This is a genomic window from Lacisediminihabitans changchengi, from assembly GCF_016634425.1.
Classification (GTDB): domain Bacteria; phylum Actinomycetota; class Actinomycetes; order Actinomycetales; family Microbacteriaceae; genus Lacisediminihabitans; species Lacisediminihabitans changchengi.
On the sequence record NZ_JAEPES010000001.1, the window covers coordinates 914740 to 1028516 of the forward strand.

The window sequence follows — 113777 nt, forward strand, 5'->3', positions numbered from 1 at the left end:
TGCAGAACGCCTACGAGGACGAGCTCGTGCCACCGCGCCAGATCGTCGTTCCCGAACTTCCGGAGGACGTGAAAGAGCTCGAGGTCTGGCTCAGTGGGATCCGCTCCGGGCGCGATGGCAACGGCAAGGTGGGTCTTCGCGTCGCACAGCGCGGTGACCTCGCTGCCCTGGCCCAGACGGTCGAGACCAACGCGAAGAACGCTCTGATGCTCTACAAGACGCGGCGCAGCGGTGACTTCACCGCCCGATCCCAGGCCCTCGCCGATATTCAGGATGCCCTGGGCATGCCCGACGCGCCGCTGCGGATGGAGTGCTACGACGTGTCGCACCTCAGCGGTACCAACATCGTCGCCTCGATGGTGGTGTTCGAAGACGGTCTGCCACGCAAAGACCAGTACCGTCGCTTCAGCATCCCCGAGTCGACCGACGACACCGAGTCGATCTACCAGACGCTGAGCCGACGGCTCGCCTACCTTGACCCGACGGGCAGCGAATCGGACCCTGAGGGGACCGAGGCTGCGGACCCCACCACCGACGACATCGTCGACCCCGCCGCCGAGACCCGTCGGCAGAAGTTCGCCTACCGACCGAACCTGCTCATCGTCGACGGTGGTCAGCCGCAGGTGGCCGCGGCGAAGCGCGCCCTGGAAGACGCCGGCATCACCGATATCCACCTCTGCGGCATCGCCAAGCGTCTTGAGGAGATCTGGCTGCCTGACTCCGACTATCCGGTCATCCTGCCCCGCAACAGCGACGCGCTGTTCATGATCCAGCGCATCCGTGACGAGGCGCACCGGTTCGCGATCACCTATCAACGCCAGAGACGAAAAAAGGATGTCTCGTCGCAACTCGGCGAGATCCCGGGCCTGGGGCCCGCGCGGGTGAAAGAACTGCTCCGGCACTTCGGCTCGGTGACCCAGCTGCGCACGGCGGATCAGACGGCCATCGCCGAAGTGCAGGGCATCGGCCCGACGCTCGCCCAGACCATCTACGAACGCCTGCGCCAGTGACGCACGAATCAATCAGGCGCAGGAAACGATTAAGTAGGCTTGCAGCATGAGCGCGGAGAGCGACAAGCAGGAAGTGCTGATCGTCACGGGCATGTCGGGAGCCGGGCGCTCCACCGTCGGCAATGCGCTCGAAGACCTCGGCTGGTATGTCGTCGACAACCTGCCGCCTCAGATGTTGCGCCCTCTCGTGGAATTGGCAGGCCGGGTCGGCGACACGCTGCCGAAGATCGCGGCCGTCGTGGATGTCCGCGGCGGCAATCTGTTCTCCGACCTCGAGCAGATCGTCGAGTCCCTGCGCGAGAACAACGCCGTTCGGGTGTTGTTCCTCGAGGCGACGGATGCGGCGCTCGTGCGTCGGTTCGAGCAGGTGCGGCGTCCACATCCGCTCCAGGGCGACGGCACCCTGCTCGATGGCATCGGCGCCGAGCGGCAGCGGATGCTCAACCTGCGAGAGTCCAGCGACATCATCGTCGACACCTCCGACCTCAACATCCATCAGCTGGCCACGACGGTGCAGGAGACGTTCTCCGACGCGGAAACGCCCGGGCTGCAGGTCACGGTGATGAGCTTTGGTTTCAAGTACGGGTTGCCCACCGACGCCGATCTCGTGGCCGACATGCGCTTTCTGCCCAACCCCTTCTGGGTGCCCGATCTGCGGGGGAGCACCGGCCTCGATCAGCAGGTCTCCGACTTCGTGCTCGCCCAGGAGGGTGCGGCCGAATTCGTCGACAATTACACCCGCGCGCTGGCCCCCGTGCTCGCAGGCTATCAGCGCGAGAACAAGAGACACGCTACGATCGCCATTGGATGCACGGGCGGTAAACACCGTTCCGTCGCGGTCGCCGAGAGGCTCGCTCGCCTATTGCGAGAACAGCCCGGCGTTGCCGTCAGCGTCAAGCACCGCGACCTCGGTCGCGAGTGAGTTTCGCCGCGCCAGCGGCTCCCTGCCCCCAATTTTCCGCTTGACGGACGAGGGCACGGCATCCAGGATTCCGATACAACAGAAAGAAGCCCAGATTGGCTCTCACCGCCGACGTCAAAGATGAACTCGCCCGCATCGAGGTGAGCAAGACCACGGTGCGCGCGGCGGAGCTAGCCACCATCCTGCGTTTCTCCGGCGGCCTCCACCTCATCTCCGGGCGCATCGCGGTCGAGTCAGAGCTCGACACCCCGCAGCTCGCTCGCCGGGTGCGCAAAGACCTGGCCGAGCTCTACGGCGTGAAGAGCGAGGTCTCGGTCATCTCCGCATCCGGACTTCGCCGCACCAGCCACTACCTCGTTCGCGTCCTCGACGGCGGCGAGACGCTCGCTCGCCAGACCGGCCTGCTCGACGCCCGTCGCCGCCCGATCCGTGGGCTCCCGAACAAGCTCACCACCGGGGGCAAAGACGAGCTGTCGGCCGTCTGGCGCGGGGCATTCTTGGCGCGCGGTTCCCTCACCGACCCTGGTCGTTCTGCAGCACTCGAGATCACCTGCCCCGGCAACGAGTCCGCGATGGCCCTGGTCGGTGCCGCCGGTCGGCTGGGTGTGGCTGCCAAGGCTCGCGAGGTCCGCGGAGTGCACCGCGTGGTCATCCGTGACGGCGAAGCGATCAGCGCGATGCTCGTGCACATGGGCGCGGCGGCCACCGTGCTCAACTGGGAGGAATTGCGTCAGCGGCGCGAGGTGCGGGCCACAGCCAATCGTCTGGTGAACTTCGACGATGCGAACCTCCGCCGTTCCGCCCAGGCGGCCGTCGCGGCCTGCGCCCGGGTCGAGCGAGCACTCGAGATCCTCGACGGCGACGTTCCTGAGCACCTGCGCTACGCCGGTGATTTGCGGCTGCGCTTCCGCGACTCGAGCCTCGACGAGCTCGGCCACCACGCCGACCCGCCGATGACGAAGGATGCCGTGGCCGGCCGCATCCGCCGCCTGCTGGCCATGGCAGACAAGAAGGCCGTCGATCTCGGGATCCCCGGAACCGACGCCAATCTTCCCGCGGACTACGAAGACGCCTGAGCCCGGCATGGTCGCGCGCCGGGTGAACTGATCCCGGGTGAACGGACCCTGTACGTACGGGAAGCATTCGCTGGGCGCCGGAGCTGACGCGAGTACACTGAAATTCGGCCCGGTAGATGGTGCTCGTAGCCCCCGGGTCCACAGAAAAAGGAGATCGGAATATGGCTGAATACACGCTGCCCGAACTGGGATACGACTTTGCGGCTCTGGAGCCGCACATCAGTGCCCAGATCATGGAACTTCACCATGACAAGCACCACCAGGCGTACGTCACCGGCGCCAACACGGCGTTGGCCGGCCTCGCCGAGGCGCGCGACAGCGGCAACCTGGCCAATGTGAACAAGCTCGAGAAGGACCTCGCGTTCAACCTCGGCGGTCACGTCAACCACTCGATCTTCTGGACCAACCTCTCTCCCGACGGCGGAGACAAGCCGACCGGTGAGTTGGCTGCGGCGATCGACGACCAGTTCGGTTCGTTCGACAAGTTCACCGCTCACTTCACGGCCACCGCGCTGGGCGTGCAGGGCTCGGGCTGGGCGATCCTCGGCTACGACAGCATCGGCAAGAACCTGAGCATCTTCCAGCTGTTCGACCAGCAGGGCAACATCCCGCTGGGCCTCGTACCGCTGCTGACGCTGGATGTCTGGGAGCACGCCTACTACCTCGACTACAAGAACGTGCGCGCCGACTACGTCAAGGCGTTCTGGAACATCGTGAACTGGGCGAACGTCCAGGAGCGCTTCAGCACAGCAACCCAGAAGACTGACGGCCTCCTGGTACTGTCTTAATCGGTGAGGTGGCCGGTGCGAGAGCACCGGCCACACCCCTGTCTCGACACCCGTCACCCGTGGGGTCGCCCCAGTAGCCACGGCGGTTACCCCGCGCAGCAGCACCCCGACAACAACACATCGCGCCCTCGGCGCATCAGCATCAGGAGTTCTCTTGACAGTCAAGATCGGCATCAACGGCTTCGGTCGCATTGGTCGCAACTACCTTCGCGCGTCCCTCGCTCAGGGCGCTGACCTGGAAATCGTCGCCGTCAACGACCTCACCGACCCTAAATCGCTGGCACACCTGCTCAAGTACGACTCCGTCGGCGGTCGTCTCGCCGAGAACGTGTCGGTCGAGGGTGATTCGATCATCGTCGGAGACAAGCGCATCAAGGTCTTGGCGGAGCGCGATCCCGCGAACCTGCCATGGGGCGAACTGGGCATCGACATCGTGATCGAGTCGACCGGCCGCTTCACCAACGCCAAGGATGCCCGCAAGCACCTCGAGGCCGGCGCCAAGAAGGTCATCATCTCGGCGCCCGCGACCGACGACGACGGCACCTTCGTCATGGGCGTCAACGAGTCCGACTACGACCCCTCGACCATGGACATCCTGTCTAACGCGTCCTGCACTACCAACTGCCTCGCGCCGCTGGTGAAGGTCTTCCTCGAGAACTTCGGCATCGAGCGTGGCCTCATGACGACGGTCCACGCCTACACCGCAGACCAGAACCTGCAGGACGGCCCGCACAGCGACCTGCGCCGTGCGCGTGCCGCCGCCCTGAACATCATCCCGACCTCGACCGGCGCGGCGAAGGCACTCGGCCTCGTCGTTCCCGAGGTTCTCGGCAAGCTCGACGGTTACGCGCTGCGCGTTCCGGTGCCAACCGGCTCGATCACCGACCTCACCATCGACGCCGGCCGTGCGGTCACCGTCGCCGAGGTCAACGCGGCGTTCAAGGCTGCGGCCGAGAGCGGCCCGCTCGCCGGCTACCTCGCATACACCGAAGACCCGATCGTTTCCAGCGACATCCAGGGCGACCCGCACTCCTGCATCTTCGACGCGGGCCTCACCAAGGCCATCGGCACCCAGGTGAAGATCGCCGGCTGGTACGACAACGAGTGGGGTTACTCCAACCGCCTCGTCGACTTCACCGAGTACGTCGCCGAGCGCCTGTAACGGCTCGGGATGACGCTCCGCACGATTGAAAGCCTCGGAGATCTCCGAGGCAAGAAGGTCATCGTCCGCTGTGATCTGAATGTCCCGTTGAAAGACGGCGAGATCACGGATGACGGCCGCATTCGCGCATCGCTCCCCACGCTCCGGCAGCTCATGGCTGCCGGAGCGCGGGTGATCGTGATCTCGCACCTGGGACGCCCGGACGGCGTACCGACACCCAAATACAGCCTTGCCCCGGTCGCTCGGCGCCTGGGGGAGTTGCTGGTCTCCCCGGTGGTCTTCGCCGACGACACTGTCGGCCCCGAGGCGGTCGCGGCCGTCGAGAAGCTGACCGAGGGCGACCTCGTCGTTCTCGAGAATCTCCGATTCGACCCGCGCGAGACCTCCAAAGACGACGAAGATCGCGAGTCGTTCGCCGCGGACCTCGCCGAGTTCGCAGACGCCTTCGTGTCTGACGGTTTCGGCGTCGTGCACCGCAAGCAGGCGAGTGTCTTCGAACTCGCCGGGTTGCTGCCGAGCGCCGCCGGCGGGCTCATTGCGACCGAGCTCGATGTGCTGGACAAGCTCACCGAGACACCCTCCAAGCCGTACGCCGTTGTTCTCGGTGGCTCGAAGGTCTCCGACAAGCTCGGGGTGATCGCGCATCTGCTGCCGCGGGTCGACTCCCTCCTGATCGGCGGCGGCATGCTGTTCACCTTCCTCGCGGCCCAGGGCCACAAGGTCGGTTCCAGTCTGCTCGAGGTCGACCAGCTCGACACCGTGCGCGGCTACCTGGCCAAAGCCGACGAGCTCGGCGTGCAGATCCTGCTGCCGACTGATGTCGTAGTCGCCTCGAAGTTCGGTGCCGACGCAGAACACGAGGTTCGTGCTGCCGACGACATCGAAGGCTCGCCGTGGGGTGAGGCCGGGCTCGGTCTGGACATCGGTCCGGCCACCGCTGAGGCGTTCGCCGCGGTCATCCGTTCGTCGAAGACCGTGTTCTGGAATGGTCCGATGGGAGTCTTCGAGCTCGAGCCATTTGCCGCGGGCACCAAGACGGTCGCCCAGGCGCTCACCGAGGTCGACGGACTCTCCGTCGTCGGCGGGGGAGACTCCGCCGCCGCAGTGCGTGCCCTCGGCTTCACCGACGACCAGTTCGGTCACATCTCGACCGGCGGTGGCGCCAGCCTCGAATTCCTCGAGGGGAAGAGCCTTCCCGGCCTCACAGTCTTGGGCTGGCAGGCGTGACCCCGGTGACGACGGGCGCTCGCGTCCCGCTGATCGCCGGCAACTGGAAGATGAACCTCGACCACCTGCAGTCGATCGCTTTCGTGCAGAAGCTGGCCTGGAGTCTCAAAGACGCCCGGCATGACTTCGCCGCGGTCGAGGTGGCGATTTTCCCGCCCTTCACCGACCTGCGATCGGTGCAGACGCTGATCGCCGCAGACAAGCTCGACCTCCACTACGGCGGTCAGGATGTCTCCGAGCACGTCTCTGGCGCGTACACGGGCGAGATCTCCGCGACGTTCCTTCGCGCGCTGGACTGTGGCTACGTCATCGTCGGTCACTCCGAGCGCCGCACGCTGCACCACGAGACCGACGAGAAGGTGGCGGCCAAGGTCGCTGCTGCCGTCACCGCGGGACTCGTGCCCGTGCTGTGCGTGGGGGAGACCGCGGAAGACCTCGAGCTGCACGGCCCGAGTGCAGTGCCGGTCGCTCAGCTTCGTGCGGGCATCGCCGGGCTCACGGCGGGTGTCGAGCTCGTCGTCGCGTATGAGCCCGTGTGGGCGATCGGCTCCGGCCAGGCGGCCACGCCCGAGCAGGCACAGCAGGTTGCTGCGGCCCTGCGGGCGACTCTTGCCGAGGTGCTCGGACAGGAGACGGCGGATGCGGCGCGCATCCTGTATGGCGGTTCAGTGAAGGCCGGCAACATCGCCGGTTTCATGCGCCAGACGGATGTCGACGGCGCTCTGGTCGGCGGCGCGAGCCTCGATCTGGCCGAATTCTCCCGGATCGCGCAGTTTCCCAAGCACGTCGGTACCTGATCACGGCGCAGGGAGGCGCGGCGATCGCGCCTCCCGAGCGCTGATCCGAGGCCCGGGTATACTGAAGGACGACTGCGTGTGGCTCCGTGCCGGCGCGGTCCCATTTCCGTAGTCGAAAGGTGCAATCGCACAGTGGCAATCCTTCAGGTCATCCTCCAGGTGGTGCTCGGTATCACGAGCCTCCTGCTGACCCTGCTCATCCTGTTGCACCGCGGTCGCGGTGGCGGTCTGTCCGACATGTTCGGCGGTGGCGTGACGTCTAACCTCGGCGCGTCCGGGGTCGCAGAGCGCAACCTCAACCGCATCACGGTGATCCTCGGCCTCGTCTGGGTCGCGTCGATCATCGTGCTCGGCCTCATCACCAAGTTCGACGCCGCAGCGTAACGCCGGCGAGAGAAGGAACACACAGATGGCTTCAGGTGGCAGTGCAATTCGGGGCTCGCGCGTCGGCGCGGGGCCCATGGGCGAGCAAGACCGTGGCTTCCACGCCGAGCGTCTCCAGGTCTTCTACTGGTGCGCGAACGGTCACGAGCTGAGCCCGTACTTTCTCGCGACGATCGAGCCGGAGGAGATCCCGGTCATTCTCGACTGCCCGAACTGTGGTCTCCCGGCCGGCCGTGACAAAGAGAACCCCCCGTCGGTGGCGAAGCTCGAGCCGTACAAGACTCACCTCGCCTATGTGAAGGAACGTCGCACCGAGGAAGAGGCAGAGACTCTGCTGGATGAGGCGCTGGAGCAGCTCCGCGCGCGCCGCTCGCGCCTCACTGCACAGTAGTTTTACCGCGGTAGTTTTACCGCGCAGTAGGTGCAACTGCGAAGAAGGCCCCGTTCGACGATGTCGACGGGGCCTTCTTTTGTCGTGCGGGGCACAAAGTCAGTGCCACACAAAGGGGCCAGCCGAACGAGTCGGCTGGCCCCTTGTGTGGCATTGCTGTCTAGAACTGGGCTGTCTAGTACTCGACTGTCTAGTACTCGACTGTCTAGTACTCGACGGCGATCAGCTCGCCGGGAACCTCGGCGGCCGCGTCGCGATCGACGAAGAACACAGTACGAAGGCGCCCCTCGATGCCGGCGACCGGAACCTCCCAGGTGCTTGCACCCGCGAGAGCGAGACCGAGCGCCGAGGCTTTGTCCGATCCGGCCAGCGCGAGCCAGATCCGGTCGGAGCGATTAAGCACCGGCAGGGTGAGGCTCAGGCGCTCCGGGGGAGGCTTGGGCGAGTTGCGCACCGAGACGACCGTCGCATCCGTCACCTGGATACCCGGGTGGTCGGGGAACAGCGACGCGACGTGACCGTCGGGCCCGACGCCGAGGAAGGTGATGTCGAAGCGCGGGTGTGCACCGCCGTCGGCAGCAACGGAGAGCTCGGTTGCATATTCCTCGGCCGCGCCGTCGAGCGTGAGCGGCCCATCGGAGCTGGCGAACGGATGCACGTTGCTCTCGATCACGCCGACATGGTCGATCAGCGCGGCGCGAGCCTGGGTTTCGTTGCGCTCAGGATCGCCGGCCGGAAGCCAGCGCTCGTCGCCCCACCACAGATTCACCCGCGACCAGTCGATGCTGTCGCGCGCCGACGACTCGTTGATCGCCTCGAGTACCGCGGTACCGACCGAGCCCCCGGTCAACACGACATTGACGTCGTGTTGCGCATCGAGAAGGTCGACCACCTTGGTGATGAAGCGTGCCGCCAGCGAACCCGCGAGGGACTGCTTGTCGGCATGCACCAGCACGCGGCGGGCGTTGGTCACCGAGCCGCCTTGGTGATCACGGCGGGCTCCGACAGCGCTTTCAGTCCATTCTGCACAACTTCACCGTACAGGTCATCCGGGTCGAGTCGACGCAATTCCTCGGCGAGGCAGTCGCGAAGGCTACGGCGGGGCAGAGAGATGTCGTGCGTCGGCTGGTTTGGCTGCAACAGCGTCGCGATGCTCGGGCTGGTGCGCTCGAGTTCGATCACGGTGTCACCGCGGTAGAGCTTGACGCCCTGGATTCCGCTGGAGCCGTGAGCGGGAGTGACCAGTTCGTGACGCGCCTGCGTGCCGAGCGCATCCTGCAACCAGGCCGCGAGCAGCTGGGTCGAGGGTGAGTCGGGCGAACCGTGCACCTCGATCCCGGTGATCGGCTCGTACGGAGGCTGGTCGAGTACGGCCGCCAGCTGCGCGCGCCACAGGGTGAGCCGGGTCCAGGAGAAGTCCGTGTCGCCGGGGGCGTAGCAGCCCGAGAGGTGATTCAGGAACCCGCGGGGATCGGGCTGTGCCGCGGCATCGGTGATCCGACGCTGGGCGATACGGCCGAGCGGGGACTGGGACACGACGGCAGGCGCCTCTCCCGGCCACCAGGCGACAACGGGGGCGTCGGAGAGCAGGAGTCCGGTGACGAGCCCCTCCTCGTCGGTCGCGGTGTCTCCGTACGCCTTGAGCACGATGACCTCGCTCGCGCCGGCGTCGCCGCCGACCCGGATCTGGGCATCGAGTCGCGGTTCGTCTGTTGTCACATCGCCGCTGCACGTGGAGACGACGATCACGCGCATGGGGTGCTCGCGCGAGGCGTCGTTGGCGGCCTCGATGGCCTCCTCCTCATGCCCAAGCTCGGTGGAGATCACCAGGGTGAGCACGCGCCCGAGAGCAACCGCGCCACCCTCTTCGCGGATCTTGACGAGGGTTTTGGATACCTGACTGGTGGTGGTATCCGGAAGATCGACTATCACGGGCGTCTCCATGTTCTGCCGTCGCGGGCGAGTAATTCATCGGCGGAGCTCGGTCCCCAGGTTCCTGGGCGGTACTGCTCCGGCTGGCCCTGAGTGGCCCAGAACTCCTCGATCGGGTCGAGGATCTTCCAGCTGAGTTCCACCTCCTGGTGGCGCGGGAACAGCGGCGGGTCGCCGAGCAGCACGTCGAGGATGAGCCGCTCATAGGCCTCGGGGCTCGCCTCGGTGAAGGCGTGGCCGTAGCCGAAGTCCATCGTCACGTCGCGCACCTGCATACCGGCGCCGGGAACCTTCGAGCCGAAGCGGATGGTCACACCCTCGTCGGGCTGCACACGGATGACGAGCGCGTTCTGGCCGAGCTCGCCGGTCTGGCTCTCGGCGAACAGGTACTGCGGAGCGCGCTTGAACACGACCGCGATCTCTGTCACGCGGCGACCGAGGCGCTTGCCGGCACGGAGATAGAAGGGCACACCGGCCCAGCGACGTGTGCCGATGTCGAGACGAATCGCCGCGAAGGTCTCGGTGAGCGACTCCGGGTTCATGCCGTCTTCGTCGAGGAAGCCGACGACCTTCTCGCCACCCTGCCAGCCGCTGGAGTACTGGCCACGCGCCGTGGCGGTGGACAGATCCTCGGGCAGACGAACGGCCGAAAGAACCTTCTCCTTCTCGGCGCGCAGGTCGGCCGCGTCGAAGGAGACGGGCTCCTCCATCGCGGTGAGCGCGAGCAGCTGCAAAAGGTGGTTCTGGATGACGTCACGCGCGGCGCCGATTCCGTCGTAATAGCCTGCACGACCGCCGACGCCGATGTCCTCGGCCATGGTGATCTGCACGTGGTCGACGTAGTTCGAGTTCCAGATGGGCTCGTAGAGCATGTTGGCGAAGCGCAGAGCAAGGATGTTCTGCACCGTCTCCTTGCCCAGGTAGTGGTCGATGCGGAACACCGAGTCGGGCGGGAAGACCGACTCCACTACGGCGTTGAGCTCTCGTGCCGTCGTGAGGTCGCTACCGAACGGCTTCTCGATGACGACGCGGCGCCATGCGCCCTCGACGTCGTCGGCAAGGCCGGAGCGGCGCAGCTGCTCGGTGACGAGCGGGAACGACTTCGGTGGGATGGAGAGATAGAAGGCGTGGTTGCCCATCGTGCCGCGGGTGCGGTCGAGGTCGTCCAGCGTTGTCTTCAGCTCGGCAAATGCCGCGTCGTCGTCGAACTCACCCTGGACGAAGCGGATGCCTTCGGCCAGCTGAGCCCAGACATCCTCATCGAAGGGGGTGCGGGCGTGCTCCGCGACGGCGTCGTGGACGACCTTCGCGAAGTCCTGGTCTTCCCAGTCGCGGCGGGCGAACCCGACCAGTGCGAAGCCGGGCGGCAGCAGACCGCGGTTGGCGAGGTCGTAGACCGCTGGCATCAGCTTCTTGCGGGCGAGGTCACCCGTCACTCCGAAGATGATCAGGGCGCTGGGTCCAGCGATTCTGTTGAGACGGCGGTCGGAGGGCAACCTGAGGGGGTTGAACTCCGGCGTGATTTCCACCGGGGACAATGAGACTCCTAAATTCAGTCGACCGCGCTGAACAGCGTGGCGAGGTTCTGCGTCGCGTCCGTCAGCGTCAGCGTCAGTACCGGACGACCGTGCTGCTCGAGCACTGTCGCGTCACCCGCGGCCTGGGCCTGGATGAGGTAGCCGAAGCTGAACGGGCTGTCGGGGATCTCGAGATCCTGCGGCGCCGTCGCCGTGATCTGCAGGAAGGCGCCGATGGCGGGTCCTCCCTTGTGGAACTGTCCGGTGGAGTGCAGGAACCGCGGGCCCCAACCGAACGTGACCGGACGTCCGGACTTGGCAGCCAGCAGGTTGCGCAGGTCGGACAGCTGGTGCAGTGTGTGGCTGTCCACATAGGCCTGGATGGCGAGGTAGCCGTCCGGACCGATCTGAGCGACCAGGGCGTCGATGACACCGGCGATCGTGTCTTGGCCAGCCACGACATCCGCAGATCCGCGCACCTCGATGCCGTCGGCCGCGAAGGCCGGGGCGAGGGGGGCCGGGCGGGAATCGAGCAGGGCACGAGTGGCGACCTTTGCCGACTCGACGTCGGGCTGGTCGAAGGGGTTGATCGCCAGCAGGCGACCAGCGACGGCGACCGCGTACTCCCAGACGAGCATCTGCGCGCCCAGCGTGCCGCTGATCTCGATCTCGCCGTCCCGCACGTGCTCGGTGGCACGGGCGCTGCCGACCAGACGCACGATCTGCACGTCGGCGAGGTTCTCGCTGAGCTCGGGGGAGGTCGTGTCAAGCACTACCGGCAGGAGGCCGGTGCCGAGCTTGCCGGTCGACTCGGCGATCAGCTGCTCGACCCAGTCGCCGAAGCCGACGATGTAGGTGCCGTCGGCGACGATTCCGACCTTGTTCTTCAGCGGCGTGGTGCCCGCGATGGCAGCACCCAGAATGAGAGCCGGGTTGCTCGGGCTGTCTACCGCAAGCTGGATACTGATGGAGGAAGCCTCCTCCAGCAGCGCACGGATGTCGACTCCCGCCAGGCCCGACGGCACCAGACCGAAGGCGGTCAGCGCCGAATAGCGCCCGCCGACATTCGGGTCGGCGTTGAAGACTCGGTAGCCGGCGGCGCGGGCGTCCTTATCCAGCGGCGAATCGGGATCAGTCACGATGACGATGCGCTCGAGGGGATCGATGCCGGCGTCGTGGAAGGCCTTTTCATAGGCCTTGCGCTGGCTGGCGGTCTCCAGGGTGGAGCCCGACTTCGAGGACACGACGACCGCAGTGGTCTCGAGTCGATCGTTCAGCGCGGAGAGGATCTGGCCCGGATCGGTGGAGTCGAGGATGGTGAGCTCGACGCCCGCGGTACGGGTGATGACCTCCGGCGCGAGCGAGGATCCGCCCATGCCGCAGAGGACGATGTGGTTGATTCCCTCTGCGTGCAGCTTGTCGCGCAGCGCCAGGATGTCGTCGATGAGCGGCTCAGAGATGACGACCGCCTGCACCCAGCCCAGGCGCTTGGCGGACTCCTCTTCGGCGTCAGGGCCCCACAGGGTCGGGTCGCCGTCGGTGATGCGGGAGGCGACAAGGTCGCTGACCAGCTGCGGGACGACCCGCTCCACGGCTTCAGCGGCTGCGCCGCTGACCGAGATGTCGAAACTCATCGGACTCAGGCCTCCGTCGACACGGTGTGGTCGGAACCGGAGCGGTCGGACTCGGTCTCGGGCTTGCCGGTCTGTGCGGACTCCAGAGCCGCGGCGACGGTGTCGAGCAGCTCGTTCCAGGAGACGATGAACTTCTCCACGCCCTCCTTTTCGAGAAGCTCGGTGACCTCGGAGTACGAGACACCCACGGCGTCGAGCTTGTCGAGAACCTCGTTCGCCTCGGCGTAGAAGCCGGTGACGCGGTCGCCTTCGATGACCCCGTGGTCGAACGTGGCGTCGAGCGTCTTCTGCGGCATCGTGTTGACGACGTCGGCAACGGCGAGCTCGGTGACATAGAGGGTGTCGGAGAGGTTCGGGTCTTTGACACCGGTCGAGGCCCAGAGCGGACGCTGGCGGTTGGCGCCGGCGGCGAGAAGCCCGAGGGCACGCTCGCTGGCGAAGGCCTGCTCGAACACCTGGTAGGCGAGGCGCGCGTTGGCGACGCCGGCCTGGCTCTTGAGCGCGACCGCCTCGGGCGTGCCGATGGCCTCGAGTCGCTTGTCGATCTCGGTGTCGACCCGCGACACGAAGAACGAGGCGACCGAGTGGATGGTCGACAGGTCGTGACCGGCCGCCTTGGCCTTCTCGAGACCCGAGAGGTAGGCGTTGATGACGTCGCGGTGACGCTCGAGGCTGAAGATCAGGGTCACGTTGACGCTGATTCCGGCGCCGATGACCTCGGTGATCGCTTCGAGGCCCTCGACCGTCGCGGGGATCTTGATCATCGCGTTCGGGCGGTCGACCTTGGCCCAGAGCTGCTTGGCCTGGGCGATGGTGCTTGCCGCGTCGTGAGCGAAGCCGGGCTCGACCTCGATCGACACGCGACCGTCCTTGCCAGCGGTCGAGTCGTAGATGCCACGGAAGATGTCGCTGGCGTTGGCCACGTCATCCGTCGTGATTTCGAAAACGGCCTCGGTGACGGTCTTGCCGGCCGCTGCCAGCTCGGCAACCTGGGCGTCGTACGCCTCGCCCTTCGCCAGCGCGCTGGCGAAAATGGTGGGGTTGGTGGTCACACCGACGACGTTGCGGCCGTCGATGAGCTCCTGCAGGCCGCCCGAGGCGATGCGCTCGCGCGACAGGTCGTCGAGCCAGATGCTCACGCCGACGGCGGACAGTTCTGCGGTGGGGGTGTTCTCTGTCATTTCTCTATTCCTTTTGTGCCGGGGCCCCTAGAGGGCGGCCAGCGAGTCCTTGGCGGCGGAGATGGCGTGCTCGGTGGTCATGCCGAACTTCTCGAACAGCGTCTTGTAGTCGGCCGAGGCACCGAAGTGGTCGATCGACACGCTCCGGCCGGCGTCGCCGACGTAGCCGCGCCAGGTGAGGTCGAGTCCGGCCTCGATCGAGACGCGGGCCTTGATCGAGCTCGGAAGCACCGACTCGCGGTACTCTGGGGTCTGCTCCTCGAACCACTCGAGGCACGGCGCAGACACGACGCGGGCGTTGATGCCCTCTTCCTTGAGCTTCGCGCGAGCGTCGACCGCGATCTGCACCTCGGAGCCGGTGGCAATGAAGATCACGTCGGGGGTGCCGTTCGGCGCCTCCGCGAGAACGTATGCGCCCTTGGCGACGTGCTTGGCCGAGGCGAAGACCTCGCCGCTTGCGGCGTCTTCCCCGCGCTCGAACACCGGGATGTTCTGGCGGGTCAGCGCGATGCCGGCCGGCCCGTTGCGTCGCTCGAGGATCGTCTTCCAGGCCCACGCGGTCTCGTTGGCATCGCCGGGGCGCACCACGTCGAGCTGCGGGATGGCCCGGAGCGAGGCGAGCTGCTCGATCGGCTGGTGGGTCGGTCCGTCTTCGCCGAGCGCGACGGAGTCGTGCGTCCAGACGTAGATGGCCGGTGCCTTCATCAGAGCGGCGAGACGCACCGCGGGGCGCATGTAGTCGCTGAAGATGAGGAACGTGCCACCGAACGGGCGTGTGTTGCCGTGCAACACGATGCCGTTGAGGATGGAGCCCATGGCGTGCTCGCGGATGCCGAAGTGCAGTACGCGACCGTGCGGGTTGCCCGTCCACTCATGCGTCGACCGCTCGGCCGGGATGAACGACGCCGCACCCTCGATGGTGGTGTTGTTCGACTCGGCGAGGTCTGCCGATCCGCCCCACAGCTCGGGGATGACCGGGCCGAGAGCGTTCAGGACCTTGCCGCTGGCGGCGCGGGTCGAGATCGACGATCCGCCCTCGAACACCGGAAGTGCCTCCTCGACGCCCTCGGGCAGGTCGCCGGTGAGGATGCGGTCGAGAAGCGCCTTGCGCTCGGGGTTGGCTGCGGCCCATGCCTCGAGCTGCGTGTTCCACTCGGCGTGCTCGGCCTTGCCGCGCTCGACCGCGAGGCGGGTGTGCTCGATGACTGCCGGGTCGACCTCGAAGTTCTTGTCCGGGTCGAAGCCGAGAACCTCTTTGACGGCACGCAGCTCGTCGGTGCCGAGCGCGGATCCGTGGATCTTGCCCGAGTTCTGCTTCTTCGGCGACGGCCACCCGATGATGGTCTTGAGCACGATCAGTGACGGCTTGCTGGTTTCGGCCTTGGCAGCCTCGATCGCGTCGTGCAGTGCCTGCATGTCCTCGACGTATTCGCCGGTCTTCTTCCAGTCGACCGTCTGCACGTGCCAGTGGTAGGCCTCGTAGCGGGCGGCGACGTCTTCGGTGAAGGCGATGTTGGTGTCGTCTTCGATCGAGATCTGGTTGCTGTCGTAGATGACGACGAGGTTGCCGAGCTCCTGGTGTCCAGCGAGCGACGAAGCCTCGCTGGTGACGCCCTCCTGCATGTCGCCGTCGCCGGCGATCACGTAGACGAAGTGGTCGAACGGGCTGGTGCCGGCCGGGGCGTCCGGGTCGAACAGGCCGCGCTCGTAGCGGGCGGCGTAGGCGAACCCGACGGACGAGGAGATGCCCTGGCCGAGCGGGCCGGTCGTGATCTCGACCCCGTCGGTGTGGCCGTATTCCGGGTGTCCGGGGGTCTTGGAGCCCCAGGTGCGTAGTTCCTTGAGGTCTTCGAGCTCGAGGCCGTAGCCGCCGAAGTAGAGCTGGATGTACTGGGTGAGTGACGAATGCCCAACCGAGAGGATGAAGCGGTCGCGTCCGATCCAGGTGCTGTCGCTTGGGTCGCGACGCATGACCTTCTGGAAGAGCAGGTACGCGGCGGGCGCCAGGCTCATCGCGGTTCCCGGATGCCCGTTCCCTACCTTCTCGACGGCGTCGGCCGCGAGGATCCTGGCCGTGTCAACGGCCCTATTGTCGATGGAATCCCACTGGAGAGCTGCCACGAGATTGAAGACCCTTCTGTTGCCGCGGCAGGGCCGAATGGGACCATGCCGATGGAGTTGTCGCGCTTACCAGACGTCGTCGGCACCACCGCGGGCAGCCCAACTCGCAAGCACATCGTCTATGGGTGTGCAAGCGGGGGGACTGGGCGACGGCCTGCGGCTGGCAAGCACATTCGAGTATAAGAGAATTCTGAGCCGTTCCGGTCTCGGAGGCGGCATCCTCTGGGCTTTGTCCCGGACGGTACACCTTATGATCGAAGGCGAGCGCGGCCGGAGTTCGCGGTCAGGCAGGCCACGATCAACCTGGCGGTGAGATGGAGCGATGGACGTAGCGGTGGAGGCGCCCGTTGTGCAGCAGCACATCGGACTGAAGCGCACGGTTCGGGCATACATAGCGCTGACCAAGCCGCGAGTGATCGAACTCCTCCTGGTGACGACAGCCCCGGTGATGATCCTGGCCCAGGGGGGGATACCCAACCTCTGGCTGGTGCTGGCGACTCTCGTGGGGGGCGCACTGAGCGCCGGTTCGGCCGGTGCGTTCAACTGCTACATCGATCGCGACATCGACCGCGTGATGAAGCGCACGAGCTCCCGACCCCTCGTCACCGGCGAGTTGAGCGACCGACAGGCGCTGATCTTCGCGTGGGTGCTCGGCATCGGGTCGATTCTCTGGCTCGGCCTTCTCGTGAACTGGCTGTCCGCCGCGCTGTCGCTCGCGGCCATCCTGATCTATGTCGTGCTGTACACGATGGTGTTGAAGCGCCGCACGCCGCAGAACATCGTCTGGGGCGGAGCGGCGGGCTGTGTTCCGGTGCTCATCGGCTGGTCGGCCGTCACCAACTCGCTCGGCTGGGCGCCGCTCATCCTGTTCGGCGTGGTGTTCCTGTGGACGCCGCCGCACTACTGGCCGCTGTCGATGCGCTACCGCGACGACTATTCGTCGGCAAGCGTTCCCATGCTCGGCGTCGTGCGTGGCCGTATGATCGTCGGCCTCCAGGTCGTGCTGTACGCCTGGGCGACCGTCGCCTGCTCGCTGCTGCTGATCCCGGTCGCGCACATGGGCATCGTCTACACCGCGACCGCTGTTCTCGCTGGCGCTTGGTTCTTGTACGAGTCGCATCGGCTGTACTCGATGGCCATCCGTCACGGCAAGGTGAGCCCGATGCGCGTCTTCCACAGCTCGATCACGTATCTCACCGTCCTATTCGTCGCGGTCGGCGTTGACCCGCTCGTGCCGTTCTTCCGCTTCTGACCCCCCCCGTTTCCGCTTCTCAGACCCAAGGCCATCTCATCCGCACCCCATTCGCCTGGCTTTCCGACCGAGTGACCCTCGGGGAGCGAGCTCTGCGCTGGGGGACCACGGCATCTCTCGTGCTCAGCGTTCTCATCGTGCTGGCGGGCGGTGTCGTGCGGGTCACCGCCTCCGGCCTCGGCTGCCCGACCTGGCCGGCCTGCGAGGTGGGCTCGCTCGCGCCAACGCCCGAGCTCGGCATCCACGGGGTGATCGAGTTCGCCAATCGACTGTTCACCGGCGTGCTGATCTTCGCCGTCGGCTGGGCCATTGTCGCGGCACGACTGCAGAAGCCGCGTAATCGCGGGCTGACCCGCCTGGCCTGGTCCCAGTTCTGGCTGGTGGTGGCGAACGCCGTCGCCGGTGGGCTTTCCGTCTTGGCGGGTCTCAACCCGTACGTCGTCGCGCTGCACTTCACGCTGGCGATCGCGCTGCTGACCACCACGACCCTGACCTGGCACCGCGCACGGCAGCCCATTACCTCCCCGCCCTCCCCGTCGCGGCCGGCCCGCGCCCTCGCCTGGGCCGTGACGATACTCACGCTGGCGCTGATCCTCGTCGGTACCCTCGTCACGGGATCCGGTCCCCACTCCGGCGACTCCGCCGAAGTGCATCGGATGTCGTTCAACTGGGAGCACGTCACGATCGTTCACGCGGTGCTCGGTTCGCTCACCGTGATTCTCGCGTTGGCGCTGTGGGTGGTTCTGCGCGGCGATGCCGCCGGGCGGCTCGCTCGCCGTCGCGTCGGCTTCTTCATCGTCGTCGTCATCCTGCAGGGGGCGGTGGGAACGGTGCAGGCTCTCACCAGCCTTCCGGCCGCGTTGGTCGCCATCCATCTGCTTGGCGCGGCGCTGGTCTGGATCGGTGCGCTGCGCGTGCTTCTCGACACCAACCCCGGTCTGTTTCGAGGTCGGCCCGTCGAGCGAGCAGCGGTACCCGTGAATACCGTGGGCGCCCGCTGAGACTCGGCCGAGCCCTGTAGAATCGTCGGTATTGTCTTCGCCGCCGCCACAGCCTGCTGAACAGGTCTTGGCCGCGGGAATGCGCGGCCCCATGGCTCGTGTTCACAGTGGACAGGAAAGAGGAAAGCGCATGTCAGACATCCTGATCGATCGCCCAGAGCTAGAGAGTCTCGGCATCTACGAGTTCGGCTGGTCCGACTCCGACGTCGCTGGGGCCTCCGCCAGACGCGGAATCTCTCCCGAGGTCGTCGCCGACATCTCCGCTCTCAAGAGCGAGCCGGAATGGATGCTCAAGAACCGCCTGAAGGCGCTCGCGCTGTTCTACAAGAAGCCCATGCCCGCGTGGGGTGCCGACCTTTCCGGCATCGACTTCGACAACATCAAGTACTTCGTGCGCTCTACCGAGAAGCAGGCGCAGACCTGGGACGACCTCCCCGACGACATCAAGAGCACCTACGAGAAGCTCGGCATTCCCGAGGCTGAGCGTCAGCGCCTGGTCTCCGGTGTCGCCGCCCAGTACGAGTCCGAGGTCGTCTACCACACGATCAACAAGGAGCTCGAGGAGAAGGGTGTCATCTTCATGGACACCGACACCGCTCTGCGCGAGCATCCCGAGCTGTTCCAGGAGTACTTCGGCACGGTCATCCCGTCGGGTGACAACAAGTTCGCCGCTCTGAACACGTCGGTCTGGTCGGGCGGTTCATTCGTTTACGTTCCGAAGGGCGTGCACGTCTCGATCCCGCTGCAGGCCTACTTCCGCATCAACACCGAAAATATGGGCCAGTTCGAGCGCACGCTGATCATCGCCGATGAGGGTTCGTACGTTCACTACATCGAGGGCTGCACCGCCCCGATCTACAAGTCCGATTCGCTGCACTCCGCAGTGGTCGAGATCATCGTGAAGAAGAACGCCCGCGTTCGCTACACGACGATTCAGAATTGGTCGAACAACGTCTACAACCTGGTCACCAAGCGCGCTATCGCGCACGAGGGCGCCACCATGGAGTGGATCGATGGCAACATCGGATCCAAGGTCACCATGAAGTACCCCTCGATCTACCTGGTCGGCGAGCGTGCCAAGGGCGAGACCCTGTCCGTCGCCTTCGCCGGTCCCGGCCAGCACCAGGATGCCGGAGCCAAGATGATCCACATGGCTCCGTACACGCAGTCATCCATCGTCTCCAAGTCGATCGCCCGTGGCGGTGGACGCACCGGCTACCGCGGCGAGGTGCGTATCGCCGAGGGCGCGCATCACTCCGCGAACACCGTGCGATGCGACGCGCTGTTGGTCGACTCGATCTCTCGCTCTGACACGTATCCGACCACGGACATCCGCGAAGACGACGTGCAGATGGGCCACGAGGCAACCGTCTCGCGGGTCAGCGCCGAACAGTTGTTCTACCTGCAGTCCCGGGGTCTGCCCGAGGACGAGGCCATGGCCATGATCGTCCGCGGCTTCATCGAGCCGATTTCCCGCGAGTTGCCGATGGAATACGCACTCGAACTCAACAAGCTCATCGAAATGGGCATGGAAGGGTCTGTCGGCTAGATGACCGCCCCAGCACCAATCGTCACCACCACAACCACCCCATCACCAGAGCACTCCCGCCTCGGCTCCAAGCAGCACAGCGACGGAGGCTGGGGACTCGTTCCCGTCCAGGTGCGGTCCGCGCGCTTCGCGTCGTTCGAGGTCGGTGACTTCGAGGCGGTGACCGGCCGCGAGGTCGAGTGGAAGTACACGCCGATCCCGAAGATCCAGCCGCTGCTCGCCGACAGCATCCTGGGCACTCCTCTCGAGCCGGGAACGGTGCTCGGCGACGGTGCGACCGTCGAATGGATCGAGCGCTCTGACGCGCGCGTCGGCTCGGCTGGCAAGCCCGAAGAGCGCGCCTCTGCCGCGGCCTGGTCGAGTGTCGAGAAGGCTCTTGCCATCACCGTCAGCGGCGAAGACCACAGCACCACGACCGTCGACCGCACCGGCCTCGGCCGCGACGCTCGCGCGGCACACACCGTGATCACCGCGACCAAGCACAGCAACAGCACGGTCATCCTGCTCGGCAGCGGCGACGCGATGTTCAGCGAGAACGTCGAGATCATCGTCGAAGACGGCGCGATCCTCACCGTGGTCACCGTGCAGGAGTGGGCCTCCGACGCCGTTCACCTGGCGAGTCACTTCGCCGAGGTCGGGCGCGACGCGAAGCTTCGGCACGTGGTCGTTTCGCTCGGAGGCGAGGTCGTGCGGGTCAACCCGTCCGTCCACCTGTCGAGCGAGGGCGGATCGGTCGAGCTGTTCGGCGCGTACTTCGCCGATGCCGGTCAATACCTCGAACAGCAGGTGTTCGTGAATCACGACGCCCCGAACACGGTCTCGCGCGTCACCTACAAGGGTGCCCTGCAGGGCGAGGGTGCACACACCGTCTGGATCGGTGATGTGCTGATCAAGCCAACAGCATCCGGCACAGACAGCTACGAGCAGAACCGCAACCTGCTGCTCACCGACGGCGCTCGCGCGGACTCGGTGCCGAACCTCGAGATCGAGACCGGCGACATCGCCGGTGCCGGTCACGCCAGCGCCAGCGGGCGTTTCGACGACGAACAGCTGTTCTATCTGCAGGCCCGCGGCATCGAGGAGCACGATGCCCGGCGTCTAGTGGTCCTCGGCTTCCTCGCCGAGGTCGTGCAGAAAATCGGTTCCCCCGACCTCGAGGCGCGCCTGCAGGCCGTCATCGAATCCGAGCTCGCTGGCAACAGCGGAAAGGCAGCATGACGGTGAGCACCATCAAGATCTGTGCAGAAGAGGATGTCGCGCTCGGCTCGGCCGTGCGCGTCACCATCGACGGCACGGCCATCGCCGTCGTGCGGGACTCCGCCGGGGCCGTTCACGCCATCGGCGACGTCTGCACCCACGGCGACATCTCGCTGTCCGAGGGTTTCGTCGAAGACGACACCCTCGAGTGCTGGGCTCACGGCTCCAAATTCTCGCTTCTGAGCGGTAAGCCGCTCACCCTGCCGGCCTACGACCCGGTGCCCGTCTTCGCAGTCAGCATCGTCGACGGCGACGTCTACATCGACCCGACGCCCGTTGTCGTTGACTAAAAACGGCGCGGAATAGAAAGCAGCAAATTATGTCAGTCCTCGAAATCAAGGACCTGCACGTCTCCGTCGAGACCGAGCAGGGCACCAAGCAAATCCTCAAGGGTGTCGACCTGGTCGTGAAGACCGGGGAGATCCACGCGATCATGGGGCCGAACGGCTCCGGTAAGTCGACCCTCGCGTACACGATCGCCGGGCATCCCAAGTACACGGTCGACAGCGGTTCGATCACGCTCGACGGCGAAGACGTGCTCGCGATGACCGTCGACGCTCGCGCCCGCGCCGGTCTGTTCCTGGCGATGCAGTATCCGGTGGAGATCCCCGGTGTTGCGGTGACCAACTTCCTGCGCACCGCCAAGACGGCGATCGACGGCGAGGCGCCGTCGATCCGCACCTGGGGCAAAGACGTCAAGGCGTCGATGAAGAACCTCCGCATGGACTCGTCCTTCGCCGAGCGCAACGTCAACGAGGGGTTCTCCGGTGGCGAGAAGAAGCGTCACGAGATCCTGCAGCTCGAACTACTGAAGCCGAAGTTCGCCGTACTCGACGAGACCGACTCCGGACTGGATGTCGACGCGCTCAAGATCGTGTCGGAGGGCGTCAACCGTGCCAAGGCGAACACCGACCTCGGACTCCTGCTGATCACCCACTACACGCGCATCCTCCGCTACATCACGCCGGACTTCGTCCACGTCTTCGTCGACGGTCGCGTCGCCGAGGAGGGCGGCCCCGAGCTCGCCGATCGTCTCGAAAACGAGGGCTACGACCGCTTCCTCACCGACGTGGCCGAGGAAGAGAACGTGAGCTGACCATGGCCGTCGCACTGGAACCGAAATTCTTCGACCAGGTCGAAGAGGCGTTGAAGGATGTCGTCGACCCCGAGCTCGGCGTCAATGTCGTCGATCTCGGCCTGATCTACGACCTCACCTGGGACGAAGAGTACAAGGCACTCATCATCAGCATGACGCTGACCTCGGCCGGGTGCCCGCTGACCGATGTGATCGAGGAAGAGACCGCTCAGGCGCTCGACGGCATCGTCGAGCAATTCCGCATCAACTGGGTGTGGATGCCGCCGTGGGGCCCGGAGAAGATCACCGACGATGGTCGCGACATGATGCGGGCCCTCGGCTTCTCGATGTAGTCACGGCCGCGCGGCATCCGTCCCTCGGACTGGGTGGACGCCACGCTCCTCGACCGCTGGTCTTGCGCGGTAGTCTTCATCCGATGGACCAGACTCGGGGGAAGAGCGGCACGTCTGACGAGCGTCGGCGGGTGAGACTGCGACGCTCGGTCGTGCAGTCGCAGCTGTTGGTCGCCGCCTCGATGCTGGTGCTTGCCTGCCTCGCCATCGCGCTCGACTCGGAGGCTTTGGAGTCGCCGATCTTCCTCTGTGGCCTGGGCGTGGAGTTCGTGGCGACCACCTACGCGCTGCTGATCCCCTGGTCGGAGAAGATCGCGCGTTTTGCAACCGTCCTGCCTATCGTCAACATCGTGGCGATCGTGCTAGTCCGCGAGGGGCGTCCCGAACTGGGTGCCGGCCTGCTTTTGGTGCTGCCGATCATGTGGATGGCACGACACAACGGTCTCGCTGGGACCATCGGCGGCGTGGGGTTCGCCACGGTGCTGTTGTGGGGCGGCACGGCGCTCACCGGGTTGCCGACGATAGGGTCCGCCTACGTCGTGCTCCTGCTTCTCCCCATGACGCTCGCCTTCGTGGCCACGGCGACTCATGCCACGGCGCGACGCAACATCAGCCAGCGCATCCTGCTCCAGCAACAGGCGCAGCTCGTGGAACGGGCATACGCCCGCGCGCGGAAGCAGGAGCTGTTCCGCAACGAGGTTCTCGATGCGGTCAGCTTCGGGGTGCTGGCGTTCGACCGCGAGGGCAACCTCACGCTCATGAACGAGGCGCATCGACTCTCCCTCGCCACATTCCACACACCGGCGGGATCCATCGTGCACCCCGTGGCATACCGTTCTGACCGGGTGACCGCGTTCTCGTCGGAGGAGCGCCCCATGGGCCGTGCGCTGCGCGGTGAGTCGTTCGATGACGAGACCATCTGGGTCGGCGAGCCCGGCTCGCGCCGAGCAGCGTATGCCGTCACCTCCCGGCCACTCTCGACGCCGGACGGCGAATACGACGGCCAGGTCGTGGTGGTGCGCGACATCACGCGGGAGCTCGACGCCGTCGAAGCGAGGGATGACCTGGTGGCGTCGGTCTCGCACGACCTGCGCACGCCGATCACTTCGATCCTCGGTTACCTGGAGCTCGTGCTCGAAGACGACGGGATCGACGAAAAGAACCGCAAGATGGTCGGGATCGCCCACCGAAACTCCGAACGGCTGCTCGCGCTGGTGTCCGATCTGATGCACGTGGCGAGTCAAGCCGATGCGCGGGCCCCGATGACCTTCCAGCCCTACGACGTCGGCTACACGGTAGACGAAGCGGTGGAGTCGCAGCGGCCGATGATCGAGGGGCAGGGTCTGCGGCTGGAGGCGGACATCGACGACCAGGCAATGTGTGTCGTCGATCCCCTGCGGATGCGCCAAGTGCTCGACAACCTGTTGACCAACGCGGTCAAATACAACCGGCCAGGGGGAGTGGTGCGCGTGACCTTGCGAGACGACGGAGAATTCGTGCGAATAGCGGTATCGGACACCGGAGTCGGAATCTCCGAGACCGATCAGAAGCGCCTGTTCGAGCGGTATTTTCGCGCCGAATCTGCTCGCCAGTCCTCCGTGCACGGCTCCGGTCTCGGCCTCAACATCACCGCGGAGATCATCGCGGAGCACGGCGGTGAGCTGCTGGTGTCGAGCGAGCCGGGCGTGGGTTCCAGATTCGAGATCGTGCTTCCTTCGCTTGGCTCCGCGACGTCGGTCGTCGGCCCAGGAACCGTGATGGGAGCCCCGTGATTCTGGATGCCACCACGCTCTCGCTGGTCGAGGGGCTAGTGTTTCTCACCACCGGGGCGACCTTCATCCTCGGCACGGTGTTGGGCCGAACCACTGCGGTCGGACGGGTGTGGAGCGCGGCATTCGCGGTCGGCATCCTCGCGGTGATGTGCTTCGGGGTGTCCGGCATCATCGAGGGCAACCTTCGGACCATCAACGCCATCGGATGCGCCGCGTTCTCTGCGGCGATCGCCATCATGTGGAGCGGTTGTCGCGTGGCCAACGGCCGCGGCAGTCTTGCCTGGGTGGCGGCCATCGCGGCGAGTGCGGCCGGCCCAGTCGTCTACCTCGACGATCCGGCATACGGTCAGTGGGCGGGCTCGCTGCCCTTCTTTCTACTCGTGGCGGTACTGGCAGCGCTCGTGGCGGTCGAGACCCTGCGCGGCCGATTGCTCCACGACTCGAATGCCTCTGCGCTCACCGCAATCTTCGCCTTCGCCGCGCTGTTTTACCTGGTGCGCGCGGCGGTGGTGGCCATAGTGGGTGTCCGGTCGCCGATCTTCCTCGACTGGTTCGGCTCGATCACCACCAGCATGGTGGTCATCGTCCTCATCCTGGTCGCCGGCATCTCCATGTCGGCGCTGCGGAACACGCTTCCCTCTGAAGCGGACGATAAGGACACGAGCGGGTCGGGGATCCCCGGCATCGCCGGTCCAGCACTCTTCGATCAGCAGCTGCGGGATTGGCTCCGTCGAGCTCGAATCGATCGGTCACCCCTCATGCTGAGTCTGATCGAGGTCGACGATCTCGACCATCTCACCGCGGTGTTCGGACGCGAATTCGGCGACTTGGCGATCCTTGCCGTCGGTCGTGCGGCCTGCGAGAGCTCGCCCATCGGTTCCGTCGTCGGCCAGGTAGCATCCCGACGGTTCGCGGTGATCTCGGTCGTCGCCGATGCGCGGCGGGTCGCCGATGACATCCAGAACGCCCTGGTGGACCGTCCGCTGGATAGCGTGACCGGCATTCGCGCGGTTGCCACGATCGGGGCCGCAACGACGGTCGAGGCCGGGTACCGGGAGCCCGACCTCATCGCGGCCGCGCAGGCCGCGCTGGATCTAGCGATCGCTGGCGTGGCTGCCCAGACGCCGCCGGCACAGGCGGTCACGGACTGACCGGATCTGATCAGCGCGCGATCGCGATGACTATGGTGTCGGTGGCCGTCTGCTTCGCGTACTGCGCCGACGTCGGCGTCGACTGCAGCAGCAGCTCGTAGGTGAGGTCGAGCGTCACCGACGTCGCCTTCGGATCCAGTGCGGGCAGCACGAACGTCTGGCTGTAGCTGTAGGGGGTCTTGATCAGATAGCCCGGCGTGATGCTCGCCTGGTCGGCGATCGGGGCGGGTGCCGGCAGGGACTTATTACCGTCCGAGACCGCGACCACCGCGCTCACCTTGGAAAGATAGACCTGCTGGCCGTCGTCGGGGGTTAGTGCCCCGGTCAACGAGAAGCTCAGGGGCTTGTTCGCGCCAGCCGTCCACTTGTCCATCGCTAGGTCGGACCAGTAGTTCACCGTCAGGCCGATGCTGCCCGCGGTGAGCGCGCGCTTGGTCGATCCGGTGGCGAGATCGTTTGTGATGGTGCGGATTGTGGGGCTCGCGGTCGGGGAGGGGCTGGAGCTGGACGCGGATCCCTTGTCCAACCACGGGGGAGTACCACATCCGGTGAGGCCCAGGAGGACTGCCGACGCCGCGATTGTCGCGATTGCCGTGCTGGTGACGCGCCGACTGATCATGATGCCCCCCGATGACTCTGCTTCCGCGAGGATACATGGCTTCCGCCGAAATACGTGGCCGAGTGTCCCGCGCCGGATTTCGCACGCGAAAGGGGGGTGGGAAAGCGTCGATGCGCCTGTGATGATGGTAGACGTACAGGTCTACCACGCCCGTACTCCTGGACTGTCCACCCGGGAAGCTGATGAGAAACGGTGTCACGACCATGTCGAACGATGTCACATCCACGCCTGATGCGTCGGTCGAGCCGCACGATTCACTCGTCCCGTTCCGCAAGAACTACGTGCAGTACCACGAAGAGGTCTCCCCACTCGCGTCGGACTTCATCGCGAGCGTCGAGTCGATCGATGTAGAGAAGACCACCATCGGCTGCGTGATCCCCGCCTACAACGAGGCCGAATCGATCGCCGAGGTCATCGAGTCGCTGCTGGCGCAGACGCGGGTGCCCGACGTCATCCATGTCATCGTCAACAACACCACCGACGACACGGTGCGAATCGCCAGCGAGTTCGCCGGGCCGCACACGCGCATCGTCGACGGCGTGGAGCAGAGCACCGAGGTCTATGTCCATGACATCGGGCTGAACCGCGACAAGAAGGTCGGCGCCCTCAACTACGGCTTCACCCTCGTCGAAGGCTGCGACTATCTGCTGGGGGTCGACGGAGACACCACCGCAGAGCCGGATGCCGTGAAGGCACTCGAAGACGAGATCAACTCCGACAGCCGCATCGGCGGCATCTCCGCCATTTACAGCATCGACGACACCCGAGTACACGGCGTCATCCCCTCGTTCCTGATCGCCGGCCAGCGCACGCAGTTCGCGGCCTTCAATATGCAGAATATGCTGCGCGGGCGCAACATGGCGGTGCTCGGTGGGCAGTTCTCCATCTTCTCCGTGCGCGCGCTCAACCAGGCGATGATCGAGAACAAGCAGTCGACCCCCTGGGTGAAAGACAGCGAGGTCGAAGATTCCCTGTTGTCGCTGCAGATCAAGAGCGCGGGCTTCCTCACCAAGATCAGCGCCCAGGCACGGGCGGATGTCGGTGGCATGACCACCCTGCGCGGTCTCGACGCCCAGCAGGTCAAGTGGAATTTCGGCGCCATCGAGCTGATGTGGCCGGGCCAGCGCGGTGACACCAAGGGACAGCCGCTCCACCCGAATCTGCGCCTGCGGTGGCTGGAAAACCTGTCTATGGCCGTCAACGGCGTCACCCGCGTGCTGTTCCTGGTGTTGCTTGTGGCATCTCTGTCGATCCACGCGTTCGTCTTCAGCCCGATCTGGCTGATCCCGCCGGTGGTCGCCGTGCTGCTCAACCTGCGCATCGCGCTGTCGATGAAGAAGCGCAACTGGCGCGATATCCTGTTCGCGGTGCTGGTGATTCCGGCGGAGGTCTATATGGTCATCCGTCTCGGACACTTCTTCCGTGCCTGGACCAAGTTCCTCAGTCGCAAGCAGGTCGACAATTGGGCAGCGCAGGCGAAGGCAGAGCGTGGCTCTGGCAACGCCCACCTGGCTCCGGTCTTCATCTTCCTCCTCGCCGTGGCCATCCTGGTCTTCACGTGGTTCCAACTTGACGTGGTTGTGCAGTCGACCATCCTCTGGATCGGGTGGCCGATCCTGGGGGTCATCACGTTCACGCAGACGATTACCATGCTGGGATCGCTGCTGCGCCGTCACCGCGGTTACAGGGTCTGACCGGGGTCACACCGTTCGCGGACTGCGCTCGGAAGCGAGAAATCCCGGACCCGCGACTCAGAGACTGTCGTCAGCGGTCGAGCGATACCCGACGGCTCCGACCGACTCGATCCAGCGCGGCTCAGTGGAGTTCTCTCCCAGTTTCTTTCGCAGGCTGACGAGCAGTACGTCGATGGCGCGCTTCTCCGCGTCGCTGACGAAGTGGGTGGTGACGAAGCTTTCGCGACGGAGGAGCAGCACGAGGTCGGGCTTCGTGCGCACGCGGCGACCCGACTTGAGTAGAGACGCCAGCAGATCGAACTCGCTGCGGAGCAGCACGACATCGCGACCGTCGACGAACACCTCACCGGACTGGGTGTTCAGCGAAAGGCCGTTGTGCGCCAACCAGCCTTCGCCGCTGGGGACGACGTAGTTATCGATATCGGGCGGTCGGACATCCGCGGCGAAGGTCGACGTAACGACCGGACGCTCGTGGGATGCCTTGGCGCGCTCGGCCGCACGATGTTCGGGCACACGCTGCTCGGTGACAGGGTGCTCCGTGACGGGGTGCTCGGTGACGGGCGGTTGCGCACGCACCGCCTCGGCGATCGCCGACGGAGCGATCTCGATGGTTGCCGGGATGCTCGCTGGAGCCGGCGGCGCGTTGGCGGCGCTGCGCGGACGGCGCAACATCGCCTCGATGCGGGCACGCAACTCGCGAGGACGAAACGGTTTTGTCAGGTAATCGTCAGCACCGGCGCGGAGGCCATCGAGCGTGTCTATCTCGTCCTGCAGAGCGGTCAGCATGACGATGTAAGTGTCGCTGAAAGCTCGGATGCGCCGGGCGACCTCGAAGCCATCCATGCCGGGCATGTTGACATCGAGCGTGACCACCGCCGGCTGGTGATGACGCACCGCCTCGATGCCATCGGGCCCGTTGCCGGTCGCGATGACCTGAAATCCGGCCTGTTGCAGCACCGCTTCCAGCAGATGGCGGATGTCGACCTCGTCTTCGATCACGACGGCAACGCGCATCTCTTCCCCAATCCCCATGGGCATGATCGTAGCAATCAATGCTCCCCGCCCGGGAGCGGATCAGACGCGATTCGTCAGCCGCTCTCGCCGAGCAACTCCAGGGCGCTATGGTCCCACCACTGACCAGCCGCTGGCCCACCGTTGCAGGTTCCATCACTCTCACCGGGCGGCTTGATCCACAGGTTGGCGTCGCGAGCGCCGCCGGAACGGTTGATGGCGGGCTTCTCGCCGAGGCGACGGCCGGCGGGGTTGCACCACACCCCGCTCGAGCCGGCTCCGTTGCGTGACACATCGATCACGTAGTGGGAACCGCCGGTCATCCGGCTGACCTCGTTCGCGTACTTCGTCTCGCGGCCACTGGTGTTGTAGTTGGCGACGTTGGTGGCGAAGCCCCGAACCGAAGAGACCTTGGCCCGGATCAAGAGATCCGCCATCGTCTTGGCGCCGAGCCAGTCGGAATTTCCGCCGTCAAGATAGACCTCGGCGCCGGTGCCGGCGAATTGGGAGGCCGCCGCGCGAACCTGGGCTATGCGAGCATCCTGTCTCCCGCAGCTCGCGCTGAGGGCCAGCGAATCGGGCTCGAGGATCACGATGCTGTCGCGTCCGCGCACACCGTCGGCGATCGCGGCAACCCAGTCGGGATATTCAGCGGCGTCGAGGCCACCGGCGGACTCGGACCCGCAATCGCGATCCGGGATGCCGTAGACGACGAACGTCGGAACGGTCGCGGTGGAGCTGGCTGCTCCTGCGATGCCAGCCACGTAGTTCTCGACCGATGCGGTCGGCTGCTTCTCCGGCGTCAACCAGACACCCGTCGGCGTAGTCACCAGGGGGCGGAAGTCATCGGCGCGTTCGGGTTCGGCGACGATCTCCTGCGCTGCCGACGAGTTCGGGTCGGTGTAGAGATCGAGCCCGGAGAGGTAACGATCTCCACCGGTACTCACCCCACCTGCCGTCTTGGCGATCAGTACCGCCCCCGCGCACAGCACGGCAGCGACAAGCAGCCCAATTGCGAGGACTAGCGCCGGGCTCGGGCGTCGAACGGACGCTGACATCAGGTCAACCGCCGGATCGGCGAGAGCGGGTTCGAGGATGTTGCGCCGCAGATGACGGTGCGGTCCGCACCTGTGCGACGAGCCGTCATCGGGTTACAACCGGCGAGACTCCGTCGAGTCCGCCCGATTGACGCCGAACCAGGCGAGGCGGACGAAACCTGCAGCGATGACCGCCTTGATGATGCCGCCGAAGATGAAGGGGTACAGGCCGTACTGCAGGGTCTCGGTGAGCGTGTAGTGACCGACGACGGCGAGCCAGGGGAGTCCGACGGCGAAGGTCACGACCGTGCCGGCGCCGAAGGAGGCGAGAGCGCCGAGGATCCGGTGATCCCATGAACGCTGGGCGAGCCATCCGGTGAGCGCAGCGGCGGCGGTGAATCCGATGATATAACCGCCGGTTGCGCCGAAGATCACGCCAACGCCGTGGCTGCCGTCGCTGAATACCGGCAACCCCAGGGCGCCGATCACCGCGTAGAGGACCATCGAGAGCGTGCCGCGCACGGCACCGAGCGAACTGCCGACGATAAGAGCAGCCAGGGTCTGGCCCGTGATCGGGACCGGGCCGATCGGCACCGAGATCTGGGCTGCGATGGAAACCAGCGCTGCACCGGCGGCGATGAACACTAGGTCGGTTGCGACCGAGCGGCGCAGAAGCCGGTCGACGAGGGTGGGGCGGCCGAAGGCCAGGCTCACGGTGGTCATGCGTTCTCCTCTGGCGGAACTGTCTGGGAGGGCGCGGACGCTGAGCGCGCGACCCACGATTTATACTAGAGGCCTACCCCACCCCCTCGTCGCTCGAAAAGCGACTAATGAATTGGACTATGCCTGTGCTCGCCGTCAACGGCCTCGAATTGCGTGTTGGCGCACGCATGCTCATGGAGGACGTCACCTTCCGAGTGGAACGCGGCGACAAAATCGGGCTGGTGGGACGTAACGGTGCCGGCAAGACCACGCTGACGAAGATCCTGGCGGGAGAGGGAATGCCGACCGGCGGCACCATCGACCGCACCGGCGAGATCGGCTACCTGCCGCAGGACCCGCGCTCGGGAAACCCGGAAGATCTGGCGCGAACGCGCATCCTGGATGCCCGCGGCCTCGGTCAGCTGATGATCGGTATGGAGAAGGCGGCCACCGAAATGGGCGACGCCGACCCCAAGGTCAGCGAGAAGGCGATGAAGACCTACGGCAACCTGCAGGACCGCTTCACCGCGCTCGGCGGGTATGCGGCTGAGGCGGAGGCCGCGTCTATCGCGAGCAACCTCAGCCTGCCTGACCGCATTCTCGACCAGCCGCTCTCGACCCTCTCGGGTGGGCAGCGCCGCCGCATTGAGCTCGCCCGCATTCTGTTCTCCGGCGCAGACACCATGCTGCTCGACGAGCCCACCAACCACCTCGACGCCGACTCCGTCGTCTGGCTGCGCGAATTCCTGAAGAACTTCCAGGGCGGTCTGATCGTGATCAGCCACGATGTCGAACTGGTCGAAGAGACCGTCAACCGCGTGTTCTATCTCGACGCAAACCGCCAGGTCATCGATATCTACAACATGGGCTGGAAGCACTACCAGCGCCAGCGCGCCGCCGACGAGGAGCGCCGCAAGAAGGAGCGCGTCAACGTCGAGAAGAAGGCGGGCGTGCTGCAGATGCAGGCGGCCAAGTTCGGGGCTAAGGCCTCCAAGGCCGCTGCCGCTCACCAGATGGTGCGTCGGGCGGAGAAGATGCTCTCCGGGCTCGAGGAGGTGCGCGCCGTCGACCGTGTCGCCAAGCTGCGCTTCCCAGAGCCTGCACCGTGTGGTCGCACGCCACTGATGGCATCCAACCTGTCGAAGAGCTACGGATCGCTGGAGATCTTCACCGCGGTAGACCTCGCGATCGACCGCGGCTCGAAGGTGGTCATCCTGGGATTCAACGGTGCCGGAAAGACGACGCTGCTGCGCATCTTGGCCGGCGTCGACCAGCCGGATACCGGACAGCTCGAGCCCGGTCACGGCCTGCGCATCGGCTACTACGCGCAGGAGCACGAGACGATCGACGTCAAGCGCACGGTGCTGCAGAACATGGTGTCGTCGTCGCCGAACATCACCGAGATGGAGGCGCGCCGCGTTCTCGGCTCGTTCCTCTTCACCGGGGATGACGCCACCAAGCCGGCGGGCGTGCTGTCCGGTGGCGAGAAGACCCGTCTGGCCCTTGCGATGATCGTCGTCTCCGGCGCGAATGTGCTGCTGCTCGACGAGCCGACCAACAACCTGGACCCGGCCTCGCGCCTGGAGATCCTTGATGCCCTCGCCAACTACTCTGGCGCCGTCGTGCTGGTCAGCCACGACGAGGGTGCCGTCGAGGCTCTCAACCCGGAGCGGGTGTTGCTGCTACCCGACGGCCAGGAAGACCACTGGAACAAGGACTACCAGGACCTCGTCGCCCTGGCGTAGAACGTCACCGCGTCAGCGGGAGTCGGCCATCGAATCTGAACTCTCCAGCAGCGCGTCTTCGATCTCCGCGTCGCTGCGTGGCTTGGCCAGTTTGCGTCGTTCGCGCTCTGCGGCCTTCTTCCGCTCCTCGGGATCGTCGGCGTTACGAATGCGGTACTCCTGCCGGATCGCATAGGCGAGGCCGAGGAACGCCATGATTCCGAACAGCACCCACTGAATCGCGTACGAGATGTGCAATCCCTCATCGAGGGTGGGAGCCGCCTCGGCAACCGGTCGCGTTGCGGCGGCGGGGGACTCCGAGACCATCAGTCCGTATGCCCCGGTGTAGGTGGGGAGCTTCACCAGCTTGGCCACTGTCGGCAGGTGGATGGTGGCGATCTGGCCGGAGCCGGCGCTGCGTCCGTCGAGGGTGGGCTCGCCCTTCTGCAGGCGGACGACCACCGAAACCTCACCGGCGGCCGGGGCAGGAACGCTGTCAGGCGCATCCTGGTCATTGCCGGTCGGCACGTATCCGCGGTCGACGACGAAGACCGAACCGTCGGCGAGCTTCAGCGGCGTGAGCACCTCGAACCCGGGGTTGCCGTCGAGCGGTCGGTTGCGCACGAGCAATTGGTCTTTCATGAGGTACTCGCCGCGCAGCGCGACCTGCTTCCACTCCTGGTTCGCGGCGAACGCAGTGCGCGAGGGGAGAACATCCGTCAGCGGCGTCGGCGTGCTGTCGAAGTTACGCTGCACGAGCTGATTGGCCGAGCGAGCTTCGTTGGTGCGGTCGACCTGCCACTTCGAGAGTCCGATGCAGACGATCGCGAAGACGATCGCGACGGCGAGATAGCCGAGCCAGCGGCGGGTGAGGGCGAGACGGAGGATCTTCACGCGCGACTCGTTACGTCGGGCACACGGTCGACGGTCGTGCCGACCGCGGTCACCAGCACCGGAAAGTCCCGGGCTTCGAGGTAGTCGCGCAGATAGTCCGCGTGGTCGTCGCAGGCCAGCCAGACCTTGACCCGGTCAGCGGTGTGGATGCGGGGATTGCGCCAGTTGACGTTCCAGGCGGCGGCTTCTCGGCATCCCGCGCGAGAACAGATCGGATCCAGCACCTCGGCGGGATCGAGACCGAGCCCGATCACCGGTGCGACTCGTCATGGCCAGCGGGCGGAGCATCCGCTGGTGTGGGGATGATCGGAGCGACCCGCACGATGCCGCCCGGGCGAAGCACCGGGGCCGACCCGCGCTGCGTCGTCGCGTTCGCCAGCACCACGGCGATGTACGGGAGAACCACCGCGCCGATCGCCGGAAGGAGCAACCACCAGCCTCGAACGAACAGGCAGAGCACGATGCAGACCATGCGGATTGCCATGGCAATCGAGTATTGGATCACGCGACTGCGCCGGTCGTCCTGTGGAGACCGGGGAATGCTGGTTATCGATTGCATCTTCGCCATGGGCAAGCTCAAGCCTACGTCTAGAATCGTGGAAGTTTGCCGGTGCCGCCGGAGCTTTCGGAAGACGACGGACCGCGGCCCCACCTCCACCGAAAGTGAGCCAGCATGTCCACTCCCCGCACCGTTCTCGTCACGGGAGGCAATCGCGGAATCGGCCGCGCCATCGCCGAAGAGTTCATCGCCCAGGGCCACCGCGTCGCGGTCACCGCTCGCTCGGGATCGGGACCGGATGGCGCGCTCACCGTGGTCGCCGACGTCACCGACTCCGCCTCCCTCGATGCGGCCTTCACCGCGGTCGAGGCCGAGCTCGGGCCGGTCGAGGTGGTCGTCGCGAACGCCGGCATCACCAAGGACACCCTGCTGCTGCGCATGAGCGAAGACGACTTCACCTCGGTGATCGACACCAATCTCTCCGGTGCCTTCCGCGTGGTCAAGCGCGCATCGAAGGGCATGCTGAAGGCTCGATTCGGCCGCATCGTGTTGATTTCCAGCGTGGTCGGACTGCTCGGGTCGGCCGGGCAGGTCAACTACTCCGCCTCGAAGAGCGGTCTGATCGGACTCGCCCGCTCGGTGACGCGCGAGCTCGGCGCCCGCGGGATCACGGCGAATGTCGTCGCGCCCGGGTTCATCGAGACCGACATGACCGCGGAGCTTCCCGAGGCCCAGCAGGCCGAGTACAAGAAATCGATCCCGGCCGGGCGTTTCGCCAGTGCGGAGGAGGTCGCCAAGGTGGTCACCTGGATCGCGGGAGACGACGCGGGCTATATCTCCGGCGCGGTCATTCCCGTCGACGGCGGCCTCGGCATGGGGCACTAGCCCGCGGGCTACAACCCCAGCAGTGGCAGAACGCGCGACAGGTCGCGTACGTCGAGCAGGACATCCGCCTCGTCGCGCACCGGCGCCTTGGCGTCGAAGCCGACCGCCAGCCCGGTGATGGCCATCATGGGCAGGTCGTTTGCCCCGTCGCCCACGGCGACGGTATGGGCCAGCGGCACCCCGAAGTCGTTCGCCCAGGCGGTGAGAGTCTGTGCTTTGGCCTGCGCGTCGATGATCGGGCCGACCAGACCGCCGGTCAGGATGCCGTCAGTCACCTCGAGGCGGTTGGCACTCCAGTAGTCGAGGCCGAGATCCTCGGCCAGCTCATCGATCAGCTCGTGGAATCCACCCGATACGACGCCTACGCGACCGCCCGCGGCATGAACACCGGCGATGAGCTCTGGCACGCCCGCGGTGACCCGGATCTTCGCGGCGATGGTTGCGAAGACGCCGTCGGGCAGTCCCGCGAGCGTCGCGACCCTGGCGCGCAGACTCTGCTCGAAGTCCACCTCGCCGTTCATTGCAGAGGCGGTGATCTCGGCCACCGTGGCGCCGGAACCAGCCGCATCGGCGAGCAGCTCGATCACCTCGTTCTCGATGAGGGTGGAATCGACGTCGAGGACTACGAGGAAACGAGGCACCGCCCAAGGGTATCGGGTAGCGCGAAGCGGAAATCGCCTAGGAGACGGTGACGCCCTTGCCGACCACGGTGATGCCCGAGTCTGTCACCGTGAAGCCGCGAGCCCGGTCGGCATCCGCGTCGACGCCCACCGTTGCACCGGGGCTGATCACGACCTCCTTGTCGAGGATCGCGCGACGGATTATCGAGTCGGGCCCGATGCGCACGCGGTCGAAGACGATCGAGTCCACCACCTGGGCGCCAGACTCGACAGTCGCCCACGGCCCGAGCACGCTGCGTTCGATATGGGCACCGGACAGCAACGACCCCAGCGAGACGATCGAGTCGATCGTGGTGCCGAGGTTGCCCTTCGAGTCGCGCACGAACTTCGCCGGCGGCGAGTTGAGCTGCTGGCTGAAGATCGGCCAGTTGCTGTTGTACAGGTTGAAGATCGGTAGGGCAGAGATCAGGTCTTGGTGCGCGTCGAAGAACGACTCGATGGTTCCGACGTCCCGCCAGTAGTAGCGGTCGCGATCGGTGGCGCCGGGAACCTCGTTGCGATTGAGGTCGTAGACCGCGGCGTCACCGCGGGAGACGAAGTCGGGGACGATGTCGCCGCCCATGTCGTGATTGGAGGTCGGCACCTCCCCGTCGCGCAGCACCGCGTCGATCAGCACATCGGCGTCGAAGACGTAGTTACCCATCGAGGCGAGAACCTCGCCAGGCGAATCGGCGAGACCGACGGCATTCTTCGGCTTCTCCAAGAACTGCGCGATGCGGGTGGGGTCGTCGGCGTCGAGCTCGATCACCCCGAACTGGTCGGCCAGCGAGATGGGCTGCCGGATCGCGGCGACCGTGACACCGGCGCCGGAGGCGATGTGGGCGTCGATCATCTGGCTGAAGTCCATGCGATACACGTGGTCAGCACCAACCACGACGACGATGTCGGGCTTTTCGTCGCGCAGCAGGTTGAGCGACTGCAGGATGGCGTCGGCAGAGCCGGCGAACCAGCGCTTGCCGAGACGCTGCTGGGCCGGTACCGAGGCCACGTAAGAACTCGTGATGCCGTCGAGGCGCCAGGTCTGCGAGACGTGCCGGTCGAGACTGTGCGACTTGTACTGGGTCAGTACGACGATCTGCCGAAGCCCCGAATTGATCAGGTTCGACAGGGCGAAATCGATGAGGCGGTAATTGCCGCCGAAGGGGACGGCGGGCTTTGCCCTATCCGCAGTCAGGGGCATAAGCCGCTTACCTTCACCGCCCGCAAGGACAATGCCAAAGATCTTCTTCGATGCCATGGCTCATACAGTACGTGAATGCTGCCCATGTACTAGCGTTCACGGGATGAGAGTCGATCTTTTGACCCGGGAATATCCGCCAGAGGTCTACGGCGGTGCCGGTGTGCACGTCGCAGAACTCGTCAAGGCACTGCGCGTCGACGTCGACGTTCTCGTGCGCTGCTTCGGTCTGCCGCGCGATGAACAGGGCGTGTACGCCTACCTGGTTCCGCCGCAGCTAACCAACGCGAACCCCGCGCTCGCGACACTCGGGGTCGACCTGCAGATGGCGCAGGACTCTGGGGGAGCGGATCTGGTGCACTCACACACCTGGTACGCGAACGGTGCCGGTCAGCTCGCTCAGCTGCTGCACGGCATCCCTCACGTCATCACCGCGCACAGCCTCGAGCCGCTCCGCCCATGGAAGGCCGAGCAACTCGGTGGTGGGTACCGCGTCTCCAGCTGGATCGAGAGCGGCGCGTTTGCGGCGGCCGACGCGATCATCGCCGTGAGCCATGGCATGCGCCGCGACATCCTGCGCTCGTATCCGTTCCTCGACGAGCAGAAGGTCTCGGTTGTGCACAACGGCATCGACCTGACCACATGGGTGCCGACCGAAAACCCCGAGCTGCTGGCCACGCTCGGCATCGACCCGACCCGTCCCTCCGTCGTGTTCGTCGGGCGGATCACGCGGCAAAAGGGTCTTCCGTATCTGCTGCGCGCCGCCGCCCAGCTGCCCAAAGACGTGCAGCTCGTGCTCTGCGCGGGAGCCCCGGACACCCCCGAGATCCTCGCCGAGGTTCGCGAAGGAGTCGCCGAATTGCAGAAAGAGCGCACCGGCGTCGTCTGGATCGAGGAGCTGCTCAGCCAGCCCGACCTCTCCGCCGTGCTCACTGCGGCGACCACCTTCGTCTGCCCGTCGATCTACGAGCCGCTCGGCATTGTGAACCTCGAGGCCATGGCCTGTGGGGCGCCGGTGGTCGGAACGGCGACCGGCGGCATCCCCGAGGTCATCGACGAGGGCGTCACCGGACGACTGGTGCCGATCGAGCAGGCAGAGGACGGTACCGGCACCCCGCTCAACCCGCAGAAGTTCGTGGACGACCTGGCGCGCATCCTCACCGAGGTCGTCAGCGATCCTGAGACGGCGCGCGCAATGGGCGCGGCGGGTCGTGAGCGGGCGGAGCGCGACTTCGGTTGGGCGGCAATCGCGAAGCGGACGCAGGAGGTCTACGCGTCGGTGCTTTCCTAGGGCGTGCCGTCCTAGGGAGTGTCGTCGTAGGACCGTGCTTTCGGAGAAGCACGCTGTCGTAGGGGGCGTGCTGCGCCAGACGGCGCCGTCGGATCGGTAGGGTTGAGACATGGCTCGCGTTCTCCAGTTCACCGACGTGTCCGTCGTTCGAGACGGCACCACCATCCTCGATTCGCTGAACTGGACGGTCGACAGTGACGAGCGTTGGGTCATCCTCGGTCCGAACGGAGCGGGAAAGACGACGCTGCTGCAGCTGGCGGCCGCGCAGAGCCACCCGAGCGCGGGAACGGTCGAGATCCTCGACAGCACGCTCGGCACCGCCGACCTGTTCGACCTGCGCCCGCGCATCGGTTTCGCCTCGACGGCGATGGCTCGCCGGATCCCGAAGAACGAGAAGGTGCTGGATGTCGTGCTCACCGCCGCCTACTCCGTCACCGGGCGTTGGAACGAGGCCTACGAAGACGTCGACACCCGTCGCGCCCAGCGCGTGCTCGCGGAGTGGAAGCTCAGCGCGTTCGAGTCTCGCAACTTCGGTGACCTGAGCGATGGCGAACAGAAGCGGGTGCAGATCGCCCGCTCGGTGATGACCGACCCGGAGTTGCTGCTACTCGACGAGCCGGCGGCAAGTCTCGACCTCGGCGCGCGGGAGGAACTGCTGCAGTTGCTCAGCGGGTACGCGCAGGCTCCCAAGGCTCCCGCCATCATCATGGTCACCCACCACGTCGAGGAGATCCCGCTGGGCTTCACCCATGCGTTGCTGCTTGCCGACGGTGCGGTCACGGCGTCGGGACCGATCCGCGAGGTGATCACCGCAGCCAACCTCGGCGACACCTTCGGACTCGCGCTCGAGCTCGACGAGAACGACGGTCGGTTCAGCGCCCACGCTGTTTGATCCAGGTTCGCCGGCGCCGAGCTAGCGCAGCATCCGGCCCGCGTCTGATAAGATTGCTCGTTGGCTCCCTGAGCCCCGAACACTTTTTCTTCTTCACACCAACAATCACCCAAGGAATAACGATGAAGTCTGACATCCACCCCACGTACGCACCGGTCGTCTTCCGCGACCTCGCCAGTGGCGAGACCTTCCTCACCCGTTCGACGGTCTCGAGCGACAAGACCATCGAGCTCGACGGTGAGACCTACCCGGTCATCGACGTGGAGATCTCCTCCGCCTCGCACCCGTTCTACACGGGTAAGCAGCGCATCCTCGACAGCGCCGGTCGCGTCGAGAAGTTCAACTCGCGTTACAAGAACTTCGGCAAGTAACACCTGCCACCAAGGATGGCGCTCGGCTTCGGCCGGGCGCCATTGTTGCGTTAACGCCTCATCACGACAGGGCCTCGATACGCGTCCTCGCGCGGGCGCGCGGGCGCTACTCGACCAGCGGGGTGATGCTGATTGAGTAGCGCGCGAGGGACGAGCACGCGTATCGAAATCCACCGCGACAGGGCCTCGATACGCGTCCTCGCGCGGGCGCTCGGGCGCTACTCGACCAGCGGGGTGACGCTGATTGAGTAGCGCGCAAGGGACGAGCACGCGTATCGAAATCCAGCGGGTATGGGGTGGCGAACGCGCGGGCGCTACTCGACCGGTGAATTGCGGGAGGCGAGGAGCGGCAGCAGGATCTCGCTGCTGAGCGGTGCAAGCGCGATCGCCCCCGGGTCGGCCGGGTCGACCCAGACGAGTTCGACGATCTCCTGCGCAACCTCGATCGTGTCGACGATCGGGCCGAGGATGATCGGGGCGTCGAAGACACGGGCGTCGAGCACCGTGTCGGCCTCGTTCGCCGCGTCCGCCGAGTACCGGCCCACCAGAACGAGTTCGTCGGGGTCGACGACCAGACCGAGCTCCTCCTGCAGTTCGCGGGCGAGAGCTGCGGCATCCGTCTCCCCGGCCTCGGGTTTGCCGCCCGGCTGCATGAATCGTGTGGTGCCGCGTTTGCGCACCAGCAGTGCTCTGCCACGCTCGTCGACGACGAGCGCGGCGACGATACGCAGAACCGCGGGGGAGTCCGAGTCGGTCACCGGGCGCTGAGGGATGCGCCGAGCGCAGCACGCATCGGCCAGACGCCGTCGGCGACGAACGCAGGATCTTTGGTGCGGCGCATGTACTCCTGAAAGCTGGCCGCGCTGTCTGACGCCCAGGCCACCTGGTTGGTGTGCACCATGACGACATCGTCACCGAGGGTGTCGGAGTACTTGCGAGCGATCGCCTGGGCGACGCGGCCGGCGGCCACGGCATCTGCCTCGGCGTCGTGAGCGTCCATGAGCTCGACACCGTAGAACTCGGCCGCGGCCTCGAGGGTGCGCTTGCCCTTGCGATAGCGGTCCATCGCCCGATCGATCACCAGGGGATCGATGACCGGCGTCGGATCGATCAGCGGCTCGATGCCGTAGCGCAGGCACTCGTGGTGCAACAGCGTGAGGTCGTAAGCGGCGTTGTAGACCACCAGAGGGACGCCCTGAGCGAGCAGCGCACGCAGCACCGCCACGATCTCCGCGACGACCTCCGGCGCCGAACGTCCTTCGGCTCTGGCGCGCTCGGTGGTGATGCCGTGCACGGCCGTTGCCTGGCTGGGGATCTCGACACCGGGATCGGCGAGCCACGACACGCCCTTCGGTGCCCCGTCGGCGTCGATCACCCCAACGTACGCCGAAACGATCCGACTCGTCTCGGTGTCGATACCGGTCGTCTCCAGATCGAAGACGCCGAGACGGTCGAACCACGGGCCGCTGGTGCCTGGGCCACTGGTAGCGGGGCTGCTGATATCGGAGGTGCTGGTCACGCCGTAACCCTACGACCGAGCACTGACGAAACCGGGAGACCCGACGTGCAGCCAGTAGAAGCTCTGGGTAGCGAGCGTGAGGGTGATCGATCCGTCCTCGCCAACGGTGGGGAATTCCCCGCCGCCGAACAGGTCGAAGAGGTGTGAGCCGGCAAACTGCTCCGCCTTGATGGTCACCGCGATCGGATTGTGGGCGAAGCTGAACACGCAGAGCACGTCTTCCGCGGAGTCACCGAACTGCGTACCAGACCCCTCATAGCTGCGCACGAAAGCGATCACCGACTCGTGGTCGGTCTCGAGCATCGTGATCGTGCCGAGCCCGAATGCCGGATGGGCCTTGCGCACGTGGATCACATTGCGCACCCAGTGCAGCAACGACCGAGACTGTGCGAGCTGGGACTCCACGTTCGTGAGCGTGTAGTTGTAGACCAGCGACTGGACCACTGGCAGGTAGAGCTTTCCCGGGTCTGCGGACGAGAAGCCGGCGTTGCGGTCTGGCGTCCACTGCATGGGAGTGCGGGATGCATCGCGATCCGGGAGCCAGATGTTGTCACCCATCCCGATTTCGTCGCCGTAGTACAGGAACGGGCTGCCCGGCAGGCTGAACAGCAGCGCGTGCGCCAGCTCCAGCTCTGCTCGGGAGTTGTCGAGCAGCGGAGCGAGGCGCCGACGGATGCCCACATTGGAGCGCATCCGGGGGTCGTATGCATACCAGCCGTACATGGCCTGCCGGTACTCCTCAGAGACCATTTCGAGGGTGAGCTCGTCGTGGTTGCGCAGGAAGACGCCCCAGCCGGCACCATCGGGGATATCCGTGGTCTCCGACAGGATGCGCTTCAGCTCGCCCGCGTTCTGCGAACGCAGGGAGTAGAAGATGCGGGGCATGACCGGGAAGTCGAAGGCCATGTGGCACTCCGGCTCTTCGTCGGTGCCGAAGAACGCTGCAACCTCGCGCGGCCACTGGTTCGCCTCCGCGATCATGATGCGGCCGGGGTATTCGTCATCGAACATCTGGCGGATGCGCTTGATGTACTCGTGCGTCGGTGCCTCGCCCTCACCGTTGCCCTCGTCGGACTCGAAGAGGTACGGGATCGCGTCGAGACGGATGCCATCGACCCCGAGGTCGAGCCAGAACCGCATGATGTCCATCACGGCATCCTGCACAGCCGGGTTTTCGAAGTTGAGGTCGGGCTGGTGCGAGAAGAAGCGGTGGAAGTAGAACTGTCGACGCTGGGAGTCGAACGACCAGTTCGAGTCCTCGGTGTCGACAAAGATGATGCGGATATTCGGGTACTTCTCGTCGTCGTCGTTCCAGACGTAGAAGTCGCCGAACGGGCCGTCCGGGTCGCTGCGGGACTGGAGAAACCACTCGTGCTGGTCCGACGTGTGGTTCAACGGGAAGTCGATCACGATGCGCATGTTGCGTTCGTGAGCCTTGGTGACGAGGTCTTTGAACTCGTCGAGCGTGCCGAACTCCGGAAGGATGCTGCGGAAGTCGGCGACGTCGTACCCGCCGTCGCGGAGGGGAGAGTGGTAGATCGGCGGGAGCCAGAGCGCATCGATTCCGAGCCACTGCAGATAGTCGAGCTTGGAGAGCAGCCCCTGCAGGTCGCCCGAGCCGTCGCCATTGCTGTCGACGAACGAGCGCACCATGACCTCGTAGAACACCGACCGCTTGTACCACCGCGGATCGAGGGTGAGGCCCGGCAGTTGGATCGGTGCGGTAAAGCTCACTGGTGCTCCTCTCCAGAGCATTTCTCACCGTCGATGTACAGCACATGACAGTCGTGTTAAGAGTCTAGGCGCGGGTTCCCAACGGCACCGCGACGGACCCGAACAATCCATAGACTGGCGAACGATGGCCATTGAATCCCCTTATGCAGCACTGCTCGCGGCACTGCCGATCGAGCGTCACGAGATCGAGATCCTGGGCTCGACCACCCGGTACTGGAGCTACGGAGACCCCGACGCGCCCACGACGATCGTCGTCGCGCATGGATATCGGGGTGAGCACCACGGTCTGGAGCCGGTGATCGCTCAGCTTCCCGGCATCCGCTGGATAGGGCCCGATCTCCCCGGCTTCGGGGAATCGACGCCGCTCACCGAGGCCAGCCACGACATCCCCGGCTACGCGGCGTGGCTGGAGGCGTTCATGAGCGCCCTCGGTCTGAGCGAGTCGGCGATCCTGCTCGGCCACTCCTTCGGATCGATCATCGCGTCCCAGGCGCTTGCCAACGGTCTCTCGCCTCGCGGCCTGGTGCTGGTGAATCCGATCGCGATCTCCGGACTCGACGGCCCGAACCGCCTCGCGACCGCCGTCACCGTCAAGTTCTACCGCCTCGCAGGCCGTCTGCCGGTGTCGGTCGGAACCTGGTTGCTGCGGCACTGGATCGTGACGCAGTTCGTGAGCTCGGCGATGGTGAAGACCACAGACAAGAACCTGCGTCGCTGGATCCACCGCGAACACCACACGTTCTTCGGCCGCTTCGCCACGCGGGATGTCGTGGTCGAGGCTTTCGAGGCCTCGATCAGCACGCACGTGGGCGAGTTCGCCGAACAGATCACCGTGCCGACGCTGCTGGTGGCAGCAGAGCTCGACGAGATCACGCCGATCGACGCGGTGCGTGGGCTTCACGCGAAGCTCGCGGATGCCCGGCTCACGGTGCTTCCCGGTGTCGGCCATCTCATCCACTACGAGGTCCCGGTGCCCGCGGCCGCGGCCATCGCCGACTTCGTGGCGGAGCTCGACGGCGCTTCCCCCGGCAGTGTCGGAGCCGAAGGTGATCCGCTCCCGTGAAAGTGATCTTCGATTGCCGGTTCGTGCGGTTTCCCCGCCACGACGGCATCAGCCGCTATTCGGCGGGGCTGGTGGCGGCATTCTCCAAGCTGCATCCCGTGACGATGCTCATCCACGACGAGCGCCAGCTCACCATGTTGCCCGACCTGCCGTGGATCAAGTCCAGGCCCGGGCACAGCCTGCTCGAGCCGTTCATCCCCTTGCTGACCCTCAACCGCGAGCACCCCGACGTCGTCTTCTGCCCGATGCAGACCATCGGATCGACCGGGCGCCGGGGCTACAAGATGGTGCTCACCGTTCACGACATGGTGTTCTACCGCAACCGCACGCCCCCGAAGGAGTTCACGCCGATCGTGAGGCTGATCTGGTTTCTGTACCACCTCACCTACTGGCCGCAGCGCTGGACGCTGAACCGTGCCGAGGCGGTAGTGACCGGCTCGTATAACTGCGAGCAGGAGATGATCGACGCTCGGCTCACCAAGCGCCCACTCAGCGTCATCCGGCCCGGAATCGACGACTCGGGGCTGCCGCCGCGGGAATACCCGCAGGCAATCGTCGACGAGTCTGGTGAGCTGCGCAAGCAACTCGTCTACATGGGCACCTTCCAGCCGAACAAGAATGTCGAGACCCTTGCCGCGGCGATGCACCACCTGCCCGGGTACACCCTGCGGTTGCTCAGTCGTATCTCCGACGAGGCGAGGGAACGCATCGCAGCGCTGGGACCGAGTGGCTCGATCGTGTTCGAGAACGGCGTCAGTGATGAGCGCTACGCCGAAGTGTTGGCGCAGGCGACAGCCATGGTGACCGCGTGTCGTGACGAGGGTTTCGGAATCCCGCTGATCGAGGGCCAAAACGCCGGCACGCCGGTGGTGCTGAGTGACATTCCGCTGTTCCACGAGGTCGGCGGTGACGCCGCGGTGTTCTTCGATCAGGAGAATCCTCGCGCCTTCGCTGATGCCGTTCTGGCGATGGACGAGCCGGAGAGCTGGGTGGCGCAGAGCGCCCGCGCTCGCGCTCACGCCGGCGAATTCAGCTGGGACGAATCGGCCCGGCGGATGTACGACCTGGTGACCGGGCTGGTGCCCGACGCACCGGTACGCACTGCCAAGGCGGTACGACGCCGCTCAACACCGCCGGTCTAGGCACGACAGCTCGCGCCGCTGCCGGAATCAGCGCGGGACTCAGCGCTCGGCGGCGTTCTGCTCCGCGACGTCGTCTGCACGACCGTTCGAGTCGCCGTCGAGGTCCACGGTGAGGTGGACGTCGACCGAGTCCCACTCGATCGGATCGTCGAACGCGATGAGGCGCGGCGTTCCCGCAACGATTTCAAAGCTGTGGATCGAGCCGTTCGAGATCGGCACACCGCTGTGAGCGAGCGCGCCGGGGGCGACGGCATTCATCACAGAACGGATGACCCCGCCGTGCGTCACCACGACGATGCCGGCTCCCGGGTGGCGTTCGCCGAGCGTCACGAGCGCGGCGATGGCGCGGGCCGCGACATCCGTGCGCCGCTCCCGGCCTGGTACCGGCGTGTCGTCGGGAAAGCGCCGATCGAGTTCCTCGCCGGACAGGCCCTCGGCGTCGCCGTACGCACGCTCGACCAGGTCGGGCTCGATCTCGATCTCGGCCGGGCCGAAGCTGCCGAGCCCGATCTCGGCCCCGATGATCTCCGCCGTTTCGTACGCGCGTGACAGGGGGCTCGACGCCAGGACGTCCCAATGTCGGCGAGCGAGCAGGCGCCCCGCGCGGCGAGCCTGATCCCGGCCGGTGTCGTTCAACGGGATGTCTGTGCTGCCCTGAATGCGGCGTTGCAGGTTCCAGTCGGTCTGTCCGTGGCGGACGAGGTAGAGCAGAGTCACGTGGCGAAGGCTTCCGGATTGGCGGCTAGGCCCGTCGTTTCTCTTCAGGAAGCGAGGCGCTCGGCCAGCTCCGCGAGAGTTCCCGTCGTGCCCGCGTTCAGTTTAACGGTGGCGCGGGAGTCGCCCTTGGTCTCGCCTCGGTTGATGACGACCACCGGCATCCGTCGTTTAGTCGCCTGATCGAGAAGTCGAATGCCGGAGTTGACCACCAACGATGAGCCGGCGATGATCAGCGCGCCGGCCGACCGGACGAGGGCACTGGCCTCGACGAACTTGTCGGTCGGGATGAACTCGCCGAAGAACACGATGTCGGGTTTGAGGATGCCGCCGCAGACGGTGCAGACCGGCGTCTCGAAGGCATCGATCTTGGTGAACTCCACGTCTCCATCTGGACCGAGCTCGAACGAGTCCGGCTCATCGAGCCAGGGATTGGCATCGGCGATTCGCTGGGCGATGTCTGCGCGGGCGAAGGTCTGTCCGCAGGTGAGGCAGCGCACGCGATCCATAGTGCCGTGCAGATCCACAACGCGCTGCGATCCTGCACGCAGGTGCAGGCCGTCGACGTTCTGCGTGATCACCCCGTTAACGAGTCCGGCGTTCTCCATCGCCGCGATGGTGCGGTGTCCATCGTTCGGGCGGGCTCCGTCGAAACGTCGCCACCCGAGGTGGCTGCCGGCCCAGTAGCGCTGGCGGTACGCCGCATCGCTGAGGAACTGCTGGAATGTCATCGGGTTGCGCGGGGGAGCGCCCTCGCCCCGGTAATCGGGAATCCCGGAATCGGTGCTCACTCCGGCACCGGTGAGCACAGCAATGGTCTTGCCGCGCAGAACCTCGGCGGCGGCATCCAGCTCTTCGGCAGGGGCGGGGGCCCAGGCGCTGGACGCGCGCGACTGAACCGTGCTTTCCGTTGCAGCGCTATCGGTAGCCATGTCGCCCTCATCTCCCCGCTCACGCGGTGTCAATAGCCTAAACACCGGAGTTTTCGGATATGTTTCCGAAAGCTGCAGATCGGTCGTCTCGGTCGGCACGGGGCCAGGAGAACTATGCACATCATCCATATCGACGACCTCGACGACCCGGCGCTCGCTGACTATTCGAGGCTCACCGACGTGGCGTTGCGTCGCGTGAGCGAGCCGGCCGGTGGGCTGTACATCGCCGAATCGACCAAGGTCATCGGCCGAGCGCTCCGCGCCGGTCACGTGCCCCGATCCGTGCTGCTACAAGGACAGTGGCTTCCGGATGTCGAAGCGCTCCTCACCGGGCCTGACTTCGACGGCAGCGACACTCCGGTCTACGTCGGCTCGGCCGCGCTGCTCGAGAAACTTACCGGATATAACCTTCACCGTGGGGCCCTCGCCTCGATGCATCGGCCGGAGCTGCGTCCAGCGGCCGAGGTCATCGCCGGTGCCACTCGCATCGTGGTGATCGAGGATGTCGTCGACCACACCAATGTCGGGGCGATCTTCCGTGCCGCGGCCGGGATCGGCGCCGATGCCGTGCTGGTGACCCCGCGGTGCGCTGATCCTCTCTATCGTCGGAGCGTCAGGGTGAGCATGGGAACGGTGCTGCAGGTGCCGTGGACTCGCATTCCAGAGTGGCCGGAGGGCGCGGACATCCTTCATGCCGCTGGATTTCACATCGCGGCGCTCGCTCTCGCGGATGACGCGGTCGACCTCGGCACCTTTGCCGCCACCGCGCCGGAGAAGATAGCGCTACTCCTGGGTTCGGAGGGAGACGGTCTGAGCCGCGCGGCAATCCACGCGGCGGACTCCATCGTCACGATTCCGATGCTGCACGGTGTCGACTCGCTCAACGTCGCCTCCGCCAGCGCCGTGGCGCTCTGGGCGATCCGGCCGGGCGTATGAGCTCTGTGGTCACCGGTCTGCCGCCGCATCCGCCCGAACACGTGCCGAGTCGTCGGCGACGGTATCTCCAGCGTCGCATCGCCGTGGGGTCGGCGGTGCTGGTCATTCTCGCGATCGTTCTGTATCTGCCGTTCAGCTTGCTCGCGCCCCTTGGCGTCGCGCAGCGCAGCGTCACTCCTCCACCACCGCTGCAGGCAGCGGCCGCTCAACTCGCGTGGCCCGGTTTCGGCGCGAGCGCGTTCGGAGCGGTCGGCTACCCCGATCTGCTCTCGGTGAGCGGCACCGAAGAAGCGCTCCCGATGGCGAGCATCACCAAGATCATCACCGCCATGGTCGTGCTCGACGCCAAGCCCCTCGCGAAGGGTGCCGACGGCCCGGAGATCGTGTTCAGCGCGGCGGACCGTGCGCTGTACTCGAAGTACACCGCACTGCGCGGGACGGTCAAACCGATGCCGGTCGGCGCGAGCATGTCACAACACGAGGTGCTGCAGGTGGCGCTCATGGCCTCGGCCAACAACTACGCCGAGGCGATCGCCGACTGGGCATTCGGCACCGAAGACGCCTACGTCGGTGCCACGAAGACGTGGCTCGCTGAGCACGGGCTGAGCCATACGACCGTGCTCGAACCAACCGGGATCAACCCGGCGAACACGAGCACTGCGACCGACCTTGTCGCGCTCGGAAAGCTCGCCATGGGCGACCCGGTGATCGCGGACATCGTCGACACCCCGACGCTCACCCTTCCCGAGGTCGGCACCATCAAGGACACCAACCAGCTCCTCGGCTCTGACGGGGTGGTGGGTATAAAGACCGGCACCCTCGAGAACGTCGGGTCGAGTCTGCTCTTCGCATCCAAGCAGAAGATCGGGTCGAGCACGGTGACGATCATCGGTGCTGTTCTCGGCGCGCCCGACCACGACACGCTGTACCCGGCCGTCAGCGGGCTGCTGCGGTCGATCGCCTCGGGGTTTCACGAGATCACCCTGGCGGATAAGGGTCAGGTGTTCGCCAATTACCGCACCGCGTGGTCGGCCACAACCAGCGCGAAAGCGGTCAGTGGGGCGAAAGTACTGGTCTGGGGGAATACCCCGGTGTCGGCCGCGGTGTCGGTGGCGGACATCCGTCTGGTCTCACGGGGCGAGAAGGCCGGGGTCGTGACGTTCACGGTGGGAGAGAACCAGATCACGGTTCCGTTGGCCTTCAGCGCGAGCCTCGTCGACCCTGGCGCGGGGTGGCGGCTTGTCCATCCGTTCGGGCTTGGCGACTAGGCGCGACACTCATTCTCCTTCGGGAATATGTGCATAGCTCTCACAGTATGTGCCCTTAGGGTGGGGTCATCTGTAACGGAGCATTTCGCTCCTTTTTCTACCCCGACTGGGAAGTCATCCCCGAATCGAGGTTCTGTGTCTGATTCTCTCGCCACCGCGACGACAACCATCACCGCCCCCGTGGTCACCTTTACGAAGACCCGTCCGGGCGGCGCTCGCGCCAATCCCACGACGGAGTATTCGGCTCTTCTGCGCACAGTGCGCGACGCCGGACTCCTCAACCGCCGAACATCGTTCTACGGGATGATCTTCGGCATCATGATGCTCGCCCTCGGCGGAGCAGTTGCCGGTTTCATTCTGCTCGGCGACAGCTGGTTCCAGCTGCTCATCGCCGGCGTTCTCGGCATCATTCTCACCCAGTTCGCCTTCCTCGCCCATGAGGCCTCGCACCGCCAGGTCTTCACCTCGGGCAAGCTCAACGACCTCGTCGGGCGCACGCTCGCGAACCTGTTCGTCGGCATCAGCTACTCCTGGTGGATGACCAAGCACAGCCGTCACCACTCGAACCCCAACGTCATCGGCAAAGACACCGATATCGAGCGTGACTTCATCTCCTTCCAGGAGGTCGACGCGGCCAAGGCCACCGGCATCTACGCCTGGTTCACCCGCAAGCAGGGCTACTTCTTCTTTCCCGTGCTCGTTCTCGAGGGTGTCAACCTCCACCGCCACGGGTTTATGACCGTGTTCGGCAAGGGCAAGGTCGACAAGCGCTGGCTCGAGATCACGATGCTCACTACGCGCATTGGTGCCTACCTTGCGGTGGTGTTCCTCTGCCTGCCGCTCGGCATGGCGTTCGCCTTCGTCGGTGTGCAGCTCGCGGTGTTCGGTGTGTACATGGGGGCCTCGTTCGCCCCGAACCACACCGGAATGCCGATCCTGCCGCACGACAGCAAGGTCGACTTCCTGCGCCGCCAGGTGCTCACCTCCCGCAACATCAAGGGCAACTGGCTGATGGACAGCTACATGGGCGGGCTCAATTATCAGATCGAGCACCACCTGTTTCCGAACATGCCTCGCCCGCACCTCGCCCGCGCGCAGGAGATCGTCAAGGAGTACTGCGCCACGCACAAGATCCTGTACACCGAGACCACGCTGACCGAGTCCTACGGCATCGTGACGCGCTACCTCAACCAGGTGGGCCTCTCGGCGAACCGTCCGTTCGACTGCCCGGCAGCGATGCAGTTCGGCCGCTAAGCCGCAGACGTTCACGACAACGAAACCCCGGATCGCAGAGCGGTCCGGGGTTTCTTCGTGCCTACAGCACCGTGGTTATCGCACCCCGGCTACAGCGAGGTGTTGCGGTACGGCGCCACGAGCGGGCGCTTGGCGCTGATGCCGTCGCCGGAAGACTGGTGACGGATGCGCCGGATGACCCACGGCACCAGGTACTCGCGCGCCCAGCCCATGTCTTCCGTGCGCGCCTGGCGCCACCGTACCTTCGGCAGCGGTTCCGGCTTGTACGGCTCCAGGTCGTTCTTCACGTTGAGTGAGTCCAGCACCATGCGAGCGATGGTGTTGTGGCCGATCGGTGAGAAGTGCAGGCGGTCGGGCGCCCACATCCGCGTGTCTTTGAGCTCTCGGAGTGCCCACATGTCGGCCACCACGAGATCATGGCGCAGGGCGATCGCGCGGAGATTCTCGTTGTAGATGGCGACCTTGCCCCGGATGCGCCGCATCACCGGGGTCATGCCGATGTCGGGGCCGGTGAACAGGACCACCGTCGCCCCGTTCAAGCGGAGCTTCTCGATCCCGCTCTCCAACCGGCTGGCCACCTCGTCGGGGTCGGTGTTGGGCCGGATGATGTCGTTGCCGCCGGCGGAGATGGTGATCAGGTCGGGGCGCAGCTCGAGCGCGGCACCTACCTGCTCATCGAGAATCTGCTGTAGGAGCCGACCCCGGACGGCCAGATTGGCATAGGAGAAGTCGTCATTCTGGTCGCTCAGAACCTCGGCGACCCGATCGGCCCAGCCGCGGTATCCACCGGGGCTCTGCGGCTCAGGGTCCCCGATGCCTTCGGTGAAGGAATCGCCGATGGCGACGTACCGGGACCACGGGTGCTTCTGGCTCATGAATCAAGCATGCTCCTTCGTCGAGGCCCGCGCCAACCGGGTCGGCGTCCGGCGGTGTCAGTCACCCAAGGTAGGGTTTTTCTCCTATGAGCACGCCCCTGTATTCGGACCCGACGAGTTCGAACACACCCCCGGGTGAGCTTCACCCCGGTGCTGAGATTCAGCACAGCGGCCCTCCCGTCGCCCGCGCCGCGGCCGAGCATCTGTCGCCCGCCTTCCCGGAACGCGCGGCACGAGGCACCGCTGGCAAGCTGCGAGCCTGGCAGGAAGAGGCTCTCGACACCTACTGGAAGACGGAGCCAAAGGACTACCTCGTGGCGGCGACGCCGGGCGCAGGAAAGACCACCTTCGCGCTCCGCCTCGCGACCGAGCTGATCGCCCAACGCAAGATCGACCGGGTCACCGTCGTCGCCCCTACCGAGCATCTCAAACGCCAGTGGGCCGACGCCGCACACAAGGTGAGCCTGCGGCTCGACCCGATGTTCAAGAACGCCCACGGCTGGGCGGGCAAACACTTTCACGGGGTGGCCGTCACCTATGCGCAGGTCGCCATGCGGCCCGCGCTTCACCGCACGATGACCGAGGGCGGGCGCACTCTCGTCATCCTCGACGAGGTGCACCACGGTGGAGACGCACTCAGCTGGGGCGATGCGATCCGTGAGGCCTTCGGGCCGGCTACGCGGCGTCTCTCGCTCACCGGTACGCCGTTCCGATCCGACACCGCGCCGATCCCGTTCGTCACCTACTACCCGGATGAGCACGGCATCCGTACCTCGCAGGCGGACTACTCCTACGGATACGGCCGTGCCCTCGCCGACGGTGTCGTGCGCCCGGTCATCTTCCTCGCCTACGCGGGAAAGATGCGCTGGCGTACCCGGACCGGTGACGAGATGGAGGCTCAGCTCGGGCAGGGCGACACCAAGGACATCACCGCGCAAGCCTGGCGCACCGCGCTCGACCCGGAGGGCGAGTGGATACCCGCGGTGCTGAAGGCAGCCAACCGGCGCCTCACCTCGGTGCGGCAGGGGATTCCCGACGCCGGCGGACTGGTGATCGCGACCGACCATTTCAGCGCTCACGCCTACGCGGACATCCTGGAGAAGATCACCGGGCAGGAGCCCACCGTCGTACTCTCCGACGACGCCGGGGCGAGCGACCGGATCGCGAAATTCTCGTCGGGGGATTCGCGCTGGATGGTCGCCGTGCGCATGGTCTCCGAAGGGGTCGACGTGCCACGACTGGCCGTCGGGGTGTACGCGACCTCGGCGTCGACACCGCTGTTCTTCGCTCAGGCGATCGGACGTTTCGTGCGTACCCGACGTCGCGGGGAAACGGCATCGATCTTCCTGCCCAGCGTGCCGACGCTGACCGCGCTGGCGCAGACCCTCGAGTTGCAGCGCGACCACGCGCTCGATCGCGAGCCGGGTGAGGGGCTCGAGGAGATCCTGCTCGACGACGACGATCTCGATGCCGCGAATCGCGTCGAGGGCGCCTCGGCCGATGCGCTGCTGTTCGACTTCACACCCCTGGAGTCGGAAGCAGCCTTCGACCGGGTGCTGTTCGACGGCGACGAGTTCGGCACCGGCGCGGCGACCGGCAGCCTCGAGGAGCTCGATTTCATCGGTATCCCCGGGCTTCTCGAACCCGACCAGGTGGCGGAGCTGCTGCGTCATCACCAGTCGCGGCAGTCCAAGCGGATCGACGACAGGCAGAAGCGCTCGGAGGCATCCGGCGTGGAGTCTGACGACCCGCCACCGCTGTATCGCAACCTCAAAGAACAGCGCAGCCTGCTCAACAGCCTGGTGGGCATGCGGGCCAAGTCGACCGGGGAGCCGCACGGCATCATCCACGCGGAGCTGCGGCGGATGACCGGTGGCCCGGCGGTCGCGCAGGCCAGTGTTACCCAGCTCCAGGCGCGCATCGACATCCTGCGAAAGAACCTGCGCAGCTGAGGCGTGGCCGTCGCCCGCTAGGCTGATTTCGACGGAGATGTCGGTCGGTGCCGCGGGGAGCACACGACACTCTAACTGGGGTGGACAGCCCCCGCGAACGCGGGTCGCGGGCGGGGGCGAGTAACACGAACACTGGAAAGCGGGATCGTCCGGTGACATCGGGGGCGCCGACGACCCGTCGTCGAAAGCTCACCACCATGCTGCCTCACAGCACGTTCGCTCGTATTCTGCTGTCATCGGGGATTCTCGGCAGCGTGATCGTCGGAGCAGGATTTGTCTCCTCGATCGCGCCTCACACCGAGCGCGCCGTGGTCGGACCGACAACGACGGTGACGGCCACACCCTCGCCGAGCGCGTCGAACCTCGCCTCCACTCCGGCGAACGGATGGCCGGATAGCGCGAGTGCATCCGACCTGTATCCGGGCGGCGTCTGGCTCAATCCCGCCTCGTTGCCCGTCACCGAGGTCGCGAAACTGCGCACCGCCGGTGCCTCAGCAGACGCGGACACCCTCGGTCAGATCTCGTCGCAGCCCATCGCCACCTGGTTGGGCGACTGGTGGAGCAGTGACCTGTTGACATCGAAGCTCACCGCGATGATGAGCGCCTCGGCGCAGGCGCACGACACTCCCGTGTTCGTGATCTACGCCATCCCCGACCGTGATTGCGGCGGGTACTCGGCCGGCGGGTACAGCGATGCGGACTATGTCGCGTTCAATCGCACGGTGGCGGACTCACTTCGCGGACATCCTGCCGTCGTGTTGATGGAGCCAGATTCGATTGCGATGCTCGGCACCGCGCGGTGTGGATCGATCGTCGATCGTCGCCTCGGCCTGATCTCCACGGTGGTGCAGTACTACGCCCAGGCCGGCGTGGCGGTGTACCTCGACGGCGGAAACAGCAACTGGGTGCAGCCGCAGGTGATGGCCGATCGACTAACCCAGGCCGGTGTGCAGTACGCCAGGGGCTTCTTCACCAATGTCTCCAACTTTCGACGGGTGAGTGAGGAGCAGCCATACGCCGAGAAGATCGTGGGCCTGCTCGGCGGGACCAAGCATTATGTGATCGACGTGTCGCGCAACGGGGCGGGCTGGAAGGGTACCTGGTGCAATCCGACCGGGGCGGCCCTGGGGCAGAATCCAAGCGTCTCGACCGCCGGCGGTAGCCTCGACGCGCTGCTCTGGGTGAAGACGCCGGGGGCGAGCGACGGAACCTGCAACGGGGGACCAGCCGCGGGCAAGTGGTATCAGTCCTATGCGCTCGATCTGGTGAGGAATCGAGCGGCCCTCGCGAATTGATTCGCGCCGCTGGGCACTCAGCGCCGCAGGGTGAGGTGGATGACTCCGCTCTCGGCCGCTTCGGACGAGATGGTATAGCCGCTCTCGAGGCCGCGCAGGTCATCCCAGAGCCGGATGCCACGCCCCAGCAGGATCGGAACGATCGCGACGTGCAGTTGATCGACGAGCCCGGCACGGAGGAATTGCTTCACCGTGGTCGGCCCACCACCGACGCGCACGTCGCGTCCGCCTGCCGCCGCGATAGCGGTGGCCAGCGCCTCCTCCGGGGCTGCGTCGATGAAGGTGAAGGTGGTGCCGTTGTCGAATTCGATGGTCGGTCTCGGGGTGTGCGTGAGCACGAATACCGGCACTCGAAATGGCGGCTCCTTGCCCCACCAGCCGCGCCAGTCCGGGTCGTCCTGGTGGTCGTGGAGCCCGAACATCCCCGCCCCCATGATCTCGGCGCCGAGCTCGGCGAAGTAGGCCTGGGCGTAGTCGTCATTGATCCCGGTGGTGCCCGTGCCGCTGGTGTCGTGCAACACCCGTTCGCGGAAGGTGCGGGTGGAGACGTAGGTGTGCACCAGCCTCGACCAGTCCTCACCGAAGGGGTTCTCCGGCGTCTGGTCGGTGGTGGTGGCGAAGCCGTCGAGGGAGATGTTGAGATCGACGCGCACGGTCATGGTTCCTCCTGGGTTCAGCGATCACGGTACTGGATCGCCATCAATGAGCTATCGCCATCAGAGAGCGCGACGCTCAGCGGAAGTCGCGGGAGGCCGTGCGCTGGGTGATGGGCAGCGCCTCCAGCCGATCGGCGAGCAGGTTGGTCACGCCCTCCGGGGAGCGTTCCAGGATGCCGCGCACGATAATGGCCGGCGCATCCCGAGCCACCCGCCGATAGCGGTTCCACACGCCGACGCTGCAGATGACGTTGACCAGGCCGGTCTCATCCTCGAGGTTCATGAAGGTGATGCCACTCGCGGTCGCCGGTCGCTGCCGATGGGTGACCACCCCGCCCACCTCGATGCGCCGGCCGGACTCGGTCGTGCGGAGGTCTGCCGCGCTGTGCACCCCACGATCGGTCAGTGCCGAACGGACGTAGTGCACCGGGTGGTCTGCAGGCGAGATGCCGGTCGCCCAGAGATCCGCCGACAGTACCTCCATGCCGCTCGGCGTCGAGAACAGCGGCGGCTGCACGCTCACCGTGCTGTGCTCGAGGTATTCCGACCGATTCTGGGCGGCGTCGCCGGCTGCCCAGAGCGCCTCGCGCATGCCGAGACCGAAGGACTCGAAGGCACCGGCGGCGGCGAGAGACTCGAGCTGGGTAGTCGTGAGGTCGACCCGGCGTACCAGGTCGGCCATGTCGGCGAAGTCGCCGTGCTTCTCGCGATCGGCGACGATGCGCTTCGCGAGCTTCTCGCCGATGCCGGTGACCTCGGCCAGCCCCAGCCGCACCACGAAGGCTCCGTCGCGGCGGTGGTCGTCCGTGTCGAAGTGCGCCTTCGGGTCGAAGTTCGCGGAGGGGACAGGCTGCTCGTGCTCGAGGCAAGCCGCGTCGCCGGTGGGTGAACGCATGACCGCGGCTGTCTCCATGCCGGGCCGCCAGTCGGAGCGGAGGATGTCGGGGCGTCGCACCTCGACACCGTGGCGCCGGGCATCCGCCACCAGGGTCGCCGGCGAATAGAACCCCATCGGCTGGGACCGCAGCAGCGCGGCGAGAAACGCCGCCGGATAGTGCAGCCGCAGCCAGGCGCTGGCATAGACCAGCAACCCGAAACTCTGCGCGTGGCTCTCGGCGAAGCCGAAATTGGCGAAGGACTGGATGCGTTTGTACACGTCGTCGGCGTCGTCCCCGGTGATGCCGTGGCCCGCCATGCCGCGATACAGGTCGGCCTTCACCGACTCGATCTTCTCCAGCCCGCGCTTGGACCCCATCGCCCGCCGCAGCAGGTCGGCCTGGTCGGCGTCGAGGTCGCCGAGCGCCATCGCGAGCTGCATCAGTTGCTCCTGAAACAGTGGGATGCCGAGCGTGCGCTCCAGCACCGGTTTGGCGAGCGGATGCAGATAGGTGATCGGGTCGATGCCCATCTTGCGGCGGATGTACGGGTGCACGGCACCGCCCTGGATCGGGCCCGGCCGCACCATCGCGATCTCGATCACCAGGTCGTACAGGCAGCGCGGCTTCATCCGCGGCAGCATGCCCATCTGCGCGCGACTCTCCACCTGGAAGACACCGACCGAGTCGGCTCGGCAGAGTTGGTCGTAGACGCCCTGCTCCTCCTTGGGAATGGTGGCGAGCTCCCACTGCTCGCCGAGATGATCGCGGGCCAGATCGAAGCAGTGCTGGATCGCACTCAGGATTCCGAGGCCGAGCATGTCAAACTTGACCAGCCCCATGAACGCGCAGTCGTCTTTGTCCCACTGCAGCACCGTGCGCCCGTCCATGCGGCCATGCTCGATCGGGCAGACCTCGCCGACCGGGCGATCGGTGAGCACCATGCCGCCCGAGTGGATGCCCAGGTGCCTCGGGGTGCCGAGCACCTCCAGTGCGAGGCCGACCACCGCATCCGGGATGTCGTGGTCGGTGCTCGAGACCAGCCCGCCGTGCCGCTCCACCTGCTTCGACCACGCATCCTGCTGACCGGGGCTCGCGCCGAGCGCCTTGGCCATGTCGCGCACCGCGAACTTCGGCCGGTACTGGATGACGTTGGCCACCTGCGCCGCATTGTGTCGGCCGTACTTGTCGTAGATGTACTGGATGACCTCTTCCCGCCGCTCGGAGTCGAAGTCGACATCGATGTCTGGCTCCTCCTCGCGGGTGGAGGAGAGGAAGCGCTCGAACGGCAGCTTGTACTTGATCGGGTCGACGGCCGTCACGTCGAGCAGGTAGCAGACCACCGAATTCGCGGCCGACCCCCGCCCCTGGCAGAGGATTCCGAGCGCGCGGGCATGGCGAACCATGTCCCAGACGATGAGGAAGTAGCCGGGGAAATCCTTCATCTCGATCACCTCGAGCTCGCGCTCGATACGAACCCGGGTCTCGTCGCTGATCGTGCCGTAGCGGCGCGGCACGGCCTCCCACACCAGCTGGCGCAGAAAGGTCATCGGGGTGTGCCCTTCCGGCACCTTCTGTTTCGGCAACTTGGGCTTCGCGCTGCGCAGTCGGAAGCCCAGCTCGTCGGCCAGGGTGACGGTGTGCTCGACGACACCGGGGTAGCGGGCGAAGCGGCGGGCCATCTCGTCGCCTGAACGCAGGTGCGCGGCCCCGGATGCGGGCAGCCAGCCGTCGAGGTCGTCGAGACTCCTGCGGGCGCGCACGGCGGCCAGCGCGGCGGCGAGCCGGTGCTCCTCGGGCCGGGCGTAGTGCACGTTACCCGTGGCGATCACCTGCAGCCGCTGTTCCTGGGCCATGGAGAACAGCACGTCGTTGTGATCGCTGTCGAGCGGGTTGCCGTGGTCGTGCAACTCGACGATCACGTTGTCGTGGCCAAAACGATCGACGAGCCGGTCCAGCTCGCGGGCTGCCTCGCGCGGACCCCCCGCGACGAGAGCTTGTCGCACCGTGCCTTTGCGGCATCCGGTGAGGATCGCCCAGTGCCCCTCCGCCCGCTCGGCGAGTTCGTCGAGATCGTAGATCGGTCGCCCCTTCTCGCCCCCGGCGAGTTGAGCGGAGGTGAGAGCTCCGGCCAGGCGGTGGTAGCCCTCCTCCTGCCGGGCGAGCACGAGGAGGTGGCTGCCCTCCGGGTCTGCCGACCCATTCTGCGGCGCGGTCAGGTCGAAAGAGAGCTCTGCGCCGAAGACCGTGCCGATGCCGCGGTGCGCCTCCGCCGCTTCTGCCATGCGGGCGATGCCGTAGAAACCGTCGTGATCGGTGACGGCGAGCGAGTGAAGCCCGAGCCGCACCGCCTCCTCGAGCAGGTGCTCCGGCCCCGATGCTCCGTCGAGAAAGCTGAAGTTGCTGTGCGCGTGCAGCTCGGCATAGGGGACAGCGCTCTCGACCCTGTCTTCCGCAGGCGGGGGGACATAGGCGTTGCGCTTGAGCGACCAGCCGGGGCTGTCTCCACCGTCTGCACCGACCGGGGGGCCGCCGGGGCGACGGCGGCTGGAGAGCATCCGTTCGTGCTCCGACCAGGGGATGGGCGGGTTATTCCAGCCCATGAGCGTTCTCTCCACGTGGCATCAGTCGTAGCTCGCTTCTGCCCACCACAGGTGGTCTTCGAGCACGAGCAGCCAGGCGCCGCCGTGTTCGTCGACCACCTGGAAGCGGCTCGAACTGCGGGCGGAGCCGGCATCCCACCAGCGCACATCGATCGGCCACGGGCCCGCCCAGCCCACCACGGTGAGCAGGGTGCGGCCGTCGACCGAGAACCGGGCGGGCTCCCCGCTGAGCTCGCCGCGGCCGTCAACGTCGACCGTGCTGTTTCTGGCGTCGAGCACCAGAGCGGGTTTCGGCGATTCAAATACCGTGGTCGGCGTGGGCGGGGGCAGCTGTCCTGGCCACGGTTGCCGCGGGGAACGCGTCTCGAGCGGACGATCGCCCCAGGCCACCAGCTCCCGGCGCTCCATCAGGGTGCGCCCGCCGCCGAGCGCGCCGGTGAGCACGCCACCGTGCCCGAGCAGGCTCTGCACCCGAGAGAGACCGTGGTGGATGCGCTCGTCGTGGCCTGTACCCCAGAGGCCCTGCTCGTGGTTGCCGATCGGGTCGACCGCCTCTGGCACGATCCGCACCCGGGTGACTGCCGAGCGCAGCCCGGAGTCGTCGCCCGCGGCGCCCGTGCCGAGCTGCCAGCGCACCCGGTCCACGATGTCTGCCGCGGTGAAGGAGCGCGGATGCAGCCAGCTGCGCTCCGACAGCTCTCCGCCCTCCGAATCGATCTCGACCCGGATCGCGGTGCAGACCAGCTGCGCGCGGATGAGCTCGTGCACGAAGGCGTCGGCAGTGCCTCGCACACCGAAGGCGACCTGTTCGACCCTGTCGAGCGGGGGTTCGAAGAAGATCGAGCCGTCGAGCTCCTCGGGGGGAACCCTGGCGATGATCGGGCGCGAGTCGAGGCCGGCGGCCAGGGCGTGCAGGCGTGCGCCCTCCTGCCCGAAGCGGGCCTCGACATCGGTCGCCTGTAGCGCGGCGAACTGCCCCAGGGTACGGATGCCGAGCCGCAGCAGCAAGGTCGACAACGAGCCGCCGCTGGTTCGAGTGACTGTGCTGCGCTTCGCCGCCGCACCGGGGCTGACTTCTGCACCGATGAGCCCCACCGGCAGCGGTGCCAGGAAGCTGGCGGACTGACCGGCGGGAACGATGCTGATGCGACCGGATGCGACCTGGCCAGATGCGACCTGGCCAGATGCGACCCGGCCAGATGCGACCCGGCCGGGTGCGAGCTGGGGACGAACGGAGGCGCGCGCGGCGTGCTCCGCGGTGAACGGGCCGTCGGCGATGCCGATCCGTGCCCCCCGGATGCCGAGTTCGTCGAGGGCGTCGAGCAGCCAGAGCGCCGCCTCTTCCTCGCTGCCGTAGTAGGCGGCCGGTCCACGGGCACGCACGGCACACGTTCCCGGGCGCAGCAGTTGCACCCCGGGCATGGTCTCCTCGATCACTTCGAGCACCGGCTCGAAGGCGCGGAGGTCGAGCTGCGACTCGTATGGCAGCACGATCAGGTCGGAACAGCGGGCCTGGGCGTCGCGCACCCGCTGCCCGCGCCGCACTCCCTGGGCGCGCGCGGCGGCGGAACAGGCGAAGACCTCGCCCCGGTCGATGAGGGCTAGCCGGGCGTCCGCCGCCGCGGCACCGGGATGCGCGCGCAACACGGTCTCGGAGCGCCCCGCCGCGATGACCGGCCAGTCGGGCACCCAGAGCAGGATGGTGCGCGTGGGGACGGGGGTGGAGGCGGGGCGCGCGGGTGAGAGGACCGGTGTACTCATACCGCGGCTCGCAGGTGGGTGACGGGGGAGGCGAGCACGGGGGAGGCATGCACCGCGCGGAGGGCGAGCTGCGGGTCTGGCAGCCAGAGCCGGGTGCTGCGCGGACGTCCGGCGAGTCGGCTGCTGACGGTGACGGTGACCTGGCGCGCGGCGAGATGGCCGTGGCCTGCGCCGATGCCAGACCAACTGCTCTCGGAGATGCTCAGCATCGCCTCACTCTGCGGCCACGGCCCGAGCACGATGAGGGTGGCTCCGCGCTGCCGGAGGCGGGCGCTGAGCCGAGAGACGCTGCCATCACTGGCGCGCTTGGGCGGGCGGATGACGACGACCCCGAGCACGTCGGCCACCGCGGCCGCCACGGCCAGCCACTGATCGCCGGGATGCGGAACGAGCACGAGCCGCTCCAGGTCGATGCCGAAGCCCGCTGCCGCCTCGAGGCCGAACTCGGGGATGCCGACGATGCCGCACCATGACCCCGCGGAGGATGGGCCGGCCAGCAGCGCCATCACCAGCGCGGCGGACTGGTCGACCGAGTATGCGGCACCCTGCTTGAGGCCCCCGCCGGGGAGCAGCGCGCCGATCGCCGGGTGGGTGGGCACCAGCCGGGTGTCGAGCTTCGTCGCCTGCATCTGCCGGATGCGCGCCTGCAACTCCTCCACAGTGGCGCGCGTCGGCTCCGCTGCTAAAGAGAGCGCATCCGCAGCCAGTGCGGGGAGCGTTGCGGTCGACGGGGCCATCTCCTCATATTCGAACACATGTTCGACTATGTCAATTGCCTCCGACACCCGCGCGAGTTGCCCCTAACTGTGCTTCGGCAGGCGCCGGCGGAAGCACGATGCGGCGCACGCCGAACACCCACCAGCGGTACAGGGCGAAACGGAAAGCGGTACCGAGCGCGAGCCCCACCACATTGCTCGCGACGTTGTCGGCGAGCAGCGAGGTGTAGCCGAGGGCGTAGTGCGAGATCCAGAGGCACCCCAGGGCTATCAGCGAGCCGGCGATGCTCACCGCTCCGAACTCGACCGCCTCCCGCACCACCTGCGCGCGGGAACCCCGGCGACGTTCGGCGCGGAAGGTCCAGTAGCGATTGCCGATCCAATTCGCGACGATGGCGAGCGCCGTGGAGATGGTCTTGGCGATGATGGGTCCGCCGTGCACGTCGTGGGGAGACAGCACCGTCGTGCGCAGGGCGTTGAACACGACGACATCGATCACCAGGCCGATGCCGCCGACCAGGAAGAAGCTGACGGCCTGGCGGGCCAGGCCGTGCAGCCGCTGCCCGGCCACGACTACGACGGAATCAGGCATGAACGATGCTCGGCGTCTCTAGAGTCTCCAGCGCGATGCGGGTGACCGGCATCGGATGCCGTGTGCCGAGCACTCGGGCGGGAAGCCCCTGAAGTCCCCAGACCGTGACCCGCGCGATCGCCTCGCTCACGATGCCGGAACTCATCTTCGACTCGCCCAGCACCCGCTCGACGAAGGTGATCGGCACCTCGGCAATGCGGAGCCCGGTGCTGTACGCCCGCCAGAGCATGTCGATCTGGAAGCAGTAGCCCTGGCTCAGCACGGTGTCGTAGCCGATCCTACGCAGCGCATCGGCAGTGAAGGCGCGATAGCCGCCGGTCACGTCTCGCACCGGAAGGCCCAGGGCCAGGCGCGCGTAGAGACTGCCGGCTCGGGAGAGCAGCCTGCGCCGCAGCGGCCAGTTCTGCACGGCACCGCCGGGCGTCCAGCGCGAGCCGAGCACGACATCCGCGCCCCCGGAAACAGCCCCGCTGCCCATGTCCCTACTGCCCAGATCACCCCTGCCGAGCGCGTCGAGCAGGCGATGGAGCTCTTCTGGGCGGTGCGAGCCGTCGGCATCCAGCTCGACGAAGCGCTCGTAGTCGCGGGCCAGGCCCCAGGCGAAGCCTGCTCGATAGGCGGCACCGAGTCCCTGCTTGCCCTCGCGGTGCAGCACGTGCACCCGGTCGTGCCCGGAGGCGAGCGCCGAGGCGACTGCCCCGGTGCCATCGGGGGAGTCGTCATCCACGACCAGGATGTGCACGCCGGGCACGCTCTGCAGCACCCGCGCGGCGATGAGCGGCAGGTTCTCGCGTTCGTTGTAGGTCGGGATGACGACGAGGGTGCTGGCGTTAGTCATGAGGTCTCCAGGGTGAGTTCGTAGACGGTGCTGCGATGAACAGGAAAGGCGTGGGTGACGGCATAGCCGAGCCCCTGCAGGTGACGGATGTCTGCGGGCGCGAGCGACGCGGACGACTCGACCGCCCATACCGTTCGCACCCCCACGAGGTCGGCTGCCGGGGCTGGCCCGACCACGTCCCACAGCCCCGCGGTGCGCTGGTACGGGGTGATCAGCCCGACGTCGAGCAGCCCCGTGAAGTCTTTCGGGTACAGGTGGAGGGCGAGCCGGGGCTTGCGCGAGTTGCGGATGGTCTCGTCGAAGACGATGGCGTCGCCGGGCCGCGCGTGTGCCGCGACAACGGCGGCAGTCTGCCGCAGGTCGCTTCCGCCGTCCTTGGCATACTGGCCACGTTCAGCCGCCCAGGTCGGCGCGGCCAGCGCGACGATGGCGAGTACCGCGGCGATCCGAGCCCAGGTCCACGGCACCGCGGAAATCGCCAGGGCGACCAGGATCGCCACCGCGGGAGTGCAGAACGAGAGATACCGGATGCTGTACATCGGGGCGATCAGGCTGTTGCCGGCGATCAGCACCAGCGGCGGGAGCAGCATCCAGGTAGCGATCAGCACGGTCTGTCGACGCACGGCTAATCCACGCGCGGCTAATCCACGCGCGGCCAATCCACGCGCGGTCTGTCGACGCAGGCCGAGCACGATGCCGACGATGACCAGAAGCCACCCGACCAGCGCGAGCGGACGGTTGCCGAACCACTGCAGTACGACGAGCCGCTCGAAGGTCATGTAGTGCCGATGGCTGAGGAACGAGATCTGGTTGTGCTGCGAGAGTCCGAACACGAGGAGCGGGGTGGAGAGCGCGATGCCCAGCACCACGGCGCCGGCCCAGCGGCCCAGCATCCGTCGGAAGGTGGACCCGAGCTGCGGTCGCATGACGACGAGATAGATCAGGTGTGCTCCGGCCAACAGGATCAGGTAGAGGAAGACGTAGATGGAGAGCGCCAGGCCGACGCCGTAGACGATCCAGGGCAGCAGCCGCGTCGACCGCGTCACGACCAGGTGCACCATCAGCACGGTGAGCCACACCGCGATCGCGGTACCGATCGCGTACGAGCGTCCCTCCTCACCCATGACGGTGGTGCGCGGGAGCACGGCCATGACTATTCCGGCGGTGATGGCCACCCGGGTGGAGAACAGCCGGGCGGCGAGCACCACGACCCCAGCCACCGCCACGCCGATCGCGAGAGCACTGGGCAGCCGTACCGACAGCTCGGAGGCACCGAACAGGTCGATCCAGAGGTGAAGGAACAGGTAGTACGTGCCGTGCACCGCGTCGACCCGGCCGAGTTCGGGCCAGAGGGTCGCCAGAGGCCGCTCCGCCGACATAACGCTCGCGGCCTCGTCACCCCAGTACGACGGAATCCATGAGCCGAGAAACGAAACCAGTGCGCCGCCGAGTCCGATCAGTACTGCCACCACGGGCAGCAGTCGTCGTCGTTCTCGGGACGTCGTGGGGGCGAGGAACTCGCGGGTAGCGCTGGTCACCTCTCGATGGTCGCCAGCGCAACCGCGCGTTCGCTCGGCAATCGGGTGCCCGCGCGTGAGAGTTCACACAGATTAGGTCGTCGGCACCCGGGGCAGAGTGACGGTGACGCTCAGTCCGTCGGCGTTGGCGAGGCTGATCGTGCCGCCTGCACCGGTCACGATCGCGTGCACGATGGCGAGTCCGAGCCCCGCTCCGCCCCGAGTCGTCGTGCGCGAACGGTCGGGTCGCGAGAAGCGATCGAAGGCGATCGGGATGAAATCCTCCGGCATGCCGGGGCCCGAATCGACCACGGTGAGCACCAGACCGACCGCCGAGTGTCGCAGGGCGATCCGCACGCTGCCCTCGCTGCCGAGGGCAGCGACGGCGTTATTCGCCAGGTTGTCGATCAATCGGCCCACGTTGACCGGGTCGATTCGATAGCGGTCGGCGGTATCCACCGCGGCGATGTCGTAGTCGATGGTCACCCCGGTCGCGGCAACCAGCATCCGTGCCCGGTCGACGGATGCCGCGAGTTCGACCCCGAGCGCCGTCCAGTCGCTGGTCGCACGCTCGGCACCGTTCTCCGGTTGCTCGAGCTGGCTGAGTTCGAGCAGGCCGGTAGCCAGTGCGGATAGTCGCGCCACTGACAGTTCTGCGGCGCTGATCTCCGCCTCGAGCGCCGACGCATCACCGCTCGAGAGGTGGGCCAGTTCGAGCTGCCCGGACAGGATCGCGATCGGGGTACGCAGCTCGTGGCTCGCATCCCAGACCAGCTGACGTTCCCGATCGACCGCCCCTCGGATGTCAGTGATGAACTCGTTGAGCGTCGTGGCGAGGGCGGAGAGCTCGTCGCGCGCAGGTCCGACCGGGAGCGGCTCGGTCGAGCCCTCTGCGGCGAGCGCCTGGGCCTGCTGTCGCATTCTGGTCACCGGTCGCAGCGCAGCGCCGGTGAGCAGCCAGGAAGCGACCCCGAAACCGATCAACAGCGCGATCGCCCCGATGACGATCGCGGTGGTCGCCCGGCCGAGCAACAGCATGGAGGAGTCTTCGTTGCGGACCGTCACCACGTGCCAGTCGCCGCCGCTTTCCGCGACGGTCTGCACTCGCACGCGATACACGTCGTCGCCGTCGCTGATCGAGCGGACCACGTCGCCGTCGGAATCGGCCGGAATCGCGACGATCGACGAGAGCCTTGCGGCAATGGGGCGCGGAAGGCTGGATACCACCGCGGTGCCGTCGGCATTGATCACGGAGACGAGCTGACCTTTTCCCGGGCGGTCGATCGCGGTCGGATCGTTCTGGATCTGACTGACGAACGGGGCTGCGTCGTGCGCGAGCACCGTGGTCGTGGTGCTGGAGAGGATCGATTCGAGCTGAACCCGGAAGCCGAGTCCGGCGCCCGCGAAGATCAGGGCAGCGATGAACGAACTTCCGAGCGTGATGCGCCAGCGGATCGAGAGACGTCGGAGCAGCATCATCCGCTCTCCTGGAGTCGATAGCCGACGCCGCGTTCCGTCGCGATCTGCACCCCGGCTGCCCCGGGTTCGAGCTTGCGGCGCAGGTAACTGACGTACTGGTCGACGATGTTCGGATCGATGTTCTGGGTCGTTCCCCACACCTCCTCGAGAATAACGGCCCGCCCGACGGTCTGCCCGGCGTGGGTGCACAGTAACCGCAGCAGGGCGAACTCCTTGGGGCTGAGGGAAAGCGGATGTCCGCCAGCCGTCGCCGACTGGGCCAGCGAGTCGAGACGCACGCTCCCCACCGTCAGCACGAGCTTGTCGGCTGCGGCGTCCCTGCGCAGCAGCGCCCGCACTCGAGCGCTCAACTCCACGAAGGCGAAGGGTTTGGTGAGGTAGTCGTCCGCACCGGAGTCGAGGCCGAAGACCCGGTCTTCGACGGCATCCCGCGCGGTGATGAGCAGAATCGGCAGGCTGCTGCCGGTCTGACGGATGCGGCGAGCAACCTCGAAGCCCGACATCTGTGGCAGCATCACGTCGACCGCGGCGAGGGCGAAATCGCCGCCGCTGAGGGCGATCAGCGCATCGACGCCGGTGTCGACGACGGTCGTTTCGTGCCCTTCGGCCGTGAGACCCCTGGCGATCAGCCGGCCCATCTCTGGGTCGTCCTCGACGATCAGGATCTTTGGCATAGCCGATGGTCGCACGGGTCGAGGCGATACACGCTGTGACCGCGCTGACAAGGGGCACAGCTTCCGGTGGTCCTGAATGTTTTGAGCTTTCGCGGGCGGGGATCCGGATGACGGATGTCGCGAGTAGACAGGTGTCATGACATCCGCTGAGAACGACCAGACTCCGCTCCACCTCAGCCCGCTCCCCGGCAGCGAGCGGCCCTCTGTCGATGTTCTGCGGCCCTCCGCACATGGCCTGCCCCCCGACAGCACGGTCGAGGCCACCATCGTGCTCCGCCGTCGCCCCGGGGCCGACCCCGGTGCCGACACGTCGGGCGGCGCACGCATAGATCGGGCCGATTTCGCGGCCGCATACGGCGCAGATCCGGCCGACATCTCCCTGGTCGAGAAGACCCTGGGCGATCTGGGATTGACGGTGCTCTCTGCCGATCTCGCGTCTCGGCGACTGCGTGTCTCCGGCACCATCTCGACCATGTCGCGCGTCTTCGCTGCCCGTCTCGAAGGGGTGACCAGCCGCACCATCGACGGCGCGGAGGTCGAGCACCGCAACCGGTCCGGCCAGCTGATGGTGCCTACGGCGCTCGATGGTGTGGTCATCGCGGTGCTCGGTCTCGACAACCGTCCGCAGGCGCGGGCGGAGTTTCGGGTCGCCGAGACCCGAGCGGTCACGACCAGTTACACGCCGCTCGAGCTCGGCGAGATCTATCGGTTTCCGATCGGAACCGACGGCAGCGGGCGGACCATAGCCATCATCGAACTCGGCGGCGGGTTTGCCCAGACCGAGCTCGACACGTATTTCTCAGGACTCGGCATCACTGGACCCACTGTCACCGCTGTCGGGGTGAATGGCGCGGAGAATCACCCCGGGGCCGATCCGACCGGCGCCGACGGCGAGGTGTTGCTCGACATCGAGGTCGCTGGCGCCCTCAGCCCCGGGGCCGACCTCGTCGTCTACTTCGCACCGAACACCGACGACGGATTTGTCGACGCAGTGAGCGAGGCGGCGCACGCGGCGATCACGCCGGTGTCGATCAGCATCAGCTGGGGACTCAATGAAGACGCGTGGACCGAACAGGCCAGGCGGTCGCTCGATGACGCGTTCATCGATGCCGCAGCGCTCGGCATCACCGTCACCGCGGCTGCTGGCGATAACGGAAGTTCGGATGGCGCCACCGACGGCCGCGATCACGCCGACTTCCCTGCATCTAGCCCGCACGTTCTCGCCTGCGGCGGCACCTCGCTGCGAGCCACCGCCGCAGTCGTCGCCTCCGAGACCGTCTGGAACAATGGCCCGGGCGGAGGAGCGACCGGCGGCGGGGTCAGCTCCGTGTTCGCTCGACCGATCTGGCAGACGCATGTCGGCGTCCCGGCCGCGTCGCGACCGGGCGGTGGTCGCGGTGTGCCCGACGTCTCGGCGGTGGCGGATCCCAGCACCGGCTATGAGATCCTGGTCGACGGTGAGCACCGCATCCTCGGCGGCACCAGTGCGGTCGCGCCGCTCTGGGCCGCGTTGATCGCGCGCATCGTGCAATCGACGGGCGAGCCGCTCGGGCTGGTGCATCCCCGACTGTACGAACTGGCGAGCGGATTCCGCGACGTCGTGGCGGGCGACAACGGAACCTTCGAGGCACGCGTGGGCTGGGATGCCTGCACTGGGCTCGGGGTTCCGGACGGAATAGCATTGCTTGCGGCCCTCGAGGCGCGTACCAATTAGAGGACCGCGCCACATCGAGAGGACACCCCATGGCAGAGAAGCTGAACGACGCCGCACTTCAGCACGCACGCAGTCTCGTGCGGGACGGCAAGGTCGTGCGGGACAAGCACGCCGGCTGGGCTGCCAAGGCGCCGACAGCGGCAGAGGAGAACGCATTCATCGAGAAGCACGGCTGGGCCGAATACGAAAAGTGGCATCTCGGCGTGGACGAGACCGCATCGGAACAGACCAAGGGGCGTTTCAGCTTTCCCTACGGCGACTTCAGCCGGGTTGACCGAGGAGCGGTGATCGCGATCGAGAGCCGAGCCGCCGAATACGACCACGATGACATCGCCACGGCAGCAAAGAACCTGCTCGAGCTGATCGACGAGGAGTGATCGCCCCACGTCGTGGAGGCCCGAACTGAGCACTGTGTTTCCTAAAAATGCTCCGATCCGGATGCGCGTCTCGTAGAATCAATCCACCCGTATTGCCCAGACTTCGGGCGCGGGACGGGGGAACAAGTGGATCAAACTGTGGCGACGCGACAGCGCATACCGACCGACAAGCGAATACCAACGGGACGGCGCGACCCCACTGAGCAGCGCACTCCGACTGCCAGGCGAGTCCGGACCGCACGGCCCGCCCCGGCCGACCAACGCGTCCTGGGCGATCGACTCCTATTATGGCGCGCCACGAACCTGCTCGTGCGCCCCCTCATCCGCCTGTGGCTCATCGCCATGATCCGCGGGGTGCGGCGAGCCCCTCGGCCAGAAGGCCATTCCGCAGCTCACGCCCCCGGCGCAAATCCCGATCGGGTTCTGCTCCTCGGCAACGGTCCGGCCCTGGGATTCGGCGTCCTGACTTGGGATCTGAGCCTCGCCGGTCATCTCGGACGCAGGCTCGCCACACTCACCGGTCGTGGGGCGGACGTGGAGGTGGTGGCGCGACTGCGGATGAGTGCAGCCGCCGCCTTGGACGCGGCCCGAGGCATCCGCTTTTCCTGCCACGACTCCCTGGTGATCACGATCGGCATGAACGAAGCGATGTCGTTGTCGAGTCTCGGCCGCTGGAGGAAAGACCTCATCGCGCTGCTGGACTACGTCGAGTCGGAGAGCACGAGCGAATTCCATACCTTCGTGGTGGCGAATGCCCCGGCGCGAGCCGGAGGCGGAGTGCCGCGGGTCTTCGCCGCGCTGATCAGCCGCCACATCGGCCGACTCAATGACATCGCGGCGGACGTGCTGTCGACCCGGTCCCGGGCGACCTTTGTCGCTGCCGCGCCAGAACTGGCCGTGAACCTCAACCTGTACTCCAGCGCGTCATACGATCGCTGGGCTGCGGCGATCGCGCCGAGCATGACGTCGGCGCTCTGGCACGCATCGGGCGTGGCACGTCCGCCGGCCCCGATCGACGAGCGCGCCAGGCAGACCGCTCTCGACGCGCTGGACATTCTGGATACCCCGGCAGACGAGAGGTTCGATAAGTTCACCGCGCTCGCGCGCAATCTGTTTGGCGTCTCCGGTGCCGCGATCACTTTTCTCGATAGCGAGCGCCTCTGGATGAAGTCGGCAGCCGGCATTGTGAGAACCGAGTTTCCGCGGCAGGCGTCGTTCTGCGACACCACCATCAGACAGTCGAATGTATTCGTGGTGGAGGATGCCCGATTAGATGCGCGGTTCAACACTCACCCGTCTGTCGCGGAGCCCGACGGCTTCCGTTTCTACGCCGGGTATCCGCTGCTGAGCCCGGAGGGCGAGCACGTCGGCGCCTTCTGTATCTCCGATCGCAGGGTTCGGCGACTCAGTGCCCGCGAAGCCGGCCTGCTGCGTGATCTCGCGCTCCGGGTGCAGGAACAGTTGTGGGCACGGATGCGCTAGCGCCCAGCCGCGTACCCCTGCATCCCGCGCGGATTCGCGGCTCCGAACAGGAGCCCGGTGGCGTCTCGCCCGACAGCCGACAGCCGACCATCGCGCCACTCGCCGTCCACGGTGACGTCGTGTCCGCGCACGATGAGTTCGGCGATCACCGGCATGCCGAGGCGTGATTCGACCACGGCGCCGGCCGGCGTCCACGTTCGCGGCCAAAATGACTCCGGGAACGCGGTGCTGTGGATGGCGGCCGCGTCGATCGCCTGCTGCGGGCTGTAGCCGCCGATGATGGTGCGCAGCAGGTACAGCAGTTGCCACTGGTCCTGCTGGTCTCCTCCGGGAGTGCCGAGCGCGGTGACGGCATCATCGGGACCGAAGACGAGGGTCGGGCTCAGTGTGGTGCGGGGGCGCTTGCCCGGCGTGAGGGTGGTCGGAGTACCCTCCTCGAGCCAGGTCATCTGCAGGCGGGTGCCGAGGCAGAAGCCGAGCTCGGGGATGGTCGGGTTCGACTGCAGCCAGCCACCCGACGGGGTCGCCGAAACGACATTGCCCCAGCGGTCGATCACGTCGAGGTGGCAGGTGTCGCCGCGGGTCTGGCCATCGGAGTCTGTCGGCAGGTCGCCATCGGATTCGCCCTCGAGAGCTGCCTCGTCAGCCTGCCTGGCTACAGGCGCATCCGTCTGCGCGGTCGGCTCGCCGCCTCCGCTGAGATCGGCCGGGATGTCCGCGGCAACGCGCAACGGTGGGTGGTAGGCCTCGATCCCGGGAACCGTGCCGGGGCGCAGATCGGGGGAGGCGGCATCCGTGATCAGGGTCCGTCGCTCTGCGGCATACTCCGCCGACAGCAGGTGCTCGAGCGGCACGGCGACGTCATCGCCGTAAAACGCCTCGCGGTCGGCGAAGGCGAGCTTCTGCGCCTCGAGGATGGTGTGCGCGCCGATGCCAGACGAAGGATCCAGCCGGTCGTCGTCGAAGCCGTCGAGGATGGCGAGGGACTGGAGTACCGCTGGTCCTTGGCTCCAGGCACCGGCCTTGGCGATCGTGCGGCCGCGGAACTCCGCGGTGACCGCGGGCTCGTACGACGATTCGAATCCGGCCAGGTCGTCCAGCGTGATCACCCCCGCGTGATCGTCTCCGGTCGAGTGCCGATGCGGGGTCTGGATGAATTCGACGATCGCCTGTGCGACGAAGCCCTCGCGCCACTCGCGCCGGGTCGCGTCGATGCGCTCCTCGCGGGTGTCGCCGGCGGCCGCCTCGACGAGGCGATCGTAGGTGCGGGCGAGTGCGGGATTGGTGACCAGGGTGCCGCCAGCAGCGATTTCGCCGCCCGGCATCCACTGCTCGGCAGACGAGGGCCAGTGCTCACGGAACAGCGTAGAGACCCGCTCGATCGTCGCGGTGACGGCAGGGAGCCGCGGATGTCCGTCCCGGGCGTAGCCGATGGCGAAGGCCAGCACGTCGGCGAGTTCCCAGCTGCCGTGATCGCGCAACAGGAGCAGCCAGGCGTCGACCGCGCCGGGGATGGCGGCCGCGAGAGCTCCGGTACCCGGAACGAGTTCCAGCCCCTCCGAGCGATAGTGCTCGACTGTCGCGCCCGCCGGAGCCGGGCCCTGACCCATCAGCACGATCGGCTCGCGTGGTGAATGGGAGGTGACGAAGAGTCCGACGACATCGCCGCCGGGTCCGTTGAGGTGCGGCTCGACCACCTGAAGTACGAAGGCCGCGGCGACCGCGGCGTCGAAGGCGTTGCCCCCTCGCTCGAGCACAGCCTGAGCTGACGCCGTCCCCAACCAATGGCTCGAGGCGGCCATCCCGAAGGTCCCCGTCAGCGTCGGACGGGTGGTGAACGCGGGTGCCGAGGAATACGTCATCGTCGCCTCAGCGTACCGCGTCATACAGCCAATGGTCAGGATGACGGCTGGCACTGCCCCTGACAGGGCTGGAGCGCTTGAATGATGTCATGTCATCTCGCACCGTTGCAGACCAGATCATCGATCAACTCGTCGACGCCGGCGTGCGCCACATCTACGGGATCGTGGGGGACAGCCTCAACCCGATCGTCGACGCCGTGCGGCGCACCGGCGGCAGTGCCAAGGGCGGCATCGACTGGATCCACGTGCGAAACGAGGAGGCGGCGGCTTTCGCGGCCGGAGCCGAGGCACAGCTCACCGGTGAGCTCGCGGTCTGCGCCGGAAGCTCTGGCCCGGGAAACCTGCACCTGATCAACGGGCTGTTCGACGCCCATCGCTCCGGCGCTCCCGTGCTTGCCATCGCCAGCCACATACCGAGCTCCGAGATCGGGTCGAGCTACTTTCAGGAGACCCATCCCGACCAGCTCTTCGTGGAGTGTTCCAACTACCGGGAGCTGATCTCGACCGCTGCCCAGTCGCCGCGGGTGATCAACTCGGCGCTGCGCCATGCGGTGGGGCTTCGTGGCGTGGCGGTGGTGGTGATACCGGGGGACATCCCGCTGCTCGATGCGGTGGGCGTGGAGCCGGCATTCGTGCGCTCCGGTCGGCCGTCGGTGGTGCCGGCAGGGGAGGACATCCGCTCGCTCGCCGCCGCCATCGAGAAGGCGAAGACGGTGGCGATCTTCGCTGGCGCCGGAGTCGAGGGCGCGCACGACGAGGTCGTGGCCTTCGCCGACCACCTGGCTGCGCCGGTCGGGCACTCGCTGCGCGGAAAGGAATGGATCCAGTACGACAACCCCTTCGACGTCGGGATGACCGGGTTGCTCGGCTACGGTGCCGCGCACGCGGGCATTCACGACGCCGACCTGGTCATCCTGCTCGGCACGGACTTTCCCTACGAGCAGTTCTTGCCGGATCCTGCGACCGCCGTGATCGCCCAGATCGACTCCGACGCCTCCCACCTCGGTCGTCGGGCCAGCGTCACCCATCCCGTGCACGGCGACGTGCTGCCGGCTCTCGCCGCGCTCACCGCTCTGACCACCCGCAAAACAGACCGCGGCTTCCTTGAAAAGACGCTGAAACGGCACGAGAAACTGCTCGGCGGTGCGGTCGGAAAGTACACGGATGCCGCCCATACGACGCCGATCCACCCCGAGTTCGCCGCCTCCACCCTTGACGATCTGCTCGCGGACGACGCGATCGTCACCGCCGACACCGGAATGGGCAACGTCTGGCAGGCCCGGTACATCACCCCCAACGGTCGGCGTCGCATCATCGGCTCGTACCTGCACGGCTCGATGGCCAATGCTCTACCGCAGGCGATCGGAGCTCAGGTCGCCTTCCCGGGTCGCCAGGTGGTGACCATCTCGGGAGATGGCGGCCTGTCGATGCTGTTGGGCGAGTTGGTGACGATCGCCGCGTACAGGCTCCCGGTAAAGCTGATGGTGTTCAACAATTCCGCTCTCGGGCTGGTCAAGCTCGAGATGTTCGTCGATGGTTACCCCGACTTCGGTGTCGATGTGCCCGGTGTGGACTACGCGGCCGTGGCGAATGCCATCGGAATATTCGGGCGCCGAGTAGAGCACCCGCAGGACCTCACCGGTGCCATCACCGAGGCGCTGGAACACGACGGCCCGGCGCTGGTCGATATCGTCACCGATCCATTGGCGCTCTCGCTGCCCTCGGCGATCACCAGCGCACAGGTGAAGGGATTCTCCCTTGCGATGTCGAAGGTGGTGATGAATGGGGGCGTCGGTGAGGCGGTCGCGCTCCTGAAGTCCAACATTCGGCACCTCCCCGGGCTCTAGTCTCTTCCCCAGAACAGGAGATCCGATGACGTTCCAGGCATACCTCGACACGATCAAGGCGAAGACCGGCCTCGGGCCTGACGATTTCCGTCGTCTCGCGGGCGAGAAGGGGTACCTCACCGCGGCGACCCGGCCCGGTGACATTATCGCTTGGCTGCAGGAAGACTACGGTCTCGGCACGGGGCACGCGATGGCGATCGTGTCCGTGCTCGGAAAGCACGAGGGCGCGGGTCTGTCGGCCGGCCAGAAGCTGGAGGCCCAATTCACCGGGACGAAGGCGCGGTGGCGGTCGACCTTCGACTTGCTGCTGTCCACCCTGATCGAGGTTGGCGGTCCGGTGTCTCTCGCCCCGACGAACAGCTACATCAGCCTGACCAAACCGACGCGCACAGGCCGGGCGAAGGTCGCGATCGTGGCGGTCACGGGGGATCGAATGGATGTCGGGATCAAGCTGAAGGATGCCGCCCCGACCGACAGATTCGCGGCATCCGGTAGCTGGAATTCGATGGTGACACACCGCGTGCGACTCACTGAACCCGACCTGATCGACGACGAACTCGTCGACTGGCTCCGCAGAGCCTACGCAGCCGCGTAACGTTGGGGGTGGCGTCGAGTTGTTCCGCCGCCTTACATCCCCATTTTTGAGCAAGGAATCCAGTGCCCGACGAATGCATCCACGGTCTCGAAGCGGGTCTCTGTGACCTCTGCTACCCGAAGGCCAAACCGGAGGTAGCCCCCGTGGCGACCACCACCCGTACGACCACTCGTCGTCGCACCCCCGCGGTGCCGCGCACCGCCGGTGTCGGCACCCCCGATCACAAGGTCGGTGAGCAGCGGCTCTATCACGTCACCCACATCTCCAATCTCGCCGGCATCATCGAGGCGGGTTCGATCGTGGCTCCCGCTACCCCCGCACTCGACGCTTCCTCGCCCGAGAATCGGGACGCCCGCCGCAACATCACGCTGGAAGGCGCAACCGTCGCCGACTACGTGCCGTTCTTCCTCTCGCCGAACTCCACGATCTGGTCGCAGATCCGCGCCGGAGCCGACGACCCGCGATTGTCCCGCGAGGTGCGCGATCTGCCGCCGGCCGAATTCGTCATCCTGGTGAGCACCGTCAAGGTCGCCACTGCGCTGGAGAGCGCCATCTCGGTCTCCGACGGCGACCCGTCGAGCATCTACACCCGCTTCGGTACCACCCCGGAGACCAACGACCGCACACTGCGCAAGCTCCGTGCCGATGATGCGCTGCTGCTCGAAGGAGAGCTTCTGATTCGCGACGCGTTCCCGTTCGACCAGATCGCGCTGATCGGTGTGGCCAACGACCGGGCTCGGGATGCCGTGCGCGAGATCCTGCAGACCGCGATGCACGAGCCCAAGGTCGCGGTCTACCCGCCGTGGTTCGCCCGGGCGTAGCGTCCGCTCGGCAAAGCTTCTTCCGCGACTAGAACCAGATACTCAGCCACGGCGTCGTCGCCGCATGGAACGTGCGGTCGAGCACCGCTGCGGCACCGGGTGTGAGTTCTTGGATGCGACCGGCCCGAAAAAGTGTGCTGGCCGACACTCCGCCCAGGTAGATCGAGCCGAGCTCGTTCACGGTCAGTGCGACGGCAGCCGTATCACCCGGAATGTCGCCCTCGAGTTCTGAGACGACCGCGGTGCCATCGGCCTGTACCGTCAGCAGGAATCGGCCAGCGGCATACATGAGCGGATCGGAGACGTCGAGCACGAAGTGTCCCGGCGTGTGATAGCGCCGCCCGGTCAGCATGGCGGGGACGTCGAGGATGCGGATCCAGAGGTGTTCGCGCTCGTCATGCTTGACCACCGCGCGTGCGTCGTCGACCTGCCAGTAGACGGGTTCATCGATCGAGCGGAGCGGAGCGCGGATCTCGCCCACGAGGTCGAGCTCGATGAGGAATCGCCAGAGCGCGGCATAGGCGTCGTCGGTGGCGCTGACCAGGTAGTGCAGTTCGACCACCGCGCGCGCCACCGTGGTGCGGGTCTCTTCGAGCACCTTGTAGACCGCGAAGCCCTGCGGCACACCGTGCTCGTCGGCGTAGCGGATGAAGCGCAGGGACTTGGCCTGTTCCTCCAGCCCCACCCCGCGGCCGATCAGACGCTCCCAGAGCACTCCGTCGAAAGACATCTGCCCGGGAGTCGCCAGGCGCACCCGCTCGACCAGTTCTGCACCCTCGGTGACAAGTCGGTCTGCCTCGACGAATTGCACTCGGCCCGGCACCATCGGACCAGTCCACGTGACACGCGAGGTGTCGATAGTCCAGTCGGCCGCCATCGCCGCGGGTGCGAATCCCCAGCGCGAGTAGATGGTCGCCTCGGACACTGTCAGCGCGACCACCGGCAGCCCCAGCGCCTGCGCGGTGCGCAATTCAGCCTCGATGAGCGCCCCGGCGACCCCGCGTCGGCGATGGGTGGGGGAGACGGTGACGGCAGAGACAGCCCATGCCCCGAGGGAAAGATGACCGGGAACGCTCAGCTGGCTCGGCCATCCGGCCACGGTGGCGACGGGAGTGGCCGGGTCGAGCAGGGTCTCGTCCCAGACACCGCTATTGCGGCGCTGCCCCGCCGTGACCCGACGTGCCTCGACCACCTCCGGGGTTGCTCGACCGTCCTGAAACCCTCGACCGACTGCACCGAGCCATGAGGCGAACGCCGCGGCGTCGTCGGTGTCGAGCAGCGACATCCGCAGCCCCTGTCGGGCGAGCCCGGTGGCCGATTCCACGTCGATCGGAAGCGTGAGGTAAGCGTCGTCGGTCATCCCTTGAGGCTAGTGGCGACGGGCACACTCGCGAAGATGTTTCAATGGCTGCATGGCTTCCGACCGCAGCGCCCTCGACAGAACCGCAGCCCTGATCCACCTCGACGATCTCGCCGCGTTCGTCGCCGCGTCGCCGTCGTCGTTCCACGCGGTGGCCGAAGCCGCCAGCAGGCTCGATGCCGCGGGCTTCACCGAAATGGCCGAGACGGATGACTGGGGCTCGGGCACGGGCAAGCACTACGTTCTGCGCGACGGGGCGATAATCGCGTGGTCTGCCCCGGCATCCGCTGTCGCCCCCACGCCCTTCCGTATCGTGGGTACCCACACCGACTCACCCGGATTCAAACTCAAGCCGAAGCCGAGCACGTCTGCGTTCGGCTGGCAGCAGGCCGGCGTCGAGATCTACGGCGGGCCCCTGTACAACTCCTGGCTCGACCGCGAGCTGGAGTTCGCCGGCCGCCTGGTTTTCGCCGATGGCAGCACGGCGTTGGTGCGCACCGGGCCGTTCCTGCGCATTCCTCAGCTCGCCGTGCACCTCGACCGCAGCGTCAACGTCGAGGGCCTGAAGCTCAATCCGCAGCAGCACCTGAACCCCGTCATCGGTGTCGGGGGGCCCGGCAGCTCCGACATCGTCGGCGCTCTCGCGGCCCTGGCCGGACGTGCTGGAGAGGAGGTCGCCGGCTACGACGTGGTGGTCGCCGACACCAATCCCGGTCGCGTATTCGGAGCCGATCGCGAACTCTTCGCGAGTGGGCGGCTCGATAATCTCTCCTCGGTGCATGCCGGACTCACCGCGCTTCTCGCCGCGGCAGATCCGGTCGAGTCGATCTCGGTGTTCGCGGCCTTCGACCACGAAGAGGTCGGCAGCGAGACCCGTTCCGGGGCAGCCGGCCCATTCCTCTCCGATGTCCTCACCCGGCTCAGCCCCGATCCGGTGCTGCGAGCCCGGGCCATCGCCGGCAGCTGGTGCTTCTCGGCCGATGCCGGGCATGCCATCCATCCGAACTATCCAGACCGACATGACCCCGTGAACCGGCCGCTGGTCAACGGGGGACCGTTGCTCAAGATCAACGCCAACCAGCGCTACGCGACGGATGCCGGCGGCGCGGCCGAGTGGGCGGCCGCCTGCGCGCGGGCCGGCGTCGCCTATCAGGAGTTCGTTTCGAACAATGCGGTGCCGTGCGGCTCGACAATCGGGCCGATCACCGCGACCCGTCTGGGGATCCGCACCGTCGACATCGGCATCCCGCTGCTGAGCATGCACTCGGCGCGCGAGATGTGCGGGGTGGGCGACCCGCACGCACTCAGCCGAGCGCTCGCTGCCTTCTTTTCCCCGAGCGGGGACTGACGACTGAGGAATCGTCGGCGCGTAGCCGACTCCCACCTCTCGACTCGAACGGCGGCCTTTCGGAGCCGCCGTTTGCGCGCGGCGCGGTGCGCTAGTCCAGGAGCCCGCGGATGTCGTCAGCGGTGAGGGCAGATCCGAACAACGCCTCGTCGTCCAGCACGGCGTCGAAGAGTTTCGCCTTCTTTGCTTTGAGCGCCATCACCTTCTCCTCGATGGTGTCACTCGCCACCAACCGGTAGACGTTCACGGAGCGGCTCTGCCCGATGCGATGCGTGCGGTCGATCGCCTGGCTCTCGGTCGCGGGATTCCACCACGGGTCGAGCAGGAAGACGTAGTCGGCCTCGGTGAGGGTGAGACCGAAGCCCCCGGCTTTGAGGCTGATGAGGAAGACCGGGGCGTCGCCGTCTCGGAATGCCTGGATGACATCCGACCGCTTGCGGGTCGACCCGTCGAGGTACTGATACTCGATACCGGCGGCCGTCATGCGATCGGCCGCTTTACCGAGAAAGCTCGTGAACTGGCTGAAGACCAGGGCGCGGTGCCCCTCGGCGATCACATCTTCCAGCTGATCGAACAGCACGTCGAGCTTCGACGACGGGATGCTCGAATACTTCTCGTCGACCAGAGAGGCGTCGAGGCTGAGCATGCGCAGCAGCGTCAGCGACCGGAAGACGATAAAGCGATTGCGGTCGAGATCGTCGATGAGACCGAGCAGTTTCTGCCGTTCCTTCTGCAGGAACGTGTCGTAGAGCGCCCGGTGCCGCGGCGCCAGCTCGACTTGCAGCACCTGCTCCTGCTTCGGCGGCAGCTCGGGCGCGACCAGCTCTTTGGTGCGCCGCATCATCAGCGGACGGATGCGGCGGCGGAGCTTGGCCAACAGCTCCGGTGGTGCCCCCGCCGCGATCGGCCGCACGTATTCCTCGCTGAAGCGACGGGAGGATGCGAACAGCCCGGGTGCCACGATCTGCAGCAGGGACCACAGGTCGAGCAGGCTGTTCTCCATCGGGGTGCCGGTGATCGCCAGTTTGAACGGTGTCGCGAGGTCCACGGCGCACTGGTGCGCCTTCGAGGCGTGGTTCTTGACGAACTGCGCCTCGTCGAGAATCAGCCCGGCCCACTCCTGCCCGCTGTACGCCGGAAAGTCGAGCCGGAACAGCGCATACGAGGTGATCAGGATGTCCGCGCCGCGCGCCAGGTCGGCCACCATCGTGTGCGACTTGGCCTGCGTCTCGGTGACCGCGCGCACCACGAGCTGCGGGGTGAACCGGGCAGCCTCGGCGAGCCAGGTGGAGACCACCGAGGTCGGCGCGACCACCAGGAACGGCGCCGCGGCATCCGCTCGGGCGTAGGCGAGCAATGACAGCGTCTGCAGGGTCTTGCCGAGCCCCATATCGTCGGCGAGGATGCCGCCCAACCGCTGACGCCACAGAAACGCCAGCCAGTCGAATCCCTCCTGCTGGTACGGCCGCAGTGTTGCATCGACTCCAGCGGGAAGGGCTGTGCTCGGCACCGACTGCACATCGAGGAGCCCTCTCGCACTGTCCCGCCAGTCGACCGCCTGCTCGGTCTCGTCGGCGAGATCCTCGAAGTCGGCCCAGAGGCTCGCGTGGTAGCGGCTGATCCGCGGCGCGGTCTCCCACTCGTCGAGCTCGCCCGCCTCCTCGATCAGTCGGCGCAGTTCGGCGAACACGGGCTGGTCGAGCGAAAGATAAGAATTATCGACGAGGAGCAGCTTCTTCTTTCCCGCAACCAGAGCGGTGAACAGCGGGGTGAACGGCACGTCCCTGCCCTGCACGGTCACGTAGACACCCAGATCGAACCAGTCACGATGCTCGGTCTCGACGGTCTTCACAACCAACTTCGGCGTCTCGGTGAGTTCCCGGTAATCGGGACGCTCGCCGACCGTCTCGACGATCAGGCCGTCGAGTGCCTCGAGCTGGGGAAGCAGCCGGTCAGCGAACTCCGCCGCATCGAGTCCCGCGAGGGTCGCCGGTCGTACCGGGAATAGGCGCTGGGCCCGATCGAGAATGGCGGCCTCCTCGGCGGCGTCCCGCAGATCGAGGTCGCGCGCGGAATCGGTCGATGCGAAGGGAAGCTCCACCTCGCCGTAGCGCCACGACCAGTCGATGCTCAGAACCTGCTGCGGCTCGTGGTCGGCCGTGGTCGTCGCGCCCTTCGCGCCGGCCTTGCTCCCGGCCTTCGTCTTGGCTTTCTTCTCGGTGCCATCTGTGCCCGTTCCGACTGTGCCAGTACTGACAGTGCCGGTTCCGAACGTCACGGTGAGCACGAGCGACGGGGGAGGCACGTCGGGCAGGGAGACAGAGCCGTCCGAACTGCTCACCGCGATGCTTCGCGTCAGCGCCGGGTAATAGTCACGCACGAACTCGGGCACGTCGGCGGCGGGCACCACGAGGTCGTCCACACGCTCGAGCAGTCCGCGCTGGCGCTCGGTGAGCGGCTCCGCAGTTGGCGCGAGGGTGAACGCCATGCGCGGCTCATGTTGCCAGGAATAGACCCCGTGATCGCCGATCGCGCCGACCATGGAGACCGGATGTTCGCGGCCGTCGATCATCACGACCGGAGCGAGGCGGAGGTCTCCGTCGACATCCGTTCGAGCGTCCATTCCGAGGCTCACCTCGGCACCCAGGCTGACCGCGGTGTCCTTTTTCCCGGTCAGCAGCGGGATCTCGAGCGCAGTCGCATCGCCCAACAGGCGCCAGAGCAGCGGGCTCTGGAAGTCGTCGAGGTACAGCCAGTCGGGTTCTTGGATGCCATAGGCGTCTCTGACCGACCGGTGCAGCGCCGCGAACTGGGCGAACCAGCGCAGAACGGTGGCGTCGAGTTGCAGGCGATTGACCTGATAGGCCAGCGTGCTCCAGGTCACGCCCGCGCGCACCCAGTTGCCGGTGGCACTGCGGATGACCGGGCGCACGGCCAACCGGAATGGCCCGGGTATGGCGCCGCCCTCGGCACCGGTCGCCGTGCGGGCCACCGGACCGTTCCAGCGATTGCGGGAGCGCGGGATCAGCTCGCGCAATTCGAAGAGCAGACCAAGCCGCGCGGTTCGGGTGTCGCCGGTGGCGGTACGGCCGCTGGTAGTTCTGCCGGGGGTGCTGCTGCCGGCCAGCGCGGTAATCGCGGACTTCCAGCCGGGGTCGGCGACGAGTGCCTGAGTGCCGGGTCGGGCGGCGTCGGTCAGATCAGAGTCTGGCCAGTCGGTGCCGAGTGGGTCAGCGCCGAGTGGGTTAGCGCCGGGCGGTTTGGCGCCGGACGGCCCACTTTCGAGCCCGCTGCGTTCCTTCAGTCCGCCGCCCCCCAGGTCGCCGACCCCGCCGCGTTCGCGCAGGATGGCGGCGTTGTTGGCCAGGATCAGCGCGGCGACGTGTTTGCAGTCGAAGGCCATGGGGCAGCTGCATGCACTGCTGCGCGGGGAGGCGAATTCTCCGCTGGGCTCAGACAGCGTGACACGAGTGCGGTATGGCAACGCCGAGCCGCCCTGGACTCTGCCCGAAAGGCGCCTGCTCTCGGCGTCCCACTCGATCTCGTCCACTGCGCCACCGCGCGAATAGCTCTGCCCGCGCTGAAACGAGGTGCGGCCGACGAGACGGGAGATGTCGACGACGTCCACCAGCGGAGCGACCTCGGGCGACATCCGTCTATCGTCCCATGCACATCCGACCGGCCCGGTATACGGTGCGAGAAGCTGCGGTGCTGCTCGCTACCGGCCTGCCGTCTACTGTGCTGCGCGAAGCGGATGTGGGGCGCTCACCCCATGCTCGCCGATCAACCGCCACACGGTCGAGGTGAGAGCCGGGTACTCCAGCGCGATCTGGCGGAGCACCCGGTAATCGCGCGCGGGGGACGGGCGCAGGCCATCGTTCGCGTTGATGGCATCCGCCCGAAGCAGATAGACCACCATCTCGTCGACGGTCGGCAGCTCTTCCATGAACGCCCAGGGGTCTTCGCCAGCCAGCAGCCGCTCATGTACCACGGTGTCGAGCTCTTCATGGGCCTCTGCACGCAGCACCTCGAGGCTCGCCCGGCCGCGGGGCTGGTGAGTTTGAGGCATTCGTCAAGCCTACGACGGGGCACGCAGCGAGGCTGAACGACGGCTCCATCGGCGGGTCATCCGACGATTGAGAGGGGAGTGCCGAGCGGAAGGGCGTCGACAGCCCGCACGGCGTCCTCGCCCAGCCGCACGCAGCCGTGGGAGACCGCGCCGGTCGCCGTGCGCTCGTAGTGGATTCCGATCAGACCGCCGTCGGATCCGCCGAAAGGTTCGTCGGCCGCGGCGGAGTGCAGCGAACTGAGCTGCACCCGAAAACGCGTCTGATGCTGATTCGCGTCGAGGTAGCGTGCCTGCAGGTAGCCGGTCACGCCCTGCGGAGTCGGGGTGGCCGCAGTGCCGACCCCGACGGCGAAACTCTTCGCCGGCGCGCCCTCCGTCACGATCGACAGGGTCTGGTGCGAGACGGCTATCACGATGCTGCTCGTGAGCGCTCTGGGCTGGGTGAGCAGCGCGACCGGCATCCACCCTGCCGTCTGGGCTGGTGCCGATCCGCCATTTTGTGACGGAAGAACGGACCGGGCTGGGGTAAGCACCAGCGCCCAGCGCTTCTGCAAAGCCACTCGCACGACCACGGTCGGCTCACCGAGGAAGTTGGTGGCCGCGAACCGGGCGATCGGCGGCCCGCCAGGCTCCGCCGAGAGCAGAGCATCCGCGCGGAGGGAGTACGCCACCCGCGCGAGTTCGGTGACCTGCGGTGACGCGTACTCCGGCAGGCCGGGGATGACGGCGTCGTATCGTGCCTCGGGGAGTGACGCCGGATCGACGGGAGGGGGCTCGGCCGGAGCCGTCGCCGTTGGCGCGGGCGAGCTGGGCGACGGGGTGCCCGCTGGCAGCTTTCCATTCGGCGACTGTGATGCGTCCCCCGCGATCACAGGCGCCACCGCAGACGGACCGGTGGGCATCGGTGCGCGGTGGGCGAGAGCGACCGCGGCGCCCGGAAGGGCGACGCTGGATGCGGCGGCGACCAGCACCATCACGATCGCCGTGCGCGAGGCTCCCACGTGCTCACCCGCTCACGATGGGGAGCCGGTGAACGGCCGCCGGCGGCGCCGTGGGCGCAGGCGGCGGCGAGGTCGGCGCGGGAGCCGGGGGCACGGGCGGGGGAGGAATGACGCGGTCGCGGACATCCGTCGCCGTTGCCGAGAAGACGAGCGAGCGCATGGCGCCGGATGCGGTCAGCGTCTGAGCGCCCGGCGTCGAATACAGGTGGACCGTCGCGGCCGGCCCGCCGGGCGCCGTGAAGTCGTCGCTCTTCGCCGTGACGCGATACGGAGCGCCGTCGGCCGGAGGAACTGCTGTTACGGCGAGGTGCGCTCCGTTCGGCACCGCCTGCCGCGTGGGGCTACCGGTGTCGGCGAAGACTCCGTTGGTGAGAGTGACGGTCCCGGTAGCTTCGGCCGGGGTGGTAGCGACATCGAGGTAACCCGTGAAGTCGCTGGTGGCGTCGATCGAGAGGCTGAGCGTCGCCGAACCCACCGGCGGAACGTAGGCCGCGGCCTCGGCGCGATACTGGTCGGCCAAAGCTTGGATGCTCGGACGCAACTCTGCCGGCGCGCGACCGAGCACGTACGCATCCCCGCCCTCGGCCTGGTAGCTGGCGTTGCTCGCAATGCTCCACACGGCCATGGCCACCGCGGCAGAGGTGGTGTCGTCTGCGGTATTGCCGTGACGAGCGAGCAGCGAATTCAATTGGATCATCGCCGTCTCGCTGAGGCCGTTCACTTGGCCGACCATGCCAGCGTCGGTGGTCGGCTTGTCGAGTGGGCTCGGTCTGCCCGGCTCGATGCAATAGCTGACCGAGCCGTCGGGGTTGAGGTAGCCGCCGAGGTGCCAGGCCGGCAGGCCGTCCCGTTCGTACCCCGGGCCGAGAGTCGCGGCATGGGCGGTCACCGGCAGTGCCGTCACCCCGGAGAGTATGGCGCCTCCGACCAGCGCCACCGTGGCGATCCAGAGGGCGAGACGTGACGCCCGGAGGCGGCGTCGTGGCGCGGTATGCACCGGTTGCGAACGACGCGGCGGTCGCAAGCGAAACACGGGTTGAGGACGAATACTGTGCGCGGACATCGGAGCGGCTCCCCTCGGCGGACGGCTCCGGATGCCCGGCGCCGATTTCCGACACTAGGAAAAGTCGACGAGCCCACGGCGTGGTCACGGCAATCTGTGGACAACGGCCGCGCGCGAAAGCTGTGGATAACTACGCGTCGAGGAAGACCCGCTTGTACTTTCGTCCGTCGGCAAGCTCGACCGTCTCGGCGCGGAGCTGACCGCGGGACACCCGAAGATACACGGCTTGCGCGGTCACCCCGAGACTCCGCGCGGCCTCGGCGACCGACATCCCGGGCAGGTCGGTCGGTACGCTGCTGGGCCGCGCCGAACGCTTGCGCCCGGCCTCTACGCGAGAGGCGATTTCGGCGTCCGTTCCCTGCCAACGCCACTTGGCTGCCGCGGTGCCGAGCCCGGCAGCGTCGGCGATCGCCGGCCAGTCCGCGCCATCGGCCCGGGCATCCCGAACCGCGCCGAGGGTCGCCGGGTCTGCCTCGAGGGCGGCGATCGCGGTGCGGATCGCGGCCAGGCGATGCAAGGGCTCTTCTGCATCGACAAGCGCGGCCAGCGCGGCCTCGCTCTCGGGCGAGAGGTAGCCCATCACTTCCTCCGGGCGAGGCGCAGCAGGCGTCCGCCGTCGCGACTGAGGCTGACGCCCACGATGGCGCCGAGGGCGATGGCGAGCACCGAGATTCCCGCCGTGGTGAGGGCGGTGACACCGCCGGCTCCGCCCTGCAGCACGCCGCTGAGCCCGATGAAGCCGAGGGCCCCCGGCACGAGCAGCCAGAAGCTCGCGAGACTCATCACCGCGGCCGGCGGCGACGTGCGAAAGCTGCTGGCGATGCGCGCGAAGGGGGCGACCACGACGGCTCCGACAAAGCCGGAGAGCGCCGGTCCGAGAGCCAGCACCCCGAGCGCCTGGGCTCCATAACAGACCGCCAGACTGAGGAAGATCCAGGGCAGCGCGCCCTTCGGTGCAGACATGAACAGCATGAATCCGATCGCGACGAGTGCGACGCCGAGGATGCCGGCCCACGGCCCGAGTGTGGGCTGCACGGTGCCCGCACGGATAGTGCCGGCCACAGTCGAGGCGGCGAACACGCCGAAGACCAGCAGCAGCAGTTGCGCGACCCCATAGACGATGCGACTGGCGCCGGCCACCACCTGGTTGTTGGTCAGCTCGATCGCAGCGATGGTGAGGGTGGTGCCGGGCAGAAACGACACCAGCGGGGGAGCGATGATCTTGAGCGGCTCTCCGCCGACCACGTGCACCAGCACCAGCGTTGTGATGAGGGTCACACCGAACGCGGCGACCACGGGCACGGTCGCGGTCAGCCCCGGCAGCTTCCTGCTCAGCAGCACCAACCCGCCCACGCCTGCACCGAGCCCCACATAGATCGGGATCGCCTGCGCCGTCGGGTTGATCACCATTCCGAAGCCGACGGTCAGCACGATGTGACCGACCAGGGTCATCCAGGCGCCGAACCGCGGCTTCGCCGAACGGATGCGGCGGGCCTCCGCCACCGCGTCCTGAGTGCTCACCTCGGCACGCAGTGCTCTCGCGGTCAACAACTCGATGGCCCCGGCCTGGTCGAGGCGGCCGCCGGCCACCCGCGCGGACTGGATCCTCACCTCGCCACCGGCCTGCTCCGACTGCAGAACGATCACGGTGGGAAGCACGATGGTGCGGGCATCCGTCAGCTGGTATGCCTTCGCAATCGCGCGCAGCGACTCCTCGACCTCATTGGTGGCCTGGCCGACCTCGAGCATCACCAGACCCAGAACCTCGAGCATGTTCAGGATGTCGTGGGCCGCCGCCTGCTCCGCGGTTGCCTCACCCGGCTCGCCGGGCTTCTTCAGCACCCGCCAGACCTGGCGCTCGAGCCAGCCCGGTGCCTTCTCGTCGCTGTGATCCGCCATGGGTCGATCATCCCGCATCCGGGGCTGACGTGATTCGCGGTGGCCTTAGCGGGGTTCTTTTTCAGTGTTCGCGGTTCGCTGTCTTCGTGGCACGGCGCTCATGGTTCACTGAGGCATGCGCATCTCACCCATGGCCTTGGCGAGTCTGATCGGGGTTGGGCTCGCGCTGATCGAGCTTCCCACCACGCTTATCGCGCCGCTGTCGGCGGTGCTGGGCGTGGCGGTGGCGGTGTGCGCGGCACTCGGGATCCTCGGCAGAGGTGTCGCTATCTCGCCGGGCCTCGGCGTTCCGATTCTCGCTGGGGCCGCGGCGGCATCGCTGCGCGTCGCCTGGTTCGTAGCCGGGGAGGCGCCGCTGCCGTGGTTGCTCCTCGCTGCCGTGCTGTATCTCGCCGCGGCCACTCTTTTCGGGTTTGCGGCGACCAAGCAGGGCGTCACCGTCGGAGTGCGAACAGGGCTGCTCGTGCTGCTGTTGTTCGCGATCATCCCGTGGCTGAATCTGGTCGCAATGGCCGCGATTCTGTTCACGTCGTTCCGGCGCAGCGTGAGCTGAGTTCCACCGGGGCTGGCCTCTCCCTCACAGGCGCCAATCTCGTGCAGTTATCCACAGGAAACCCTGGTCAGATGGGTAATTGTTGGATGGAATGTCGGTGGTCGGTGAGACGCTGTCGACATGGAAAACTCGCCCGCGACCCTCCTCGCCGACCTGTCAGAGGTGTGCGCTGACGGGTTCGCGGGTGTCGCTGGTGTCGCGTCAGATCAGCTGCTGCGGATGGTTGCGGACTCCGGCACCGTGCAGCGCGCCGTCGACGCGATCCGAGTGACACTTGCCGGCGAAGTCGTCGAACGATCCGCCCCGCATCTCGGCGCCGAGGGGATGGCCCGGCAGGCTGGCCATTCGAGACCGGCAACGTTCCTGGCCGAGCTGTGGCAGATCAGCATCCCGGAGGCGGCACGACTGTGCGACCTGGGGACTGCAACGCGATCGAAACGCGCGCTGGATGGCTCCCCGTTGCCGGCCCGGTATCCCGCGGTTGCCGCTGCGGTCGCGGATCTGTCGCTTGGGGTGGAGGCGGCTGTGGTGATCGTGCGGGAACTGGACCTGGCCGCCCCATTCTGCTCCACCGAAGCAAGGTTGGCCGGGGAACGGCTGCTGGTGGAGCACGCGCCCGGGTTGACGGTGAAGCAGATCGCGGGGGTGGCCCGGCAGGTGCGGGACCGTCTGGATGAGGACGGTGCCGAATCCCGCGATGTGATCCGGAGGCAGCGGCGAGCACTGTCGTGGGTGACTGAACCGGATGGGATGGTGCGTCTGGTCTGGGTGATGCCCCCAGAAACCGCCGGGCTAGTGCGCGCCGGGATAGACCAGCTCGTGAGCGAGCAGCTACGGGCTGCCCGCGACGCGGCACCGGCCGCATTGGCCGACACCGGGTTCGTCGACAGTGATGATCGGACCATGCCGCACCGCCGCGCCGACGCGGCCGAAGACCTGTTCCGGCAGGCGGTCAACTGCACGTGCGGTGCTGGTGGTGGGGGTGGTGGCGGTCCTCTGGTGACGGTGATCGTGCGGATGAGCCTCGACCAGTTGGTCACCGGGCTCGGCACCGCCCAGATCGATGGCATCGATGCCGGGATCTCCGCCACCCGGGCGCGGATCATGGCGGCGGATGCGAACATCATCCCCGCAGTCCTTGGCGGGACTGGGGAAGTCCTTGATCTGGGCAGGTCGCGGCGGCTGTTCAGTCCCGCCCAACGCCAGGCGTTGGCCGAAACGTATGGCGGGTGCGCGTTCCCGGCCTGCGGTCACCCACCGAGTTATACCGAAGCGCACCACCTCCAGTGGTGGTCCAGTGGTGGGGTAACGGATCTGGACAACGGGATCCCGTTGTGCTCGTTCCACCACCACCGCATCCATGACGACGGGTGGGAGATCGTCATGCGCGAGCAGGTGCCGTATTTCATCCCCCCACCCTGGATCGACCCCGACCAAACACCCCGACAAGGAGGCATAGTGGTGATAGCGATGTGAGCCACGCACGTCGGCGGCACGTTCAGCCGAACTGCTCGTTCAGCCGAACTGCACGTTCAGCCGAACTGCACGTTCAGCCGAACTGGCGGACCGAAACCGCGCTACCGCACCCTTACCGGCAACGCACCCGGCATCACCGTGATCGTCGCCGCCGTGACGAGCCCTACGCCGTCGCCGTCGAGTTCCATCTGCTGCGGTTGCGCGAACCGCACCGCCAGTCGCCGCGACTGCGCGTACCGCAGCGCCCGAAACTGCGGAGCAGCACGCAGCACCTTGCGGCCGCCGGGGGAACGACTGAGCACTCCGCCGACCGCGAGTCGCGAGGCGATGCGGGCCCACCCGCCCGGGCCTTTCGGGCGGATCACCACGACATCCAGCAACCCGTCGTCGGGAACGGCGTTTGGCAGCAGGACTATCCCCGCGGTGAGCGTTCCGGTATTTCCCACGATCACCGTGTGCGCGTCGATGCTGCGCCACGCCTCACCGTCCAGCGAGACACTCATCGCGTGCTCGGTGCGATTGCCGATCGACCGCACGATCGGCTCGACGTAGGCAAGCCATCCGATCCGCCGCTTGAGCGCGCTGCTGGTGTGGATCGCCATGTTGGCGTCCAGCCCGATGCCCGCCATCACGACGAACGCGTGCGTCGTCGACGTGGTATCGGCGCGCTCGAGCGTCACGACAGCGACATCGACCGCGCGGGTGTTGTCGCCGAAAGCCACCCGCACTGAGGCCACCAGATCGCCGAGAGGGAGGTGCAGATTGCGGGCCAACAGGTTGCCTGTTCCCGCGGGCACGATGGCGAACGGAATGCCGCTGCCGCGCACCACCTCCGCCACGGTCCGCACCGTGCCGTCACCGCCCGCGACGATCAGCAGATCGGGGGATGTGGCGACTGCTTCTCGCGCCGGACCCTCTCCCGCATCATCCGTCGTCGTGGCGAACCACAGCGACGGCAACCAGCCGCGGCTAATCTCCTCGTCTTCGATCACAGGGCGCAACTGGTCGAGCGCCACTTTGGTGGGGTTGTAGATGATCGCAGCCCGACGGGAGGATGCTGCGAGCTCGGCCATGAATCGAGCGTACGGGCATCCCGGCTCAGTAAAACGTCACTGGTCTTCGGCGGGCACCCGAGTACGTATGCCGTCACTGTCGATCCAGGTGTGGAATGCCACGGCCTCACCGAACGGATCACCGTCGAGCTCAACTTCTTCCGGGCGCCCGAGCCGCACCTTGAGGTCCTTGCCCTTCACGTATCGCAGCGCGTTCACGTCCGGGCCGATCAGGCGTTTGCCGAGCGGCGTGCGTCGCAGAACGCCGTTCTCCCAGATTACCTTCCACAGAATCTCAACCCAGCCGATGATGCCCTCCGGCCGGAAGAACACGATCTCGAACAGCCCGTCATCGACCTTCGCCTCGGGAAGAAGCAGCACATTGGCGCGCAGTGTTCCCACGTTGCCGACGATCATCGTGTGGGCCTGCAGCGACTTGGTGCCACTGCCGTCGAGCTGATAGCGCATCCTGAGTTCGTTCTTGTCGAGCAGAGCACGGCCGAGAGCGCCGACGTAGGCGATCCAGCCCAGGCGCTTCTTCGCCTGCTCGTCGGTGCCGGCGAGCATCTTCGCGTCGAGTCCGAACCCGGCCATCACCAGATAGGCGTGGCGAGACCGACTCCCATCCGCGCGTTCGATCGACGCCCAGGCGAGGTCGATGCGCTTGTCGACGCCTCGGAACGCCGTGCGAACGGAGTGGTCCAGGTCGCTCAACGTCAACTGGAGGTTGCGAGCGAGCAGGTTGCCGGTGCCCGCCGGCAGGAGGGCGAGGGCAGCGGGGCTGCCGTGCAGTTGCTGAGCGACATACCGCACTGTGCCGTCGCCGCCCGCAGCGATCACCACGGTCGCGCCCTGCTCGATGGCCTGGGCGGTCTGACCGGCCCCCGGGTCGTCGGCGGATGTCTCGAACCACAGTGTTTCCGCCCACCCGGCCGAGGTTTCTTCCCTCGCCACGGCGGCACGGAGGGCGTCGATGTCGACCTTCGTGGGGTTGTAGACGACAGCGGCGCGGTTTTCGGTCATGGTGGTCCTTTCGCAGGATTGGAAGACAGACGCAGAATCAGAAGGCGGAACTGGGGCGAGCGCGATCGATCGGCAACCGCGGTTGCGGTGGTCCATCGCGAGCGCCGGCGTATCGGGCGGTGAGATACAGCCGGTGCACGGTGATCACCAGAGACAGCCACGCCGCCCCGAGCACCCAGGCGCCCAGCACGTCGGTGAACCAATGGTGGCCGAGGAAGACGCGGCTGAGGCCTATCGTGAGCGCAAACACCGCGGCGACCGTCACCGTCAGCACCCGGATGCGGGTCGAGCGCTGACGAAGGATGAGCAGGTAGGCGACGATGCCGGCCACGACGAACGCATTGAGCGAGTGGCCGCTCGGAAAAGACGGCGAGTGCTCATATGGCGGCACCGCGAACCGTAGCGGAGGGCGCGTGCGGCCGAACAGGCCCTTCCCGACGATGGTCATCAGCAGCGAACCTCCGCCGGCAGCCGCGATGAGGATGGCTGGCGTCCACGACCGTCGATGCAGCGAGAGCCATACAGCGATTGCGACCGCGATGATCGGCATTCCGTAGACACCACCGATGTCGGTGTAGCCGGTGATGACGACGTCCAGCACCGGGGTTCGGTGCGCAACGGCCCAATGCAACAGGGGGAGATCGAAGCCGGCGACCCCGTCGTCATCCGTTATCGCATCGTAGATCTGCGCGAACACGAGGGTGAGCGCCACCGCAAGGCCCAGTCCGACGACAAGCCCGATTAGTAGGGCCGGCTGCGCGCCGATCGCCCGCCCGACCCGTTGCGCGACCCGGGCGACGCCGCGTCCCACCGGGCCGTACCAGTGCGTAAGGTCCTGCGAACCGAGATAGCGGTCGTCATCGGTGAGGTCGCGAGCCCTGTCTGGCGATTCGGCGCGGTCGGGCGATTCGGCGCGGTCTGGCGATTCGGCGCGGTCGGGCGATTCGGCGCGGTCGGGCCGCCGTTCTTCTGACATTCCGACCCCCTGGCGCCACCGTTCACACCGGATGGCGCGATTCCCCGAGGCTAACGGTTGACCGCGAGGATGTCGCGGGGCTTGCGCAGGCTCCGAACTCCTGTACACGCTTCAGCATGGGAACGAAACTCGCCCACCCGCGGTTAGACCCGATATGACCACCGCGCTCTCCATACTCGATCTCGCTCCCATCGCCCCCGGCCAGACCGTTGCCGACAGTTTCGCCGCGAGTGTCGCCCTCGCGCAGACCGCGGAGAAGCACGGGTACTCCCGCGTCTGGTACGCCGAGCACCACAACATGCCGACCATCGCGTCGTCGGCGACAAGCGTTCTGATCGGCCATGTCGCGGGCAAGACCAGCACGATTCGACTTGGTTCGGGCGGTGTGATGCTGCCGAATCATTCGCCGCTGACGATCGCCGAGCAGTTTGGAACCCTCGCCGCTCTGTACCCCGACCGCATCGATCTGGGCCTCGGCCGCGCGCCGGGCAGCGATCAGAACACCGCGCGCGCGATGCGGCGTGACCCTCGCTCCTCCGACCAGTTTCCGCAGGATGTCGTCGAGCTCCAGGCCTTCCTTCGTGGCGAGTCCATCGTCCCGGGTGTGCAGGCGGTACCCGGGGGTGGAACGGATGTTCCGCTCTACATCCTCGGATCCTCCCTGTTCGGCGCCCAGCTCGCCGCCGCCCTCGGCCTGCCATACGCCTTTGCCTCGCACTTCGCACCGGATGCCCTCCTCGAGGCGCTGACGCTCTACCGTCGTGACTTCCAGCCGTCTGCTCAGCTCGCGGCGCCGTATGCCATCGCCGGCGTGAACGTCGTCGCCGCCGAAGATTCAGACGAGGCGAAGCGAATGTTCGACGTCACCCGTCGCTCCCGCGTGCGCAGCATGATCTCCCGCGGGCCGGGTGCGCCCGCCTACTCTGACGCGCAGATCGACGAGTTCCTCACCACACCGCAGGGCCGGGAGATCGCAAAGATGATGCGCTACTCAGCGGTCGGTTCGCCCGCGGAGGTTCGCGACTTCCTGACCGAATTCGCCGAGCTCACCCAGGCCGACGAGCTGATCACCGCCCACGCCGTGCAGGAGGTCGACGCCCGCCTGCGCTCTGTGGCCCTCACCGCCGACGCCTTCCGGTCCCTGATCCTGTCGAAGGCCTGAGCTTGTCGAAGGGCTGAGCTTGTCGAAGGGCTGAGCTTGTCGAAGGGCCGAGCTTGTCGAAGGGCCGAGCTTGTCGAAGGGCCGGCACTGCGCAACCCGGGATAGCATCGCCCCATGCCCGTACGCGTCTCCGGCACCCTGACCACGTGGAATGACGATCGCGGTTTCGGGTTCGTCACCCCGGTGGCCGGGGGACGCACCGTATTCGTGCACATCTCCGCTTTCCCGCGGGGCGACATCCGGCCGAGGCAGGGCGAGCAGTTGACCTTCGAGCTCGGCACATCGGCGGATGGCCGGCCCGAGGCGCAGCACATCGGCACCCGTGAGCGGCACCAGCCGCACCCGCCGCAGGGTCGACGACGCGGAGCCCCAGCGAGCCTGGTCAGCTTCGTCGCGATTCTCGCATTTCTCGTGCTCGGGTCGGTTCTGGTGATCGAATGGCATGCTCCGGTGTGGTTCGGGCTGGTCTACCTCCTCACCAGCGTCATCTGCTTCGTGGTCTACGCGGTCGACAAGTCCGCGGCAACCCATGGGCGCTGGCGCACCTCCGAGAGCAGCCTGCTCGCGCTCGGAGTCTTGGGCGGCTGGCCGGGCGCGATCGTGGCGCAGCAGGTGCTGCGGCACAAGACGCGCAAACGACGCTTCCAGCTCGCGTTCTGGGGCACGGTCATCCTGAACGTCCTTGCACTCGTCGCCGTCACCTCGCCGCCGGTGCGCGCGGCGCTCGGGGTAGCGTGATCCCATGACTCCCGACGAGTTGCGCGACATCTGTCTCGCGTTGCCGCAAACCACCGAGACCTTTCCCTTCGGGGAGGGTCTCTCCGTATTCAAGACCAGTGGCAACGACAAGATCTTTGCGCTGAGTGCCCTCGATGCCGTTCCCCTCAGTGTCTCGCTCAAGTGCGACCCCGAAGAAAGCCTTGCGCTTCGCCAGCAATACGCAGCGATCACCCCGGGCTACCACCTCAACAAGAAGCATTGGGTGACTATCAGCATCGACGGCACTGTGGCCAGCGACGACAGTGTTTCCATCGACGACAGTGTTTCCAGCGACGACAGTGCGCCGGCCGACCGGCGCGTTCCCGACAGTCTGATCGAGCAACTGCTCCACGACAGCCATGCTCTCGTGCGGCCGAAGGTGCCGCGCTCCCGTGGCTGAGTCGCCTGACGGCCAGACGCCGTACCTTGCGCCGTACCGCGCGACGGATGCCGCTGCCGCTTTCACCGAGGAACGGCACCTGGCCATCCTGTCGACGCCCGGCCCGCACGGGGCGATCCATTCCGTCGCCGTGGGGTTCACCCTGTCGGAGGGCGTGGTGCGAATCATCACCAGCGACGGCACGCAAAAGGTTCGGAATGTCGAGCGCTCCGGATCGGCGACCGTAGCCCAGGTCGACGGACGTCGCTGGCTGAGTCTCGCTGGCCGCGCCAGCATCCGTCGCGAGCCTGACGAGGTGAGCCGCGCCGTCGAGCTGTACGCGCAGCGGTACCGACAGCCGAGTCCCAACCCGAAGCGGGTCGTGATCGAGATCTTGGTCGATGACGTGATCGGATCGCCGGGGATGAAGGGCTAGCTATACAGCTAGCTATACAGCTAGCTATTTTCGGCGAGCTGCCGATCAACGCTCGACTGTGGACTGTGGACTGTGGACTGTGGACGAAAGCCACCCTTGACACGAGCGTCTCGCCGGCGTCCTCTAAGAAAGGACAAGCCCAGAGGACAGGAAGAGGCAGCTCATGCAAGAACTGACGATCGTGCAGACCGTAGCCGACCTCGAGTCGGATACTCGGCTCGATCCGGTCGTCACCCAAGCGAATCGGCTCTACTCGACACTGTTCGCCAGCCGTCGGCTGCGCGACCTGTTGCACGGCGTGCCGCTCGGACATCCGCTGCATCCGCTCGCGGTGCAGGTGCCGCTGGGGGCCTTCACCTCCTCGGCCGTGCTCGACCTGTTTCCGAAGACGGCTCGCCAGTCGAAACTGCTCGTCGGTCTCGGGATCGTCAGTGCGATCCCGTCGATCGCCGCGGGCTGGGTCGATTGGTTGTCGCTCCATCGACAGCAGCAGCGGGTGGGGATCGTCCACGCGGCGGCCAACGCCACCGCAGTGGGCCTCTACGTCATCTCGTATCTCCAGCGCGGACGTGGCCACCAGGCGAGTGGGCGGCTCTTCGGCTACGCGGGACTTGCCGTGATGTCGATCGGCGGCTACCTCGGCGGTCATCTGGCATATCGCCAGGCCTCGGGCGCCAATCACGCCGAAGACGTGCCGCACCTCATGCCGTCGGGCTGGCAGGTCCTCGCCCCGCTGGAGGAGCTGCCCGATGGCGAGCTAAGCACGATGGATGTCGCCGGTCAGCCCCTTCTCGTGCTGCGCCGTGGCCACGCCGTGAGTGTGTTGTCGAATACCTGCAGTCATCTGTCTGGGCCTCTGAATCAGGGCGAGCTCGTTGACGAGGAGTCTGGATCGACCTGTGTCTCCTGTCCGTGGCACGGAAGCGTATTCGACGTCGAGACCGGCGCCGTCGTGCACGGTCCGGCGACGTCGCCACAACCGCGATTCATCACCCGGGTGCAGGATGGCGTGGTACAGGTGCAGCTGCCCGGAGCCGATGGCTGACCCCGGCGGCATCCTGATCGACCGCGCGACCAGATCAGGTGAGCACGATCGGCGAGCAGAAACGAGGTGTGGCATGGCAGATGGAGATGTCGAGACGATCGACAAGAATGGCCAGTGGGTGAACCGAGTGATCGGTGCTCCCGAACTGAGTGAAAGCTTCTCGAGCAAGATCGAGGCCATCGACGCCGGTCGATCTCTGGCAGAAGAACTCGGGAGCACACACACCGTTCGCGAGTCGGATCCGACGGGCGTCATCACCGATCCAGGGGACTAGCGATCCAGGGGGAGTAGCGCGGCACGCTTCCGGGCACTTCCCGGTGCGCGTCGTGCTCGTGCCCCCGTTCTGCGGAACTGGGGCTGGCACCCATGAGCTTCCATCGCATAGCGTGGCAGCGATACGGGGGTGGTATGTCGATAGTGCGCGAGCGCTTCGCCGGGCAGGCCGTGATGGAGCGTCTGCTCATCGAGCAGGAAAGTGTACGGGAGAGGTCGCCGCTCGCACGGCTGTTCGGTGTCTCACCGCTGAGCCCGAACAGCTACGGCTGGTACGCGGGCGCGCTCGGCGAGATCGAGGTCGGCGAACGACTCAGCATGCTCCCGGCCGGATGGACGGTGCTCCACGCCCTTCCCCTGAACGCCAAGGGCTCGGACATCGACCACATCGCCATCGGTCCGGCCGGGGTGTTCACGATCACGACGCGGCTGCACCGCCACAAGAAGGTCTGGGCCGCCGGGCATTCCGTTCTCGTCGACGGTCAGAAGCAGTCGCACATCCGAGTGTCGCTGAGCGAGGCGGCCCGCATCGAGCGGATGCTTCCGACTGCGCCGGTGCGGCCGGTGCTTGCTCTCGTCGACCCGGAACGGATCACCTTCGGCACCGATCGCCCGGCCGTCGAGGTGACAGATGCCCGCAGGATCGTCCGCTGGCTGACGAGTCAGCCCACCGTGCTCAGCGAATCCGAGGTGTCCGCCATCGTGACCGCGGTCGAGCAGCCCGATGTCTGGCATGGCATCTCGTCGCCCGACCACAGCATCCGCGAGCGCTTCGCCTCATTGGATCGGTCGATCCGGGTGGCATCATCGCGCCGTGCCATCTGGTGTGTGGCTGCCGCCGGCATAGCAGCGGCGATGATGTTCGAGACTGTCACCCGTATGGTGTGATCGCCGACACGCGTTCTCCGGTCCTCGCGGGCCTTCGCTTCCCACGTCGGTGGCAGGGCTTAACCTGACCTCAATGAAGATCCTGCACAGCTCCGATTGGCACATCGGGCGAACGTTCCACGGCAACTCGACGATCGCGCATCTCGGCCAGGTGCTCGAGGCCCTCGTTGACGTCGTGCGCCGAGAGCAGATCGACGTGGTCGTCGTCGCGGGCGACATCTTCGACAGCGCCACCCCCGCGGCCGAGAGCTACGAATTGCTCACCGCCACTTTGCGTGGCATTCGTGATGCCGGAGCCCAGGTGGTACTCACCAGCGGAAATCACGACTCCGCCACGAGACTCGGATTCAACGCCGGATTCACCGGGCTGGCGGGCATCCACATCATCACCCGACAGGAACTGCATGACCGACCGATCAGTATCGACGATGAATTCGGTCCGGTGCACTTCTACGGAATCCCCTACCTCGAACCGTCGATCGTCCGCAGCGCGTATCCCGGTGTCGAGCTTCGCAGCCACGAACAGATGCTCGGCTTCGCGATGGAGAGAGTGCGCGCCGACCTCGACCGACGCGGAGGGCGCTCGGTCGTTCTCTCGCACGCGTTCATCGCCGACGTGCCGGCCAGCGTTGGGTTGGAGCGTGACATCACCGCCGGGGGATTGGATGTCGTGCCTCTGTCGACCTTCGACGGCCCCGACTACGTGGCACTCGGCCACATCCACGGCCGTGCTCGGCTCAGCGAGCGGGCGCGGTACTCGGGGGCGCCGCTGCACTATTCGTTCAGCGAGGTCGGCAAGCCCCGCGGTGCCTGGCTGGTGCACCTGGATGCCGACGGACTCGACCACGTGGACTGGGTCGACCTGCCCGTTCCGAGAGAGCTCGCCGTGCTCACCGGCGACCTGGACGACCTGGTGATCGATCCGGCTCTGGCCGCCCACGAAGACCAGTGGGTAAGCGCCGTCCTCACCGACGTCGTGCGTCCGATGGACGCGATGCGCCGCTTGCAGAAGCGCTTCCCGTACGCAGCCCATCTCGAGTTCCGGCCGAGCGTGGTCGCCGAGACCACGTCGCAGAGCTATGGTCAGCGCATCGCCGCCAAGAGCGATCATGAGATCGTGCAGGGCTTTCTCGAACTGGTTCGCAACGGCGTCGGCGCCAGCGAGGCGGAGCGGCGCATCATCGATCGTGCGATCGAACAGAGACACGCGCAGGTCGTTGAGACCGGCTCAGTCGATTTCGATGGTGTCGGGGCGCGGGAGGTCGGGGCGTGAAGATCCTCCGTCTGCGTGTGGCTGGATTCGGACCGTTCAAGACCGAGCAGTACATCGACTTCGAGCGGTTCGACGACGACGGCATCTTCCTCATCACCGGGCGAACGGGCGCGGGCAAGTCCAGCATCCTCGACGCCGTCTGTTTCGCCCTCTATGGGAGTGTGCCGCGCTACGACGGTGCGCAGGCGAGACTACGAAGCGATCACGCCGAACCCGACGATCCCACTGTCGTCGAGCTGGAATTCCGGGTCGGATCGAACGATTACCGGGTGCGCCGTAGCCCCGAATTCGCCCGCCCGAAGCTCCGTGGCACCGGCACCACCTCCTCACCAGCGACGGCGGAGTTGGCGATCAGGGAGGGTGACGACTGGCGCGTCACCGCCGCCCGCCCGGTGGATGTCGGCAAAGACGTGCTGCGGCTGGTCGGCCTGAGCAAAGACCAGTTCCTCCAGGTGATCCTGCTTGCGCAGAACCGGTTTCAGGAGTTCCTCGCCGCCGGAAACGACGATCGACAGTCGGTGCTGAGGAGTCTCTTCGGCACCGACCGTTTTCTCGCCTACGAGACATTCCTGGTCGAGCGCCGACGCGCTCTCGAGCAGCAGGTGGCCGAGTCGTCGGAGGCCGTCTCTCAGCACGCGGCCCAGTTCGCGCGAGCGGTAGAACTGGACCCGAGCGAGGTGCCGTCCGAGCCGGAGCTGGCCTGGTTCGACGCGCTTCTCGACGAACTCGTCGCCGCGACCGAGCTGGCCGAGTCGAGTGCTGCGGTGGCAGATGCCGCACGGGCCGCGGCCGAAGACGAGTTCCGGCAGCTCGACACGGTGCATTCCCGGCAACGGCGGCGGGATGTCGCGGCCGCGACCCTGCAGCGCCACCTGTCCGAGTCGGTCGAGCTCGAGCGCGCTGCCGCGAGCAGCGCTCGGCGTGCGGCCCCCGTGTGGCCGCTGATCGCTGCCCGGCGTGCGGCCGACAACGAACTGATGGCCGCACGCGCGCTCGAGCTCGCTGCTCGTTCTGCCTACGCGTCATTCGATCCACCGCCAGTCGACACTGCCACCGCAGCCATCACAGTGCAGGCTGTAGACGAGGCCATCGACGCGCTCACCCGCAGGCTCGGATCCCTCGAAGCGCCCATCACCGACGAACTGGCGTTGCCCAGCCTCTCCGAGGCGGTCGACATCGGGCGAGCCGCCCTCTCGGCCATCGACGAGAGCGCTGCCAGGGCTGTCCGGCAGCTCGAGATGCTTCCTGGCCAGCTGATCGAGGCCCAGTCCAGGCTCTCCGACGCACGTGTCGCCGCGTCTGCCGAAGGGGCCGCCGCTGCCACCGCCGCGCGGCTCGAGGGGGCACGCGAGGCGGCGCGCGAGAGAGTTCGACTCGAACGCGAGATGGCCGCGGCGCAGGCAGCCGAGCTCGTGGCGTCCCAGCGCCTCACCGGAGCGACCACCACGCACCAGTTGCTGATGGACCGCCGATTCGCCGGTCACGCCGCCGAACTCGCCGGTGCCCTGGTCGACGGCGAGCCCTGCGCCGTGTGCGGCTCCACCGCGCACCCCGAGCCCGCGCCATTGGAGGCGCCGCCCGTGACATCGGCGGATATCGAGGAGGCGCGCGCAGAACTCACGGATCGGAGGACTGCTCTGGATGACGCCACCAGAGTCAGCACGCGGCTCGCCGGCCTTCTCGCCGAGTCGCTCGCGCGCAGCGAGGGTCTGTCGCTGGAGACGATCGAGACACAACTCAGCACCGCGCTCGGCGCGGTTCGGGATGCGCGCCTGGCGGCCGACCTCATGGTCGAGCTCGATGACGAGATCGGGCGTCTGGGTTCGCTGATCCAGCAGGCGGAGGCCGAGGTGGAAGGGTTGCAGGCTCGGCGCCATGCCGCGGGCACAGACCTCGCGGCCCGCGAACTCGAGCTCACCAGCGCCAAGCGACGAGTTTCCGACCATCGGAACGGCTTCGCGACCGTGTCGGAGCGGGCGTCGGCGTTGCGTCTTCATCTCGCCGCGGCGAAGACGCTCGAGCGCGCGATCGACACCACGACCGAGAGGCAGCGGGCGCTCGAGTTTGCGACCGAGTCATTGGCCACGGGCCTCGCCGAGCAGGGGTTCGCCGACGAGACCGAGGCGGAGGATGCGCGTGTGGACTCGGAAGAGATCCGCCGCCTGGAGCGAGTCATCAGCGACCACGACCAGTCGATAGCAACTGCCCGCTCGATACTCGCAGAGCCGGAGCTTCGCGGGTTGCCTGAGACCACGGTAGACCTGGAGCCGGCTCGCGCGGCGCTGCTCGAGGCCGGCGAGCGGCGGGATTCCGCGATGTCCGCCGCCAGCGCCCTGCGCGAGCGCGTGCGCGCAGCCGCCGGGCTGGTCGCTGAGGCGCGGCGGCGGTTCGCGGCATCCGCTGATCTGCGGGCCGAGTACGGGCAGCTGCGCGAGCTGGCCAATGCGGTGCAGGGCAAGGAGCCGAACACCCGGCGAATGCGCCTCGAGACCTACGTTCTCGCCGCGCAGTTGGAACAGATCGTGGCGGCGGCGAACGTGCGCCTTCGGGTGATGACCAGCGGACGATACGCACTTGAACACGACGACTCCGTGCAGTACCGCAACACGCAGTCGGGACTCGGGCTCTCCATCCTCGACGAACACACCGGAAAATCGCGAGCCACCAATTCGCTCTCCGGGGGCGAGACCTTCCTCGCGTCGCTGGCCCTGGCGCTGGGGTTGGCCGAGGTCGTGACGAACCAGGCTGGCGGCATCCGGTTGGACACCCTGTTCATCGACGAGGGTTTCGGATCATTGGATGCGGAGACGCTCGAGATCGCGATGAGCACCCTCGACGGGCTCCGTGCCGGAGGTCGAACCATCGGTCTGATCAGCCACGTCGACTCGATGAAGGAGCAGATCCCGGGAAAGCTGGTGGTGAGCATGACGCCCCGCGGCGACAGCACGATCACCATGCCTCAGCGGATCGAGCCTCAGCAGATCGAGCGCGTGCCCGGAGAGTTGCCGATTCTGGTCTGAGACGCGCCGGTCGACGGCGTGCTGGAGCTGACCCTGCGCCGACGTTCCGCTAGCGCGGGTCGACGAATCCGCCGGAGTCGCCCGATTCGAGGTCGGGCTCCGAACTCGGGTCGGAGTGATCGAACTCCGAATCTCCGGTCGACGTCGCACCGTCGTCGGTGAGCTCGTCGTCATCCGTCAGCGGCTCGTCGTCGGGCGGGTCGGGCAATCGCAGGCTGCCCCGGGCTTCCAGATCGGCGATATCGGCCTGGATTTGGGGGCTCGGGTTCTGCTCGCTGGGTTGCGTGCCGTCGGTGTCGCTCATGTGTGCGCCCGCCGCTACAGCAGCGGACCCTCGTTGTCGCTGATCACGTCGGGGACGCTCGGGTCTATCACGCTCGAATCGGGCTGGTCGACCGCATCGATACTGTCGACCTCGTCAGTGCGCAGGTGCGGCTCGTCGTCGGTCGGTTCGCCGTCCAGGTCGAGGTCGACGCCTTCGAGGTCGTCTTCACCTGAGTAGGGGCGAACCTCGTTCGGCGACCCGCCGGTGCGACCAGAGTTGCCGTTGCCCACACCCCGACTCACCGTCTCGCCCGCAACCGCGTCGTTGACGGCGAGGTCGTTCTCGGCAAGATACTGGGCCTCGCGGTCGTTGTAGTACGGGGCCGCGCCGCCCTCGGTTCCGCCCTCAGTTCCGGTGCTGTCGCTCATGGATCTCACTTCTCTCTCGTCGTGATTCCACTCAAGACCAGTGCTGCCAGCGGTGCAAGGGGCAATTGACGGATGCGAAAGTTCTCCGTCGGAAACGATCAGACCGCTTCGCCCGTGGGGTCGAGCGCCGTCGGGTCTTCGAGTTCCGCCCCGCCCATCGGTTCTCCGGCCCAATACGTGGTGACCCACCCGTCCTCGGGCGAGCCCTCGACCACGACGACCGCCGTGTTCTCGAGGTCGTGGACGCGACTGAACCCGGCATCCAGATTGCGGGATGTCCATGAGGCCCAGGTGCGGATGGCGGCGCCATGACTGAAGATCGCGACGGTTCCGCTGTGGCTGACCGCGATCCGGCCGATGGCGGCGGTGAAGCGATCGTAGAACTCGTTGCCGTCTTCGCCACCGGGAATGCGCCCATCGAAGTCCTGCCACCAGGAGAAGATCGTGCCCATGTAGAGGCGCACCGCATCCATATCGTTGCGACCCTCGACATCCCCGGCCCGGATCTCCTCGATGCCGTCTATCTCCTGAATCTCGAGCCCTCGGGAGCGAGCGAGCGGCTCGGCAGTGCGCCGGGTGCGAAGCAAGTGCGAGACGTAGATCGCCTCGATCCGCTCGGACTGCAGTGCGGCGGGTATGGCCGCGGCCTGCCGAGTACCGAGCTCGGTAAGTCCCGGACCGGGCGCGGCGGTACCGAGCGCGCCGTTCACGTTGTCGATCGTCTGGCCGTGTCGTATCAGGAGGAGTCGCATCGCACCCAGCCTATTGCCGCCGTCCGCGCCGGATCATGACTCCGCCAGTACTCGACAGTGCGGTCGTGACGCGACACGTCGATCTTTAGGCGGCTGGCAGAGCCTTCTCGATCAGGTCGATAATCGCCGGGTCGTCGGGCTCCGTGGTCGGACGGAAGCGGTGCACCTGACCGTCGGGCGTGATGACGAATTTTTCGAAGTTCCACTTCACGCGTCCGGCCTTGCCGTTCGCATCCGGAGTCTTCTTCAGCTCGGAGTAGAGCGGGTGAGCGTCTCGGCCATTGACCTTGACCTTCTCGAACATCGGAAAGCTGATGCCCCACGTGGTCGAGCAGTACTCCGCGATAGCTTCCTCTGTGCTGAGCTCCTGCAAGAACTGGTTGCTCGGAAAGCCGAGAACCGTGAAACCGCGGTCGGCGTAGAGCTTCTGCATCGCTTCGAGCTTCTCGTACTGCGGCGCGAGCCCGCAGCGCGAGGCGACGTTGACGATGAGTTTCACCTTGCCGTCGTACTCGGCCAGGGAAGTCTCAGCACCGGTGATGGTGGTGAGGGGGATGCTGTCGAGATTCGCAGCGGAAGACGCGTCGTTGGAAGTCATACATCAGCGAACCTCTCTCGTTTCCGCCCTATTCCCACTTGTCGCATTTTCGCGAGCGTCGCTTTCCCACGCCGACGGCGAACCTCGACTCGATCTCAGACTTCCTTCGCTATGGTCAAATGCTGAAGCGTGCGCTTCCCCGATTTCCGCCCCTCCGAAAGCGACCATGCCCGACAGCCCGATCTCGGCAACGCCATACGAGGTGCTGCGCGTCTCGACGACGGCGAGTACCGAGGAGTTGAAGGCCGCGTATCGTCGCCGCCTGCGCGAAACCCATCCCGACACCGGCGGCGACGCCGTCAGCTTCAGCGCTGTGCAAGCGGCCTGGGAGCGGATCGGAACTCCGGATGTCCGGGCCGCCTACGACAGAGGCTCGAGATCGCGGGCTTCCGCAGCCCCGCCCGGCGGCTTCGAGCAGCCCGACACGTCAGGTCACGGGTGGGAGCCGCGATCGCGCGCCCACCAGGCAGACACGCGGCCACGCGCTCGCTCTTACGGGCATCCGGGTGGCTGGCGTCGTGAGCGCTACCTCACCCTGCTGCGCGAGTGGGTGGGCCGCGGCGAGACGATCGACGATCCCTATGATCCAGCGCTGGTGCGCTCGGCCCCACGCGCGCTCCGACACCTGCTCGCCGATGCTCTCGCCGAGGAGTCGACCGCACGGACTCTTACCGACCTCGGCATCGGTTTCACGGTCTGGCACGACGTCGATACCGGCTCCGCGGAACAGAAAATCGACCACGTCGTGCTCGGCCCCACCGGTCTCTACGCAGTGCTGTCCGAGGACTTCGGCGACGTCGTGAGGGTTCGGAAGGGCGAGCTGCTCGTTCCAGCGGGGCTGGGCGATCGCCCGATGCACGACCTCGGAACTCGCGCCAAAGTGGTCGCCCGCGCGGCGCGGGTCACGTTCAGCGCGCTGCTCATCGTCGTCCCCGACGATGAACTCGACGAGTCCCTGCTCGTGCTGGGAGCGATCCGTGGCGCTACGACCGCGGTGGTGACGGCATCGCGGGTGGGCGCAGTGCTGCGCGAGGGGCTGCCCGGGGCGCGCACCGTCGGTGGGACTGAGCTGTTCGATGTTCGTACCCGGTTGCAGTCCGCGATCAGGTTCGTCGGCGTCGGTGGAAGCTGAGCCGGCCGAAACTGAGCCGGCGGAACTGACCCCGGGTGAGGGTCGGCGGTCGCTAGCTTCCGGTCAGATCCGCGAGCACAGCGGGTAAAGCGAAGATCAAAACTGCTGCAGCGGCTGCAGCGAGCACCACCCACACCACCAGCGGCGCGAGGGCACGAATGCCCATTCGCACCACCCGGATGGCGAGGTACAACGGCGGCACGATCGCATAGGCGACCGGTGCCACACTTGGCTGGCCATCGCGGAGCAGCGTCCAGCGATCGAGTGCGGCGAACACGAGATAAAGAATGATCGGGCCGAGCAGCACCGCCCAGCGGAGGACGCTCGCCTGCGTGAGATTGGCGTCGGTGGAATTTACGTTCGCCGGACTCGCCAGGTCGAACACCAGCCAGGCCAGCGCGAGGTGCAGCACGGGAAGCGCGGCAAACACCCAGACAGCCCAGGTGGCGACGCCGGCGTCGGTACCAGCAGCGTCGGAACGGGCGCTGTCGGAACGGGCACCGTCGGAACGGGCACCGCGCGCCATCGACGGCCGCCGGGTTTCCATCGGTGTGTAGGTCGGACCATCGCCTAGCGCCAGCGGGAAAGCATCCTTTGCCGCGGGAGTCGGAGCGGTGGCCCACGCATTCACGGGCCCGAGGGCGGTGACCGGAGAGGCGACCGGCATGGCACCGGTCGGAGTGATTCCGGCGAAGTCGAACAGCTCATCGCTCCTGGGTGACGACGCGGGTGCTGGTGGAGTGACGGTCGCACCAGCCGGTGTCGGCCCGGTGACGAAGTCGGCCAGGCTCGGGGCCGCCACGGTCGATCCTGGTAACGGAACGGGGCTTGGCAACGGAATAGCGCCTGGCAATGGGTTAGCGGAGGTGGCCTCGACGTGCTCCGGAGCGGAATCGACGGGCAGATCGATCGGCAGATCGATCTGCAGTGGCTCCGGGCTGGGGATTCCGATCGAGCCGATGGCAGAAGACGGCATGACGGTGGCGCTCTCCTCGGGAGGCGCCACGGCATCCGGTTCTGAGACCTCGCCCAGCGAGTCCACCGCGCGAGCGGCGGACACCGGTTGGGCAAGCAGCTGCTCGTCCTCAACCTCGACGATGTGGTCGACGGGCTCGGGCTCGATGGGCTCAGGTTCAATAGGCTCAGGCTCAATGGGCTCAGGTTCGAAACGGACAGGCTCGTCTGGCACCGACTCGACAGGCACCGACTCGACAGGCGCGACGGTCTCTGCGTTGGCGCGCGCTTCTTCGGCCAGGCGTTCCCGCGCTCGAGCCTCGCGGCGAGTGAGCGGAGGTGCCTCGGCTGAGCCCGCGGAACCAGCAGAGACCGCAGAGCCAGCAGAGGCCGCCACAACCGGCGACTCAGGCTCGTCCGGCGCGGCACCGGCGGATGATCCATCACCGAACCAAGAGGCACTGTGTTCGACCACCGTCGGCTCAGCGCTGGCCGAGGCCGCGATCGCCCCGCGCGGGGCGGGCGCCGACGCCAGCTCGGCCGGGGGAGCGCCCGTGCGAGCGTCGATGAAGTTGTCGGTCCAGCCGTCGCCATCCCACCAGCGGAGGTAGGGGCTGCCTGCCGGATCCGCGAACCATCCCGCGGGCGGCGCCGGGGGCCTGTCGCTGTTGCCTGCCACGACTGCGTCCTCACATCAATCCGGGCCGCTCAGGCCTTCGCACGGGTGTTCGCCGCCCGACGGGACAGCAATGGCTTGACCCTACTACCGGCGGCTCACCGGGCGGGCGCAACGCTCCGCTAGCGTGTCGCACTCGCTTGCGACCGCTCGAAACGCGGTCAGTCGCCCGTGCTGGGGCCTAGCTCATCCGGTTCTGGAGCGACCGCGGGCGCCGGCGCTGCGGGGTCGTCAGCAAGCACTTGCTCACCTGCCACCTCATCGTCGGTATGGGGGTTGCGGGATTCGATGTCCCGCGCGATCGGGTCGCGCCCGTTCGATGAACCACTCATCGCGTTCCTTTCGTCGTGCATAGTTTCAGTCGAGCGATGTGGGCGAGCCGTCGGCCGTTGATCCCGGCGACAACGAGCCGTCGGCCGCGACCGCCGGTGCCGGCGCGGTCTCATCCGCATCCTCGGGCAGGTTGTCGAGGCTGTCATCGATCGACATCGGCTCGCCGGTCTCTTCGCCGTGGCTGCCGTCGGTGGGTCCCTGGTCGGGCAGCGGGGGGTTGATGTCAGACATAGGTGGTCCTTTCGGTGGTGCAGTCGTGTCGAGTAGTTCGTATCGATCTGTTCACATCGAGCTGGGGTGTGCAGTCAGGGGAGGGGGGATCCCGCAGGCGGTTCTCCCTCGGCCCCTCCGCCGTCAGGCAGCTCGTCGAGAATCGACTCTTCTACCGGGTCATCCGCGCTGGCGGGATCGGTGAAGTCGGCATCCTGCGGAATGCTTCCGTCGCCATACAGCTCCGTTGCGCTCTGAGCTGTTGCGCTCTGATCCTGTGCGCCCTCGGGCGTTTTCTGATCGGACACTGCGGTCCTTCCTCGACGACGTAGTTCGGCGTCACACCACGGACGATATTCCCGTTGACCCAACCTGCAACCCCTTGGCGCCGAATGGATGATGGCGGTGCTCCGTCTGAGCGCGTGCAGAGTCTTGGCTGAGCATCCGAGCAAACGGGCACGTCGCTGTAACGCGCTCGACTCATGGCGAACCTATGCTGAGTGGTCGCGACGATGCACACGAGAGACGGTGCACAAGCGACACGGTGCACATGCGAACTGTGCATCATCGGCCTGCATCACTGACGAGCGCCGGCTGCGGCAACATCGACGATTGGTAAGAGAGTGCTTCGTGTCATCAGTTACAACCTCCGTGAGGACCATGCCAGCGGTGAGCTCACCGCCCTGGTGCGGGGCAACGACCTCGACGTTCTCTGCCTGCAGGAGGCGGACACAGACAAGTTGCCGGCTGAACTCGGCAATCTGCACATGGCGGACTCCACCAAGCGCAACCGCCTCGGCCTCGCCCTGTATTACAACCGCGAACGCTTCACCGCCCTCAGCACCCAGACGTTCGCCCTCAAAAAGTCGATGCACGACCGCGTCATGCGTCCGGCCCACGAGCGCCTGATCGGCACGAGACTCACCGACCTGCGCGACGACCGCGACCTCATCGTCGCCTCCTTCCACGCTGCTCCGCTCACCGCTCTCAATTCGCTGCGTCGTGAGCAGATCCGCGCCGCGCACGAACAACTGCGCACCATGGGCGAGGGCATTCCCGAGCTGATGGTGGGGGACTACAACTATCCGCTGTTCCAAAACCGTCTGAACCGCACGGTCAAGGAGTCGGGCTACGAGCTGTCGCTCAGCGACCGTCGTACCTACACCCGCTACAAGTTCTTCCGCGGGCACTTCGATTTCGCCACCTCGATGGGACTGCGCATCGACAGCGTCGAGACGCTCAAGCGTGGCGTCTCCGACCACCTGCCGATCCTCATCCGAGCCTCCTGGTTGGATGCCGCCCCGCTCGAGACTCCCGCGGCCAGTCTTCCGGCCTAACCTGCCCGATCGCGACGCCCGGGAGTACTCTCGGACTACAAGTCAATACGCCTTCGAACCGCTGCGGGAGAGTTCTTCCACCCGTGAAGACGCCGTAGGAGCAATCCCCTCCGGGAATCTCTCAGGCCCAAGTACCGCGCGGTGAGGCGACTCTGGAAAGCAGCGCGGCATCCAGTCGTGTTCACCGTCGGTGCAAGCGCCTCAGTCGAGGATGTCGAAACTCTCAGGTCCGATACAGAGCGGAGGGAACGCATCACGGTGCGCACACCGACCCGCTCGACCCAAAGGTTTCCATGACTGACATCGCGTTTCATGACTGACACTGCGCCAAGTGACGTAGGCCCGCGCACCGCTCCGGCTGAGCGTGGATTCCGCCGCACCGGCCGAGCGTCTGCGACTCGTGACCTCGGCCCCGCTCTTCCACCGCTCAGCGTTTTCGACCTGTTTACTGTCGGCATCGGGCCGTCAAGCTCGCACACCGTGGGCCCAATGCGCGCGGCCGCCGCATTCGCCGCCGAGCTGTGCGAGCCCGAGGCCTCCGGCGTCGAGCTGATCGATCGCGTGCGGGCCATCCGCGTGCACCTCTACGGCTCGCTGGCGGCCACCGGAGCCGGTCACGGCACGATGGACGCCGTGCTGGTCGGACTCGAGGGCTACCTGCCCGACGAGATTCTGCCCGCGGAGATGACCGAGCGACTCGCGGCGCAGCGGGTGAGCGGCGAAGTGCTGGTCTCGGGGCGTCGGCCGGTGGCGCTTATGGCATCGGACATCCGTTTGCACCCGCTCACGGTGCTCGACCAGCACACCAACGGGATGGTCTTCGAGGCGTTGGACGCCGACGGCGCTCTGCTGCGCGCAGCCACCTACTTCTCGATCGGTGGCGGCTTCATCGAGCGCGAGGGGGCCGGGCGGGTCGACGTGTCGAGTGGCCCCGACCCGCTTCCGTTCGCCACGGCGGCCGAGCTGCTCGCCCATTGCAGCGCAGAGGGTCTGCCGATCAGTGGCGTGATGCTGCGCAACGAGCTCTCTCGGCGGAGCGAACCGGAGGTGATGGCCGGGCTCATGCACATCCGCGACGTGATGGAGGAGTGCAAGAACAACAGCCTCGCCCGCAGCGGAAATCTTCCTGGTGGCCTCAACGTGCGTCGTCGCGCCCCTGACTGGCACCGCCGCCTGCTTGCGGAGGACGTCGACCGCAGCCCGATCTACTGGCAGGAATGGGTGAACCTGGTCGCTCTGGCGGTCAACGAGGAGAACGCCTCGGGTGGGCGAGTGGTGACAGCGCCCACCAATGGTGCCGCCGGAATCATCCCCGCCGTGCTGTTCTACGCCACGCACTATGCGCCCGGCATGGCCAGCGCCACGGCCGAGGAGAAGGATGCCGTGGTCGCGCGCTTTCTACTCGCCTCCGCGGCCGTCGGCGTGCTCTACAAGCGCCAGGCCTCCATCTCGGGTGCCGAGGTCGGCTGCCAGGGCGAGGTCGGCTCGGCTTCGTCGATGGCTGCTGCAGGTCTCGCCGAGATTCTCGGCGGCACCCCGGAGCAGGTCGAGAATGCCGCCGAGATAGCGATGGAGCACAACCTCGGTCTCACCTGCGATCCCATCGGTGGTCTCGTACAGATTCCGTGCATCGAACGCAATGCGATTGCCGCCGCGAAAGCCATCAACGCCGCCCGCATGGCGCTCTGGGGCGATGGCGATCACCGGGTGTCGCTTGACGAGGTCATCGTGACGATGCGGGAGACCGGGCGCGACATGAGCTCCAAGTACAAAGAGACCTCGATGGGCGGCCTCGCCGTCAACGTGGTGGAGTGCTAGCGAGCCAGAAGTGCTAGTGAGCGAGCAGTACGTCTAGCCACCGAAATCGTCCGGCAGCGCGTCCCGCTTGCCGCTGGCCCGAAGCGCCAGGTTGCGCCTCTCCCAATCCCGAATCGCCTGGCGCTGCGGCTCTATCGCCATCGATTCCCCGCAGTCCACAAGGCGTTTGCCACAGCTGCAGGTGGCCTTGTCGGTGCTGTGATGGAGGCGGTCGAGCTGCCAGAGCACGGCCATAATGCGGTCGTTGAGACGATTTGCGAGTTCGGCACGACGCTCGGCCCGGGTCACTACCTCGTTCTCGACCAGAGCGCGGGATCCGCCGAGGTCGGTCGCGGCGAAGTCGTTCGCGATAGCGGTGGTGAGTTCTGCCACGCGGGCTCGCAGCTCCGTTTCGGTGGCGGCCGCGGACATCCGTTCCGCGTCCGTCGTCTCGGCAAGATCCCTATACCGCTGAGCCAGTTCGCTGTACCGCGCCGACCACATCGCGAGGTGATCGAGGTCCCGCTTCTCTGCCTTGCCGTCGCCGTAGTGGCGGGAGCATTGCGCGCAGACCAGTTGGTCGTTCGGCGACGAGAACGTGAAGGGTTGGATCAGGCGGCAGCAGTAGCACTCGACGTCGACGGCGACGTGCAGCGGGTAGGGGTGAGCCATCGATCTCCTGGGGGTGGACGCACGAGTGGACCAGTGCGTGGACGGGCGGACAGCTGGTTCAGTGGAGCGTACCGCGGGCGCGCGACTGCGCGAGTCGCGCCGCCGAGGCGAGCACGACCCGCGCGGTCGTTCGTCATGCCGCTAAGCGCGCAGTGCCCGACGACGAGCGCTGAAGGCGAGGCCGAGGCCCGCGATCACGGCCAGCAGGCCGACCAGCACGCCGCCGAGCACACCGTTCGCTCCAGTGAAGGCCAGCGCCGACGGAGAGACGGCCGCCGAGACCGACAGCGCCGCGGTGCCGAGCGAACCGGACGGGGACGTCGTCGTGGTCACGGGCGTGGTTCCGGGGTCGGTCGGAGCAACCGGGGTCACTGGCGGGGTCACCGGAGTGACCGGGGTGACGGGCTCGACCGGCAGGGTCGGTGTGGTCGGGCCATCCGTCGCAGTGTCACCGATGATGCTGATCGCGTTGCCGCTGAGGGTGATCGGCAGGTTCAGACCGAGACCGAGCTGTGTGCCACCGAGGATGCCGCCGTCACCGAGGGTGGTCGACCCACCGGTGATGGGACCGCCGGTACCGGCAGTCGTGCCGCCGGTCGAGCCGGACGACGACGAGTCGCCCAGCACGCTGATCGCATTGCCGGTCACGCCGATCGGAGCGGAGACATTGGGCACGATTTGTGTTCCACCGAGAATCGAGTCGGTTCCGGTGGTGGTGCTGCCCGTTGCGCCCATTCCAGTTCCGGTGCTGCTGGAGCCGCCCGTGCTGGATCCTGTGCTGCTGGATCCGGTGCTGGACGAGTCGCCCAGCACGCTGATCGCGTTACCGGTGATGCCGATCGGCGCGACCGCCGTCGGGAGCACCTGCGTGCCGCCAGCAACACCGTCGTTGCCATTGGTCGTCGCGGGTGCCGCGGGTGCGGTCGGGGTTGCCGCGGGAGCGGGTGCCACCGATCCCGTGGATGCCGAATCGCCGAGCACGCTAATGGCGTTACCGGTGACCGTCACCGGCAGCACAGCGTTCACCACTGCCTGGGTGCCGCCGAGCAGCGACTGGGTGCCGCTAGTCGTCGGTACCGCCGGAGCGGGAGCCGCGGGAGCCGGAGCGGGAGCTACCGAGCCGGTGCTCGCGCTGTTGCCGAGCAGCGAGATCGCGTTGCCGCCGATGGTGATCGGTGCGGTGACGCCGGCGATGGCCTGGGTTCCCGAACCAACACCGTCGCTACCGCCGGTCTCGGCGGCGTTGGCCGCGGTTGCGCCGAGGAGCGTGAGGCCCCCGACGAAGAGAGCACCCATGAGGGCTCTAGAGACTATTTTGTTCATGACTGAAGTACTCCGATTCTTGGGTCTGATTGAGTCCCGCTATCGCGGGGAGGATCCGTCTGTCATCGGCGACGCGATGACACGGATCGGCTCAGTCAGGCGAAGAACCGGGGTCGAGCGTGAGGGAAGACGGAAGGGAGTCGTCAGCCGACGCGATCGCGACGGCAGCTCCGACCGGCACGGCAAAGGCGAAGTCGGCGGAGAGCGCTGGCGACGCCGCACCGCCAGAACCGGCACCGCTGGAAAGAGACCCAGAGAGCACCCCGACGGATCGGTCTGCGGGCGAGCCACCGAACGGCGAGGTTGGCGCTCCCGGCGCCGATGGCGCAAAGGAAGACACTGGGGCGCGGAGAGACAACACGACATTCGACGCTGACGTGCTCGAAAGGGCCCGGATGAAACGGATGTCCGACCGCGAATCCGACGCCACCGCCGCCGCTGTCGGGTCGGCTGCGCCAAACGCCGCCCCCAGGTCAGGGTTCAGCGTGATCGAGGGGATCACCCCTGCGCCGTGCACCGGGGTCAGGACGGGTCCGACAACCGTGCCCACGACATCCGTCACGGTGCCGAACAGCGGGGTGACCAGCGGGGTGACCACCGGGCCGAGTACTGGGCCGACAACCCCGTCGAGGCTGGAGGTCACCGGCGACGTAGCTGCCGTTACCGGGGCAGCACCGGTGAGCTGCGAAACCACCGGAACAGCCGCGACGACGGCATCCACGGTGCGGGTGATCGGCGCCACAACGGTGGTCACGGGCTGCGCAGCGGGTTGGACGGTCGGTTGAACAATTGCTGTGACGGTGCGGGTGACTGCCTGAGTTACCGGGGCCACCACCGCCGGCTGCTGGGGGAGAACCGCAGCAACGGCGGAATCAACCGTGGAAGAAAGGGAGCCGAGGAGGGACGGAGCTGGAGCCAAGGGCTGCGCCGCGGGGGCTGCCGGTGAGGCTTCGTCGGCCGACGCCGAATTGGTGGTACCGACGACCACCCAGAGCACGGCGAGTGCAACGCCGAAGAGAACGAGGAAGAGGGCACGCGGGAGAGTGGTCCCCGCCTGCTCCAACTCATCCAACTGCGACACGTCTCGACGCATTTCCATCACCCCCCGATGATGTGTGCAACGGTACGCCGCACAGAATGCTCTGTCTACGGCACCGGCCCCCATTTTTCTGGGCGTCTTCTGCGCACTCGCCGCACAGTCATATAAACACCCAGTCCTCTGCACGCTCCGGCCTCCGCACAACCGGTCGGCGCTAACCTAGAAGGGCAATGAACCAGGAGGTCCGCGTGACCATCAGCAGTCCCGTCACCCGCGTCGACACCTTCACCCCGCAAGAGCTCGAACGCGTCCGCTCCGATTTTCCGACCCTGAGCACCGAGGTCAACGGACACTCGCTCACCTACCTCGACTCCGGCGCCACCTCCCAGAAGCCACTCGCCGTGCTCGATGCCGAGCGTCGGTACCTCGTCACCGAGAATTCCGCGGTGCACCGCGGCGCGCACAGTCTTGCCGCCGAGGCGACAGAGACCTTCGAGAACGCTCGAGCGACCGTCGCGCGCTTCGTCGGCGCCGGCGAAGACGAGATCGTCTGGACGTCGGGCGCGACGGCCGCGCTCAACCTGCTCGCCTATTCACTTTCCAACGCTGGAAGCGGGGGAGCTGACGCCGAGCGTTTTCGCGTCGGCCCCGGCGACGAGATCCTGGTCACGGAACTCGAGCACCACGCCAACCTGATCCCCTGGCAGCAGCTCGCCGCGCGCACCGGGGCGACCCTACGTTTCGTGCCGATCGATGATGATGGTGCGCTCGACCTCGACGACCTCGACCGTCTGATCACCGAAAGAACGAAGATCGTCGCCGTCACCCACGTCTCGAATGTGCTCGGTGCCGTCACACCGATCGAGCTGTTCGTCGCGCGAGCACATGCCGTCGGGGCTCTCGTCGTTCTCGACGCCTGCCAGTCCGCGCCGCATCTCGCCCTCGACCTGCACGCCCTCGATGTCGACTTCGCCGCGTTTTCGGGGCACAAGATGCTCGCCCCCACCGGCATCGGCGTGCTGTACGGGCGCCGCGAGCTGCTGAACGCCCTCCCGCCATTTCTCACCGGCGGTTCGATGATCACCACGGTGACCATGGAAAGCGCCGAATTCCTCCCGGCGCCGCAACGATTCGAGGCCGGCACGCAACCCGTGTCTCAGGCGATCGCGCTCGGCGCTGCCGTGGACTACCTCAGCTCCGTCGGCATGGATCGCATCGCCGCCCACGAGGAGCTGCTGGGGCAGCAGCTGGCGGAAGGATTGAGCGCCATCGACGGGGTGCGGTTGCTCGGACCGGCGGCCGGCGAACGCCGGACCGGACTGGCGAGCTTCGCTGTGGCGGACATCCATGCTCACGATCTCGGTCAGTTTCTCGACGACCGCGGAATTGCGGTGCGCGTCGGGCACCATTGCGCGCAACCGCTTCACCGCCGCCTCGGTCTCACCTCGAGCACTCGGGCCAGTACCTACCTCTACTCCACCGAGAACGAGGTCGACGAGTTCCTGTCCGGCGTCACCGACGCCATCACCTTCTTCGGAGTACGGCCATGAGCACCACCGACCTGCAGAACCTCTACCAGGAGGTCATCCTCGATCACTCCCGGCGGCCGCACGGCTTCGGGCTGCGTGCCGATCCCGACGCACACTCGCACCAGCTGAATCCCACCTGCGGCGACGAGATCACCCTCGAGTTGCACCGCGAGCAGGGAACGGATGTCGTGACCGCGGTGCGCTGGGAAGGACACGGCTGTGCGATCTCCCAGGCCTCGGCCTCGCTCTTCTCCGGCCTCGCCGAGGGACTCACGACCGCGGAGATCAGCACCCGCATCGATTCGTTCCGCGAGGCGATGCGCTCCCGCGGCACCATCGAGCCCGACGAGGAGCTGCTCGGCGACGCGGTGGTTCTCGGAGGGGTGTCTAAGTACATCGCTCGGGTGAAATGCGCGATGCTCGCCTGGGTTGCCGCGGAGGACGCGCTGGCGAAGCTCGGCGCGTAGCCCCCTGCCCCGCGCTGGATCGCCACCTCCCGCCGCTCATCGAACCTGCGGCAGCGAGGCAAGCGGGCGTCACACGCGGTCATGTCGTTGCTCTTCACCGCCTCAGCGACGAGGCTGAGAGAAGACAGTCGAATCAGAGACAGTCGAATCAGGGTCAAGAAAGTCGGAGCACAGATGAGTTCGAGCAGTCCGGCACCTCAGCCACAACACAGCCCGTTGGCACAGGTGCAGAGCATCGACGAGCACGCCGGGCTCAGTGCGACTGACTTCAAACTCGCATTTCGCAATCACCCTGCCGGAGTCGCGGTTGTGACCGCCGACGCCGGCGACGGGCCCGTCGGCTTGACCGTGACATCCGTCTTCTCGGTCAGTGCCGAACCACCGCTTCTGGTGTTCTCCATTTCTGGCACGTCGTCGAGTGCGCCGACTCTGAACCGGGCGGACACCGTGGTGGTGCATCTGCTCGGCGCCGACCAGCTCCAGGTCGCCAAGCTGTTCGCGACGAGCGGGGTCGACCGTTTCGCCGACACCTCCAGCTGGAGTCGCCTGGTTACGGGCGAGCCGTACCTTCCTGGCGCCCCGGTGTGGATCCGCGGCCGCATCATCAACCGTATGGTGGCGGGCAGCTCCACCGTGATTGCGGTACACGCGCTGCAGGCGCACATCTCCGAGTCCGAAGCGCCGCCGCTCGTCTACCACAACCGCACCTGGCACCACGTGGGGGAGCATTCCCGTCTCGAGGGCTGACGCTCATCCCGTCACCCGCGGTTTCGCGCACCTGACCGGTTTAGGCGGTGGCGTAGAGCTCGCGTAACGCCTCATCGAAGGTCGTATACCGCCCGATGGGCCGCGATTCCGGGTCGGCCAGCATCAGCCCCTCAGAGGTTCGCACCAGCGAACCGGCCTTGACGCCAGTTACCTGGTGGTGGATGACCCACCGCCCCTGCCCGGCATCGACAATGTAAAACATCTCACCGATGGTCGCCATGATGCGCCGCCTTCCTGACTGCAGCACAACAGTAGGCTCGGGCGGCCCGCGGCCGGTGGCGTGCGGATGACCGGTGGGCGACGATCGGGTTAACGGAGCGC

The 113777-nt window shown here is 66.8% G+C and carries 108 protein-coding genes and 1 riboswitch (1 of these 109 running past the window's edge); of the genes, 55 read left to right on the top strand and 53 right to left on the bottom strand.

Annotated elements, in window-relative coordinates; translation table 11 throughout:
* The 9 genes from uvrC to IV501_RS04330 form a co-directional block, all read left to right on the top strand.
* A protein-coding gene (gene uvrC / locus IV501_RS04290; protein ID WP_200555445.1) for an excinuclease ABC subunit UvrC crosses the window boundary here: on the top strand, window positions 1-1010 show its 3' portion. 913 nt of this gene lie to the left of the window's left edge; the window shows 1010 of its 1923 coding nt (coding positions 914-1923); its start codon lies beyond the left edge, outside the window; its stop codon occupies window positions 1008-1010.
* Window positions 1011-1056: 46 nt separating this feature from the next.
* Window positions 1057-1932, top strand: coding sequence for an RNase adapter RapZ (rapZ, locus tag IV501_RS04295; protein ID WP_200555131.1), 876 nt, complete (start codon window positions 1057-1059; stop codon window positions 1930-1932).
* A 95-nt stretch (window positions 1933-2027) separates the two neighbouring features.
* Complete coding sequence (gene whiA, locus IV501_RS04300; protein ID WP_200555132.1) at window positions 2028-3008, top strand: DNA-binding protein WhiA; 981 nt, start codon at window positions 2028-2030, stop codon at window positions 3006-3008.
* Between the two features lie 161 nt (window positions 3009-3169).
* On the top strand, window positions 3170-3796 hold the full coding sequence (locus IV501_RS04305) for a superoxide dismutase (RefSeq protein WP_200555133.1): 627 nt from the start codon (window positions 3170-3172) through the stop codon (window positions 3794-3796).
* Window positions 3797-3950: 154 nt separating this feature from the next.
* Window positions 3951-4958: a type I glyceraldehyde-3-phosphate dehydrogenase gene (gene gap / locus IV501_RS04310; protein WP_200555134.1), complete on the top strand. Its 1008-nt coding sequence runs from the start codon at window positions 3951-3953 to the stop codon at window positions 4956-4958.
* 9 nt (window positions 4959-4967) lie between these two features.
* Window positions 4968-6185, top strand: a complete 1218-nt coding sequence (locus IV501_RS04315) for a phosphoglycerate kinase (protein WP_200555135.1) — start codon at window positions 4968-4970, stop codon at window positions 6183-6185.
* Window positions 6186-6190: 5 nt separating this feature from the next.
* Window positions 6191-6982: a triose-phosphate isomerase gene (gene tpiA / locus IV501_RS04320; protein ID WP_307812198.1), complete on the top strand. Its 792-nt coding sequence runs from the start codon at window positions 6191-6193 to the stop codon at window positions 6980-6982.
* A 132-nt stretch (window positions 6983-7114) separates the two neighbouring features.
* Window positions 7115-7366, top strand: coding sequence for a preprotein translocase subunit SecG (gene secG, locus IV501_RS04325; RefSeq protein ID WP_200555136.1), 252 nt, complete (start codon window positions 7115-7117; stop codon window positions 7364-7366).
* A gap of 25 nt (window positions 7367-7391) precedes the next feature.
* Window positions 7392-7757 (top strand): RNA polymerase-binding protein RbpA, encoded by a 366-nt coding sequence (locus tag IV501_RS04330; RefSeq protein WP_200555137.1) that lies wholly within the window; start codon window positions 7392-7394, stop codon window positions 7755-7757.
* Between the two features lie 205 nt (window positions 7758-7962).
* Here the strand turns inward: IV501_RS04330 and pgl are convergent, their stop codons facing one another.
* From pgl to tkt, 6 genes are read right to left on the bottom strand one after another with little or no spacing between them, the layout of a single operon-like run.
* Window positions 7963-8730, bottom strand: a complete 768-nt coding sequence (gene pgl, locus IV501_RS04335) for a 6-phosphogluconolactonase (RefSeq protein WP_200555138.1) — start codon at window positions 8728-8730, stop codon at window positions 7963-7965.
* Window positions 8727-9689, bottom strand: a complete 963-nt coding sequence (locus IV501_RS04340) for a glucose-6-phosphate dehydrogenase assembly protein OpcA (RefSeq protein WP_200555139.1) — start codon at window positions 9687-9689, stop codon at window positions 8727-8729. Before IV501_RS04340 ends, pgl begins: the two co-directional genes overlap by 4 nt.
* Window positions 9686-11227, bottom strand: a complete 1542-nt coding sequence (gene zwf, locus IV501_RS04345; protein WP_200555140.1) for a glucose-6-phosphate dehydrogenase — start codon at window positions 11225-11227, stop codon at window positions 9686-9688. The genes IV501_RS04340 and zwf overlap by 4 nt, the downstream gene beginning before the upstream one ends.
* A gap of 14 nt (window positions 11228-11241) precedes the next feature.
* On the bottom strand, window positions 11242-12840 hold the full coding sequence (locus IV501_RS04350) for a phosphoglucose isomerase-related protein (RefSeq protein ID WP_200555141.1): 1599 nt from the start codon (window positions 12838-12840) through the stop codon (window positions 11242-11244).
* Window positions 12841-12845: 5 nt separating this feature from the next.
* Window positions 12846-14021, bottom strand: a complete 1176-nt coding sequence (gene tal, locus IV501_RS04355; protein WP_200555142.1) for a transaldolase — start codon at window positions 14019-14021, stop codon at window positions 12846-12848.
* A gap of 27 nt (window positions 14022-14048) precedes the next feature.
* Window positions 14049-16142, bottom strand: a complete 2094-nt coding sequence (tkt, locus tag IV501_RS04360; protein WP_200555143.1) for a transketolase — start codon at window positions 16140-16142, stop codon at window positions 14049-14051.
* Window positions 16143-16464: 322 nt separating this feature from the next.
* Here tkt and IV501_RS04365 point away from each other — a divergent pair, with 322 nt between their 5' ends.
* The 9 genes from IV501_RS04365 (at window position 16465) to IV501_RS04405 (ending at window position 25552) form a co-directional block, all read left to right on the top strand.
* A complete protein-coding gene (locus IV501_RS04365) occupies window positions 16465-17394 on the top strand; it encodes a heme o synthase (protein WP_200555144.1) in 930 nt (309 codons plus the stop codon).
* A 119-nt stretch (window positions 17395-17513) separates the two neighbouring features.
* Window positions 17514-18395, top strand: coding sequence for a COX15/CtaA family protein (locus tag IV501_RS04370; protein WP_200555447.1), 882 nt, complete (start codon window positions 17514-17516; stop codon window positions 18393-18395).
* A 130-nt stretch (window positions 18396-18525) separates the two neighbouring features.
* Complete coding sequence (sufB, locus tag IV501_RS04375) at window positions 18526-19944, top strand: Fe-S cluster assembly protein SufB (protein ID WP_200555145.1); 1419 nt, start codon at window positions 18526-18528, stop codon at window positions 19942-19944.
* The gene (sufD, locus tag IV501_RS04380; RefSeq protein ID WP_200555146.1) at window positions 19945-21162 is read left to right on the top strand and encodes a Fe-S cluster assembly protein SufD; all 1218 of its coding nucleotides are present in this window, start codon (window positions 19945-19947) and stop codon (window positions 21160-21162) included.
* A complete protein-coding gene (locus IV501_RS04385; protein ID WP_200555147.1) occupies window positions 21159-21491 on the top strand; it encodes a non-heme iron oxygenase ferredoxin subunit in 333 nt (110 codons plus the stop codon). Before sufD ends, IV501_RS04385 begins: the two co-directional genes overlap by 4 nt.
* Window positions 21492-21520: 29 nt before the next feature.
* Window positions 21521-22297: a Fe-S cluster assembly ATPase SufC gene (gene sufC, locus IV501_RS04390; RefSeq protein WP_200555148.1), complete on the top strand. Its 777-nt coding sequence runs from the start codon at window positions 21521-21523 to the stop codon at window positions 22295-22297.
* A 2-nt stretch (window positions 22298-22299) separates the two neighbouring features.
* Entirely contained in the window at window positions 22300-22629 is a 330-nt protein-coding gene (locus tag IV501_RS04395) for a metal-sulfur cluster assembly factor (RefSeq protein WP_200555149.1), read from the top strand.
* A gap of 131 nt (window positions 22630-22760) precedes the next feature.
* Complete coding sequence (locus IV501_RS04400) at window positions 22761-24401, top strand: sensor histidine kinase (protein WP_200555150.1); 1641 nt, start codon at window positions 22761-22763, stop codon at window positions 24399-24401.
* Complete coding sequence (locus IV501_RS04405) at window positions 24398-25552, top strand: GGDEF domain-containing protein (RefSeq protein ID WP_200555151.1); 1155 nt, start codon at window positions 24398-24400, stop codon at window positions 25550-25552. The genes IV501_RS04400 and IV501_RS04405 overlap by 4 nt, the downstream gene beginning before the upstream one ends.
* 10 nt (window positions 25553-25562) lie before the next feature.
* Here IV501_RS04405 and IV501_RS04410 read toward each other — a convergent pair whose 3' ends face one another.
* Complete coding sequence (locus IV501_RS04410) at window positions 25563-26171, bottom strand: hypothetical protein (RefSeq protein WP_200555152.1); 609 nt, start codon at window positions 26169-26171, stop codon at window positions 25563-25565.
* A 203-nt stretch (window positions 26172-26374) separates the two neighbouring features.
* On the opposite strand from IV501_RS04410, the gene IV501_RS04415 reads away from it, so the two are divergent.
* Window positions 26375-27865 (top strand): glycosyltransferase family 2 protein, encoded by a 1491-nt coding sequence (locus tag IV501_RS04415; RefSeq protein WP_200555153.1) that lies wholly within the window; start codon window positions 26375-26377, stop codon window positions 27863-27865.
* 57 nt (window positions 27866-27922) lie between these two features.
* On the opposite strand, the gene IV501_RS04420 is transcribed toward IV501_RS04415, so the two are convergent.
* The 3 genes from IV501_RS04420 to IV501_RS04430 form a co-directional block, all read right to left on the bottom strand.
* Entirely contained in the window at window positions 27923-28897 is a 975-nt protein-coding gene (locus IV501_RS04420) for a response regulator transcription factor (RefSeq protein WP_200555154.1), read from the bottom strand.
* Window positions 28898-28953: 56 nt separating this feature from the next.
* Window positions 28954-29934, bottom strand: coding sequence for a glycoside hydrolase family 6 protein (locus IV501_RS04425; RefSeq protein ID WP_200555155.1), 981 nt, complete (start codon window positions 29932-29934; stop codon window positions 28954-28956).
* Window positions 29935-30027: 93 nt separating this feature from the next.
* Complete coding sequence (locus tag IV501_RS04430; protein WP_200555156.1) at window positions 30028-30636, bottom strand: biotin transporter BioY; 609 nt, start codon at window positions 30634-30636, stop codon at window positions 30028-30030.
* Between the two features lie 125 nt (window positions 30637-30761).
* Between IV501_RS04430 and IV501_RS04435 the strand changes: the two genes are divergently transcribed.
* Entirely contained in the window at window positions 30762-32360 is a 1599-nt protein-coding gene (locus tag IV501_RS04435) for an ABC-F family ATP-binding cassette domain-containing protein (RefSeq protein ID WP_307812199.1), read from the top strand.
* A gap of 12 nt (window positions 32361-32372) precedes the next feature.
* On the opposite strand, the gene IV501_RS04440 is transcribed toward IV501_RS04435, so the two are convergent.
* From IV501_RS04440 to IV501_RS04450, 3 genes are read right to left on the bottom strand one after another with little or no spacing between them, the layout of a single operon-like run.
* Window positions 32373-33233: an SURF1 family cytochrome oxidase biogenesis protein gene (locus tag IV501_RS04440; RefSeq protein ID WP_200555158.1), complete on the bottom strand. Its 861-nt coding sequence runs from the start codon at window positions 33231-33233 to the stop codon at window positions 32373-32375.
* Window positions 33230-33487, bottom strand: coding sequence for a hypothetical protein (locus IV501_RS04445; protein ID WP_200555159.1), 258 nt, complete (start codon window positions 33485-33487; stop codon window positions 33230-33232). Before IV501_RS04445 ends, IV501_RS04440 begins: the two co-directional genes overlap by 4 nt.
* Window positions 33484-33801, bottom strand: coding sequence for a DUF3099 domain-containing protein (locus tag IV501_RS04450; RefSeq protein WP_200555160.1), 318 nt, complete (start codon window positions 33799-33801; stop codon window positions 33484-33486). The genes IV501_RS04445 and IV501_RS04450 overlap by 4 nt, the downstream gene beginning before the upstream one ends.
* A gap of 105 nt (window positions 33802-33906) precedes the next feature.
* On the opposite strand from IV501_RS04450, the gene fabG reads away from it, so the two are divergent.
* Complete coding sequence (gene fabG / locus IV501_RS04455) at window positions 33907-34617, top strand: 3-oxoacyl-ACP reductase FabG (RefSeq protein ID WP_200555161.1); 711 nt, start codon at window positions 33907-33909, stop codon at window positions 34615-34617.
* Between the two features lie 8 nt (window positions 34618-34625).
* On the opposite strand, the gene serB is transcribed toward fabG, so the two are convergent.
* Both serB and glgC read right to left on the bottom strand, forming a co-directional pair.
* Complete coding sequence (gene serB / locus IV501_RS04460) at window positions 34626-35258, bottom strand: phosphoserine phosphatase SerB (RefSeq protein ID WP_200555162.1); 633 nt, start codon at window positions 35256-35258, stop codon at window positions 34626-34628.
* 37 nt (window positions 35259-35295) lie between these two features.
* The gene (gene glgC / locus IV501_RS04465) at window positions 35296-36534 is read right to left on the bottom strand and encodes a glucose-1-phosphate adenylyltransferase (protein WP_200555163.1); all 1239 of its coding nucleotides are present in this window, start codon (window positions 36532-36534) and stop codon (window positions 35296-35298) included.
* Window positions 36535-36580: 46 nt separating this feature from the next.
* Here glgC and glgA point away from each other — a divergent pair, with 46 nt between their 5' ends.
* From glgA to IV501_RS04480, 3 genes are all read left to right on the top strand, one after another.
* Window positions 36581-37765 (top strand): glycogen synthase, encoded by a 1185-nt coding sequence (glgA, locus tag IV501_RS04470; RefSeq protein ID WP_200555164.1) that lies wholly within the window; start codon window positions 36581-36583, stop codon window positions 37763-37765.
* Between the two features lie 109 nt (window positions 37766-37874).
* Window positions 37875-38657, top strand: a complete 783-nt coding sequence (locus IV501_RS04475) for an ABC transporter ATP-binding protein (RefSeq protein WP_200555165.1) — start codon at window positions 37875-37877, stop codon at window positions 38655-38657.
* Between the two features lie 122 nt (window positions 38658-38779).
* The gene (locus IV501_RS04480) at window positions 38780-39028 is read left to right on the top strand and encodes a type B 50S ribosomal protein L31 (RefSeq protein ID WP_200555166.1); all 249 of its coding nucleotides are present in this window, start codon (window positions 38780-38782) and stop codon (window positions 39026-39028) included.
* A gap of 314 nt (window positions 39029-39342) precedes the next feature.
* On the opposite strand, the gene IV501_RS04485 is transcribed toward IV501_RS04480, so the two are convergent.
* Genes IV501_RS04485 through treS form a run of 3 tightly spaced genes read right to left on the bottom strand, consistent with a single transcriptional unit; the run spans window position 39343 to window position 42281 of the window.
* Complete coding sequence (locus IV501_RS04485; RefSeq protein ID WP_200555167.1) at window positions 39343-39786, bottom strand: NUDIX hydrolase; 444 nt, start codon at window positions 39784-39786, stop codon at window positions 39343-39345.
* Window positions 39783-40547 carry a 3'-5' exonuclease gene (locus tag IV501_RS04490; RefSeq protein ID WP_200555168.1) on the bottom strand — a complete coding sequence of 255 codons (765 nt, stop codon included), beginning with the start codon at window positions 40545-40547 and terminating at the stop codon, window positions 39783-39785. Before IV501_RS04490 ends, IV501_RS04485 begins: the two co-directional genes overlap by 4 nt.
* Window positions 40548-40556: 9 nt before the next feature.
* The gene (gene treS, locus IV501_RS04495; RefSeq protein WP_200555169.1) at window positions 40557-42281 is read right to left on the bottom strand and encodes a maltose alpha-D-glucosyltransferase; all 1725 of its coding nucleotides are present in this window, start codon (window positions 42279-42281) and stop codon (window positions 40557-40559) included.
* 124 nt (window positions 42282-42405) lie between these two features.
* Here treS and IV501_RS04500 point away from each other — a divergent pair, with 124 nt between their 5' ends.
* The gene (locus IV501_RS04500) at window positions 42406-43344 is read left to right on the top strand and encodes an alpha/beta fold hydrolase (RefSeq protein ID WP_200555170.1); all 939 of its coding nucleotides are present in this window, start codon (window positions 42406-42408) and stop codon (window positions 43342-43344) included.
* Entirely contained in the window at window positions 43341-44486 is a 1146-nt protein-coding gene (locus IV501_RS16525) for a glycosyltransferase family 4 protein (protein WP_200555171.1), read from the top strand. Before IV501_RS04500 ends, IV501_RS16525 begins: the two co-directional genes overlap by 4 nt.
* A gap of 39 nt (window positions 44487-44525) precedes the next feature.
* Here the strand turns inward: IV501_RS16525 and IV501_RS04510 are convergent, their stop codons facing one another.
* Together IV501_RS04510 and IV501_RS04515 are read right to left on the bottom strand one after the other, a co-directional pair.
* On the bottom strand, window positions 44526-45203 hold the full coding sequence (locus IV501_RS04510) for a histidine phosphatase family protein (protein ID WP_200555172.1): 678 nt from the start codon (window positions 45201-45203) through the stop codon (window positions 44526-44528).
* Between the two features lie 44 nt (window positions 45204-45247).
* A complete protein-coding gene (locus IV501_RS04515; protein WP_200555173.1) occupies window positions 45248-46132 on the bottom strand; it encodes a Sir2 family NAD-dependent protein deacetylase in 885 nt (294 codons plus the stop codon).
* A 114-nt stretch (window positions 46133-46246) separates the two neighbouring features.
* On the opposite strand from IV501_RS04515, the gene IV501_RS04520 reads away from it, so the two are divergent.
* The 3 genes from IV501_RS04520 (at window position 46247) to IV501_RS04530 (ending at window position 49590) form a co-directional block, all read left to right on the top strand.
* Entirely contained in the window at window positions 46247-47068 is an 822-nt protein-coding gene (locus IV501_RS04520) for a TrmH family RNA methyltransferase (protein ID WP_200555174.1), read from the top strand.
* Window positions 47065-48336, top strand: a complete 1272-nt coding sequence (locus IV501_RS04525) for a D-alanyl-D-alanine carboxypeptidase family protein (RefSeq protein WP_200555175.1) — start codon at window positions 47065-47067, stop codon at window positions 48334-48336. The genes IV501_RS04520 and IV501_RS04525 overlap by 4 nt, the downstream gene beginning before the upstream one ends.
* 180 nt (window positions 48337-48516) lie before the next feature.
* The gene (locus IV501_RS04530) at window positions 48517-49590 is read left to right on the top strand and encodes a fatty acid desaturase family protein (protein ID WP_307812200.1); all 1074 of its coding nucleotides are present in this window, start codon (window positions 48517-48519) and stop codon (window positions 49588-49590) included.
* 89 nt (window positions 49591-49679) lie between these two features.
* Here the strand turns inward: IV501_RS04530 and IV501_RS04535 are convergent, their stop codons facing one another.
* Window positions 49680-50465, bottom strand: coding sequence for an SGNH/GDSL hydrolase family protein (locus IV501_RS04535; protein ID WP_200555177.1), 786 nt, complete (start codon window positions 50463-50465; stop codon window positions 49680-49682).
* 86 nt (window positions 50466-50551) lie between these two features.
* Here IV501_RS04535 and IV501_RS04540 point away from each other — a divergent pair, with 86 nt between their 5' ends.
* Window positions 50552-52417, top strand: a complete 1866-nt coding sequence (locus IV501_RS04540) for a DEAD/DEAH box helicase (protein ID WP_200555178.1) — start codon at window positions 50552-50554, stop codon at window positions 52415-52417.
* A 197-nt stretch (window positions 52418-52614) separates the two neighbouring features.
* Entirely contained in the window at window positions 52615-53712 is a 1098-nt protein-coding gene (locus tag IV501_RS04545) for a glycoside hydrolase family 6 protein (RefSeq protein WP_200555179.1), read from the top strand.
* A gap of 17 nt (window positions 53713-53729) precedes the next feature.
* Here IV501_RS04545 and IV501_RS04550 read toward each other — a convergent pair whose 3' ends face one another.
* The 9 genes from IV501_RS04550 to IV501_RS04590 all read right to left on the bottom strand — a co-directional run bounded on the left by IV501_RS04550 (window position 53730) and on the right by IV501_RS04590 (window position 65423).
* Window positions 53730-54371, bottom strand: coding sequence for a dihydrofolate reductase family protein (locus IV501_RS04550; protein ID WP_200555180.1), 642 nt, complete (start codon window positions 54369-54371; stop codon window positions 53730-53732).
* A gap of 73 nt (window positions 54372-54444) precedes the next feature.
* Window positions 54445-57846 (bottom strand): error-prone DNA polymerase, encoded by a 3402-nt coding sequence (locus IV501_RS04555; protein WP_200555448.1) that lies wholly within the window; start codon window positions 57844-57846, stop codon window positions 54445-54447.
* Window positions 57847-57867: 21 nt separating this feature from the next.
* Window positions 57868-59607 carry a DNA polymerase Y family protein gene (locus IV501_RS04560; RefSeq protein WP_200555181.1) on the bottom strand — a complete coding sequence of 580 codons (1740 nt, stop codon included), beginning with the start codon at window positions 59605-59607 and terminating at the stop codon, window positions 57868-57870.
* Window positions 59604-60362, bottom strand: a complete 759-nt coding sequence (gene imuA' / locus IV501_RS04565) for a DnaE2-dependent mutagenesis accessory factor ImuA' (RefSeq protein ID WP_307812174.1) — start codon at window positions 60360-60362, stop codon at window positions 59604-59606. The genes IV501_RS04560 and imuA' overlap by 4 nt, the downstream gene beginning before the upstream one ends.
* A 13-nt stretch (window positions 60363-60375) precedes the next feature.
* Entirely contained in the window at window positions 60376-60915 is a 540-nt protein-coding gene (locus tag IV501_RS04570; RefSeq protein WP_200555182.1) for a GtrA family protein, read from the bottom strand.
* Window positions 60908-61753, bottom strand: coding sequence for a polyprenol monophosphomannose synthase (locus IV501_RS04575; protein WP_200555183.1), 846 nt, complete (start codon window positions 61751-61753; stop codon window positions 60908-60910). Before IV501_RS04575 ends, IV501_RS04570 begins: the two co-directional genes overlap by 8 nt.
* Window positions 61750-63291 (bottom strand): glycosyltransferase family 39 protein, encoded by a 1542-nt coding sequence (locus IV501_RS04580; RefSeq protein ID WP_200555184.1) that lies wholly within the window; start codon window positions 63289-63291, stop codon window positions 61750-61752. Before IV501_RS04580 ends, IV501_RS04575 begins: the two co-directional genes overlap by 4 nt.
* 72 nt (window positions 63292-63363) lie before the next feature.
* Window positions 63364-64749, bottom strand: a complete 1386-nt coding sequence (locus tag IV501_RS04585) for a sensor histidine kinase (RefSeq protein ID WP_200555185.1) — start codon at window positions 64747-64749, stop codon at window positions 63364-63366.
* Window positions 64746-65423, bottom strand: coding sequence for a response regulator transcription factor (locus IV501_RS04590; protein WP_200555186.1), 678 nt, complete (start codon window positions 65421-65423; stop codon window positions 64746-64748). Before IV501_RS04590 ends, IV501_RS04585 begins: the two co-directional genes overlap by 4 nt.
* Before the next feature lie 136 nt (window positions 65424-65559).
* Here IV501_RS04590 and IV501_RS04595 point away from each other — a divergent pair, with 136 nt between their 5' ends.
* The 3 genes from IV501_RS04595 (at window position 65560) to IV501_RS16530 (ending at window position 68996) form a co-directional block, all read left to right on the top strand.
* Entirely contained in the window at window positions 65560-67137 is a 1578-nt protein-coding gene (locus IV501_RS04595; RefSeq protein ID WP_200555187.1) for a S53 family peptidase, read from the top strand.
* A gap of 29 nt (window positions 67138-67166) precedes the next feature.
* Complete coding sequence (locus IV501_RS04600) at window positions 67167-67514, top strand: hypothetical protein (protein ID WP_200555188.1); 348 nt, start codon at window positions 67167-67169, stop codon at window positions 67512-67514.
* Window positions 67515-67823: 309 nt separating this feature from the next.
* Window positions 67824-68996 carry a GAF domain-containing protein gene (locus tag IV501_RS16530; protein WP_200555189.1) on the top strand — a complete coding sequence of 391 codons (1173 nt, stop codon included), beginning with the start codon at window positions 67824-67826 and terminating at the stop codon, window positions 68994-68996.
* On the opposite strand, the gene IV501_RS04610 is transcribed toward IV501_RS16530, so the two are convergent.
* Window positions 68993-70858, bottom strand: coding sequence for a gamma-glutamyltransferase family protein (locus IV501_RS04610; RefSeq protein WP_200555450.1), 1866 nt, complete (start codon window positions 70856-70858; stop codon window positions 68993-68995). The genes IV501_RS16530 and IV501_RS04610 overlap by 4 nt on opposite strands.
* Before the next feature lie 89 nt (window positions 70859-70947).
* Here IV501_RS04610 and IV501_RS04615 point away from each other — a divergent pair, with 89 nt between their 5' ends.
* The 3 genes from IV501_RS04615 (at window position 70948) to IV501_RS04625 (ending at window position 74121) form a co-directional block, all read left to right on the top strand.
* Entirely contained in the window at window positions 70948-72705 is a 1758-nt protein-coding gene (locus IV501_RS04615; protein ID WP_200555190.1) for a pyruvate dehydrogenase, read from the top strand.
* A 25-nt stretch (window positions 72706-72730) separates the two neighbouring features.
* Complete coding sequence (locus IV501_RS04620) at window positions 72731-73300, top strand: DUF4287 domain-containing protein (protein WP_200555191.1); 570 nt, start codon at window positions 72731-72733, stop codon at window positions 73298-73300.
* Window positions 73301-73362: 62 nt separating this feature from the next.
* Window positions 73363-74121 (top strand): DarT ssDNA thymidine ADP-ribosyltransferase family protein, encoded by a 759-nt coding sequence (locus tag IV501_RS04625; protein ID WP_200555192.1) that lies wholly within the window; start codon window positions 73363-73365, stop codon window positions 74119-74121.
* A gap of 28 nt (window positions 74122-74149) precedes the next feature.
* Here IV501_RS04625 and IV501_RS04630 read toward each other — a convergent pair whose 3' ends face one another.
* Complete coding sequence (locus tag IV501_RS04630; RefSeq protein ID WP_200555193.1) at window positions 74150-75481, bottom strand: GNAT family N-acetyltransferase; 1332 nt, start codon at window positions 75479-75481, stop codon at window positions 74150-74152.
* A 52-nt stretch (window positions 75482-75533) separates the two neighbouring features.
* Here IV501_RS04630 and IV501_RS04635 point away from each other — a divergent pair, with 52 nt between their 5' ends.
* Window positions 75534-76829 (top strand): M18 family aminopeptidase, encoded by a 1296-nt coding sequence (locus IV501_RS04635; RefSeq protein ID WP_200555194.1) that lies wholly within the window; start codon window positions 75534-75536, stop codon window positions 76827-76829.
* Between the two features lie 91 nt (window positions 76830-76920).
* Here IV501_RS04635 and IV501_RS04640 read toward each other — a convergent pair whose 3' ends face one another.
* The 6 genes from IV501_RS04640 to IV501_RS04665 form a co-directional block, all read right to left on the bottom strand.
* Window positions 76921-80481, bottom strand: coding sequence for a DEAD/DEAH box helicase (locus tag IV501_RS04640; protein WP_234698113.1), 3561 nt, complete (start codon window positions 80479-80481; stop codon window positions 76921-76923).
* An 81-nt stretch (window positions 80482-80562) separates the two neighbouring features.
* The gene (locus IV501_RS04645; RefSeq protein ID WP_200555195.1) at window positions 80563-80898 is read right to left on the bottom strand and encodes a tryptophan synthase subunit alpha; all 336 of its coding nucleotides are present in this window, start codon (window positions 80896-80898) and stop codon (window positions 80563-80565) included.
* Window positions 80899-80954: 56 nt separating this feature from the next.
* Window positions 80955-81899 (bottom strand): L,D-transpeptidase, encoded by a 945-nt coding sequence (locus tag IV501_RS16535; protein ID WP_200555196.1) that lies wholly within the window; start codon window positions 81897-81899, stop codon window positions 80955-80957.
* A 4-nt stretch (window positions 81900-81903) separates the two neighbouring features.
* Complete coding sequence (locus IV501_RS04655; RefSeq protein ID WP_200555197.1) at window positions 81904-82896, bottom strand: hypothetical protein; 993 nt, start codon at window positions 82894-82896, stop codon at window positions 81904-81906.
* Between the two features lie 196 nt (window positions 82897-83092).
* Window positions 83093-83542 carry a hypothetical protein gene (locus tag IV501_RS04660; RefSeq protein ID WP_200555198.1) on the bottom strand — a complete coding sequence of 150 codons (450 nt, stop codon included), beginning with the start codon at window positions 83540-83542 and terminating at the stop codon, window positions 83093-83095.
* The gene (locus tag IV501_RS04665) at window positions 83542-84861 is read right to left on the bottom strand and encodes a threonine/serine exporter family protein (RefSeq protein WP_200555199.1); all 1320 of its coding nucleotides are present in this window, start codon (window positions 84859-84861) and stop codon (window positions 83542-83544) included. The genes IV501_RS04660 and IV501_RS04665 overlap by 1 nt, the downstream gene beginning before the upstream one ends.
* A 115-nt stretch (window positions 84862-84976) precedes the next feature.
* Between IV501_RS04665 and IV501_RS04670 the strand changes: the two genes are divergently transcribed.
* Together IV501_RS04670 and IV501_RS04675 are read left to right on the top strand one after the other, a co-directional pair.
* Entirely contained in the window at window positions 84977-85414 is a 438-nt protein-coding gene (locus IV501_RS04670; protein ID WP_200555200.1) for a hypothetical protein, read from the top strand.
* 120 nt (window positions 85415-85534) lie between these two features.
* Complete coding sequence (locus tag IV501_RS04675) at window positions 85535-86890, top strand: HNH endonuclease signature motif containing protein (protein ID WP_200555201.1); 1356 nt, start codon at window positions 85535-85537, stop codon at window positions 86888-86890.
* A 101-nt stretch (window positions 86891-86991) separates the two neighbouring features.
* Here IV501_RS04675 and IV501_RS04680 read toward each other — a convergent pair whose 3' ends face one another.
* From IV501_RS04680 to IV501_RS04690, 3 genes are read right to left on the bottom strand one after another with little or no spacing between them, the layout of a single operon-like run.
* Window positions 86992-87963 carry a diacylglycerol/lipid kinase family protein gene (locus IV501_RS04680; RefSeq protein ID WP_200555202.1) on the bottom strand — a complete coding sequence of 324 codons (972 nt, stop codon included), beginning with the start codon at window positions 87961-87963 and terminating at the stop codon, window positions 86992-86994.
* A gap of 36 nt (window positions 87964-87999) precedes the next feature.
* Window positions 88000-88965 (bottom strand): diacylglycerol/lipid kinase family protein, encoded by a 966-nt coding sequence (locus tag IV501_RS04685; protein ID WP_200555203.1) that lies wholly within the window; start codon window positions 88963-88965, stop codon window positions 88000-88002.
* A 37-nt stretch (window positions 88966-89002) separates the two neighbouring features.
* Window positions 89003-89941, bottom strand: coding sequence for a phosphatase PAP2 family protein (locus IV501_RS04690; protein WP_200555204.1), 939 nt, complete (start codon window positions 89939-89941; stop codon window positions 89003-89005).
* 154 nt (window positions 89942-90095) lie between these two features.
* Here IV501_RS04690 and IV501_RS04695 point away from each other — a divergent pair, with 154 nt between their 5' ends.
* From IV501_RS04695 to IV501_RS04735, 9 genes are all read left to right on the top strand, one after another.
* Window positions 90096-91103: an LLM class flavin-dependent oxidoreductase gene (locus tag IV501_RS04695; protein ID WP_200555205.1), complete on the top strand. Its 1008-nt coding sequence runs from the start codon at window positions 90096-90098 to the stop codon at window positions 91101-91103.
* A 114-nt stretch (window positions 91104-91217) separates the two neighbouring features.
* Window positions 91218-91841 (top strand): DUF1294 domain-containing protein, encoded by a 624-nt coding sequence (locus IV501_RS04700; protein WP_200555206.1) that lies wholly within the window; start codon window positions 91218-91220, stop codon window positions 91839-91841.
* Window positions 91842-91845: 4 nt separating this feature from the next.
* Window positions 91846-92262, top strand: a complete 417-nt coding sequence (locus tag IV501_RS04705; protein ID WP_200555207.1) for an MmcQ/YjbR family DNA-binding protein — start codon at window positions 91846-91848, stop codon at window positions 92260-92262.
* Entirely contained in the window at window positions 92255-92677 is a 423-nt protein-coding gene (locus IV501_RS04710; protein ID WP_307812175.1) for a TIGR03618 family F420-dependent PPOX class oxidoreductase, read from the top strand. Before IV501_RS04705 ends, IV501_RS04710 begins: the two co-directional genes overlap by 8 nt.
* A gap of 163 nt (window positions 92678-92840) precedes the next feature.
* On the top strand, window positions 92841-93722 hold the full coding sequence (locus IV501_RS04715; protein ID WP_200555209.1) for a Rieske (2Fe-2S) protein: 882 nt from the start codon (window positions 92841-92843) through the stop codon (window positions 93720-93722).
* Window positions 93723-93795: 73 nt separating this feature from the next.
* Window positions 93796-93996, top strand: coding sequence for a DUF2188 domain-containing protein (locus IV501_RS04720; RefSeq protein WP_200555210.1), 201 nt, complete (start codon window positions 93796-93798; stop codon window positions 93994-93996).
* A 134-nt stretch (window positions 93997-94130) separates the two neighbouring features.
* Window positions 94131-94883, top strand: a complete 753-nt coding sequence (locus IV501_RS04725; RefSeq protein WP_200555211.1) for a nuclease-related domain-containing protein — start codon at window positions 94131-94133, stop codon at window positions 94881-94883.
* Between the two features lie 73 nt (window positions 94884-94956).
* Entirely contained in the window at window positions 94957-96156 is a 1200-nt protein-coding gene (locus IV501_RS04730; RefSeq protein ID WP_200555212.1) for an exonuclease SbcCD subunit D, read from the top strand.
* Window positions 96153-99176 (top strand): AAA family ATPase, encoded by a 3024-nt coding sequence (locus tag IV501_RS04735; protein WP_200555213.1) that lies wholly within the window; start codon window positions 96153-96155, stop codon window positions 99174-99176. Before IV501_RS04730 ends, IV501_RS04735 begins: the two co-directional genes overlap by 4 nt.
* Window positions 99177-99225: 49 nt before the next feature.
* Here IV501_RS04735 and IV501_RS04740 read toward each other — a convergent pair whose 3' ends face one another.
* From IV501_RS04740 to IV501_RS04755, 4 genes are all read right to left on the bottom strand, one after another.
* A complete protein-coding gene (locus IV501_RS04740; RefSeq protein ID WP_200555214.1) occupies window positions 99226-99480 on the bottom strand; it encodes a hypothetical protein in 255 nt (84 codons plus the stop codon).
* A 14-nt stretch (window positions 99481-99494) separates the two neighbouring features.
* The gene (locus IV501_RS04745; RefSeq protein ID WP_200555215.1) at window positions 99495-99869 is read right to left on the bottom strand and encodes a hypothetical protein; all 375 of its coding nucleotides are present in this window, start codon (window positions 99867-99869) and stop codon (window positions 99495-99497) included.
* A 98-nt stretch (window positions 99870-99967) separates the two neighbouring features.
* Window positions 99968-100621 (bottom strand): histidine phosphatase family protein, encoded by a 654-nt coding sequence (locus tag IV501_RS04750; protein ID WP_200555216.1) that lies wholly within the window; start codon window positions 100619-100621, stop codon window positions 99968-99970.
* Between the two features lie 85 nt (window positions 100622-100706).
* On the bottom strand, window positions 100707-101219 hold the full coding sequence (locus IV501_RS04755) for a glutathione peroxidase (RefSeq protein ID WP_200555217.1): 513 nt from the start codon (window positions 101217-101219) through the stop codon (window positions 100707-100709).
* Window positions 101220-101385: 166 nt separating this feature from the next.
* Between IV501_RS04755 and IV501_RS04760 the strand changes: the two genes are divergently transcribed.
* On the top strand, window positions 101386-102351 hold the full coding sequence (locus IV501_RS04760) for a J domain-containing protein (RefSeq protein ID WP_200555218.1): 966 nt from the start codon (window positions 101386-101388) through the stop codon (window positions 102349-102351).
* 52 nt (window positions 102352-102403) lie between these two features.
* Here IV501_RS04760 and IV501_RS04765 read toward each other — a convergent pair whose 3' ends face one another.
* The 4 genes from IV501_RS04765 to IV501_RS04780 form a co-directional block, all read right to left on the bottom strand.
* Window positions 102404-103984 carry a DUF2510 domain-containing protein gene (locus IV501_RS04765; protein WP_200555219.1) on the bottom strand — a complete coding sequence of 527 codons (1581 nt, stop codon included), beginning with the start codon at window positions 103982-103984 and terminating at the stop codon, window positions 102404-102406.
* 158 nt (window positions 103985-104142) lie between these two features.
* Window positions 104143-104313 carry a hypothetical protein gene (locus IV501_RS04770; protein ID WP_200555220.1) on the bottom strand — a complete coding sequence of 57 codons (171 nt, stop codon included), beginning with the start codon at window positions 104311-104313 and terminating at the stop codon, window positions 104143-104145.
* A gap of 25 nt (window positions 104314-104338) precedes the next feature.
* The gene (locus IV501_RS04775) at window positions 104339-104545 is read right to left on the bottom strand and encodes a hypothetical protein (RefSeq protein WP_200555221.1); all 207 of its coding nucleotides are present in this window, start codon (window positions 104543-104545) and stop codon (window positions 104339-104341) included.
* A gap of 74 nt (window positions 104546-104619) precedes the next feature.
* Window positions 104620-104832, bottom strand: a complete 213-nt coding sequence (locus IV501_RS04780; protein WP_200555222.1) for a hypothetical protein — start codon at window positions 104830-104832, stop codon at window positions 104620-104622.
* 315 nt (window positions 104833-105147) lie between these two features.
* Between IV501_RS04780 and IV501_RS04785 the strand changes: the two genes are divergently transcribed.
* Both IV501_RS04785 and IV501_RS04790 read left to right on the top strand, forming a co-directional pair.
* Window positions 105148-105861 carry an endonuclease/exonuclease/phosphatase family protein gene (locus IV501_RS04785; RefSeq protein WP_200555223.1) on the top strand — a complete coding sequence of 238 codons (714 nt, stop codon included), beginning with the start codon at window positions 105148-105150 and terminating at the stop codon, window positions 105859-105861.
* 54 nt (window positions 105862-105915) lie between these two features.
* Window positions 105916-106008: riboswitch (glycine riboswitch) on the top strand.
* Window positions 106009-106350: 342 nt separating this feature from the next.
* Window positions 106351-107679 (top strand): L-serine ammonia-lyase, encoded by a 1329-nt coding sequence (locus IV501_RS04790; RefSeq protein WP_234698114.1) that lies wholly within the window; start codon window positions 106351-106353, stop codon window positions 107677-107679.
* 33 nt (window positions 107680-107712) lie between these two features.
* Here IV501_RS04790 and IV501_RS04795 read toward each other — a convergent pair whose 3' ends face one another.
* The 3 genes from IV501_RS04795 to IV501_RS04805 form a co-directional block, all read right to left on the bottom strand.
* A complete protein-coding gene (locus IV501_RS04795) occupies window positions 107713-108330 on the bottom strand; it encodes a hypothetical protein (RefSeq protein WP_200555225.1) in 618 nt (205 codons plus the stop codon).
* A 141-nt stretch (window positions 108331-108471) separates the two neighbouring features.
* Window positions 108472-109626 carry a hypothetical protein gene (locus IV501_RS04800; protein ID WP_234698115.1) on the bottom strand — a complete coding sequence of 385 codons (1155 nt, stop codon included), beginning with the start codon at window positions 109624-109626 and terminating at the stop codon, window positions 108472-108474.
* A 118-nt stretch (window positions 109627-109744) separates the two neighbouring features.
* On the bottom strand, window positions 109745-110746 hold the full coding sequence (locus IV501_RS04805) for a hypothetical protein (protein WP_200555227.1): 1002 nt from the start codon (window positions 110744-110746) through the stop codon (window positions 109745-109747).
* A 176-nt stretch (window positions 110747-110922) separates the two neighbouring features.
* Here IV501_RS04805 and IV501_RS04810 point away from each other — a divergent pair, with 176 nt between their 5' ends.
* The 3 genes from IV501_RS04810 (at window position 110923) to IV501_RS04820 (ending at window position 113435) form a co-directional block, all read left to right on the top strand.
* The gene (locus IV501_RS04810; protein WP_200555228.1) at window positions 110923-112242 is read left to right on the top strand and encodes a SufS family cysteine desulfurase; all 1320 of its coding nucleotides are present in this window, start codon (window positions 110923-110925) and stop codon (window positions 112240-112242) included.
* Window positions 112239-112688, top strand: a complete 450-nt coding sequence (gene sufU, locus IV501_RS04815; RefSeq protein ID WP_200555229.1) for a Fe-S cluster assembly sulfur transfer protein SufU — start codon at window positions 112239-112241, stop codon at window positions 112686-112688. Before IV501_RS04810 ends, sufU begins: the two co-directional genes overlap by 4 nt.
* 174 nt (window positions 112689-112862) lie before the next feature.
* Window positions 112863-113435 (top strand): flavin reductase family protein, encoded by a 573-nt coding sequence (locus IV501_RS04820; RefSeq protein ID WP_200555230.1) that lies wholly within the window; start codon window positions 112863-112865, stop codon window positions 113433-113435.
* Window positions 113436-113475: 40 nt separating this feature from the next.
* Here the strand turns inward: IV501_RS04820 and IV501_RS04825 are convergent, their stop codons facing one another.
* Window positions 113476-113676, bottom strand: coding sequence for a hypothetical protein (locus tag IV501_RS04825; protein ID WP_200555231.1), 201 nt, complete (start codon window positions 113674-113676; stop codon window positions 113476-113478).
* Window positions 113677-113777 lie beyond the last annotated feature (101 nt).

What these genes read in the sequence shown, in the direction of transcription:
- rapZ (WP_200555131.1), top strand. Translation starts at nt 1,057, where the DNA reads ATGAGCGCGGAGAGCGACAAGCAGGAAGTGCTGATCGTCACGGGCATG.
- IV501_RS04305 (WP_200555133.1), top strand. Translation starts at nt 3,170, where the DNA reads ATGGCTGAATACACGCTGCCCGAACTGGGATACGACTTTGCGGCTCTG.
- IV501_RS04315 (WP_200555135.1), top strand. Translation starts at nt 4,968, where the DNA reads ATGACGCTCCGCACGATTGAAAGCCTCGGAGATCTCCGAGGCAAGAAG.
- IV501_RS04330 (WP_200555137.1), top strand. Translation starts at nt 7,392, where the DNA reads ATGGCTTCAGGTGGCAGTGCAATTCGGGGCTCGCGCGTCGGCGCGGGG.
- IV501_RS04350 (WP_200555141.1), bottom strand. Translation starts at nt 12,840, where the DNA reads ATGAGTTTCGACATCTCGGTCAGCGGCGCAGCCGCTGAAGCCGTGGAG.
- tal (WP_200555142.1), bottom strand. Translation starts at nt 14,021, where the DNA reads ATGACAGAGAACACCCCCACCGCAGAACTGTCCGCCGTCGGCGTGAGC.
- IV501_RS04365 (WP_200555144.1), top strand. Translation starts at nt 16,465, where the DNA reads ATGGACGTAGCGGTGGAGGCGCCCGTTGTGCAGCAGCACATCGGACTG.
- sufB (WP_200555145.1), top strand. Translation starts at nt 18,526, where the DNA reads ATGTCAGACATCCTGATCGATCGCCCAGAGCTAGAGAGTCTCGGCATC.
- sufD (WP_200555146.1), top strand. Translation starts at nt 19,945, where the DNA reads ATGACCGCCCCAGCACCAATCGTCACCACCACAACCACCCCATCACCA.
- IV501_RS04385 (WP_200555147.1), top strand. Translation starts at nt 21,159, where the DNA reads ATGACGGTGAGCACCATCAAGATCTGTGCAGAAGAGGATGTCGCGCTC.
- sufC (WP_200555148.1), top strand. Translation starts at nt 21,521, where the DNA reads ATGTCAGTCCTCGAAATCAAGGACCTGCACGTCTCCGTCGAGACCGAG.
- IV501_RS04395 (WP_200555149.1), top strand. Translation starts at nt 22,300, where the DNA reads ATGGCCGTCGCACTGGAACCGAAATTCTTCGACCAGGTCGAAGAGGCG.
- IV501_RS04410 (WP_200555152.1), bottom strand. Translation starts at nt 26,171, where the DNA reads ATGATCAGTCGGCGCGTCACCAGCACGGCAATCGCGACAATCGCGGCG.
- IV501_RS04415 (WP_200555153.1), top strand. Translation starts at nt 26,375, where the DNA reads ATGTCGAACGATGTCACATCCACGCCTGATGCGTCGGTCGAGCCGCAC.
- IV501_RS04420 (WP_200555154.1), bottom strand. Translation starts at nt 28,897, where the DNA reads ATGGGGATTGGGGAAGAGATGCGCGTTGCCGTCGTGATCGAAGACGAG.
- IV501_RS04425 (WP_200555155.1), bottom strand. Translation starts at nt 29,934, where the DNA reads ATGTCAGCGTCCGTTCGACGCCCGAGCCCGGCGCTAGTCCTCGCAATT.
- IV501_RS04430 (WP_200555156.1), bottom strand. Translation starts at nt 30,636, where the DNA reads ATGACCACCGTGAGCCTGGCCTTCGGCCGCCCCACCCTCGTCGACCGG.
- IV501_RS04450 (WP_200555160.1), bottom strand. Translation starts at nt 33,801, where the DNA reads ATGGCGAAGATGCAATCGATAACCAGCATTCCCCGGTCTCCACAGGAC.
- fabG (WP_200555161.1), top strand. Translation starts at nt 33,907, where the DNA reads ATGTCCACTCCCCGCACCGTTCTCGTCACGGGAGGCAATCGCGGAATC.
- glgC (WP_200555163.1), bottom strand. Translation starts at nt 36,534, where the DNA reads ATGGCATCGAAGAAGATCTTTGGCATTGTCCTTGCGGGCGGTGAAGGT.
- glgA (WP_200555164.1), top strand. Translation starts at nt 36,581, where the DNA reads ATGAGAGTCGATCTTTTGACCCGGGAATATCCGCCAGAGGTCTACGGC.
- IV501_RS04475 (WP_200555165.1), top strand. Translation starts at nt 37,875, where the DNA reads ATGGCTCGCGTTCTCCAGTTCACCGACGTGTCCGTCGTTCGAGACGGC.
- IV501_RS04480 (WP_200555166.1), top strand. Translation starts at nt 38,780, where the DNA reads ATGAAGTCTGACATCCACCCCACGTACGCACCGGTCGTCTTCCGCGAC.
- IV501_RS04500 (WP_200555170.1), top strand. Translation starts at nt 42,406, where the DNA reads ATGGCCATTGAATCCCCTTATGCAGCACTGCTCGCGGCACTGCCGATC.
- IV501_RS04515 (WP_200555173.1), bottom strand. Translation starts at nt 46,132, where the DNA reads ATGGCTACCGATAGCGCTGCAACGGAAAGCACGGTTCAGTCGCGCGCG.
- IV501_RS04520 (WP_200555174.1), top strand. Translation starts at nt 46,247, where the DNA reads ATGCACATCATCCATATCGACGACCTCGACGACCCGGCGCTCGCTGAC.
- IV501_RS04525 (WP_200555175.1), top strand. Translation starts at nt 47,065, where the DNA reads ATGAGCTCTGTGGTCACCGGTCTGCCGCCGCATCCGCCCGAACACGTG.
- IV501_RS04535 (WP_200555177.1), bottom strand. Translation starts at nt 50,465, where the DNA reads ATGAGCCAGAAGCACCCGTGGTCCCGGTACGTCGCCATCGGCGATTCC.
- IV501_RS04540 (WP_200555178.1), top strand. Translation starts at nt 50,552, where the DNA reads ATGAGCACGCCCCTGTATTCGGACCCGACGAGTTCGAACACACCCCCG.
- IV501_RS04545 (WP_200555179.1), top strand. Translation starts at nt 52,615, where the DNA reads ATGCTGCCTCACAGCACGTTCGCTCGTATTCTGCTGTCATCGGGGATT.
- IV501_RS04550 (WP_200555180.1), bottom strand. Translation starts at nt 54,371, where the DNA reads ATGACCGTGCGCGTCGATCTCAACATCTCCCTCGACGGCTTCGCCACC.
- IV501_RS04555 (WP_200555448.1), bottom strand. Translation starts at nt 57,846, where the DNA reads ATGGGCTGGAATAACCCGCCCATCCCCTGGTCGGAGCACGAACGGATG.
- IV501_RS04560 (WP_200555181.1), bottom strand. Translation starts at nt 59,607, where the DNA reads ATGAGTACACCGGTCCTCTCACCCGCGCGCCCCGCCTCCACCCCCGTC.
- IV501_RS04570 (WP_200555182.1), bottom strand. Translation starts at nt 60,915, where the DNA reads ATGCCTGATTCCGTCGTAGTCGTGGCCGGGCAGCGGCTGCACGGCCTG.
- IV501_RS04575 (WP_200555183.1), bottom strand. Translation starts at nt 61,753, where the DNA reads ATGACTAACGCCAGCACCCTCGTCGTCATCCCGACCTACAACGAACGC.
- IV501_RS04585 (WP_200555185.1), bottom strand. Translation starts at nt 64,749, where the DNA reads ATGATGCTGCTCCGACGTCTCTCGATCCGCTGGCGCATCACGCTCGGA.
- IV501_RS04590 (WP_200555186.1), bottom strand. Translation starts at nt 65,423, where the DNA reads ATGCCAAAGATCCTGATCGTCGAGGACGACCCAGAGATGGGCCGGCTG.
- IV501_RS04595 (WP_200555187.1), top strand. Translation starts at nt 65,560, where the DNA reads ATGACATCCGCTGAGAACGACCAGACTCCGCTCCACCTCAGCCCGCTC.
- IV501_RS04600 (WP_200555188.1), top strand. Translation starts at nt 67,167, where the DNA reads ATGGCAGAGAAGCTGAACGACGCCGCACTTCAGCACGCACGCAGTCTC.
- IV501_RS04610 (WP_200555450.1), bottom strand. Translation starts at nt 70,858, where the DNA reads ATGACGTATTCCTCGGCACCCGCGTTCACCACCCGTCCGACGCTGACG.
- IV501_RS04615 (WP_200555190.1), top strand. Translation starts at nt 70,948, where the DNA reads ATGTCATCTCGCACCGTTGCAGACCAGATCATCGATCAACTCGTCGAC.
- IV501_RS04620 (WP_200555191.1), top strand. Translation starts at nt 72,731, where the DNA reads ATGACGTTCCAGGCATACCTCGACACGATCAAGGCGAAGACCGGCCTC.
- IV501_RS04630 (WP_200555193.1), bottom strand. Translation starts at nt 75,481, where the DNA reads ATGACCGACGACGCTTACCTCACGCTTCCGATCGACGTGGAATCGGCC.
- IV501_RS04635 (WP_200555194.1), top strand. Translation starts at nt 75,534, where the DNA reads ATGGCTTCCGACCGCAGCGCCCTCGACAGAACCGCAGCCCTGATCCAC.
- IV501_RS04640 (WP_234698113.1), bottom strand. Translation starts at nt 80,481, where the DNA reads ATGTCGCCCGAGGTCGCTCCGCTGGTGGACGTCGTCGACATCTCCCGT.
- IV501_RS04645 (WP_200555195.1), bottom strand. Translation starts at nt 80,898, where the DNA reads ATGCCTCAAACTCACCAGCCCCGCGGCCGGGCGAGCCTCGAGGTGCTG.
- IV501_RS04660 (WP_200555198.1), bottom strand. Translation starts at nt 83,542, where the DNA reads ATGGGCTACCTCTCGCCCGAGAGCGAGGCCGCGCTGGCCGCGCTTGTC.
- IV501_RS04665 (WP_200555199.1), bottom strand. Translation starts at nt 84,861, where the DNA reads ATGGCGGATCACAGCGACGAGAAGGCACCGGGCTGGCTCGAGCGCCAG.
- IV501_RS04670 (WP_200555200.1), top strand. Translation starts at nt 84,977, where the DNA reads ATGCGCATCTCACCCATGGCCTTGGCGAGTCTGATCGGGGTTGGGCTC.
- IV501_RS04675 (WP_200555201.1), top strand. Translation starts at nt 85,535, where the DNA reads ATGGAAAACTCGCCCGCGACCCTCCTCGCCGACCTGTCAGAGGTGTGC.
- IV501_RS04680 (WP_200555202.1), bottom strand. Translation starts at nt 87,963, where the DNA reads ATGGCCGAGCTCGCAGCATCCTCCCGTCGGGCTGCGATCATCTACAAC.
- IV501_RS04685 (WP_200555203.1), bottom strand. Translation starts at nt 88,965, where the DNA reads ATGACCGAAAACCGCGCCGCTGTCGTCTACAACCCCACGAAGGTCGAC.
- IV501_RS04690 (WP_200555204.1), bottom strand. Translation starts at nt 89,941, where the DNA reads ATGTCAGAAGAACGGCGGCCCGACCGCGCCGAATCGCCCGACCGCGCC.
- IV501_RS04695 (WP_200555205.1), top strand. Translation starts at nt 90,096, where the DNA reads ATGACCACCGCGCTCTCCATACTCGATCTCGCTCCCATCGCCCCCGGC.
- IV501_RS04700 (WP_200555206.1), top strand. Translation starts at nt 91,218, where the DNA reads ATGCCCGTACGCGTCTCCGGCACCCTGACCACGTGGAATGACGATCGC.
- IV501_RS04705 (WP_200555207.1), top strand. Translation starts at nt 91,846, where the DNA reads ATGACTCCCGACGAGTTGCGCGACATCTGTCTCGCGTTGCCGCAAACC.
- IV501_RS04715 (WP_200555209.1), top strand. Translation starts at nt 92,841, where the DNA reads ATGCAAGAACTGACGATCGTGCAGACCGTAGCCGACCTCGAGTCGGAT.
- IV501_RS04720 (WP_200555210.1), top strand. Translation starts at nt 93,796, where the DNA reads ATGGCAGATGGAGATGTCGAGACGATCGACAAGAATGGCCAGTGGGTG.
- IV501_RS04725 (WP_200555211.1), top strand. Translation starts at nt 94,131, where the DNA reads ATGTCGATAGTGCGCGAGCGCTTCGCCGGGCAGGCCGTGATGGAGCGT.
- IV501_RS04730 (WP_200555212.1), top strand. Translation starts at nt 94,957, where the DNA reads ATGAAGATCCTGCACAGCTCCGATTGGCACATCGGGCGAACGTTCCAC.
- IV501_RS04740 (WP_200555214.1), bottom strand. Translation starts at nt 99,480, where the DNA reads ATGAGCGACACCGACGGCACGCAACCCAGCGAGCAGAACCCGAGCCCC.
- IV501_RS04745 (WP_200555215.1), bottom strand. Translation starts at nt 99,869, where the DNA reads ATGAGCGACAGCACCGGAACTGAGGGCGGAACCGAGGGCGGCGCGGCC.
- IV501_RS04750 (WP_200555216.1), bottom strand. Translation starts at nt 100,621, where the DNA reads ATGCGACTCCTCCTGATACGACACGGCCAGACGATCGACAACGTGAAC.
- IV501_RS04755 (WP_200555217.1), bottom strand. Translation starts at nt 101,219, where the DNA reads ATGACTTCCAACGACGCGTCTTCCGCTGCGAATCTCGACAGCATCCCC.
- IV501_RS04760 (WP_200555218.1), top strand. Translation starts at nt 101,386, where the DNA reads ATGCCCGACAGCCCGATCTCGGCAACGCCATACGAGGTGCTGCGCGTC.
- IV501_RS04770 (WP_200555220.1), bottom strand. Translation starts at nt 104,313, where the DNA reads ATGAGTGGTTCATCGAACGGGCGCGACCCGATCGCGCGGGACATCGAA.
- IV501_RS04775 (WP_200555221.1), bottom strand. Translation starts at nt 104,545, where the DNA reads ATGTCTGACATCAACCCCCCGCTGCCCGACCAGGGACCCACCGACGGC.
- IV501_RS04790 (WP_234698114.1), top strand. Translation starts at nt 106,351, where the DNA reads ATGCGCGCGGCCGCCGCATTCGCCGCCGAGCTGTGCGAGCCCGAGGCC.
- IV501_RS04795 (WP_200555225.1), bottom strand. Translation starts at nt 108,330, where the DNA reads ATGGCTCACCCCTACCCGCTGCACGTCGCCGTCGACGTCGAGTGCTAC.
- IV501_RS04800 (WP_234698115.1), bottom strand. Translation starts at nt 109,626, where the DNA reads ATGGGTGCTCTCTTCGTCGGGGGCCTCACGCTCCTCGGCGCAACCGCG.
- IV501_RS04805 (WP_200555227.1), bottom strand. Translation starts at nt 110,746, where the DNA reads ATGCGTCGAGACGTGTCGCAGTTGGATGAGTTGGAGCAGGCGGGGACC.
- IV501_RS04810 (WP_200555228.1), top strand. Translation starts at nt 110,923, where the DNA reads ATGAACCAGGAGGTCCGCGTGACCATCAGCAGTCCCGTCACCCGCGTC.
- sufU (WP_200555229.1), top strand. Translation starts at nt 112,239, where the DNA reads ATGAGCACCACCGACCTGCAGAACCTCTACCAGGAGGTCATCCTCGAT.
- IV501_RS04820 (WP_200555230.1), top strand. Translation starts at nt 112,863, where the DNA reads ATGAGTTCGAGCAGTCCGGCACCTCAGCCACAACACAGCCCGTTGGCA.
- IV501_RS04825 (WP_200555231.1), bottom strand. Translation starts at nt 113,676, where the DNA reads ATGGCGACCATCGGTGAGATGTTTTACATTGTCGATGCCGGGCAGGGG.